This is a genomic window from Pontibacter liquoris, from assembly GCF_022758235.1.
GTDB classification, from domain to species: Bacteria; Bacteroidota; Bacteroidia; order Cytophagales; family Hymenobacteraceae; genus Pontibacter; species Pontibacter liquoris.
Genome location: NZ_JALEBG010000003.1, coordinates 288,358 through 403,700, shown reverse-complemented (window position 1 = coordinate 403,700; position 115,343 = coordinate 288,358). Strand labels below are relative to the sequence as shown.

The following is a 115,343-nucleotide window of genomic DNA, read 5'->3' as shown; positions in this document are numbered from 1 at the left end:
GAAAGCCTTGATTTAAACTGCATGCTGGTAATGGAAGCCAAATCCCTGGAAGCCATGGCCCGGAAGCTGGGGCTGGAAGAGGAGGCCAACCACTGGAAAGCGGACCATGAACGACGGGCTGCCCTGATCAATAAAACCTTCTGGGATGAGGAAAATGGCTTTTATTACAATGTGGATAAAGGCACTCACCGGTTCACGTTCAAGAAAGAGAACGACCTGAAGCGCGATGAGATCATCGGTTTCCTTCCGCTCTGGGCCGGCATTGCCTCAAAGCAGCAGGCACAGCGGCTGGTAAGCAAGCTAACAGACCCGGAGCAATTCTGGCGCCCGTACGGGGTACCTTCTCTGTCGGCCAAAGATCCCTATTATAATGCAAAAGGCTATTGGAACGGACCTGTCTGGGTAGAGTGGGATTATCTGATCATGCGGGGACTAATCGACTATGGCTATAAGCAGGAAGCAAAGGAACTGGTAGACCGGGTAGCTTCCGGCATGACGGAGGTGCTGAAAAAGGACCACAACCTTTGGGAGTTTTACAGCCCCGACGAGGCTTGGGGCGGCTACCACCGCACCTACATTTGGGCGGGCATTATCAACAGAATGATGCTGGATACTTACGAGAAAAAACCCCTGGCAAAATGAAAAAACAACTCATACCCGTTCATACTTTCTTTCTGGCCTTTATCTGCCTGCTCCTGAGCCAGTGTGCTTCTGTTAAAAAAGGCACGGGCGAAAGTGAGATCACGTTCAACACCCTGTTGCAGGAGATGGCGGACCGGGAGGCGCTGGCCCGTTACCCTTTCCCGGAGTATACCCTGGCGCAGTTCAGCAGCTACGACCGGGCCATGGTAAAGCCCGGCGACTCGACCTGGTTTGCCAACTGGGACCGTTCCATGTTCATCCGCCAGGAGCTTACAGACGGCCGCAAAGAGTATGTGATGTTCGACACGCTGGGGCCGGGTGCTGTGGTGCGTTTCTGGATGACATTTGACGGGGAAAACAGTGGCAGAGGCATCCTTCGCTTTTACCTGGATGGAAGTAAAGAACCGGTGATCGCAGCCCCGGCTGTTGATGTGCTCAGTGGCACCGTGCTGACAAACGGCCCATTGGCAACCTCTGTAAGCAATGCAACGGACTATAAAATGAGGGGGCACAATTTATACTTGCCCATCCCTTATGCCAAAAGCTGCAAGATCACCTATGAAAGCAACAACATTCAGGATGCAGGCGCGAAGACGGGCGGGGAATCTGTATACTACAACATCAACTACCGCACCTATAAAAATGCCCGGGTAAAAACCTTTACGATGGCAGAAACCGCAGCTGCCAACAAGACCCTCGAAACAGTTCAGCAAAAGCTAAGTGCCAGGGACCGGGGCATGGAAGAGTTAAAGACCGCCTCCTTTCCGATAAGTGCTGAAATAAATGCCGGCAAAACCGTTGAGGTGCCACTTGCAGCCGGCCCGAATGCCGTCCGGAAGATCCAGATAAAGTTGTCGGCAGACAACCTGGCGCAGGCCCTGCGGAGTACAATCCTGGAGATAAGCTTTGACGGCGATAGAACGGTCTGGTGTCCGGTGGGGGATTTCTTCGGAACAGGCTATCAGCTGCGCGCCTCTAACACCTGGTACACGCAAGTAGATACGGTAAGTGGGATGCTTTCAGCCTGGTGGGTGATGCCTTTTGAGAAAGAAGCAAAACTGACCCTGCGCAACCTGGCCGATTTTCCGGTAAAAGCCGAGGGAGATATTTTGACCAGCCCCTGGAAATGGGATGAGAGAAGTATGCATTTCGGCGCCAGCTGGCATCAGTTTACCAACCTGTTTACAGGCGAAATGAAGAACAACGAAGGGGGTGGCGATCCTTTTGACATTAACTATGTGCAGGTAAATGGTAAAGGAACCTATGTCGGAGACGCTATTTCGCTTTTTAACACGGTATATGCCTGGTGGGGAGAGGGGGATGAAAAAGTATACGTTGACGGGGAGAAGTTTCCCTCTCATGTGGGCACGGGCACCGAAGATTATTATGGCTATGCGTGGTGTCGTCCGGAGCGGTTCTCCAACCATCCCTTCATTGCGCAGCCCGACGGAAGCGGCAACTTTGTGCCAGGCTATACGGTGAACATGCGTTTGAGAAGCCTGGACGCCATCCCATTTACCAGTTCTCTCAGATTCGATATGGAGATGTGGCACTGGACACGTGCCCACATCAACTTTGCCCCTGTTTCTTTTTACTACATGCTGCCCGGCGGTAAGGCCAACATTGCCCCGGATGTGAAAGATGCCAGGGAGCCGGTGGTGCTGAAGCGTTCCGACCTGATCTCACCGGTTGTCGCTGCAGGTAAAATCGAGGGCGAGCACATGATCTATGAGCATGCTACCGGCGGAAACTTCCGCTACCAGAACACCAAGAAGTATAACTGGAGTGACAACATGCAGGTTTTCTGGCAGGACACGAAGGAAGGCGACAAGCTTACACTTGCCTTTGTGTCAGACAAGGCGGGGGAATATACGATCGCAGCGCAGCTAACAAAGGCACCGGATTACGGAAAATTCAGGGTCAGCGTGAATGGAAAGCAGAGCGCAAAGGTGATCGATGCTTACAGCGACAAGGTTAGGGTGGAATCGCAGGATCTAGGTCGCTTTCAGGTGCACAAGGGGAGGAACACAGTTGAAGTGGAGGTGCTCAAGGCCAGGCCGAATGAAAAGAAAACAGCCTTCTTCGGGCTTGATTATCTGCTGGTCAGATAAGCTATAGCAGTAAATAAATCATTACACTATCATATTACAACTTAATGAAAAGAATATTGGCTATAGGATTAATGGCCTGGATGGTTGTTGGCCAGGCAAAAGCACAAAACTATACTAATAACAAAGCTCCGCTTCAACCAAAAACATACATCGAGCTGCCCTTGGGCAGCATCAAGCCTAAAGGGTGGCTGCACGAGATGCTCCTGCGGCAGAAGAACGGCGCCAGCGGACAGTTAGACAAGTTATACCCACAGGTGATGGGACCCCGGAACGGCTGGCTTGGCGGCGACGGTGATCAGTGGGAGCGTGGCCCCTACTGGATTGACGGACTGCTGCCGCTGGCCTACATATTGGATGACCAGGAACTGAAGGCGAAAGTGCAGCCCTGGATCGAGTGGAGTATAAACAGCCAGCGGGAAGACGGTTATTTTGGCCCGGCCACAGATTACGGGCCTGAGAAAGGCCTTCAGCGCAATAACGCGCAGGACTGGTGGCCCAAAATGGTGATGCTCAAAGTGCTGCAGCAATACTATTCTGCCACCGGAGATCAGCGGGTGATCAAGCTGATGAGCAACTATTTTAAGTACCAGCTGAAAACGCTGCCAGAAAAACCATTGGGCAACTGGTCGTTCTGGGCGGAGTACCGCTCGGCAGATAACCTGCAGGCAGTTTACTGGCTCTATAACATTACCGGCGAAAAGCATCTGTTAGATCTGGCAAACCTGCTGCACAAGCAAGGATACGATTATGTGGACATGTTCCTGAACAGGGACGACCTGACGCGCATTAACACCATACATGGGGTTAATCTTGCCCAGGGTATAAAGGAGCCTGTGATTTATTACCAGCAGCAACCCGAAGAAAAGTACCTGCAAGCCGTTAAAAAAGCCTTTGCAGATATCCGCCAGTTTCATGGGCAGCCACAGGGGATGTATGGTGCGGACGAGGCGCTGCACGGAAACAACCCCACGCAGGGCTCTGAGCTATGCTCGGCGGTGGAGCTGATGTTCTCCCTGGAGAAGATGATGGAGATCACAGGTGACCTACAGTTTGCCGATCATCTGGAGCGGGTCGCCTTCAATACGTTGCCAACCCAGGTGTCAGATGATTTCATGGTCCGCCAGTATTTCCAGCAGGTAAATCAGGTGCACGTTTCCCGCCATCCCCGAAACTTCGACATCAATCATGGCGAAACAGACCTGGTGTATGGGTTACTCACAGGCTATCCTTGCTGCACCTCCAACATGCACCAGGGCTGGCCTAAATTTACGCAGAACCTCTGGTATGCCACCAAGGATAACGGACTTGCCGCCCTGGTTTTTTCGCCCAGCGAGGTGAGGGCCAAAGTAGGGGACGGCGTGAAGGTGAAGATGACGGAAGAAACGAATTACCCGTTTACCGAAGCCATCACCTTTAAGCTGGCTATAGAAGGCAAGCAGAAGAAAGTAGCCTTTCCCTTCCATGTACGAATCCCATCCTGGAGCAAAAACGCCAAAGTAGCCATCAACGGCAAGCCCTGGTCGGGCGAGGTAAAACCTAACAGCATTATCGTCATCAACCGGACCTGGAAGTCGGGCGATGTGGTAACGCTTGATCTGCCGATGCACATTGAAACCAGCACCTGGTATGAGAACGCCATGGCCGTGGAGCGTGGGCCCTTGGTCTACGCGCTGAAAGTGGAAGAAACCTGGAACAAGAAACCGATAACCGATGACCCGGGCCGGTTTGGCAAAGAGTACTTTGAGGTGAAGCCGGCCTCCAACTGGAACTATGGCATCCTGGACTTTCCGAAGGAGAAGACACAGGAAGTTTTTACAGTAATAAAGAAAGAGACCAAGAATGCCTACCCCTGGAACCTGGCTGGTGCCCCGATCGAGATAAAGGTGAAGGGCAAGCAACTGCCTTTCTGGAACCTGTACAACGAGATGGCCGGACCGCAGCCCTATAGCCGGATGATTTATGGCATATCAGCAATCCAGGAAATGCCCGAAGTAGAACTGACCCTCATACCTTATGGTTGCACCACGCTTCGGGTAACAGAGTTTCCGGTTATCAAGGAATATAAGTAAGCACTCCGGGGAGTGATAAAATAAACAGATGATATTATGATAAGATTAGGACTAAAAAAGGCTTTTGCCGCTCTGCTGGGAGCTGTCGTTATATTTTCGGCGCAAGCGCAGGACCTGCAGAACATCACGTTTGACAGCGGGCAAAAGGGGGTAGAGGCGTTTACGGTTGGAGGCAAAGAGCTGAAGGCTGCGGGAAAGCGTCCTTTGGTTTATTATGAAGTAGATAAAAAAGCGGCTACCAGCCTGCAGCCGGAGCGGAAGGTACAGGTCAGTTTTGAGCAGGACAAAAGCTTTAAGCCGGGCTACAAGGGCAAAATCACCTTTAAGAACAGCTCGCCCGATACTGTCTGGCTATCCAACGTGGTGCCGCTGGGCCGCGAGGGCACGGCCGTTTACATAACAGGCCAGGGCGATCATGCGCTTTCGCGCGCGCATCTGTTCCTTCCCGGCAAGAGCCCGGTGAATGTGATCGTGCCCGATAACGCCTGGGAGCTGGGGTATACCGGGCTGGCGCTGAATAACGGCCTGGCGGTATGCGCACTGGTGCGCCGGGACCTGGCAAGTATGAACAAGGCGACACGTCGCCGTTTTGAGACCGTAATTGCGCCGGGCGGCTCTGTGAAGTATGATTTCTATGCTGATGCTTACGCCGGAGAATGGCAGCAGGGACTCAAAAAACTGTTTCAGGAGCGGTATCTATATGATGTAGCTTCTTTCGACGATACCCTTTTTGAGCGACCGGACCTCAAGTGGATTCGCCATACGTATGTGATGCACCTGTTAATGGGCTGGGATAAGTTCTATTACGACAATGCAGATGATAAATTCCACCTGGCCGAGTTCCTGAAGCGGGGCAAGCGGTTGTATGGTGGCGATGATGCAGTAGGGATCTGGCCTACCTGGCCGACCCTGGGCCTGGACCAACGGAACCAGTTCGATATGTTCCGCGACCTTCCGGGAGGACTATCGCAGGTGCGGCGCACGGCGGACGAAACAAGAAGTATGGGCACTGCCTTTTTCGTTTGCTACAATCCCTGGGATGAAAGCTCCCGAGACGAGGGGCACATGAGCGGCCTGGCCGATATCATCAAAAATACCGGTGCTGATGGGGTGGTGCTCGATACCAAAGGCTCGTCCAGCAAAGAACTGCAGGAAGCAGCAGACGGCGTGAAGAAAGGGGTCGTGATGTATAGCGAGGGTATGGCCGTGCCAAAAGACATGCAGGGTATTGTTTCCGGTCGGGTGCACAATGCGTTATACTATGCGCCGATGCTGAACCTGAACAAGTTTATCAAACCTGAATTTGCCATTTACCGGGTAGCAGAGCTTTATAAGGAGCCCATTCAGCGCGAGTATGCCACTTCTTTCTTTAATGGTTACGGAACAGAGTTGAATATATTTGGTCCCGGCCAGCCTGCCTGGGCAGAGGAACAGTACAAATACCTGGGCCGTACTTCCAGAATTTTGCGGGAGAACACCTATAACTTCACCTCCAAAAACTACACGCCGCTGGTGCCGGTTACAGCCGATAAAGTATATGCCAACAAATGGGTGGATGGCGAGAAGGTAATCTACACCATTTACAGTATTGTGCCGGAGGGTTATAAAGACCTGCTCTTTGAGGTAAAGCCACAAGCTAAAAAGCATTTTGTGGACCTGTGGCACCACAAGGAGCTGCAGCCGGTGAAGAAGGAGGGCAAGTACTATGTAGAGGCCGAGACAGACGCTTTTAACAAATCGTATCTGGGGACCAATAATGAAGGCGAAGTAGACTGTATTGCCGAGTTTCCTGTACTGCTCAAATCCGCTTTAGAGAGTGATCTTCTCTCAGTTAGTACCGACAAGGGAGATGTGATAAAAATATGGGCCGGAGTACCAGACTACGAGAAAAAACCGCTGGAACTGAAGCCCGGAAGCCATCAAATAAGTTTGCTGGACAAATTTGGCCGTTTTGAGGGGAAGTTTGTCATACAGTTGTTTGAGAACGACATTCTGCAGGACGAGAACATCATCGAGGTGAGCCCGGGTACCCCTCGATTAGCCACACATGTAGAAAAAACGCCGGCAAGCGGCAGCAAGCGTGGTATGGTTAAAATTCCGGCCGGCAGGTTTACCTTTCATTCTACCCACGGGGATGATTTTATACCTTACCCAAAGTATAACGAAGGTAAAACGTACCAGATGGCTGCGTTCCTGATGGACAAGCACCCGGTAACCAATGCCCAGTTCCAGGAGTTCCTCAACAAGAGCAAGTATATCCCTGCCGATACGGTAAACTTTCTAAAGCACTGGGTAAACGGAAAGATACCTGCAGGCATGGCGGATTACCCGGTTGTATATGTAAGCTATGAAGATACGCAGGCGTATGCCAGGTGGGCTGGGAAGCGGCTTCCAACCGAGGTGGAATGGCAGTATGCGGCGCAGACGCCCGATGGCAGAGCCTGGCCCTGGAGTGCCAACACAAAGAATATCCGGCGTGAGGAAGAACCTGTAACAAGCTCCCTGACCGTGTTTAAGATTAAAGGAATCGATCCTGCCTACGCAAACCTGGGGAACGGAAAACAAGATCCGGTAGGCAAGTATCCGAAGGGAAAGAACCCTTACGGGCTGCAGGATCTGGTAGGTTCTGTATGGCAACTTACAAACGATATCTACAAAAGCGGCTCCTACGACTACGCCATCATGAAAGGCGGCTCTTACTACAACCCCACTTCCAGCTGGTGGTATGTGCAGGGCGGGCCGCGCGAACTGCACTACCGACAGTTCCTCCTCAGGGTATCAGAGGGTTTTGAAAGAAACTCCACCGTCGGTTTCCGATGCGTGAAAGATATCTAAGTTCCTACACATGCAGCCTCTGCGTTTTGTCAAGTATGGAAGGAAGAAATCCGGAAAGACGCTGCGCAGAGGCTGTAATGTTTTATCTGAGCCTGGGTGGCTCAGTTGTTTCAGAATCCAAAGGGTTATTTTTATGAAGATTGGAAAATTAATCGTTCCGTGTCTGATGCTTTTGATGGCCGCCGCCTGCAACAGCCAAACAGATAAAGCCTCCGCAGATGCAGTAGTAAAAACAGGTAACACGGAAAGTAAGCTCAAAGCCTCACTGGATCCAGGCAATTTCGCCAGGGAGCTTGACGGCAAGCAGGTGCAGCTTTACTTCCTGAAGAACAGGAACGGGCTGGAGATGGCCGTTACCAACTATGGCGCAAAGGTCGTGTCGTTGCTTGTGCCGGACAAGCAGGGGCAGTTTGCGGATATAGTGCTGGGGTTTGATGACCTGGATGGCTATCTGAAGGCCAACGAACCTTATTTTGGAGCAGCGATCGGGCGCTACGGAAACCGCATTGCGCACGGGAAATTTACACTGAACGGAAAGCCGTATACCTTAGCAACCAATAACGCATCAAACCACCTGCACGGGGGCACAAAAGGCTTTAATGCGCAGGTATGGGATGCCAAACAGGTGAACGACCAGACGATCGAGTTCACGCGCCTTTCGCCGGATGGCGAAGAAGGGTACCCGGGCAACCTGCAGGTTAAGATGGTTTATTCTCTGACAGATGACAATGAGTTTAAAATTACCTACGCAGCAGAAACCGATCAGCCAACGGTTATCAACCTGACGCATCACTCCTTTTTTAACCTGCACGGGGCCGGCAACGGAAGTATAAACGATCATGTGCTGATGATCAATGCCGACAAGTATACGCCTGTAGATAACACGTTGATCCCCACCGGGCAAATTGCAAATGTTGTAGGAACCCCGATGGACTTTAACAGGCCTACCGCGATAGGCAAAAGAGTAGCAGAAGACTTTGAGCAATTAAAATTCGGGAAAGGCTACGACCATAACTGGGTGCTGAAAGACAGCAGCAACCCTAATAAGCTGGCAGCAACGGTGTGGGAGCCCGGGAGCGGCCGGTACATGGAAGTATACACCACGGAGCCCGGGCTGCAGTTCTATGGTGGCAACTTTCTGGATGGCAAGGACAAAGGAAAAGGAGGCAAGCCTTATAACTTCAGATCCGCCTTTTGCCTCGAAACGCAACACTTCCCCGATTCACCCAACCAGCCCGCTTTCCCATCTACCCTCCTGCAGCCGGGAGAGAAGTATGAGCACACCGCTGTTTATAAGTTCTCTGTAAAGTAAAAAGCCTGTTGCTGCGCCCTAATCCAAACACCCTGGTCCCCATGAGAATACCCTTGCTTATCGTCTTGCTGATGTTCGTCAGCGCTCTTACGCACGCTCAGAAAAACACGCCTGCTCAACAGGTAAAAATAGGCTTGCTGGATAGCGGCCTGCCCGCCGATGAGCAGGCGGCAGTGGATGCTTTCTTACAGGAACAGCAGGATTTTGAAACTGTAAGGCTCCGTTTTGACCGCTTAAAAAAGGGCAAAGCTTTAAAGAAAGCTGGCATAACGCATGTCTGGATTCACAAGCTTTCCATGAAGCGCGGCACTAAGCAGGAGGTCGAAGCCGGGCATACGCTGAAGGAGTTTGTCAGGAATGGAGGCACGCTCCTCCTCTCGATGGAAGCCGTACAGCTGCTGAACGACTGGGGTATTGAAAAGCACACGTTTGAGGTAAAAACAGATACTGTCAAAGACGAAGGATTCGGTCGACCGCTTGGCTTTCACTCCTTTAAGTCCCATCCTGTTTTTGAGGGACTACAGGGAGGAGCTTATTCCTGGAAAGCAAAGGAAGATCATGTAATAAGAAAGATCGGCTTTTTTGAGGATAACCTGCCAGATACTACTATCGCAAAAGTGATTGGAACAGAGTGGACGTACATCACTTTCCATGAAAACAGCAAGCTTGTGCTGGAATACCAGCTTGGCAAAGGGAAAATAATAGCGGTAGGCGCCTATTCCTACTTTGCACCCGCAAACTTTAACACGCTGCAGCTTCACCGATTCTATCGAAATCTGTTCCGCTATACGGCTGGGCAAATCAACACCATTACACCGCGCTACTGGAGCTATGCTGCACAAAAAGTAGAACCTTTAAAACGAAAGTTTCCTCACACAGGTGTAGTACCGGCCTCGCCATGGCAGCTGCCGGCACTTACTCTTCAAATCGAAAGACAGAAAGCCACAGAGGATTTTGTCAGCCTTGCCGGCCGGCGCATGCTGGCTATGGGAAAACAAAAGGGCGGGATTGACGAGATATGGTCTCATCCTTTTATGTCGTTCAGGGATATAGCGGCAGCCGTGTTGTTGAAGGGCGCTGATTCGGTCATCTGGCTTAATCAACTTACGCCTTCGGTAATCATTTCGCCGGAGCTGCTGATCAGAGAGTATACCATCAACGGCATTAAACTAAGGGAAATTACAACCGTTTCGATGGACAAGCCCCTGGCAACGATCCATTACGAGTGGGAGGGTGCCGCTATCGACAAGATATTTCTTAAGTATACTTCTAACTTTCGCTATATGTGGCCTTACTCTTCCAAAGCCACTTCTTCCATCCACTTTGTCTGGTCTCCGGAGATGAACGCTGCAGTAGGCGCAGCCCAGGGGGGCGATCTGGCAAGTATTATGGGCTTCAGCAGCAAACCACAAACATACGCGTTAGGCCAGTTCAATGGCTTTACCTATCAGAACGGTCAGTTTACAGGTAACAAAACGGATCTTATACAGCTAAGCGGTCTCTTCAGCTTTGATGCCAGTGAGGCAAAGGGGAAGCTTAATGCTTACGTAGTGGCAGGTAGCGAGGGCCTGGACGAGGCCGTTGCGCTATACCATCAGCAGTCCGGCGAGTTTAACAGCCTGTTCCGGAAGTCTTCTGATTATTATGCGGCTTTGTTACACAACAGCCTGATGGTGACTACTCCTGATGAAACGTTTAACACCGGGTATAAATGGGCGCTGGCGCGCACAGATCAGTTCCTGCAGGAGACCCCCGGCCTGGGAACCTCGCTGATGGCCGGTTTCGGAACCACGGCACGCGGCTGGGGCGGCGGGCAAAAAATCAGTGGGCGTCCGGGCTATGCCTGGTATTTTGGAAGAGATGCCCAATGGAGTGGCATGGCCATCAATGCTTATGGAGGGCACAAAATGGTAAAGAAGGCGCTGGATGTGTTTGTGGAATACCAGGACCTGACGGGCAAAATATACCATGAGCTAACCTCCAGCGGGGCGGTACATTATGATGCATCGGACGCTACGCCCCTGTTTGTGGTATTGGCGGCACATTATCTGAAGTATTCGGGTGATCTGGACTACATCCGTTCGATTTGGCCTTCCTTAAAAAAGGCGATGGACTTTTGTTACAGCACGGATACCGATGGCGACGGCCTGATAGAGATCACCAACGTAGGGCATGGCTGGATTGAAGGCGGACCCCTTTTTGGGGCGCACACCGAAGTTTACCTCGCTGGTTGCTGGGTGGCAGCGCTCGATGCTGCTTCCTACATGTCGGGTGCTCTGGAAGACGATGGCCTGGCAAAATCCTACCAAAAAGACGCTGTTAACGTGCGTAAGATCATTGACAAAGAGTTCTGGGATGAAGCGGGCCAGTATTTTTATAACGGGAAAATGCGGGATGGTACCTTCATGAAGGATGAGACGATGCTTTCAAGTGTTCCGGTTTATTTTGATGCGGTGGCTGACACTGCCAAAGCGTCCAAAACAATGGCCTCCTTTTCCAGAAATGACTATTCCACGGACTGGGGCGTGAGGATTTTACCTGAAAGCAGTGAGAAGTTTAACCCTAAAGCATATCATGCGGGTATGGTATGGCCCTTGTTCAGTGGTTTTGTTTCGCTGGCTGAGTATAAAACCGGCAACTATGTGAGTGGCTTCACGCATATGATGAACAACCTGATGCTCTACAGGCACTATGGGCTGGGGAGTACGGAAGAAACGCTCAATGGATCAGTTTATCAGTCGGCTGGGGTTTGTAGCCAGCAAGGCTGGTCGGAGACGATGGTCTTGCAACCTGTTTCGGAAGGGATGCTTGGATTAAGGCCTGATGCCTTAGCCAATATGCTGGCTTTATCACCCAGGTTTCCGTGGCACTGGAATACAGTAAACGTGGATAACATTACTTTCGGCGACCACCGGTTAAATTTGAAAATGTCTCAGACTCCCACATCCACCACCTATACCTTTAAATATGTATCAGCCGGCAAGGGGTGTGATCTTGCGTTCACTCCCGCCATTCTTCCTGGTACCCGCATTCAGAAGGTATTGGTGAACGGCAAAGAAGTGACCTTTTCCACTCATCAAGCGTCTGAAAGCATCCAGCTACTCCTTGAGCCAATACATCTGACAAATGAAACTACCATCGAAATCATCCATCAGGGGGGCACAGGTGTTTTGCCTTTGGTAAATGACCCAGTACCCGGCCATTCAAATCAGGGTGCAAAGATTGTAGGAGAATCTTTAGAAGGTAACCGCCATACCGTTGCAATCGAGGGGCTGGCAGGCAACACGTATCAGTTTAAGATACTTTCTAATACAGAGGTAAAATCTGTGGAAAAGGGAAAAATCCTTAACAAAAAAGGCAACATCTATACCATTCAGGTGACTATACCTAAGGGGGCAACTAAATATAAGGAACAGCTTGTCACCATGCATCTAAAGTCCGGCTTAGATTTGCGATCCGGAATAATGCAGCAATCGCAGGGCATGCCTGATCCGGCAAATGATTTAAGATAGGGGAAAGCGATGGCACCTCTTGCCTGGCATTGCCATACGGTCCGTGTTGTTTATGCTCTTTAAAACTCCCTGTTAAGGCTTCAACGAAAACAGATAAAATTACCTGACTTATAGCTATGAAGTATATCTTTTTGATCCTGCTACTCTTCGTTCTGACTGATTTACGGGCACAGGAACCAAGTTCTAAATGGTATAAAGGAAATACCCACGCACACTCTTATTGGAGCGATGGCGATGATTTTCCGGAAATGATCATGGACTGGTACAAAACGCATGGCTATGATTTTATTTCTCTGTCTGACCACAATACCCTTGGCGATGAGGAAAAGTGGAAACCCATTCCCAAACATCCTTTCCGCCAAAGGCGGTTTGCGGAATACCTGACAAAGTATGGCAGCAGCTGGGTAACGTATAAAACAGACTCAACAGGCCAGATCAGCGTGAAGCTGAAGACGCTGGCGGAATATCGCCCATTGTTTGAGGAAAAGGGCCGGTTCCTGATTATACAGGCCGAGGAGGTCTCGGATGGCTATGGTGGAAAGCCAATTCACATGGGGGCGATCAATGTGAAAGAACTAGTGAAACCCCAAGGGGGCAACAGTGTGGCCGAAGTGATGCAAAATAACCTGGATGCGGTTTATGAGCAGCGGCAAAGAACCGGGCAACCCATGTTTGCACATATAAACCATCCTAATTTTGAATGGGCAATCAAACTAGAGGACATGGTGCAGCTGAAAGGAGACCGGTTTTTTGAAGTTTATAACGGCCACCCGCACGTGCATAATTACGGCGATACGGCAACCATGGGAATGGAAGAGTTATGGGACAAATTGCTCATTCATTATATTCATCAGGGTAAACCGTTGTTGTATGCTTTAGCCACGGATGATTCGCACAATTACCTGGAGCATAAAATCGGCTTATCTAACCCAGGTCGGGGCTGGATTATGGTGAAGGCACAGAGCTTAACTGCAGGCGCGCTTATAGATGCGATGGAAAGGGGAGATTTTTATGCCACGACGGGAGTAGAACTGGAGGATGTTAGCTTTAAAAAAAAGACGTTAGCCGTTAAAGTTAAGCCCGTTCCAGGCATTGACTACACCATCCAATTTTGGGGAGCAGAAAAGTCAGCAGATGGCGTCAGACAAGGGGGGAAGCTGTTGAAGGAAGTAAAAGGCATAAAAGCCACCTATAAATTGCGAAAGAAAGACCTTTATGTCCGGGCAAAAATTATTTCCTCCCAGCTAAAAGAAAACCCCTATATGGAAGGAGATTTGGTTACAGCCTGGACACAGCCGGTTGCTAAGCCCTGAACGTACGGTCCCTAATTCAAGTGGGGGAGATAGCCGCTCGCGCAATTTCAACTAAACTGTTCAGCAAATGGAAGGGCGAGAGCCTCTGTTGTGCTGCTTTCAGGCCTTTTTTAGTTCCTTGCGGGTGATGATAGGAAGCAGGTAAAAGTTAAGCTGGCCCAAATGCTCGGGCTTGCACTTGCCGGCCTTCAGCTCGCAGGCTACCAGGCACTACAGCCTTCGGTGGTAAAACAGCAGGTCCACGCAGAAATCACTGTTGCCCACCTGCAGCCGGTATTCCGCCCCCACGAAGAGAAAGTCCCTGCCCAGCTCCCGGATAAAGTGCTTCATCTGTGCCAGCAGCGCCTTTTGCAGCGCTCCCTCGCTGTGTGGCTCCGGCAGGTTGAGGAACTCGAACACACAGCTGTCCTGGAAGATGTTGACCACATCCTGGTCTAACACTTTGATCGCTGGCGGCGAGCTCTGGTTACTCAGCATCACCCTTTCGAACACGCCGTTTTCCCCGTGCTCCAGATCTTTTAGAAACCGAAAACCATCTCCTGTCTTTCAGCCAATCCAGGTTGTGTCAGGTTCGCCTGCTTGCATCTTTCCTTTACAAATTCAATTAACTACCTGTCTTATGCCTTCTAAGCAGTAGGTCTTTGGATTGAATCCAAGCAGGATTGCTTATTAATCAACAACTTATGAGGTAAAACTTGTAAGTGCTTTTTAAGTGCACACAATTTGCACACAGCCACTCCGAATGTTCTACTATTATAGATTAAGGTGAGGCACTTCTCAGTACTACAGTGTTTAGCCTCATTGCTTCTCTTTACAACATCGAATTAACCTCTTTGAAGCGCTTTAGAATGTTACTAAGTCTTCTTCAGTATCCGGAAAAACGGGCTTCATCCCTTAATAAATTTAAGTCAATTTATTTTTGCTTATAAATTATCTTTCTCCTCTTTTATTTATAAATATTATATTTATATTTAGATCATATAATATATAGATACCTACCTTGTCCGATAGCAACTTTTTAGTTGAGGAATAGTGCTATCTTTCTGAAAACAAACAAATTACCTTTCATGGGGCGAATGATTCCACCGCGATACAAAGCAAATGAGCGGTCTAAAAGTGGGGGAGAAAAGAGTGTATTTAATGCCATTTCTTCTTTAGCTGAGAATGAAGACTGGATTGTTCTCCATTCTCTTTTGCTTTCTGGTCATAAAAAACATCCTCATGGAGAAACAGACTTCGTTTTTGTTTCTCCGTCTTTCGGAATTCTGATACTGGAAGTTAAAGGAGGTATTCTATCCTGCCTTAATGGTGAATGGAGTGTTACTTCATTTGGCGGGAAGAGAAATGAAATGTCTTGCCCTTTTGCACAGGCAACAGGGAATATGTACAGTCTGCGTGAACACATCATAAATTACTTTGGAAAAGAAAGCAGAGAAGCTGCACTGCCATTCCATTGGGCAGTTGTTTTTCCTGAAACCGGCAGATTTCATATTGGGACTTCTGCTCAGCAATGGCAGGTGTGTTTCCGGGAAGAATTTCAGCGTGACTTCAAAGGGTTTCTGCATAAATGTATAAAAAATTCACTCATAACTCTGGAGAGCTATAACCTATACAGAAAGACTGATCTTCCTGAACTGAATACTGTTAATAATATTATAAACTTTCTGCGTCCCGATTTTGAGCAGTATCCCAGCCTTGCAAGGCACTTGGAGGAAACAGAGGGGGAGTTGCTTCAGTTGACACATGAGCAGTACCGGGCATTAGATGAACTGCAGGATAATGCCAGATGCCTTTTCAGAGGCGGTGCAGGGGTAGGAAAAACATTTATTGCCTTGGAGGCATTCCGTCGGGCTGTAAACGCCGGCAGATCTGTATTGCTACTTACCTATAGTTCCCTGGTTAGTACTTGGATAAGATATCTGCTCAGAAATGATATAATTCCAGATGATTCAGCAGTAAAATCAATTATGGAGCTCCTGCATTGTGAACAGGGTCTGGATCCGGTAAAAGACCGTGAGCTGATTGCTGAGTATCTGCTAGAAATGGCGAATCAGGGAATAGTCTCTCCATATGATGAATTAATCATTGATGAAGGACAGGACATTATTCAGGAAAGTTTTCTGTTTGGTATAGATGCATTGGTAAAAGGAGGGCTTCAAAAAGGCACCTGGAAAATTTTCGGAGATTTTGAAAAGCAAGCTGTTTACTGGGATCTTCCTGAAGATCAGATTAACGAACTGGCAAAGATTGCGCCCAATTTTCTGAAGTTTACCCTTCTGCAGAACTGCCGGAATACAGGTAATATATTTGATTACCTTATTCCTCTTAGTGGGTTTAGTCCTGAATCGTCACCAATGAGACGAAACCAATATATGGGGGATGAAGTTGATTACTTTTTTTATAAAAACAGGCAGGAATTAATCAGTTTTCTTCAAAAAGAGATTAAGGCTCTTAAGGAAAGAGGAGCAAGCCTGTATAATATCACTGTTCTTTCTCCTGTGCCTTTCAAGGAATCAGTAGCTTCTGATCTTCTGCCTTATAAAGTTTATGATGTTGCTGCAAATCCTGACTGGTTCATTAAAAAAGATGGACTTTCTTATGCAGATATTAGATCGTTCAAGGGCCTTGAAAACAATATCATTTTTCTGACGGAGATCGAGAATTTATCAGAAATGTCCAGAAAATTATTGTACACAGCTATATCAAGGGCCAAACAAAAGCTCTTTCTCTGTCTCCCCTGGCAAATGGCTCCGGATTTTATCGGAGTATATCTGCCTTCAATTCAGAACAAAAATCTTATATAACACATATGATGCGTGAAGAAATTCTTCAGTTTCTTGAAGAAGAGATAATCGGACCAGGTTCAAGTGCCCCTGATGAGAAGAGATATGAGACGCTCCGGGATTCTCCGGCAAGTACCTATATAGCGGGCATTCTGTTTCCCCAGAAGTCGGTTACAGAAAATGAAACAGTTATAGAAGATAACACAGATCTTCCATCTGAGGGTAAACATGAAGATTCAGGAAGTGCAGATGATGAATTCTCTTCACCTATGGCTTCCGTTAAGCCATCTGCAATAGGTTTCAGTTGCTTTCTGCCCTTTACAGATAGAAAGTACCAGGTACAAATTACTTTTGGAACTTACGAACCGGAAAATAAAGAAGAGAGGTCCTCTTCCCAGAAGTACAAACGTACGCCTCATTCGGAAGAAAATATTTATCTCTCCCCTTCTTCGTTCACTGCAGAAGGGAATGTGCAGACCTTCATCGTTTATGAGGGCGATCAGTCAAGGAGTCTCTCTCTTATGGTTATCCGCAGAAGGCTGCCAAAGGATATCACAGATGCACAGGGTATCCTGTTGACTTTAAGTTTGATTAATGGCAAAGTAGCAGAAGCTGAAAAGGCTCCATCTTACAGAGATTGTTTTTTTCAGGTATGTATGTGCCTGAATGCACCAGATAATGAAACAAGAGCCTTTCTTTCTTACCCCGAAGCTGAGAAGGGGCTTTCAGAAGATGATCATATAAACAAATTATTATACCGGAAGCAGGAAATCTTTGCTGTCGGACATGGGTGCTCTCCGGTATGGGAGGCTAATACTTCACCTGAATATATCAAGACATCCTTTCTTCCAACATACCTGCTTGAAGCAATCGTACCTGCTGCTTTTGATGATCTCAGACTTGAGATGCTTCCATTTTCATTTTATGGAAACAGGAAGGAGACAATTGAAACACTAAGGTTGCTGCAGCAGAAATACATCAGCTGGATTGAAGAATTGACCGGTAAGTTAACTTCACTCAGTGAGCAGTATCAGGAATCAGCAAAGCTTAATATCAGGCGTTGTAATGAATCTTTCTCGCGGCTCAGAAAAGGTATAGATATTCTGGAGAAAGATGATAACTGCTTTAAGAGTTTCTGCCTAATGAATGAAGCCATGCTCAGGCAGCAGCTGATGTACAATATGCCCCTTCAGGAATGGCGGTTTCAGAAAGATGTGAAGGAATATGTTCTTGACGCCATAGCTCTTCCAGATTATAAAACTGAAGAAACATGGCCGGAATATGATGCTGTGAAGAAAACCTCTAAATGGGGCAAATGGCGACCTTTCCAATTAGCCTTTATTCTTATTAATGTAGAAGGTATTTCAAGACCTGAAAGCCCAGACAGGGAGGTGGTAGACCTGATATGGTTTCCAACAGGAGGTGGAAAAACTGAAGCTTATCTGGGGCTGACAGCATTTACAATCTTCTTTAACAGAATTACAGGATTGCGTACTTCCGGAACAGAGGTTATTATGCGGTATACACTGAGACTGCTCACTACACAGCAGTTTCAGAGAGCCGCCGCATTGATAACTGCCTGTGATCTTATAAGGCAGGAGCAGCAGGCATTAAAAGATTCTGAACCGATTTCAATAGGGTTATGGGTAGGAAACAGGCTGACACCCAATAAGCTTGCGGTTGCGGAGAAAGCTTTTGATAAACTGAAAGATGGGGATAATGCTAAGTACCCTTTCATAATCCTGAAATGTCCCTGCTGTGGGGCTGCCATTGGGAAAACTGGTAAAAAGATAGTTAAAGGACTGAAAAAAGATAATTTACAGGGTATTGTCTTTTCCTGTGAAAACAGTATCTGCTACTATTTTGAGAAGATTATGCCTGTTTATGTAGTAGATGAACAGTTAATAGATCGTCCGCCTACTCTTCTTATAGGTACAGTAGATAAGTTTGCTATGCTCTCCTGGGATACCAGATACAGATCCTTTTTTGGTAAAGGAGATCACCTTAATGATAAATTACCACCATCCTTAATTATTCAGGATGAACTGCACCTGATTTCGGGTCCATTAGGTTCTATGGTTGGCCACTATGAGGCAATGGTTCAGTATCTCTGCAGACCTGAAAATAAATTAACAGGAGAGCATTGGGGGCCCAAAGTGATTGCTTCTACTGCTACCATAAGCCGGGCCAAGGAGCAGATACATGCTATTTATAACTGCGGACCTGATAATGTTGCTGTGTTCCCATCCCAGGGTATAGATGCTGGTGAGTCTTTCTTTGCTCAGGTTGATACTTCTGCGCCGGGAAGATTATATGCCGGAGTATTTGCAGCTTCTTCCCCTTCAATGATCACAACTGAGGTAAGGGTTTTCGCAGCACTGCTTCAGGCTGCCGAGACCTGTTCAGGGAACGAAATGGAAAAGGATGCATACTTTACCTTGGTAGCGTATTACAATAGCCTCCGGGAATTAGGTCATGCTGTAACGCTGATGGACAGTGACGTTCCTGAACGGTTAAAGGTTCTTCATGATCGTCTGAATCTGCCCAGAGAAAAAAGGCGTTACCATTCCTATCACCGCAGAGTTGAACTGACAAGCAGACTCGAAGATGAAGAGATTCCTGTAAATCTTCAGCAACTCGAAAAGAGATTTGATTCTCCGGATTCTGTTGAAGCCTGTCTGGCAACTAATATGATTTCAGTCGGACTTGATGTTCCCCGCCTTGGATTGATGTGTGTTGTAGGTCAGCCCAAGAATACTTCAGAATACATACAGGCAACCAGCCGGGTAGGACGGGATCAGAGAAAACCAGGACTTGTTGTTGCCTTACTCCATCCTACAAAAGCACGTGACAGATCTTACTTTGAACATTTTCAGGCATATCACAGCAGGTTATATGCACATGTTGAACCAACCAGTGTAACACCCTATTCTGTCAGGGTACGTGAGCGCGCCTTAGCTGGTGTGTTGGTTGGGATGTTGAGAAACCAGGCAGTAATACAGGGACGGGATACTCCCAGAGGAATGATGTTAGACCCTCACAATGAATCAGCTTTTAACGAGGTGATCTCCTATCTAAAGGAAAGGGTTGTATCAGTAGATCCTGAAGAAGCAGATGGAATGGCTGAAAATCTTGAGAAGCTGTTACTGCAGTGGGAAGAGCGTCTGCCTGTAAGGTTCGGAAGCTTTACTGAATCAGGCATTGACGTTCCTTTAATGATACCAATGGGTACAGATGTTAATGAGAATTGGTCGTTCACTCCCTGGGAAACACCATCATCAATGAGAAATGTAGATAAATCCTGTCAGGTTTTAAGATTAAACTCTTCTGACGAATCCATTTAACAAAATAAGTAATGTCACAGCCAACTGATATCAGAAGGGGTCAGGTAATTACGACCTTCGGACCTGGTGCTATAGTAGCAACTCCAAGTGGTGAATCCTATATGATAACATCCAATAGCCGCTGGGTATACGAACAACCAGGCAAATTTATAATAATGGAGGAAAGATTACGTAGGCGGTTAAATGTTAAAGAACTACGCTTTCCCCCACCGATTGACGAGAAGCGAACAAAGGATAATAAGAGTTTTCGAGGTAAGGATGCAATAAAGTCTGTTCGTTTCCCGGCATGGCATCATTGCAGGTATTGCAGCAGGATGCATTGGATTGGTTCTTTTGCAGAGATGGCGAAGTGTACCTGTGAACATGGGAGGGATGAAAAGAAACAGGGCCTGATTCCTGTAAGATTTGTAGCAGCATGCCTTAATGGACATATTGAAGATTTTCCATTTCAGGAATGGGTCCACAAGGGAGAGAACCCCCGTAATCATGAGCTATATTATCACACCGGCACTTCCGGCTCATTGGGCGGGATAGTAATAAGATGCAATACATGCGGGGTGTCCAGATCAATGGAAAGTGCGCTAAGCAAGGGAGTACTTACAAAAACAAAAGGATGCTCAGGTTTAAGACCATGGCTTGGCTTAAAGAACAGTAATCAGTCCTGCAGTGAAACCTTGGTAGGTGCTCAAAGGGGAGCCAGCAATATTTATTTTCCTCAGGTTATCTCATCTATATACATTCCTGAAAGAGATGCAGCAGTTAGTCCTAAGGTAAAGAGCTTTTTTCAGAAGCAAAAGGGATTTTTTGAAATGATAATGGGAAATAATCCAGATGATTTCAACCGGTTCGCCGAACTTATGATTGAACAAGCGAAACTGGATAGTGAAACTCAGGCTGTTTTAGAATATGTAAAAAGTGAGCTTACCCGTCAGGAAACAGTACAGGTTAGTGAAGAAGATTTCAGGTTTGCTGAATACGACGTTCTCCGGACTTTAGCAGGAGTTCCGGATGATGACTACTCTGCCAGACAGTTAAGTGCACAAGAATATTCATCACCTGTCAGAGACTATTTTAATAAGATAACTCTGGTTGAGAAACTTCGCGAAACCAGAGTGTTCGCAGGGTTCACAAGGCTAAAGCCGGAAGCAAATTCTTCCTTGACAGAAACAATCCGGTTTGCAAATAATTCTAACGAATGGTTGCCTGCAGATATAATTCGCGGAGAAGGGATCTTTCTGGATTTTTCAGCTGATAGAATTGCTGCATGGGAAAGCAATACAGATGTCCGTAACAGGGCAAATGTTATACTCAGAAATTACAGTGACAGTATTGGTGCAAAGAGTTACTTTACTGATAATTCTGATCCCGTACTTATTCTTCTTCATACATTAGCTCACTTGCTGATAAGTGAAATAAGTTTACAATGCGGTTATGGGAATTCATCCCTGCGGGAACGGATTTATTATAGCAGGCAGCATAAGATGACTGGTATTCTCATATATACAGCTTCAGGTGATGCCGAAGGTTCTCTTGGTGGATTGGTGCGGCAGGGTAAGCCTGGAAGGTTAGAACCTATCATAGCTTCAGCCCTTGAAAAAGCACGGTGGTGCTCATCTGATCCTGTTTGTTCTTCAGTAGGTGTGCAAGGACCCTTTGGAACAAATCTGGCTGCCTGTCATAACTGCAGTATACTGCCGGAAACTTCCTGCGAATTATTCAATAATCTTCTGGATCGTGGTCTTGTAGTAGGAACACCTGAGCGACCAGAGCTGGGATTCTTTCAAAATATATAATTATGTTTACTTTCTCATTTATATCACGTGCCAAGATACTAGAAGCGCCCAGTGGTAAAAGCATGATCAACATAATAGATCATGAATTAAAGCCATCAGAAACCATTATACTCACCGGTTGTCCCGGTAGTGGTAAAACAACTGTAGCAACTCACCGGGCAAAGATCCTTACAGAGACTAACAGCAATAGCAAGTTCAGATACTTTATTTACCCTGTATTACTCAAACAATACCTCACAAATGTTCTGAAAAAAGAAAAGATACCGGAAAGCAGAGTCACTTCTATAATGGCTTGGTACTATGGTAACTATAGAAAATTTCTTTTGAAGGATAATAGGGTAAATGAAAATGAAGTTGTAAGGCATTTTTCCGGTACAGGTATGACCTATGACAACATTATTGTAGACGAAGCACAGGATATCTGGCCTGAAGTACTTCGGAATTTTCCTCTGATAAGTAAACGGATTACCTTTATCTGTGACCATGCACAGGAAATAATGGGTAACTTCAGTTCCAAGAATGGAAATATCCGTGACCTACTCAAAACAGATATTGAAAGGGCTGGGTACTCAGTTCTTGTCAGGCATCTCGCTACAAATTTTCGCAATCCGGAATCTGTTTACCGGTTTGCAAAGGAGTTTGTTAGGGATATGCCCACTTCAGATATTGAAAGGTTTAATAAAGCTGGGGGAGAGCCACCTTTGATGATTGTAATGAAAGACCCCAACCGCTTTCAGCAGATTCTGATTAATCAGGTCAGAAATAACAGTGGGATAAATATAGGCATCTTGTGCACCTATGCTTCAGATGTCAGAAAGGTTTCATCAATTCTTAAACGAGATGGAATCGAACACACACCTTATTATAATGGGATACCTGATGAGGAAAAGAAAAGCAGTTTAGAGAATATAAAGAATGTTGTGGTTACCACATTCAAATCATCGAAAGGGCTTGAGTTTCAGCTTGTAATTATGCCATTTGTTGAAAATTATAAAGGGGATGCAGAGACTAGGCGGGAATACTATGTTGGCTGTACACGGGCTGAAGAAAGGCTTATACTGCTTGCAACCGGTAAGCCAGCGGAAATTATCAATACTATTCCAAGAGGCACTTACGTCCTGAAAGAAATTTAATTGTTCAACAAACTATGGCAAGGATCAAAAAAGCAGCGGAAATTATAACAGAAGGTGATCTGTTTAAGAATTCTGTAATTGGCTCTGTTCCAGAGGCTGCACCAAGCTCTAAAGACAAAATAGTTTCAAAAGTTGAATCTGAAACTGCTCCTAAAAGAAAGGCTCCTAAAAGTAGTAAAAAGAATTCAGCTAAAGGTATTCAAAGAGTAGGGTTTGTACCTATGAATCCTGATAATCTCCTCAGGTTTCTGGACGCAGGTATAATATACCCTCTCTGTTACGAAGAGAATTCAAATTATCTCGAGAACAGGCAGAAAGATTATTTTGATATGGTGCCACAGTATATTCCGGTTTTCGACTCCATCAGAGGAGAGAAAGATGAATGTGTGGTTGAGATTATTCTCGATAATGAATCAGCAGACTTAACTGAACCAGCAAATGAAAGGTGCTTATACATAAGTAAGCCACTTCCTGTCAGCAGGATCCGGGCACTACATTTTTCTGGTGCTCCTGCAAGGAAGAAATTTTCAGGTATGATTGCAGGGACCAGTTCAATTATTCCTACTACCTGGTGTAAAGCAAGCGGACGCAACTGGGGTGCGCCTGAAGAAATCAGCAAAAAACGATCTGAAGAAAATCTGAGTGACATCAAAATTAAACTTAAAGAGTTTGATCAGATACTGGGGATGCTTGCCTATGTGAGACATGGAAGACTACTGCACTACTTAACTGCAGATGTTAAAAACCATGATAATACTAACATTCCATTCATAAGTCCTGAAGCATTTGCTTTCATAGCCTTTCTTACCGGGAACGATTATTACATGAACCGTTCTATGGATGAATTTCTTAAGATAAGGAGCGCTATTACAGACAGAACATTCCGTGTGTTGGCTGGGACAATGGATAGTGGAACTGAAACCGGAAATCCAAATAAAACAGTTCTCTATAATAATTTACTGTCATTACTTAATGAGCTTGTTGAATCGGGCCATGATAGGTGGAACGCAGAAACAGTGTTACGTGATTGGTACAACAGGCTTTCGTCAGAATCTGAAGTTTCCGGAATGGAGGCATCAGAGATAAAGCACCTTCTTGAATTGGCAGACAAAGCTGGAGAAGTAGCTATGGGCCTTTTAAGCATGGACGAGATACTTACTCACCCTGTTTTAAGGAATAATAGCAATTTAGCTCCGGTGCGATTGATGTTTTTATTGTCAGGTTTTAAGCAGCGAAGTTCGTCTTATACAGCAAAAGAAGCTTTCAGGAATGCTTTATTTCGCTCTGATACTAATCTCTTCAATGTGAATGAAAAGCAGCTGGCCCTTTTGATTGCCGGCAAATACTATGGTTATAGAGTTCTCCCATTACTTGAACCTGTAAGACCTAAATTTCTCCAAGAATTTTTCCCGCAACTGAATCTTAAGCTAAGCTATGCAGATCCGGTGGAAATGCATCTGATAGATCAGGTATACTCCAGTGTCTTTGTGCCAGGCCAGCAATCCAGAATGATTGAAGATAATGCTCGTGTGGAAAACGTGCAGATAGAAAAAGAAATATTTTACAACAGCAGAAAGCTAATGCTTCAGTATTTGCCAACTTCTATAGGAAATCTCTTCAGATTAGTTCATCAGGAAGAAAGTAAAGGAGCCAAACCATCTGAAAATGATACGCTTGAAGGCTATCCAAGCGACATATCTGAAACCCTGTTGTGGTTTTACATTAAAGTTCATTTACCTCAAGTAGCATCCTCCGGACCAAAAGAGGTGAGAATGATGTTCAATTCAGTTATCAGGAGAATAAGACCGCAGCTTTCTTATGGACAGGAGATGTTATTGAAGAGGCTTATAGACTTCGAGAAAAAAATTTTTTGATTACCTAGTATGGATAAAGTGGAAACAGTAATGAATCAGTCGCCGGCAACAAAGCTGCTTGAGGATATCAGATCTCAAAGCTGGGCTCAGTTCGATGATTATTATGAAGATATTATATACAGTAGTTATATAGGTAATGAAGCACCTGATATTTCTCCTGAAGAAAATCTTGTATATCTGGCTGCGACTTATTTAGAGACTAGGATCAGGCATCGGGACCGGTTTCAGGAACTTGTATACATTTTAATGCCGCACATGCATGCTGAATGGTCTGTGACAAAGCGTTTGAATGCACTTATTCCTATTTATAATCAGACGCAGATATCAGGTTTTTCCCAATGTATCTCTGAAATGATTCCCAGACTTGCGGAATCTGTAAATACAGAGGATTATCTGTTTTCGCGGGAGCAAAAGCAGAAGATGGCTCTGAATGTTTTTGCCGAATCAGTAGTGTTTGCTTACGGAAAGTTGCGTGGAATAGGGCAACAGAAATTATTTTCTAATGAGATATTGCCTAAAGTGCTGATTAAGCTATCAAATCCTGAAATCAGTTATAACCTGGGTCTACTAGGAGAATACATGGAGCTTTGTTCCTCGGTAGACGCCCTTACAGATTATAGATATCCTTGGAAGCCTCTTTAAATCTGTAGAGTAAATATGGAAGAATAGGTTTGTCTATCAAAATGTTAGGAAGTAGTTGGCTAACTTGTCTTTTATAGAATTAAGCCATGCCACATCTGTACATGATGTTCTAAGAAACTGTTCCTTCACATTGATAATAATGTGCCCACATTTTCCTGAATCAGATTGCTTAAAATCAAATTACTGAAAGGCTTGGGTATAAATGCAATGGAAAGAAGTTACAGAGTAGGGCATACATATAAAGATATTCTGAGTGTTTCCCGCGAACAGGATGAATTCGTTTCATGGTTTGCTCTGAACGGGAGTGGTATAGGAAATTCAGGAGGCATCAGAAGTGCAAAATTTCTGAAAAGAAATTCTGAATTACCTTCTTATATAGTATTGATCACAAGGCAGATTTCTCATCGCCGGCATAACCCTTGGGAAGACATCATTGACTATTCTACGGGTACTATCTTTTACTGGGGAGATGCAAAACACCATGCCCATAAAAACTATTCAGACTTCAGAGGCAATAAGCAGATGCTCAGCATATTTGAACATGTACTGGATAACAGGTTATCTGAACTTCCTCCAATTCTGCACTTTTCAAAAGTTAAGAGTGGTCTGGTCCAGTTTAATGGTCTTTGTGTTCTGAAGAATCTTGAATTAACATGGTTTAAAGATACTGGTAGTCCTGTTAAGAATTACCGGGCAGAGCTCACAATACTGGATACAGAAAAAGTGAGTGTGTCCTGGTTACATAACCGGGTTCAATGTTCTGATTCACAGCAGCTAAATTCAGCGGCTCCGAAAGTATGGGAAGATTATATCAAGGGAAACACCAGAAAATTGGATATATGGTCTAAAAGGATATTGGACAAAGCAGAGCAGCTTCCCTTGGAGAAAAGTGCCGGAGATTTGCTGTTGAGAAGGTTAAGTGAACTTACTCCAACACAATTTGAAGCAGTCGTAGTAGAGCTGTTTCGGAGCCTTCCACATGTAAATCATAAAATTGTCAGGACTAGACCTACAGCGGATGGAGGACTGGATTTCTTTGGTAAATTTTCTATCCCTTATCCGGTAAAGTATGAAATTGAGTTTCTGGGTGAAGCCAAAAAGTTTTCCCGTGAAACAGCAGTTCAGCCAAAGCATGTATCCCGATTGGTTGCCCGCCTGAGCCGAGGGCAATTCGGAGTATTTGTGACTACATCTTATTACACCAGACAAACTCAAAGAGAAGTACTGGAAGACGGATATCCGGTCAGACTTTTTTCAGGAAACGATATAGTAAATATTCTTCAGGAACTTCAACTTGTGGAAAAAGGTGAAATAAAGAAAGAATGGTTAGAGACTATGACAAAAAACATGACTCTATGTTAGACCACCTCCTGCACATCCCATCAGAAGAAACACCGCCGAAGGCAGGGGCAATGATAAATACCTTCAGGGCCTTTGGTTATAACCTACAGACCGCAATTGCAGACATCATAGATAACAGTATTTCCGCCCGTGCTAGAAATATATGGATACAGTATGAGTGGCAGGGTGAGGATTCCTGGGTAACGATTACTGATGACGGAGAAGGGATGGACAAAAATGTACTGGTTGAAGCTATGACACCCGGAAGCAAAGATCCAAAGGATGTGCGTGAGGAGAATGATCTCGGACGGTTTGGCTTGGGACTCAAAACATCTTCCTTCTCCCAATGTAAGGCATTGACTGTAATAACAAAAAAAAAGAACTACGATATTCTGAAAAGATGCTGGGATCTGGATTTTGTGAATTACACGAAGAAGTGGAATCTGCTTGACTATTTATCTGATCATAAGTTTAAGGATAAGTTGGATAATTTATGTAGTGGAACAACGGTGTTGTGGGAAAAAATGGATCGTCTTGTTGGAAATGCCAACGTGCATAATGAGGCTGCGAGGAGCATATTTTTAGAGGAATTTGAAAAAGTTGAGGAACATTTAAGTCTTGTCTTCCACAGATACATTGAGAGAAAGAAAATATCCATCTGGATGAATGGTCATATACTGGAAGCATGGGACCCATTTATGAAAGAATCGAATGGAGGTCAGATGATAGCTAGAGAGAGTTTTAATAATGATCAGGTAACTGTAAAATGTTACGTGCTGCCACATATTTCCAAACTCAGCCCAGAAGCGAGAAAAATTGCGAAAACGGATCAGTGGTACCAGTTGCAGGGATTTTATATTTACAGAAACAGCCGCTTACTGCTTTATGGAGACTGGTTAGGGTTATTTGCTAAAAATGAACATTTTAAAAATGCCAGAATTCTCGTGGATATATCAAACAAGCTTGACCACGAATGGAAAATAGACATAAAGAAAGCTGCAGCATCTCCTTCAGTAGCTATAAGGAAAGATCTGGTCCGGTTAGGTAAAATGACCAGAAAAGCTGCTGGAGATGTACATCGTTTCAGAGGGAATCAGATTATGCTAGATGACTCTATTAAGAGTTTCTCATTCCAGCCTGTGTGGAAAGCGAGAAAGACAAGGGATGATGTAAGACATTATTATATTAATCCGGAGCATCCACTAATAAAGCAATTGCTGGAAAAAGACAACATTAGCCAGTCTGATCTGAAAGCAGCCTTAAAACTGATAGGAGATACAACTCCTGTTGAATCTATCATCCAGTTTCACAGTGAAGAACCTGAAAGCCATGAGCTACGGGAAAATAAGAATGAACCGGATCAGGGTACCATAGAATTGGCAAAAAGGATGTACAATTCACTTAAATCAACGGGAGTAGCTAATGAACTAGCTATCAAGCAGATTTTTCACATCGAACCCTTCAATCAATATCCACAATTAATAGAACACTTTGTATAATGGACCAATTTGAAAGTGCGACAAATGTGTGCCACATTTTCTTATCCCCAATAAAGGCAGGCAGAAGCATTACTTTGGATGATATAATTAATGTAGTACAGAACCCTCTTCTGAAACAGCAATATCCTCTTGTTGATGAAGAGGAATTAATCGCTCAGTTAGAGACTGATTATGAAGTCTACCAGAGTAATCCCACTGATCTAACAAACAAAGATGTGAAGCCTTGGCTGAATGACCATACTGCAGGGTTGCCATGGGAGTTATGGAAACGTTACCGTTCTTACATCAAGATGAAGGATGGTTCTTTCCCGATTGATAATCTGGATGATATCACTGATAGAATTCTGGATAAATGCGTGAATCCAAAAACAACAGGTGGATGGGACAGAAGGGGTATGGTCGTAGGCAATGTGCAGTCCGGTAAAACTGCGAATTATACAGGACTAATAAACAAAGCTACTGATGCCGGCTACAAGCTGATCATTGTCATTGCAGGTGTTCACAATTCCCTCCGGTCACAGACTCAGGTGAGAATTGATGAAGGCTATATAGGCCGAAATAGTGCGGATTTCATAATAAGGAGGCGAGTCAATAAAATCGGCGTTGGTGAGTTTAAAGCTGATACAGAAATTTACTCCTACACTTCTTCTGATGAAAAGGGTGACTTTAACAGGGGTATTGCCAATAAGATAAACGTTCCCATAGGGGGTAAAAGTCCGACTGTACTTGTAATCAAGAAGAATGTCAGTGTTCTTGAGAACCTGATACTATGGTTAAATCAGTATGCAGTGGAAGATTCTGCCGGAAATCGTAAAATTTTTGATGTTCCTGTACTAGTAATTGATGATGAAGCTGATAATGCTTCTGTGAATTCAGGGACTGAAATTGATGTAAGAGCAATAAACCGGTTGATCAGAACTCTTCTGAGTCTGTTTAATCAAAACACTTTTATAGGGTATACTGCTACCCCATATGCCAACCTGTTTATTCCATCTTCATGGAGTGAAGACCTTGAGACTATGGTGAAAGATGTTCGGCTGAAGGTTGGTGAAGATCTTTTCCCAAGAGATTTTATAGTTAATATTCCTCCGCCTTCCAATTACATTGGTGCTGCACAGGTATTCGGCTTCGAAAACAGAAAGACAGGTGAACAATTTGAGGGGCTTGATATAATCCGGCCGGCAGAGGATCAGGAGCCTTGGTTTCCCAGAACTATAAACAGAAATAACAGGGACCAGCTCCCTGATGATGTTCCGGCAACTCTGAAAGAAGCTATAAAAGCATTTATACTTACGTGTGCTATCAGAAGGTTGAGAGGGCATGGAAAGAAGCATAATTCAATGCTGGTACACGTAGCACTCAGGGTAGCATGGATTGACCGGGTGGCTTGGTTAGTGAATGAGATACTCAGGGACTTTAAACGCCAGATAAAGTCCGGCCAAGGTAACCTTATGCAGGAGTTGAAAGAACTGTTTGAGAACGATTTTTTACCGACAACAACAGAAGTTCTTGAAAACCTTGCATATTCAGATCCTAAGCTGAAACTCCATAATTGGGAAGATGTAAGCCGTCATCTGATAGAGGCAGTTTCAAAAATCGAAGTGCGGGCCGTACACGGAACGAAAAATACCCGGAATCTGGAGTATCACAATATCGAGGAGATAAACTACGGGAGATATGAGAATGGGCTATCAGTTATTGCCGTTGGTGGTAATAAACTGGCGCGTGGTATTACTCTTGAAGGTTTGTCTGTTAGCTATTACCTCCGAACCACACGGATGTACGATTCCCTGATGCAGATGGGGAGATGGTTTGGGTATCGTCCTGGCTATATAGATCTGTGCAGATTGTATACGACTGAACAGTTGGTAAACTGGTACCGTCATGTTACAATGGCAACAGAAGAAATGCGCGCAGATTTTGATGAAATGGCCGCAAAAAATCTGAGACCCCAGGATTATCAGCTTAAAGTACGAACACATCCGGGGATGCTGTCTATAACTTCAGTGACAAAGATGAGAGAGCATGAACGGATTGAAGTCGGATTTTCCGGTAAATTGATACAGACCTACATATTTGACAAATCCCGTCCAATAGTGGAAGGTAACAACAGTGCTTTTAACAATTTACTCAATTATTTATCAAACCCGGAACTTCTGGAATCTAATCGGGGAGTAAATGCTTTGCTCTGGAAATCAGCGGGCTCAGATTTGGTAATTGACTTTATATCAAAATATAAATCAGCGTATGTCCGCAATGATGTACTCAGGGCTTACATAGAACAGCAAAATTCAGAGAGCAGGCTAAAGGAATGGTCAGTTGCTGTTATTCTGAATTCAGGTAAAACGATAACCACAAAAGGTGCCCTGAGTGGTAAACCAGTTAAGAAGCATGACTTCTCATGGAAGGATGGAAATATCTCAGCAGGTCTTCCTGCCAGAAATCTGGAAGAAGGTTTAAAAGAGCTTAGAGTAAAAGGCAGTAAAAATGCAATTCTTGACAGGAGAGCAAGGATGATAGATTTAGATTTCGACTCAGAGCCCACCGAAGAGTTAATAAAACAGAAGAGAAATACTGAAGGCAGACCTTTGTTAGTGATCATGCCTCTCGATCCAAGGGTGTCATCTAAACTTGATGAGAATATTCCATTGATTGGGTTTGGTCTGATATTTCCGGATTTTGAAGGGGAAGAAGTTTATAGCTACGCTGCAAGACCGGCACAGGTAGATTTTGAAGAAGTCCTGCAGGAAGATGATGATGAGCAGGATGAAGGATGATATTAAAAGAATCTGGCAGAAACAGGAATCTGCCCCTGATAAACAGGTTTTAAGAGAGCAGATATCATGTGTTCCCGGTCTGCAATGTTTTATTGGTCTGATAGGGTATACCGGAGCCAGAACCTTTCAGATTGAATTGGATAGTTCGGTTTCCGTTCATAATAATTTTATCCGGAAGTTTAGAGGGCTTGAAATTCAGGTAATCCCGGTAAGCAGCTCACGGCAGGATTATACTATTATTCTGCTTGATAGAGAACTGAAAGATTTATTTGTTCTTTTTATTGAAGATCTGATAGAAAAGCTGATTCCTGTTACTGATACCATAGAGGCACTCACCATAATAAACCAACGGGTTAATTACTGGAAAAAGCTTTTCTTAAGGGTGTCCGGAGAGTTACTAAGTGCAGAAAAACAGAGAGGCTTATACGGAGAGCTTTTTTTCCTGCGAACACTTCTGGTCACTTGTTCAGATCGGGCAGAAATATTAAGTTCATGGAGAGGGCCTCTCAGCTCAAACCAGGATTTTGCACGGAACAGGAATGCAGTTGAAATTAAAACAACAAAAGCGAGCAATTCATCTGTCCACATAGCAAATGAACAGCAGCTTGATTTCACATGCTGGGACAATCTTTTTTTAGTGTTGCTTGTAGTTAGCGAATCTTCAGGAAATGTCGATTCCCTTTGTGCAATTATAAATGAGATAAGCGATTTACTAAGTTTTGATCCGGAGCTGATTCAGGAGTTTGATATCAAACTAGAATCTTCTGGAATTAGCAGGGATATGGTTGAGCACTATGATGAGACCAGCTACTCAGTAAATCAAAGAAGATTTTTCAGAATTCGGGAAGAATTTCCAGTTATAGTCAGGGCGAACCTTGGTAATGATGCCCTTTTCAATGTTAAATATCAACTTGATCTTTCAGCCTGCTATTCATTTGAGACTACGGAAGAGGAAGTATTAACGACAGTAATATGACACTGCAAAAAGACGTTGTTCACTCTGATTTTGAGCTGGAGCAGTACTTGCAGGAAGTTCACCATGAAATAAATTCACTGGTCTACTCAGATGAGAATGGTACTTCCAAAGAAAATAAATTCACTGAGTACGTCATGGAGTTACTTTCTGAGGCCGGCGAAACAGAAGGGATAAGGTTATGCTCCTATGTGAAGGAAAATAAGTGGGAGAACGTGCAGTTTAAAATAAACGGCTATGCAATTGAAGAAGGGCTGGAAACACTTGATATTTTTATAGCTCATTTTCAGGACACGAACCATATTTACCGGGTGGGGAAAACTGATTTTGAAAATCTGATCAAATGGTCTACTGGATTCATTAATGCAGCTTTCAAAGGTCATCTTGATGATATTGAGCCTTCTACTGAAGCTTATGGTCTCGCACGACTGGTCAGGGATAATCAGAAGGAGTTTATAAGAGTTAATGTGTTCATTCTCTCCAATGGTAACATCCCACATGATCCACCGAAAAGCTTTTCCCTGAAGAGTCTGGAGGATTTGTCCTTTACCTTTCAGGTGTGGGATGCTGAGCGCCTGCACCGGCTTTCACAATCAAAGTATAATCGTGAACCAATTGAAATTGACTTTGAAGCAACATTAGGGAAAGTTATACCCTGCCTGAAAATGCCTTCTGCAAATGATCTGTATGAATGTTACCTGGCTATTGTGCCAGGCTCTGTTCTGGCGACCCTTTACAGGAACTATGGTACCCGGCTTCTGGAGAGTAACGTAAGAGCTTTTCTTCAGCAAACCGGTAAAATCAATAAAGGTATTAAAGATACTATTATCAATAAACCTTTTATGTTTTTACCATATAACAACGGACTTGCAACAACAGCTCAGGAAGTCAAAACCATAAGACTTGATGATGGCCAGCTAGCTATAACAGGAGTTAAAGACTTTCAGATAGTAAATGGAGGACAAACAACTGCTTCCCTGTTCCACACAGAGAAAAGATTTAAGGCAGATCTCTCACAGGTATTTGTCCAGATGAAGCTTACTGTTATCAAAGATGAAGATAAAAAGAATGAAACAGTGCCCTTCATCTCCAGATACGCAAATAGTCAGAATGCAGTGTCGGAACTGGATCTGACATCAAATAACCCTTACCTGCAAAAGCTGGAAGAGCTTTCAAGAACAACTTTTGCGATTGACCCTGAGAATACCAACAAACAGACCATCTGGTTTCTGGAGAGGGTTAAAGGACAGTATAAGGAAGCTCTCAATAAAGAACCTACAAAAGGCAAGAAGGATGCCTTTGTTATAAAGTATCCCCGTAATCAGATTATTGTAAAGTCTGAAATCGCAAAATATTTAAACATCTGGAAGCAGCACCCTCACCATGTTTCTAAGGGAGCACAAAAAAACTACAACTACTTCCTGAGTGAGATTAAAGATGAATTTAAATCAAAAAAGCCAAACCGGATTTACTGGCAGGACATCGTGGCAAATGCCATACTGTTTCAGGTAACTGACCGTTTATTCGGAAGAAAAAATCAAAACCCTATAGGAGATACAAATGTTAAGTCCCAAACTGTTGCATATACTCTCTCATATTTTCATCGCATCACACGCAACAGGCTCAATCTTGGTTTTATCTGGGAAAAGCAATTTGTCCCTGAAGATTTACAGGATGAGTTAAAGAAAGGACTGAAGTTTGTTTACGACTTCTTTGATTCCCTTAATGTGGCACTTGTCAGTGAAACTGCTAAATCTGAGAAAACATGGAAGGCGTTAACTGAATGTAAGGGGCATCCAATGAATATGGAGGCTATAAATGCCTATCTGATCAGTGATAAAGAATTTAAAGAAAGATATGAATCAGTAGATGATAAAACGGAGGAAACAAAAAAGTATGCTGATTTACAAAAGATCACTTCACTGGGAGTAAAGTTCTGGGATGGTCTGTGGCTCTATAATCGTAACTCAAAAGTGCTGAGTACATATCAGCAATCTATTGCATCAATTATTTGTAAAAAGCTTAGAGAATCTGGTGGTTTGTCCGAGCGGGAGATAAGGAAGGGGGCTGAAATAATCGACATCCTGGCTGAAAGTAAAATAGACTTCGATAAAGTCGCTGTGCTTAGTCAATTGGATGATAAAGAGCTGGTCGATCCTTCTGCCTTATACAATCGTTTAAGTAAACTGAACAATGATGACTGGAAGAGAATAATTGATCTTGGAGAGCAAACCAAATTAATGAGTTATAATGAGATCAGTGTTCTGAAAACAGTTATACAGAGACTGAAACGCAAAGAGAATATTGATCTTAAGAGATTGCAGACAACACAGACTGCAATTGATAAGATTAAGAAGTTTGGTATTAAAGTTTGAATAAACCCTCATTCTCGTTAAAACCTTTTCCTGATAAAGCCAGTCAAACGTAAGATTGAATAAGATTTTACTCAAGCAGGTATGGCAGACGTGCATTCAAAAGAAACGAGAAGCTACAACATGAGTCGTATAAAGGGCAAGAATACGAAGCCTGAGCTTATTGTACGTAAATTTCTCTTTTCTGAAGGGTACCGGTACCGGCTGCACGTAAAGGAGCTTCCCGGTAAACCAGACATTGTGCTCCCTAAATATAAAACTGTAATCAACGTCCATGGCTGCTTCTGGCACGGGCATGAAGGCTGTAAAAGCTATGTCATCCCCAAAACCAATACAGAATGGTGGCTACGGAAAATAAACAGAAACAAAGTGCGCGATGATCAAAATCTAGTAAAATTAACCCAGGATGGATGGAAAGTTTTAACGATATTTGAATGTGAACTTAAGCCGAAGCTTAGAGCTCAGACATTAAGCAGTATCTTAGATTTTTTGAAGTTTGAAAATACCGGTAATTGACATATTTGCAGGGCCTGGTGGGCTTGGTGAGGGCTTCAGTGCCTTATTAAACACTGATGGGAGCAGAGTATTTGACATAGCATTGTCAATAGAAAAAGATGAGTCTGCACATCAGACTCTGACATTGAGAAGTTTCTTCAGGCAGTTTGAGCCTGGTGCTGTTCCGGATGATTATTACGATTTTATTAAAGGACGTCTTTCCATTAATGATCTGTATGAAAGATGGCCGGAGCAGGCACAAATAGCAAAAGAAGAAGCTTGGCTGGCTACATTAGGTGACGATGATGCTTCAGTTCCATTCAATCAGGTGGATCAAAGGATAAGTAATGCTTTAAAGGGTAATAAGAACTGGCTACTCATAGGGGGACCACCCTGTCAGGCATATTCGATTGTTGGAAGGTCAAGAAGAAAAGATAAAATACTTGATGAAAATAAAGATATACGGGTTGGGCTATATAAGCAGTACTTAAGGATACTTGCGGTACATAGTCCTGCGGTTTTTGTCATGGAGAATGTGAAAGGACTACTTTCTGCACAAACGAAGGAGAGTCCTGTATTTACTAAAATTCTCAGTGACTTGTCAGACCCTGCCAAGGCTTGTTTACATTCATCTGTTGACTCTGATTCAGAGTGTAAGGGCTATAGGATATACTCACTTTCTGAGAAGTCAATTGGAAAGGATATAATAAATGATAATCCTGTTTTTAATCAGAAGAGCTTTGTCATACAGGCAGAGAAATTCGGTATTCCCCAAACAAGGCACAGAGTAATTTTACTTGGTATCAGGAAGGATATTGACTTCTCTCCGGATGTATTAGATAAGGTTGCTGAAGTTCCTATTTCTAAAGTGCTTGAAGGTTTACCTAAACTGCGTAGTAGTCTGTCAAAACAGAAAGACAGTTGTGAGGAATGGGCTGAAGCCATCAGTAATATTGAGGCTGCCTTAATGAAGGAAAAAACCGAAGCAGCTCTTCTTGCAGAAATTAAGGAGCAGCTTAAAAGAATAAAGGGTACAGCAGCAGATGCGGGGTCTGAGTTTCATGCTGATGAACGTCTTTATATTAATTATGAAAAGAAGTGGTTTCTGGATAATAAGTTAGGCGGAGTATGTAATCACAAATCAAGAGGCCATATGGATAGTGACCTTCTGAGATATCTTTTTGTTGCGAGCTTTGCCAAAGTTTACCACAGGTCACCGAAACTAGAGGACTTCCCAGTTGCTCTTTTGCCTGATCATAAAAACGTCAGAGAAGGCATAGATAATAAAAAATTTGCAGATAGGTTCAGGGTGCAGTTATGGGATAGACCTTCAAAGACAATAACAAGTCATATTTCAAAGGATGGTCATTACTATATACACCCAGATCCTGCACAGTGCAGAAGCCTTACTGTTCGGGAAGCGGCACGTATTCAAACTTTCCCTGATAATTACTTCTTTTGTGGGTCAAGAACTTCTCAATTTATACAGGTAGGAAATGCTGTTCCTCCACTGCTTGCAAATCAGATTGCAAAATTGGTACTTCCCGTTTTCACTTCTTTGAAAGCAGAACGAGGAGAGTACGTCAGTTTACCCAACCAGCAGCCAGAGCCATCTGTTGCTTAATTCTATATTTCTTATTGCCATAGACGTTATACTAATCTATATTATTTAGTTGCAAAAGTAAGGGTGTAAGCTGCCATTTCTGGCATTGAACAAGAGTTAACCTGACATTCTTCTTCATGTTCTTCCTGGCTTTGCTCACCAGATGGAACCTCCTTCCAAGTAGCTCCTCGATAATGGCTGTTGATAGCCCTTGTTTCCATAGCACCTGCCTGCTTTTATCGGCGTCATTAGAAGGTGTGACAAGAAAAAGTATCAGCTGCATGTACTTGTTTGTCACTAGGAGCAGCTTTAGGCAGAAATTGCCGGTGGAGGACCTGCCCTCCAAGCGACCTGTCAAAGACACTGTGCTGGTGAATCCTTATCTTTTGGCAGATGGGCTGTTTTTAGAGCCGATATAGTAATCCGTGTATGCCGAGAGACTGCAACGGTACTGTGCCAAGAGAAAGGCATGGTAGCAGGCTTGCCTTTATTATATAAATATTTTTATAACAAGTTAATATGCCTAATTGGCAGAGAGGGCTGAGAAGTAGGAGTAAACTGGCTTCTAGACTGTTCAAGCATGTGCCTGTTGAGAGGCTATTGTTAGCAGTTTTAGCAGCATATTGATTCCTGTTGCTGTAAGAGTTGTGAGGTAAATGATTTACCATTATTTATGACATATTCAAAGGAGCTTCCTTTGAAAACACATGAGCAAAAGAGGGAGTACCTTTCGACGTTCCAAGCAGGTGCTGAAGCTTTGCCTATCCAATTGGAGCTGGTTACAAAAGGCGTTGGATTTTAGAACGATTAGGCTTTTGCAAGAGAAATCAAGCTTTAGCCTCCGGAATATTTCCAAATAATTAAAAAAGCCTCTCAGCATATAGCTAAGAAGCTTTTCGGTGATCGCGAAGCAGAATGGAAACTTCAATAAGTATTTCAATTTTCTAATTATCTTGTTTACCACATTCTTTATTCTTTTTGAGGAGGAATAAATAGCTTTTATATTTAAGCTTCTTCTTGAGTAACAGGGTTTGAATTTGTTATATACCAAATTTACAATTGTAATTAACATTGAATATCCCCTTGCTGAAAAGCTTGTTTTTTTGTATATTAATTTATGGAAACAGTAGAAAGAAAACGACCGATCCACTTGGGTGACCACGTGCGAAGAATGCGGACCGCTTTGGGAGTAAAGCAGTCTGCCTTAGCCAATGAACTAGGCACAACACAGCAGAATATCTCACGCATTGAGCAGGAAGAAGATCTGGATGATTCGACGCTAGAGAGGATAGGCAAAGCGCTTGGGGTATCTACTGAGGCAATAAAAAATTTTACAGATGACGGGAGTGTATTTATCCAAACCTTAAATGATAGCTCCTTTGGTAATTCAGGACCAGGTGGTACCTTTTCCCAGTGTACTTTCAATCCTTTAGATAAGCTTCTAGAAGTAATTGAAGAAAATAAAAGATTATACGAGCGACTACTGGCCAGTGAGCGAGAGAAGGTGGAAATACTCCGGCAGCAACAGCAGTCGTAACTGCTAGATAGATATTTAAATGCTCTAGGGACTTTCTTACAAGCCGCTTTTCTTGTGTTTGGTTACCTCTGTTTTCTTGAACAACTCCACGCTTCGTTCAACCTCATCCGGGTCTAGGTGGTAAGTAGAGTCCGCCCAGATAGCCGCCTCCGAGGAAGCTTGGCGGATCATCTCATATTTAGCGCTACTTTCTCTCAGCCTGACGTTCTCCCGAAATAGGCTAAAGCAAAGCCCAGTTAATATAGCCACCGTCAGCAAACAAACAACACCCCCGATCAGAAAACCCCTTGACCTGTCCTCAAAATGGTGGTGGTGCCGGACAGGCAGCACCTTCGGCAGCTGGGTGATCGTCTCACGGAAGGAGGCAATCTGGGCGTAGATCTGCAGGGCCTGCGTGCTCAGATCCTGCCGGCTGATGAGTTTTTTCAGTTCCTCAAACTGGTTGGAAATGTCAGGTGATAATTTAGTCAGTTCCGCGTTGTCTTGTTCAGGCCTGGCTGGAGCAGGGGCGTTTAGTTGCTCCACCTTTTCCAGGCGTTTTCCGTGCAGGGCCAGCACGCGCTCTGCGTCAGAGAGTCTTTCTTCTAGTTCCGCTGGGTTCATAGGTGTTTCCTTTTTCTTTTCTTGCGTTTCTTTTTGAAGTGATAGTCACTCAGGTGCGGGGAGCCTTCTGTTTGTGCTGCGCCAGGAGGCAGTAAGGTGTCAGCCAGCGCCTGCAGTTTGTTACTTTTCCCTAGTGTGAAGGCAGCAGTAGTACCTTGCAACGGTGTAAGGTGGCGTTGCTGCAGTTGGAGGATATGTCCAGTCTGTTGGCGTAGCAGCATGTTCTGTGTCAATTGCTTGCTGATCGCCCCATAGCTCAGGCTCCTGTCCACGCTGGAGCCCTTGAAGCTGAGCTCGCCAATACGGAAGCTCACGCCCTGCACCTGGTCTGTCCCTCTTCTGTACTTATATTCAACATAGACGCCTTTGGCCTGCAGCGTGGCCTCTAGCTCGGACCAGGTCTTTACCTTTTGCAGAACCTGTTTGATAGTGTCGTGCAGCGCGTATTTTGCCATATCGCCCCCTTTGAGGCGGTGGCGGTTTACCTGCCCTTTTCCTGGTGCTAGGTAGTAGCCATGCTGCTGGGTCATCTCCCGGCAAACTGCTGCGTTGCGTCGGTGCTGGTATCTGTCGGGAATCGTTTTCCCTTCATAGTCCACGCGGTTGTAGATGATGTGCAGGTGCGGGTGCTCCCTGTCCCGGTGCTCGACCACCAGGTACTGCGTGGCGCTGATCTGCATCTTTTTCAGGTACTCTTTTGCCCGCGCCGCCATGCTCTCAGGAGTGAGCTTTTCCCTGTCACGGATGCTCCAGCTCAGGGCAATGTGGCCAACCGCTTTGCCCAGCTCGGGGTTGAGGCTGCGCTGCAGGTTGAAGTCGGCAATCATGCCTGGGACAGTGTCCGTGCGGATACCCTCCGCTGCAAGTACCACAGCCTCCGGTTTCTGCATCACGTAGCGGACGCAGCCCGAAAAGCTCTTACCGATCATCACTTTTCCGATCATCTTTGCCGAAGGCGCGCAAGCAGACGGTCTATTTCCCCGAGGGCCAGGCGGCACTTGCCCTGCACCGACAGCAGCCCCTCGCGGTGGGCCAGGCGGGCCAGCTGGTTGAGGTTGTTGGCCAGCCCTGAGAGCGAGCGCAACAGGGCTGCCTCTTCCGGGGAGAGCCGGGCGATAACTACCGTCTTCCTGGCAGCTGTCCTAAACCAGGCCGAGGCACTCATGCCCGCCTCCCGGGCCTTGCCCATGACCAAGATCCGCTCAGTCTCTGTCACGCGCACGACCAGTGTATAGCTCCGCTTCGTCTTTTTGGTTGGTCGGCCGCCCTTCTTTCGCTGCGGCCCCTGCTGCTCGTCTGCACTCTTCTCCATATCCTTTCTGTGTTAAGATGTTGAATGGTTTCCCTGCTGCGACCACCGGGAGCAGAGGGCGCGGCCGGTGGCCGGGCAAGGGTTTTTGTATGACAAAAACACAAACTTGCTCCCTGCTCTTAAAAGCGCTTCCCGTTAGCCTTCCTAATAATAGCTGAGCCTTACCCGGAGTTGCTTGACCAGCCGATGTCGGGATGTTAAGTAATCTTTCACGTCCTGAAAGCCTCGGTAGAGCAGGGTTGCTGGACGATCACAGGAGGAGTGATGTGCTGCAAGTCAGGGGTAGTAGTAGCGGACTTGCGTGACTTATAGCTCAGACGTTTCGCTCACCCTGATTTTGGTGTATGCTGACTGGGCTTGTAAAGTATCAGGCTTTCCTTAGGAGAGTAGACGGTCAGGCTTTTCTGCTTGCGCGCAGCATGTGGTGTCCTGCTTCCTCCTGTAATTCAGAAACAGTCTTTTTGCGTCCCTTGCGTACCCACTCGTCCAGTTCGCTTTTATAGAAATAAAGCCGCTTGCCCTGCTTGTTGAAAGGAACTTCCCGGCGGCAGGCCTTCACATAGAGGGTGGAGACGGACAGATGGAGAAAGGCAGCAGCCTGTGTGACGTTGAAGATCGTCCCGGTGTCCTGCGGCGCGCGTTGCTCGGTGATAAGGAGTTCCAGGCGATCCATTTTCTCATGTAGCAGGCGCATGGCCTGGGGCATTTGCTCAAAGGTGTAAATTTCCATGGCAGTGATTGATTTGGTTTACACTGCAATGGTAAGCGCTTTGTTTTCAGGGTTACAAGAAGGCAGGACAGCATCCTGCCTGTTTCCTACTGACCGTTATAGTTTTTTTGCGTGCGCAGGACCGGGTAAACAGCGTACGTGCCTCCGGGTTGTTTTCGCACGTCGAGAATGGGCGACTGACAGGGCTTGGCATTGGAGGAGATAATGGCAGCCAGGTAGCCGGGAGGCAGGGTGCGCTGCTGCTTGCGAAATACATAGGCAAAGTGGCTTGCTATCCATTCCTCCAGGTCTGACTTGAGGCAGCCAATAATGAGGTTGGCCTCGTAGAGCTGCTTGAAGGCATCAGCCAGCTGATTGCCGTTTCCGTGGAAGAGCAGGGGAGAAGAGGGAGATCGGTTCTCCTGCAATAAGGACAGCAGCTGCTCCTGGTCCTCTGCAGTAAAGTAGCCTTTGAGGATTTCGAAGAGGCTCTCCGGCACCCCGTCCACAAAGCGGGGAAAGCCAGTGACAAGCCTGGCGGGAGCGGCCTCGTCTGAAATTAACGCCTGTTGCTCCGAGGTGGGAAGCAGCACCGCGATGTGTCGTCTGAAGCTGGCCAGTATCGTTTCGCGAAGCTTGACCGTCTCGCCCAGGTCATCCACCAGTTCCTCCCACACCGCTATGCCCGCATGGGCAGGCTGCAGGTTGTGCACTACAAACAAGCTGGGAAGGCCGAGCTGCTCCAGGTAACAGGTAGGGTAGGCCTGCCCATAACCCGGAGCGTGGTTGTGGAAGTGGACCCAGAAGGTCCTGAACCGCTCTTCTATCTCCGTCACTTGCTCCAGGACGAGTTGCAGTTGCTTGTGGTGGAGCGAGAGCAGGTCGAGGGCAGCCATCTGGGAGAGAAGCCGGAACTCGCTTTCAAAGAGGGCGGCCTCGTCGTAATGCGTCTCATGCCGAAGGTCGTAACCCGTCACTTCCTGCTGGCCATAAGGACCCACGGCCACCTTTCTTTGGATCAGGCGCAGCTCGAAGGTCTGCAGGCGGGAAAGAAACTTTTTCAGGTGCTTCATAGCGCGTCTGGCGTCTTAGATTGCCTTTCGGGTAAACTTCCTATGATTAAAGGCTGCTTGTAACGTTATTTATTTAAAGAGAGCTTTCACCAGCATCCTTTGGGAGCAATGCCCTGTTATACGAGAGTGAACAGATTAGTAAATACTAACCATCATGCATACCGGGCTGAGGAATCAGTAGTTTAGAAGAAGAATTGGCCTAGCTTCCCTGGCAGCAGGTTCCCATGACTAAAGCGCACGAAAAACAAGAATGCGGGAAAGTTTTATCCGTAAAGGACTTTCTTCCTGAAGGCAAGCGAATCTTTATCTACTTCGTCTAAAAGAGCATCCGGAAGGTTCATGAGTGGATCGTACCAATCCGCTTTTTGCCCAGCCCAGGCCAGCCATTCCTTCCGATTAGGGAAATGAGAAGGTGAGCCTTCAGCCTGTTGCTCCATGGCAGCGATATAGGCTCGCAGCAACTGCGCCTCCTGCCAGCGCTTTGCCTGTTGCAGCAGTACCTTGAATCTGTGGAGCTCCTGTTCCTTGCGTGCCTGCAGTTCCCGCTGGATCCGCTCTTTTTCAAGGCGTACTTCCTCAGCCTTCCGGTGTTCAAGATGCCGAGCCTCTGCTTTCTGCGTTTTCCACTCGAGGTAGGCGATGACGGCTGAGAGCCTGCTTTCCAAGGGAACCTTCCCGTCCTGCCACTCTCTGCAGCTCCAGGAAGGGCCGATCTTCAGGACCAGCGTGCCTGTTGGGATGTAATCGAAGGAGTAGTTTCCTTTCCTGATCTCATCCGATCTCTTCTGCTTCTCCCGGATGGCCACCTCATACTTTTCATTCCTGATATGAATGCAGATTTGGTAACTACTCTTAAGAACGTTATGCCCTCTTGCCTGAAGTGCCTTGATGAGCGTGTTCATCAGCCGAAACGTTCGGTCCAGGCACTGTTTGGAAACCTTTATGTCCAGGAAACCATAGGATGTGTTGAGCAGACCGGTGAAACGATATCTGGCGTTTCGCTCCTCGATATCAGCCTTGGCCGATGCTATCAGAATATCCGGATTGGTAAGCCGTGGCGGTACCTTCAGTACCTTCTCCAGGCTGTGTTCAATTTCCAGCTGCAAAAGCTCCAGCGGGCTACGGGAAGTTGCAGTTTTAGCCCCGGCAAGTATACTGAAATCTATTTCCTGCGCTACCGTTTCATTGGTGAGCAGTACTGGCACAGGAACCTTCTTTCCGGCTTTGATGCGCTGCCAGTGCCCAAGTTGTGGCAGCGGGATCTGCAGTTCTTTACAAAGCTTGCGAAGGTCATAGTCTGAGACATTATACCTAAGGGAAAGGGAAGAGATTGGTTCGGACCATACCTGTTTGTAGAGTTCCAGCCGGGTAACCAGGTTGCTTTTCATCGAATTGATATAGAGTACTTTACTTCTAAATATAGCAAAGTATAGCTAAGGATTAAAAATGAAGAACTAGCACAAAGGGAATTTATTCAAAAGGGGCTGGGCTGTCTTGCCAAGTGGGTTCCTGACAACACAGACTGGCACCAGCCCAGGAAAGTTGAGCCTTACCCCGGATTCCCGACCCGCGCTCCATGGCCAGTAACTCCCCCTCCTGTAATGCTGCCAGAGTTGCGCTAAACAGGCATGGTACAGGCAGATATTTCCTGCTTCAGCGCTTTTATGTGGCCATGAGCCGATTAAATTTACCATTCGGCTCACTATTATATTTTATTTGAGCCGAATAAAAGTTATATTCGGCTCATGAGCTATAATTGGCAGCAACCCGACTGGCCTGCATTCAGGTATGATGTAAGCGAAGTGGAAGAAATGCTTTTCGAGTTCGCAGAGCTGACGGGCCATGTCGGTGGGATATTGAAGGCCCTGCCCGAAGCGGTCCAGTTGGAAGCTGTGATTGATACAATGGTGGCCGAAGCGATCAAAACCTCAGAAATTGAAGGCGAGTACCTTAGCCGCCGGGACGTTCTTTCGTCTATTCGCAATAACCTGGGCCTTAATCAAACCCCTGAGGCTACCAAAGATAAAATGGCACAGGGGGCGGGGGAGCTGATGGCCGATGCCCGTAAAACCTATGCGGATGCCTTGACAGCGGAAAAGCTCTTCCAATGGCACACATTGCTTTTAAAAGAGCAGAAGCAAATCCGTGTCGGCGTGTGGCGCAACCATGAAGAACCAATGCAGGTTGTCTCAGGCGCCCTTGGCAAAGAAAAGGTGCATTTCGAGGCGCCTCCCTCTTCCCGCATCCCAGATGAAATGAGCAGGTTCATTCAGTGGTTCAACCAGACAGCACCCGGAGGTGACAAGGAGATCAGGAAAGCCCCTGTGAGGTCGGCCGTAGCACATTTGTATTTTGAAACCCTGCACCCGTTTGAAGATGGTAATGGCCGGATCGGGCGCGCCTTAGCAGAAAAAGCCTTGTCGCAAACGTTAGGCCGTCCGGTGTTGCTAAGCCTTTCCAGGACAATAGAGGCAGATAAGAAGGCGTATTATAATGCCTTGGAGCAGGCCCAGAAAAGCAACGACATCACCTCCTGGGTCACCTACTTTGTCAGCGTTATCCTCACCTCACAGCAACAGGCGATCAGCCTGGTGGATTTCATTCTGAAGAAGTCGAAGTTCTTTGACCGGTTCCAGGACGCTTTGAATGAACGGCAGATAAAAGCTGTAAGAAGGATGCTTGATGCAGGGCCGGAGGGATTTGAGGGAGGTATGAATGCAAGAAAATATATAGCGATCACCAAAGCCTCCAAGGCGACTGCAACAAGGGACTTGCAATATCTTCTGGAGCTGGGGGCGTTCATCCAGGAAGGCGGCGGTCGGAGTACCCGCTATAGTTTGAACATGTAATCTTCTAAATCCGGTTCAGGCACCTTTCTGGGCAAAGACCAACAGGCACCGCAGGTCTATACACCTGAGGATTTATAACAAGGAGCCGGCGACAGACCTTGAGAGGCTGAAGCGGGAGGAGTGTTTCCCGAAAGCGGGTTCCTATCTGCAGTAGGACCACCCAGCACCTAGTCCATTCGCGCTACAGGTTCAGCGCCGTTGCATTTGAGCATGTAGTGTTTTTTACATTCCAGCTTATACAGTTCAGCAGCCCACCATGTTTGCCCACTTCGTTTATACAGACAGGGGCAACTGTCCTGTCTGGGAAAATATTGGTTAAAATATTCATTACCTCTTGGTCTTTGTTCCCTTCCACTTCAAACACGGGCACCAGGATCAGGTCACTCACCTCCAGGTAGTTCACGTAGCACCCAACAGCGGATTCAGGAAAACCCTTTACCTTGTAATCCAGGAACGGCAAATCAATATAGTCAAGGCCGTAATTTATTAATACTTTCCTCATGCCATTCTTCCAGTAACCGTACTCCGCTTCCAGGCAGTTGCCAATCAGTGTGGTCCTGTCATAAAACCTTACCAGCCCGTCTGCGTGGCCTGTCATGTCGGACTTTATCTGGGGAATCACCATGATCTCAGCCTCCAGGAGCTTTTCCAGTTCATCGATCAGCTGAGATTTGTTCGTATATGCGGGATTCTCCGAAAAGACCCTGTCGGTGATGATGACCCTGTCCTGCCACCGCACCACGTTTCCGCCATCCAGGTTGATGTTCGAGCAAATAGCTTGTATTTGATTGAGCTCAAGCGTTACTGCCGGGTCTGTCTGCAAGGCTGCATCCTTGGCCAGATAGGAGGGGGCATACCTGAACTGAACGTATGCCGAATCGCCTTTCTGGATAGGCATGTAATCCCTGCACCAGATGTCTTTTGTTCCCTTCAGCAAGCCATGACGGACCTGGTGCCTGTTCAACGCCTGACTTACCTTAGCATAAGCAGCTGTATAGCGCGCATCTGAAGCCAGGAGCCCGGAAAAGAAAACGTAGTTGGTTTCTCTATCGGTTACCATCTGTTTTTAGCTGGGCATATTTGTCTTCCAGGTACTTCCTGATCTGTGGGGCGAAGTAAAGCCGGTGCTCTTCTTCTGTGATCACATCGCTTTTGTGGTTGTTGCAGAAGTAACATGCCAGCACACAGTTTTTGATGGAATATTCATTTGACTTGGAGTCCCTCCGTTCCAGCTCAAGGGACCTGCCGCGCCTCCTCTTTGTTGAAAGAGACCCTGTTGTGTTATCGAATAGTTTCTGAAGCTTATCTTCCGTTATCCCGCAATAAGCGCAATGCCTTGGCTGTTCCCTGAGCCATTCGAAGAAGGCCCGCTTCCCCGCTTCCTGAAACGCAGCAAACTCCTCCTTGCCTTTCCTGCTCTCAAACAGGATGTTGGATCTTTTGATTTGCGCCCTCAGCTCCTGGCCAGTTTCCCACCACTCCCTGAGTTGGGTTAATGTGATGCTGCCATGTTCGTCGCAGATCTGCTGGTATTTTTTTCCCTCTGTCAGGTGCTGCAGTAGAAATTCTTCCTGGTTCATGCTTGATCTAAATTTAACTGTTACGTTTCTTTTGATAAGTTACGCTCTGCCGGGCAATCCCAAGGTGCCACCTATCCGCAAAATGATTTCCTGTGCTTTTAAAGTATCAGTAGCTGCTGCATTTGCTTATTTCAGATATCACTGGATGTTTGTCTGTAGTGAAGATAATTGTTTTGTTGGTACACCCGCTCACTTGGAAGTAGAAGTGGATCAATTTAACATGTCTGGAAATTAGCTTAAGTTATCATCAACCCGGACAGATGCATCAACTTGTTACTGGAGTTGGCTTTGCTGAAGTCTCTACCTGCGTCTCCTGGTTAAAATACCAGATGTCCACCTCTTGCTGTCTGGCAAATTCAGTCAAGTAGTTTAATGTCGCTCCTTTCATTCTTTCATCTGGGTCCGGGGCAACGTCAATGATAAACATGCCAACTCCTATTCGCCTGTTATGAATTCTTTCGGTCTCTTCCCGCTGTGCCACTAATTTTCGAATGTCTGTCTCTATTTCCTTTTGCTGCAGTCGGCCTTTGTGCCGCTCAGATGCTTTTACCTCCAGGGAGTACAGGGTTTCCTTTAGGGTGCTTATGAAGTTTCGTCTTCTCCAGTCGTGGTCAATATCGCGGGTGAAGACTGTGATATCGGGAATGATTTCGATATCTGCATTCTGATAATCTGCGTGGCGCGACAGGGATTTCTGATGCAAAAAAGGATGCTGTACGCCTGGAATGGTGGTTTTAACATTCATCCCAAGCTGGTTGAAGGGTATGCCCCCCGTTTGTCTGAGATGATGGTAAAGCATTGCCTGGTAATGCAGTTCTGAGGCAAGTATAAGCCTGCATTCACTTATAACTAACTCAAAACATTGCGAGATGGCTTGTCTGACTTCTTCCGGTGACTGTATCATGCTTCGTTGGTTACTGCTCCGGCTTGCAAGGCGGCCTTCCACGCTCAGGCAGCCACAGTTTTTGTGGGTAATGCTATCACATGGAATGGGACGAAGTTGTTTCCCTGTGCGACTTCCGCTCCTGTACTTAAGGCGCTAACTATATGTTTATGAGCTAATATATTGCATTTATTCCATTTTGCAATTTTTGGGAATTAGCATTCGGCGTTAGGAAATTACTAGTATACAGTCAATACATGTACAACTGAAATTCTTACTCTACAACCAGATGAAAGAGGATCGTATGTCAACCAAGGAGATGCTGATGGACATCAGCTCTATAAGGAGCAAGGCCATGAGGCTTATAGAGAAAGGGAATGCCTATAATGTTCTGTTAAAGCACATACTGGCAAGGGACCTGTTTTATGATGATCAGGCGTCTATGCCCTCCCTGAAAGACTTGTCAGCTGCCACGGGGCTGCAGTACGGTAAAATCAGGAAGTACGTGGAAGAGATATACCATGATCTTGTGCTGTATCACGAGGCAAGGCCGGTATTCTCTTTTACGAAAGTCCGGTACGAGTTTCTGATCAGGGGCTGGAGGAAAAACAAGTTTATGAGTTTGCAGGCGGACGAACTGCCTATCATGCCCCGGGTGGGGGAGGAAGTCTCTATTCCCTTCTTTTCAGCTTATTTGCGGGCTGCTCACTTCTTTGTAGAGGAGATCAACCACTACTTTGAGGAAGAGACGCAGGTGGTCAAGCTCTGGTTACGACCTGGTTCCTATAACACGTATTGGCGCTTTAGGAAGGATAAAGCCAAGGAGGAGTATGAAGTTGCTCCAATGGATTTCATTGGCCTTGAGGAGCATGAGCTGAAAAGGAAACTTGGGGTTGGGAAAAAGATGGAGGACTATTTTGTCAGAACTTAAGGCATTTCTAAAAAGTAAGAACCTGTTCTAAATACTTAAGTGAGCAAAAAGGGGGCTATAAAAGCCCCTCGTCTGCCAGTGAGTAATAACTCTCGCTGGTGATGATGATGTGATCCAGCACTGTTATGTCGAGCAGTTCCCCGGCCTGTTTCATCTTCTTGGTGAGCTGCAGGTCCGCCGTACTAGGTTTGGTGTTGCCGGAAGGATGGTTGTGGCAAAGGATGATGGCGCTGGCACAGGCTTTCAAAGCTGCCACAAAGATGAGCTTGGGATCTGCTACAGTCCCAGCTACGCCCCCGGTGGAGAGTTCGTAGATGCCCAGTATCCGGTTGGCCCTGTTGAGGAGCATAACCTTGAATTGCTCTACAAACTGGATCTTGCCTGTGTTCCAGCTTTCCCTGAGCACGTTGTAGCTATCGGTGGAAGAGGTGATCTGTGGTCTTTCGGATGGTTTGATGCGGTTGCGGTAAGAGAGCTTAACTTCAGCAACCTGAAAGGAGGCGTTTTTGATGAGCTTTTCCATAATCTTGCTTTTTAAGTGAGGAAATTGATTATGGTGCCCCACCTGCCTTCGGGACGGACTAAGGGCAAGGTGGAGCATGGAAAAATGTGGAGGGCTCCCTTTGGGATCCCCCTTTTTCCAGGACGACCTTGTCCCGTGTCCGGACGGCAGGCTAACTTAGCGCCGGAATGAATGACCCTGGACTTTTGCTTTGGAGTGTCCTAAATAATTTGCCTGCGGGTATAATTGACTTTGTCTTATGGCTTAATAAAGTCTATTGCCGCTTATTGAAAAGCAGAGAATGAGAATATCTGTTGTGCTTAATGACAGCTGGTTTCACATACCTGTTAAACAGAACAGCCTAAATTAAACAGGTAAAGTATGGTAGGTATTAGGGGACCAGGGACGAATCACCTTAGAGGTAGCAAACCAAGTAAACAAGCTAGGTAATTTAAAATAACTTTTTTTGGCCTGATAAAAATAGTTAATAGGGAAGGGTTAAATTGACAAATCTGTGTGCAAAATGTGTGTACATAAAAAAAGCCACTTAACGATTTTACTCGTAAGTGGCTGATTTTCAAGTGGTCGCGAAGGGAGTCGAACCCCTAACCTTCTGATTCGTAGTCAGATGCTCTATCCAGTTGAGCTACGTGACCATTCCGTTATTGTGAGTGCAAAGTAAAGGCCTTTTTCCGTTATACGCAAGCCCTTTTAAAAATTTTCGCTGTTTTTTACGGTTGCATTCCGCAGGGCTTTCTTCAGGGCCCGGTCAAAAACAAAGTATAAACCGCCTATCGAAATGATTATCAGCGCGATCATGAGCAGCTTGCCGCTGCCGCCTGTTTCGGGGTTCTGCAATAAATTTAAAATATCGCTGGCCTGCGTGCCAATCCAGAAGAAGAAAACCGTACGCGGCAGCATGCCCACAATGCTGGCAACAAAAAATTTGCTCTTGTTTACCTGCAGCAGCGAAAGTACAAAGTTCATCAGGGCAAAGGGCAGCACCGGCGAAATGCGGGTCAGAAAGATCAGGCTCCAGCTTTCGGCGCGCAGCTCCTGCATCAGGTTACGGGCATTTTCGAAGCGGTTGAGAAAACTCATCATCTTGCCATGGTCAATAAGCCGAGCCAGGCTGTAGCCCACCAGGGCGGCCACCCCATACGACACTACAATGCCCGGAAAACCGCTCCAGCCCAGGTAAAAGCCACTGGCCAGCGCCACAAAGGTGGTAGGTGTCAGGGCCACGGCCATGGTTATAGATACTGCTACGAAGTATAGCCCCATTTGCCACCACGTTAATTGCTGCAGCAGCGTTTGGTGATCATAGAGCACGTAGGCCAGCGTAGAGCTCACCGCTACCGGCACCACCACCAACAACAGCATGGAAATGAACGTAGAGGCATTTTCGCGGAACAGCTTTCGTAGCAGGGGTAATTTCTTCATGCAGTAAGGTTTGGTACTAGATACTAGACGAAGAACAAAGGACGGAAGATACGAGCGGCTTTAAAAGGGCTCTTTGATTTAGTTCGGCAGATGCATGAGCGGCAACGGAGTTGTTGCCACTAAATTTAGTAACTTGCAGCATATCGTTTATACTATAAATTATATAAAGCCCATGAAATTCGGAACAAAAGCCATACACGCTGGTGTAGAACCAGATCCAACCACAGGCGCCATTATGACGCCTATTTACCAGACATCTACCTATGTGCAACGCTCGCCCGGCGACCACAAAGGGTATGAATATTCGCGCACGCACAACCCCACCCGCACGCAGCTGCAGAACGCGCTGGCAGCCCTGGAGAACGGCAAGCATGCCCTTTGCTTTGCCTCCGGCATGGCCGCCATCGACGCGGTTATAAAGCTGCTGGCTCCTGGCGATGAAGTGATCTCGACCAACGACCTGTATGGTGGCAGCTACCGCATTTTTACCAAGATCTTTCAGAACTACGGTATCAAGTTCCACTTTACCAACATGGCCGACCTGAGCAAGGTAGAGGCACTGGTAAACGAGAACACCAAAATGATCTGGGTAGAAACGCCTACCAACCCGCTGCTCAATATCATCGATATCAAAGGCTGCGCGGCTATTGCTAAAAAGCACAACCTGCTGCTGGTAGCGGATAACACCTTTGCCACGCCGTACCTGCAAACGCCGCTCGACCTGGGTGCGGACATTGTGATGCACTCGCTAACCAAGTATATGGGCGGCCACTCGGATGTGGTGATGGGCGCCTTGATCGTGCAGAACGATGACCTGCACGAGCGGCTGGCCTTTATCCAGAATGCCTGCGGCGGCACGCCCGGCCCACAGGATTGCTTTTTGATACTGCGCGGCTTAAAAACGCTGCACCTGCGCATGGAGCGCCATTGCCAGAATGGCCGTAAGATTGCCGAGTACCTGCGCAGCAACCCGAAAGTGGCCAAAGTATACTGGCCGGGTTTTGAAGACCACAACAACCACGCGGTGGCCAAAGAGCAGATGAATGACTTTGGGGGCATGATCTCGTTTGTGCTGGAAGGCGACAGGGTAGAAGATGCTACCCGTGTGCTGGAAAAACTGAAATACTTTGCTTTGGCAGAATCGCTGGGCGGTGTGGAATCGCTTTGCGGCCACCCGGCCACCATGACGCACGCCAGCATTCCGCAGGAAGCGCGCATTAAAGCCGGCCTCAGCGACTCGCTGATTCGCCTGAGCGTAGGCGTGGAAGATGCCGAAGACCTGATCGCGGATCTGGAGCAGGCAATCGGATAGCAGGTACTAAATTTTAGACGTTAGATGTTAGACTAAAACATAGAAATTTTGTGTTGCATCAGAAAACCGCCGGCTGTAGAGTCGGCGGTTTTTTATTTGTCTGAATCAGGATTTACAGCATTTTAGGATGGACAGGATGTAGACCTGACCCTGGCGCAAGCGTCCGCTTGTGCCTTATACTTCCCGTATTTAAACCATTCAGATAGTATAAAAAGCTTGGAGAAGACAACAAAGAAAGTATAAGCCCAGTGTGCAGGCAGTTGGCCCAAGCGGATGCTAGCGCCAGGAAGAGGTCCGTTGTTGTTGGAACTATACTCCTAAATTTCTTATCTTTCCTTACCTCACAAACTCCTAAATTCTCAAACTATGGAAGTGCTTTTCAGGGAGCGACAGCGATTCAGGCAGGTATGGCTTTGGGTGATTATACTTGGTGTCGCCATTCTTATCTGGACGGGCTTTGTGTACCAGGTACTGCTGGGTGGCGCATTCGGCAACAAACCTGCCTCGGATATGCAGCTGGCTATACTTGCCGCCCTGATTGGGGTGGGGCTGCCTTACTTTTTCTACAAAATGTCGCTTACCACCGAAGTATACCCCGGAGAGCTGCAGGTACGGTTCTGGCCCTTCCATTTAAAGCCGGTAACGGTGCCGCTGCATGAGCTGCGCGAGTATGAACAGGTCACCTACAACCCCATTGGCGAATATGGCGGTTGGGGCATCCGTTGGACGTTTAACGGCAAAGCCTACAATGTATATGGTAACCGGGGCGTAAAATTATACTTCTACAACCGCAAGCCCCTGCTTATCGGCTCCCAACGGGCTGACGAGCTGTTTAAAGCGATCACGTTAGCCCGGCAAAAGGTATAAGGGCTGCACAACAAAGGAGGTAGCAACTATACCGCAGCAAATGAGATCCTTAGCGAAAGCGCTGTGTCTTAGAATCCTGCTGTAAAGCAAGCCCGCTAAGCAGGTATACTTTCTGCTGTGGTACAGACAAAAAAGGCCGCCAACGATAACGCTGGCGGCCTTTCTATTATGATGTTAACGTTTCTAGCGTCTGCTAGCTAACGTCAGAAATTAGTTTTGAGCCTGGGCCTGCGCCTGGATACCCAATACTTTGTAAACCTCAGTCAGATCTGGCGTCAGGATGATCTCTGTACGACGGTTCTTCGCTTTAGCGGCTGCTGTACGGCCTGTGTCAGCTGGCTGGTAGTAAGCACGGCCTGAAGGAGTTACTCGGTCAGGAGTTAAGCCTTTCTGCGTTAACAAACGTGTGATCTCTGTAGCACGCAATACGCTCAGATCCCAGTTGTCAGCAATTTTCTTTGTACCTGGCAATACTTCCACGTCATCTGTGTGGCCTTCTACCATGATACCCACTTCCTGGTTTTTCTTCAGCACGTCTACCAGTTGGTTCAGGGCTTTCTGGCCGGTTGGGTTTACTTTGGTGCTACCAGTAGCAAACAACAACTTATCAGACAAAGAAACATAAACCTTACCATCTCTGATCTCTACATGCAGGTCGCCTTGGTTAAAGTCTTTCAGCGATGCATTGATTTCATTCTTCAGGTTACTTAACGCCTTGCTCTGCTCGTTCATCTGGCGCTCCATATCAGCAAGTTTTTGCTCGCGCTCTTTTAAGCTGGCAGAAAGTTCGTCTACTTTTTGCTTAGAGGCAGCTTGTTCCGCCTGAAGGGCATCTTTGCTGGCTTTCAGGTCTTCGTACTTTTTAGAAGATACGCAAGACGCCATCAGCGTAGTGCACAGCAACAAGGACAGGGATGCTTTGAAGAAGTTGAATTTCATGGGTGTTAATTGATTTGTTGTGGATATTGGATTAAGGTAAATATTACGATTTACAAATATGCTAAAAGATTGTGCTTCAAACTACAAAATGCGCTTAAAATGCAGCCCTAAATCAGAAGGTTTGCTCCTAAACGTAGCGGATGTTAGAATATTGTATAAATAATATATATTTCGTAATATTTTAATTCACAGGCTTTTGCCCCCGGTTGCGCTGCTTCGGTGCCATACTTCAGTTCAGCTTCCGGATAAACCCTTGTTATAAAGATAAGCATGAAACACCCTGCCTGCCTGAACCAGCGCAGAGACATGGGATTTGGAGGGAACCAAGTATAAAAGCGCGTGCCTCACAGAAAACAGTTTCTGTGGGGCACGCGCTTTAGGTAACTTATCAGGTAAGCGACGGCTGCAACTGTCAGGCGTTTAGCCAGTGCCAGGCCTGGGGCGTTCGGTTTGCTACTGTTTCATTTTGGCCAGTTCCTGGTGCAGCACTTCGGAGCAGTTTACAGTCCTGCCATCGGCAAAACGGATCTGGTACGGTTTGCCCGACATACCCGATTTAGAGGCAAGCGCATCTATAAAGTTAGTGGCTGTTTTCACTTCCTGCTGGTGCTTTTCCCATTTGGCCTGCAGATGGTCGGCGGCCTGCTGGCAAGTATAACTGCTGCCGTTGCGGATAAAGGTCGCCTCCTTCATGTTGCGCACGCAGTTGATGAGCTGTTGCACTTTCTGGCTTTCTGACAGGCTGGCGCTGTCTCCGGTACTTTCAGAAGTATGGTTTGCGCTTTGCTGCGCCTGTGTAGGGTTTAGTGTCGCCAGGGCAAGTAGCAGGGCTGCACCTGCCATCATACAACGTAACATAGTTTTAAGGGTTAGTTTAACAAAGCTTCAGACATTCTTACTCCCTTACCAACTTTCGGGTACTTAAGTTCAATCAAAATGCTATTGTAAGGGGCAAATGCCGGCAAAGTAGCCATAACTTTGCTGCCAGCGGGCGCGTTCTGGATAAGTATGGCGGACCTTTTTGATACGGCGCTGGGCTTAGATGAATCTACCTTAACGTGGTGGCAGATGTCGCTGCGGGCGGTGGTTGTGTTTATCGTAGCGCTGGTCATCATCCAGCTCGGAAACCAGCGCATATTCGGCAAGAATACGGCTTTTGATATTGTGCTGGGCATTATCTATGGCTCCATCCTGAGCCGCGCTATTACCGGCAATTCCCCTTGCTGGCCTACCCTGTGTGCCACTTTGGTACTGGTGCTGCTGCACAGGCTTATGGCTTACATCGCTTATAATACATCCGGGCCATTCGGCGATCTGATAAAGGGAACACCAGTGCTGCTGGTAAAAGAAGGGCAGGTGCTGGAAAAGAAGCTGAAGGAAAATAGCTTGACGGACAATGACCTGGAGGAAGCCATGCGCAAAAAGGGTGTTCTAAATGTAGAGGACATTCAGACCGCATACCTGGAACGTAGCGGCGATATCAGCATTATCAAAAAAAGTTAGGAGACCTGCATAATACAACGAGGCCTCTCCCTTACAGGAGAGGCCTCGTTGTATGTACAATTTCTAGTGTAACTTAGGCCATTTGGGCTTCGAGTTTCTGCGACAGCACGTTTTTAGGCACAGCGCCTACTTGCTTGTCTACTACCTGTCCGCCTTTGAACACCAACAGCGTTGGGATGCTGCGGATACCGAACTTGGCAGAAGTTTGCGGGTTAGCGTCTACGTCTACTTTACCGATCACAACTTTGCCTTCATACTCGCCGGCCAGCTCTTCCACGATCGGGCCTACCATACGGCACGGACCGCACCACTCGGCCCAAAAGTCTACCAATACGGGTTTATCTGAATTGATGATCTCATCAAAATTCGCGTCTGTGATTTCTATTGCTTTGTTAGCCATAACTTTAATGGTTTGTTGGTTGAATTCTGTGCTATAAAATTAATAACAAATGTAAGCTAGACAAATATCTGCCCATTTCCCGGCTACCTGACAAGCTGTCTGGCAGCCCGCTTAAACTGTTCGTTTATACTTACGATAGAAAACACCGGGAAGGTGTGTTTTATTTGTATAAACAAATGTTATGAATAAAAGTTTCAGATGCAAGGGTGAGGGTGAAAAAGTGATGTAGCACTCGGTACCAGCCTTTGCTGGCGCAAGCGTTTGCTAGTATCTTGGTTTGGGAAAACTCAGGATTTAACTTGTACTTGGCTAGAAGCTTTGTCTTGTTTCAAATTATGATTTTAGTAGTTTTCAGGCGAAGCATAGACTATAATTCGCTTTAAGCTCTGAGCGTTAAGCAGGCTTTTCGCCTCGCCGGCTGGGCCCTACTTTTCTCCTTGATGGGGGTAGGGGCCCTCGATAAGAGAAAAGTAGGCAAAAGAATCAAGACGATTTTGTCTAAAGGGGCCCCCTACCCCCACTCGCTGAACGCTCAAACAAAAAATCGTCAAAAGTGCATATGGCAACCTATTCTGCTTTGTAGCTATGTGCGTATGCAGTTGTGTGAGAAGTTGTTTCTGATTTCTTAATCCGCGTTAATGGGAATACTGGGACAAGGATGTCCGAAAGAGCGGAAGTATGAAAGAGCGGGTAATCAAAATTGCATTTAGTAGAAGTTGCAAAACATTCAATCCATAAACTCAATTTCTAGCAAGCCCTGAAAACCAGCATAATTTGCAGCGGAGCTATACCTGTAATACTCAGGCTCTTCTACTATTTCAGCACGCACCGGGTTTTCATGTATATAATTTAGCTTCTGGTCCATGAAAGCATTGCTGATAAGTTCCTTTGCTTCGTTGCCGTCCTGCCATACTTTGTAGTGCCGCACTTTTGGGTTGAGATGCGCGTTGAATTCGAAGCGGTGCAGTAGCCATTGCCTTCTGCTTTCCGGCTCTTCCTGTATGCAAGCCACGATTTTACGGCTAGTATAACCTTTGAAATCGCGCAGAATATCAGATAAGCTCTTATGTTCCTCTGCTGTGGAGGCGATTAGGTGCAGGTGGTTGCTCATGAGGCACCAGGCATACAACTTTAGTCCTTTATGCTCCTGGCAAAATCTCAGCGCCTCCACTATGATGTGCTTGTACACTGGGCGCGTAAACACATCCACCCAATCCACTACCGTCATGGTCAGAAAGTATAAACCGCCGGGTACAATTCTGTTTTTGAATCCAATAAAGCAGCTATACTTTATACTTTACTTTGCTGTTGCAATCTGCTGTTTAACTGTTCCGGATTTCTTAATCAAGCTGTTTCGGATTTCTTAATTTGGAACTAACCCTTAAGCGGATTTCCTAATCCGCGTTTGTTGGGATGCGGGGATTAAGAAATCCCCGGCAGATGGCTTTCGGACTGAGAAGTCCGAAAGAGCAATAGCAATAGAGAAGTATGAAAAAGCGTTTCAGAAGCCGGAAGCAAAAGAGGTATGCTGCCGCAGCAGCATACCTCTTTTATACTTGAAGGAGCTAAAGATTTCACTTCCAAACCCTCATATTGCCTCATCTCCACATCCTCACATCTTCAAATCAGCTTACATTCGCCCAGTCCCAGTTCCTTGATCGAACTCAGAAACAGTTTCGGATCGATCCTATACTTGCGCGAGTACATCGGCAGGGCCAGTTTCTCTTCGGGCACATGCAAGGTGATTTCCAGGCGTTTGTGGCCCGGGCAGGCAATAATGGCGCCTTCCAGTGCCTCGGCCAATCCCTGGTTAAAGTGCTGCAGGTTGATGTTGAGCTGTACGCCCTGTGCCATTTTATCAGTAATGTCGCCGAGCAGCTGGATGTTGGTGGGCTTCAGCTCCCACTGGTCCTCGGTTTTGTAGCGCAGCTGCACTTTGCCCCGGATAAACAGGTATAAACCCGTTTTCAGGTAGGGCGAAAACTTCACGTAATCTTCCCCGAACAGCGCCATCTGCATCGTCGAGTCATAATCCTCGATAGAGAACAGGGCAAACGGATTACCGTTCTTGGCGGTGCGCAATACTACTTCCGCCACCATGCCGGCTACATTCACATCGCGGTTCTTATACTCTTCGATGCGGTCCAGCGAGCAGGTGCAGTAAGAGTCGATCTCGAGTTTGAACTGGTCGAGCGGGTGGCCCGACATGTAGAAACCGACTACTTCTTTTTCGCGGCGCAGCATTTCGGCCTGCGTCCATACGGGTACTTCGGGTATTTTGGGCATGGGCGCCGATACGGCCGCACCGCCCCCAAACAACGACTGCTGCGCAGCCTGCTGCTCTGCCTGGTAGTTGTTGCCATAGCGCACGGCCTTCTCCAGCAGAGGCATACTTTCGCCCTCGGGCACTTCGATCAGCTGCGCGCGGTGGTAGAGCCCCCAGGAGTCAAAGGCGCCGGCCAAAGCCATACTTTCAAAGGTCTTCTTGTTCACGGCCCGCAAATTCACGCGCTTGGCAAAATCGAAAATATCCTGGTACATGCCGTTCTTTTCTCTTTCCGAGATGATGGCATCCACCGCCGATTCGCCGGTTCCTTTTATCGCCGCCAGGCCAAAACGAATGTGGCCCTGCTCGTTGACGTTAAATTTCAAAAGCGATTCGTTCACGTCCGGTCCCAGCACCTGTACGCCCTGCTTGCGCGCCTCCTCAATAAAGAACGTCACCTTCTTTATGTCGTTCATGTTGTTAGTGAGCACGGCAGCCATGTATTCGGCTGGGTAGTGGGCCTTGAGGTAGCCGGTCTGGTAAGCCACCACCGAATAGGCAGCCGAGTGGGAGCGGTTAAAGCCGTACTGGGCAAACTTCTCCATCACGTCGAACACCTCGGAGGCTTTCTTGGGCGGGATCTTATGGATCTCGGCAGCACCGGCAATGAACTTCTCACGCTCCTCGGCCATCTTTTTCATGTCCTTTTTACCCATGGCGCGGCGCAGCAAATCGGCGCCGCCCAGCGAGTAGCCGGCCAGGATCTGGGCCGTCTGCATGATCTGCTCCTGGTACACCATAATGCCGTAGGAGTACTCCAGAATGGGTTTGAGCAGTTCGTGCGGGTATTCTACCTCTTCGCGGCCGTGCTTGCGGTTGATGAAGTTCGGAATGAACTGCATTGGGCCCGGGCGGTACAAGGCGTTCATCGCGATCAGGTCTTCGATGTTGGTTGGCTGCAGGTCTTTTAAGTACATGCGCATGCCTTCGGACTCGAACTGGAACGTGCCGATGGTATCGCCGCGCTGGTAGAGCTGGAACGTTTTCTCGTCGTCTATCGGAATCTCGTCAATGTCGATCTTTACACCGTGGTTTTTCTCGATCAGCTCGATGGCATCTTTGATGATGGTGAGGGTTTTGAGGCCCAGGAAGTCCATCTTCAGCATGCCCGCGCTCTCGATCACCTTGCCGTCGAACTGCGTTACCAGCAGGTCCGAATCTTTGGAGGTAGAAACCGGGATGTAATTGGTGATATCATCCGGGGCAATGATCACGCCGGCGGCATGGATACCTGTGTTACGCACCGAGCCTTCCAGCTTTTCGGCCAGTTTCAGCACGGCAGCCCGGGCATCGGTGCCTTCACGGATGGCGGCCAGCTCCAGGTTCTCCATAAAAGCCTTAGCCAGCGTGGTGCCCGGGGTTTCCGGTACCATTTTGGCCAGTTCGTTGGCCTCGGCCAGCGGCAGGGAGGTAGAGCGCGCTACATCTTTGATCGACGATTTAGCTGCCATCGTACCGAAGGTGATGATCTGGGCTACCTGCGTTTTGCCATACTTGTCCACCACGTAATCGATCACGCGCTGGCGGTTCACGTCGTCAAAGTCAATATCAATATCGGGCATCGACACACGCTCCGGATTCAGGAAGCGCTCGAACAGCAGGCTATACTTGATTGGGTCGATGTTGGTGATGCCCACGCAGTACGCCACCGCTGAACCAGCTGCCGACCCACGGCCCGGCCCAACAGCCACGCCCATGTCGCGGCCCTTGTTGATGAAATCCTGCACGATGAGGAAGTACCCGGCAAAGCCCATCGTTTCGATAATGCGCAGCTCGTAATCCAGGCGCTCCTCTATCTCAGGTGTGATATCGATATAGCGTTTTTTGGCCCCTACATACGTCAGGTGGCGCAGGAAGGCATCGGCATTGGCATGCTCTGCCGGGATCGGGAAGTTGGGCAGCAGGATGTCACGTTTTAGTTTGGGCGGCGTGATCTTGTCTACGATCTCGTTGGTGTTATCTACCGCCTGCGGCACGTCCAGGAAGAGCTGGTTCATCTCGGCCTGCGTCTTGAAGTAGAACTGGTCGTTGGGGAAACCAAAACGTGTTTTCGGACCAGCCTCGTCGATGCGGTTAAGCATCTGGCGCACATTGGATTGATGGCCATACTTGCTGCGCACGTTGTCCACGGTGTCGTAGATCACTTTCTGGTCATCCGACAGGAAACGGTAATATTTAGTGGCAAAATCACCTACCGGGGTGCTCTGGTCTTCGCCGGTGTTCACGCACAGCAGAATATCGTGAGCGTTCCAGTCGTCCTGATCCACGTAGTGCGAGTCGTTGGTGCAGATCACCTTGATGTTATACTTGTGGGCGAACTTGAGCAGCACCTGGTTCACGTCTTCCTGGCTTTTGCCGGTGCCGTCGATGTTCTGCAGGCCGTGGCGCTGCAGCTCGATGTAGTAATCCTCGCCAAACAGATCGAGCCACCACTTCAGCAGCTCTTCGGCTTCGGCTTCGCCTTTCCAGAGGATGGCCTGCGGCAGCTCGGCCCCGATGCAGCAGCTGGTCGCGATCAGGCCTTTGCTATACTTCTGCAGCAGTTCCTTGTCGATGCGCGGCCACTTGCTGTAAATGCCCTCGATGTAAGATAGCGAGCACAGTTTGGCCAGGTTCTGGTAACCCTCCTGGTCTTTGGCCAGCAGCAGCTGGTGGTGGCGCACGTCCTTTTGCTCCTTGGTAAAGGTTTTCAGGTGGCGGTCTTTCACCAGGTAAAACTCGCAGCCCACGATCGGCTTCACGTTATACTTGTTGGCTTCGGCCACGAAGTTGAAAGCGGCAAACATGTTGCCGTGGTCTGTCATGGCTACTGCGGGCATGCCATCGGCCTGCGCCTTTTTCATGAGCGCGCCGATGCTGGCCTGGCCGTCGAGGAGCGAGTACTGCGTATGGGTATGTAAATGCGAAAAAACAGGCATTTGAGAGAATTACAAATTAAGAATTACGAATGGCTTTTGGATAAGAGAAATACTATACTTGGAGGCCATTTCCGGGATGTTAAAAGTACGCAAAATAGGGCGGCTACCCAAACCAAAAGCGACCCATTTACCAACAGACTTACTAACAAAAAAGCTGCGGAAATAATCTCCATTGCCCGCCCATACTTTTAAAGTATAACCTGCCGCTCAGCTGTAAGTCCGGGCTGCTGGTTCTTCATTTGCAGAGCGCATACAGCATAAGCTTTCAGATAAAAGCTTATCCTTCAGAAACTTCTTGGTGCCGTGCCGGGGGCCTGGGATGGGGCAGGCACGAACCCAGAAAGCTCTCACCGGTGGTAAAAAGCGTGCTTTGCTTTCCGGAAAGTATAACGCGCAGGCCACGGAAGTACGTAGACAGGAAGCAATGCTCCATTTTAATGAAGACTATGGCAGAAGCGGAAATTGAAGTAAAAAGTAAACTGGCCGGTATGTTCCGGGCCCTGCGGCACAAGAATTACCGGTTATTTTTTCTGGGGCAAGGGATTTCGCTGATCGGTACCTGGATGGAGCGCATTGCCATGAGCTGGCTGGTATACCGCCTCACCGACTCGGCCTTTCTGCTGGGCATGGTCAGTTTCTGTAGCCTGGTACCCTCTTTCCTGCTCGGACCCTTTGCAGGCGTTTACTCCGACCGGTTTGACAGGCACAAGATCCTCCTTATCACCCAGGCCTTATTTATGTTGCAGGCAAGTATTGTGGCGGCGCTGGTGCTTACCAACACGGTTCAGGTATGGCATATTATGGCGCTCAGCGTGTTTATGGGCCTTGTAAATGCCTTTGATACCGCTACCCGGCAGGCCTTTGTGATCGAACTGGTAGAGGAGCGGGAGGATCTCAGCAATGCCATTGCGCTCAATTCTTCCATGTTCAATGTCGCGCGCCTGGTGGGCCCTTCGGTGGCCGGCCTGGTGATTGCTGCAGTAGGGGAGGGTGCCTGCTTTCTGATCAATGCCCTGAGTTATATCGCCGTGATCGGCTCGTTGCTCTTTATCCACCTCAAACCCTACGAACGCAGGTTGCAGGAGCACAAAGTATGGCAGCAGATGAAGGAAGGCTTTCACTATACATTCAGCTTTGCACCCATTCGGGCCATTATTCTGGTGGTAGCCAGCATGAGTTTGCTAGGCATGCCGTTTACGGTGCTCATGCCGGTATACGCCCGCGACATACTGGGAGGCGATGCCAGTACGCTGGGCCTTTTGATGGGCGCAACGGGCATCGGGGCGCTGGGCGGGGCCCTGTTCCTGGCGCCGCGTAAATCTGCCATGGGCCTGGGCAAAGTCATTGTAGTGGCGGCTCTGCTGTTTGGTTTGGGACTAGTGGCTTTTTCCGTTTCCCGCGTGATGTGGCTCTCGCTGCTGTTTATGCTGGTTACAGGCTTTGGGATGATCGTGCAGATGGCCTCCTGCAATACCATTCTGCAAACCATTGTGGATGATGACAAGCGGGGGCGTGTAATGAGCTTTTATGCAATGGCCTTTATGGGAATGGCGCCTTTCGGGAGCTTGCTGGCCGGTGCCTTTGCCGACAGATACGGGGTGGTGCATACCTTGCTGGGCAGCGGCATACTGGTAATACTTTCCATTATCCCGTTTGCCCTGCAGCTAAGCCGTCTGCGGGAAATGGTATACCCTATTTACCGCCGCCTGGGCATCATGCCTGAGATTGCCACCGGGCTGCAGGTAGCCACCAACCTATCCGGGCCCGGCGAAGAAGCCTCTCCGTGACAGACACCCGCTATGTTCCGTTCTCAACAGTAAGGCACCTAAACGAATAAAGCCGGTTTCTCAACCGGCTTTATTCGTGTGTTATACTTTATACCTGCCATTTGGTGGCAAGCAGCACCTTACTTTTTCTTGATGAGCAGTTTCTCGCCGGCGCTTACTGCAAAGTCGCTCTTGTTGTTCCACTCCATAATATCCTTGATGGTAACGCCATACTGGCGGGAGATCTGGTACATACTTTCGCCAGGGGCTACGGTATGGTAGGTACTGTTTCCGCTGAAAGTGCTTTTGGCAGCAGGTGCCGGCTCGCTGGCTTTAGCAGGCACAGCGGGCGCTACAACCTGCAGTTGCTGGCCGGGTTTGATGGCGATGTCACTTAAGCTGTTCCACGCCCGCAGCTCCTCCAGCGTAACGTTATACATTTTAGAGATCTGGTAAAGCGTTTCGTGCGGGGCTACGGTATGCACACCATTGGTTGCTTTTGCCGGAGCAGCACTTGTTTCAGGTGCTTCGGTTTGGGCAGGCGTTGTCAGGGGCTCGGCAATCAGGAGTTCCTGGCCCATCTTCAGCGGTTCCTCGCCCAGGTTGTTCCAGCGCGTAATATCATTTACAGTTACGGCATACATCCTGGAAATGCTGTAGAGCGTTTCGCCCTGCTTTACTACGTGGCGGGTTGGTTTGGCCGCTGGCTGGCTTTTCACCGCAGTTTCCTCTGGTCTGGCAGTTGCCGCGGGCGCTTTGGCAGGTGCTGCTGCCTTGGGCGTTGAGCGTGGCTTGGCAGGTGTGGCAGCTTTAGGCGCCGGTTCTTTAAAGATCGTGTCTGTTGCCGTGCTTTCTGCTGCCGGTTCTACGGCATTTCCGGTCGTGGCAGGCGTTGTTTTAACAGGCCAGTTCACCGTATCCACGGCCCAGTCTTCTTCCTGCTGCATTAAAGTGTCAGCGGTTGCTTTGGATGACGCAGGGTATAACACCGAGGGGGTAGGTTCAGCGGCAGGAATGGCCTCTTGCTGCACGGCTACCGTATCGGCTTCCTCCTGCTCGTTCTCCTGCGTAATGGGGTTTGCCTGTTTTGCAGCCGTTGGAGCGGCTACTTTAACCGGAGCATGCGTAGGTGTGGCTGGTGTAGCCTCAGCCGTTTCAGCGTGTTTTCTGCCGCCCTTCAGGCTGTTAAAGAACCGGGTAAAGATACTCTCCTTTGGTTTATGCTCCGGTGTGACCGCCGCAGGCTGGTTTTGTGGCGTGCTGCTGCTGGCTACTGGCTTGCTGTAACTGGCCGGCGCTGCAGCGGAACCCTTAGCAGCCTTGTTTACATCCCGCACTTCCACGACGGTGGTAGCCGGACGGCGCTTTTGCAGCCATAATACACGGCCGGGCACGGGTACCTCGTTGCGGCTCATGCGGTTTTTGTAGCGCAGGTAGTTCAGCTTCAGGCCATAATGCTGGGAGATCTGTTGCATGTTCTCACCGGGCTGCACCACGTGGAACTCAGCCTCGGCCGAGGTGTTTTTAGGCTCAATATAATAGGCTGCTCCTTGTTGGATGTTATCGAAACTGTGCAGGTCGTTATACTTGAGAAAGCGGCGGGTAGAAATGCCGGCCTGCAGGGCCAGCTTGTCTTTTGTATCGCCGGGACGGGCGATCAGGGCATTCAGACCATTGCGCTTTACCATGGCAGCGGCCATCCCTGTTGTTGCCTGGCGTCGTGCTGTATTGCTTTCGTTGCTGGAGGCCAGCAGGCCGCTGTCGCTGCCGCCGTTGCGCACCGGCACCATCACGTAGTAATCTTTGCCGGACGGAATGCTGTTGCCCAGCAGCCATTTGTTATAGCGCTCCAGCTCGGCATAATCCGTTTTAGTAGCTAGGGCTATTTCCGAGAGGCTCTGGCCGGGAGTGGCCCGCATCTCGCGCAGCGAAACCACCGGCGTGTTTTTGCCTACAAAGTTGTCGTAAGCGATCTTGTGCGCCAGGAACGTGAGGATGTACGGGTGCGACCGTTCAGTAATCTCCATTTTCTTGGAGCCCACATCCCGGGAAGTAGTATAGCTTTTTACGCCGGTATAGCCCAGGTAATACGAGAGCAGGGCATTAAACCAGTTGTCGTAGTAGTTGTTGCTGCGCTTAAAATAGCGCGCCGCCCCGCGGCTGGCCTCTATGATGTGGCGGCGCTCGTCCACCACATTGTCCATGCGCAGGTTAAAGTCGGAGGCCGCCTCTTTTTTAAACTGCCAGTAGCCAACGGCGTTGGAAGTAGAGATGGCATCGCCCACCAGTCCGCTTTCCTGCAGGGCCAGGTATTTGAAATCATCCGGCACGCCTTCTTCCTTAAATACGCGCTCAATAATGGGAAAATAAGCATCGGCCAGCTCCACTTTCTTTTTAAAATAGGTCTGGTTGCGGTGCAGCGCGTCCACTTTCTTCTGGATCTCCTGCTGGGCACCATCCGAAAGCTTCAGATGGATATCAGCAAAGTATACATTGTTGGGCACTGTAATATTCTGGGCCATTGCCAACAGCGGCAATAAAAGCAGGAAGAGAAGCGTACACTGTTTTCTCATTATCAAAGCGGGACTTATACTTGGCTAATCGTTGAATTCGGGCTCTACTTACCATTGAGGCGGTTGCCGCTAAATAGCTATAAGCTAATATGTTCAGCACAGACGGTAAGCAGCACGAAATTAACGCAATTTGATAAGCATTCTAAAACCGTTGGCTAACTTATTTGTATTATTTTTTGCAGACGCAGCAGCAGCCTGCTCCTGCGGGCAAGTATAGAACGGGCCAAGCGCCAGATTATTAGCTTTTTGGGGAAATGGGGAGGTCTGTTGCCTGAGCCCGGCACTAAAAACAGGAGGGAGTTTGGCTGTTGGTTGTTTCGGAAGTATAGGCGTTGTGGTCCTGAGGCCAACCACCCCCAAACCCTCCGTGTTTAAGGCGGGGAGTCTGTAATTACTTTAGCTTAGGTATAAGAAGTATAGTTTTAGCTTCATTAGCTTGCTCACAAGATCCTTTCAGGATGACAGAATAGGAAAGAGGGCTGTTTTACTAGAGACAAGTATAAGTATTGTGGTTAGGTAATAACATCCCCCTACCCCCTTCAAAGGGGGACTTGGTTTAAGTTGCAAAGCAAAAGCTTTTGATTCTTTCCTTCCTATACTTAAGCTGAAGTATAAACAATAGCTATCGAATTGATCCCAGTCCTTGGGTTGAGCGCCTTGGTGTGTTGCGGTGCCGCGCATGCGGCAGCCCGCAGCGCCAGCGAGGAGCAGCTTCACGCCACAGCGCGAAACGCAAGGACGAGCCCTCGCGGGCTTGGAGCGCTCCAAAGTATAAGATGAAACGAGGCAAGTATTAGACTGAGGAAGAAGGGCAGCTACCAAGGATAGCCAAAATATAAAAAGGATGAAGTAAGATAGCTACATGGTATAGCCGAAAGTATAAAACGGTGGTATGAAATCAGCTACCAAGTATAGGCTGAAGTATAAAACCCAGCATCAAACGCAAGGTAACAAGTATAGCTATAATATTATACTTGGAAATTAGCCGCTATTAAGCATTGCCAAAAACATTGATCGGCTGAAAAAAAGTATCTGCGGTTCGGCAGCAGCTTCCTCCTGCCATCGAACTGACCTCGAACCGCACTACTTCTTCCGGGCGATCAGCAAGCCGTCGCGCACCGGTAACAGCACATTCTCCACCCGGGCATCATCCTGCACCATTTGGTTAAAGTCCAGCACCGCTTTGGTATCCTCGTCGAGCTTTTTGCGGTATTTAGCCAACACTTTGCCGCTCCACAGCACGTTGTCGGCAATGATGTAGCCGCCGGGGCGCACGCGGTCCAGCACCAGGTCGTAGTAGCGGGCATAGTTGATCTTGTCGGCATCGATAAAGACCAGGTCGAAGGTGGCCTCGATGGTGGGGATGATTTCCAGTGCATTGCCCAGGTAGTACTTTATACATGCAGTTAGCCCGGCCTCTTCAAAATAACTCCGCACGCGGTCTTCCAGCTCTTCGTTGATGTCGATGGTGTGGAGCGTGCCGCCGGCTTGCAGCCCTTCTGCCAGGCAAAGAGCCGAATAACCGGTATAGGTCCCGATCTCCAGGATCTGGCGGGGCTGCAGCATCTGGGAGAACATGGCCAGGATGCGCCCCTGCATGTGCCCGGAAAGCATGCGCGGCTTGAGCACGCTCAGGTGCGTCTGCCGGTTTACCTTGTGCAGCAGCGCACTCTCCGGCGAGGTATGTGCTTCGGCGTATTGCTGTAGTTCTTCGTCCAGGAATTCCATGAGGATAATTGTTAAATTGTTGCTTGTTAAATTGCTGTGTGTTTAGAACAATTTAACCATTTAGCAATCAGCAATTAATTAGGTACATAATTCAGGAAGCTGAGTTGTTCGTCGCGCAGCACGTCGTTGGCAATGGCAAGCAGGTCGGAGGCGGTTATACTTCTGATCTGTTCGAAGATCTCGTTGAGTTGCTCCACTTTGTCCTGGTCCAGGATGCTTTTGCCGATCATCATCATCAGGCCCATGTTGCTTTCTTCGGCCATGGCCAGCTGGCCCATCAGCTGCTCTTTGGCCGTGTGCAGTTGCAGCGAGCCCAGTTGTTTTTCGCGCAGCTTTTTCAACTCTTTTAATACCAGCGAGGTGGTGCGGCGGAGCTGCTTTTTTTCGGTGCCAAAGTAGATCGACAGCAAGCCCGTATCAATGTAAGTAGCGTAGTTGGCATCGATGGTATACACCAGGCCATGCTTTTCGCGCACGGCCAGGTTCAGGCGCGAGTTCATGCCCGGGCCGCCCAGTATGTTGGTCAGCATAAAGAACGGAATGCGGCGCTCGTCGTTGAGCGCATACGCCGGGCAGCCCAGCACGCAATGCGCCTGAGAAATAGGTTTCTCGAACGTAATGGCTTTGGGAACATACTGCCGGAAGGGCGCGCGCTCCCGCACCTTGTGGATCACCGGGATATCGCGCAGAAATTTTTCGGCCAGTTTCAGCACTTTGGCAAAAGGCAGGTTGCTCACCGAGCAGAAAACAAGTTTGTCGGTGCTCAGGTTGTCGGCAATAAAGCGCAGAAAATCCTTTTTCACAAAGCCCGACACGCTCTCTTTGCTGCCCAGGATGTTGTTGCCCAGCGGGTGACCGTCGTACACCACGGCATCAAACTCATCAACAATGGCCTCTTCCGGGGTATCTAGGTACATGGCCATTTCCTCCAGAATCACGCCACGTTCCTTTTCGATCTCCCGCTCCGGAAAAACGGAATGAAACGTAATGTCGGTGAGCAGCTCGAACGACTTTTCAAAATGATTGTCGAGCACCGAGCTGTAAAAGCACAGCTTTTCTTTGGTCGTATAAGCATTCAGCTCGCCGCCAACAGACTCCAGCCGGTTCAGGATATGAAACGATTTACGCTTCTGGGTTCCTTTAAAGGCCATGTGCTCCCAGAAGTGAGCCAGCCCCAGCTGGTCGGGCAACTCATCGCGGCTCCCAATGTCCAGGATAAAGCCGCTATGGGCAATTTTGGTGTTCAGCACTTGCTTGTGTACCACCCGGATGCCGTTTGGTAAAGTATGGATTTGATAATCAGGCATTCAATCTAAAATTAGCCAGCAAAGGTACGGCAAAGAGAGTAGAGACGCAAAAAGCAGGCCTACGGCAGCAGCGTAGTGCCACGGTATGCCTGCTTTAAAACCGAAGGTATAAAATAGGGTCAGGCAGGTATAAACTACCTGGCGCAGAGGCATTAATTTCCTCTGCCCAGGTTGCCCACGTTCACCACAAAACCCAGCGAGAACACCGAGTAGCCGGCCGTCAGGGTTTTGCGGTTCTTCAGGCCGAAGTTGGCGCCGCTGGTATACTGCAGTTGCACCGACCGGTTCAGGGCCAGGCGGGTATAAAAGATCGGTTCGAAGAAGATGTTATCCTCCTCCTCGCCGGGGATGCCGTTTACCAGGTATTTGTTCATGTTGATGTAACTGGCGCGCAGTGCCGTGCCGTAGTTCAGCGGGAAATCGCGGCTGAGCAGGTGCAGCGATTTTTTTCGTTTGGAGCTGAAGTTTACCTGCACAAAATACTTGCTGAAGTCGGCCTCGTAGCGCGTATACTTCATAATGCCTTCTTTGTTCTCGTCTTTTTCGGTCCGGTCGCTGCTGCCGCCTCCTACGCCGGCGTATACTTCCAGCACCCGGTCCTGCTGCGGGCCAAAGGTGGTAAAGTAGCCGCCGCCCGCTTCCAGTAGGTTATGGCGGAAATCTCTTTTCCGGCGCTCGCTGTTAAGCATCGAGCCGTTTACCATCACCGCAAAATGATCGGAAACAGCATACGCCGTATTAAAGGTAATATTTCCTTTGGGCGTGATGTGGCCGGCGGCGCTGAGCTCACCTTTCTCGGTGAACATGGGCACGTTGGGCGCGTTGGGCATATAGGTAGAAACGCACCCGGACATGGAAACTAAAAGAAGCAGGAAAAAACTGAAGGGTAATATATATTTACTCATATATAATAGGATTAGCTGATGCGTGGGCTTTGTGGCTTGTGTTTCTGTTATTTAGCTGTAAAGTGGATCGGAGGCTTATACCTGGCACGCGGCCATAGTTCAATATTAAAACAGAAAACGCTGTTTTTCACAGTTTATTCAAAATACTTAGTAAACGAATGGCCGGGCACGCCAGGGAAAGCGCTGCTATACTTTGGGTGATCTTGGGTTTGGGTGGAAGGCAACAGAGTGGAATGTTTTTAACTCCCGGCTCTTTGGCGTAGCTTTGCTCCAACAGGGCAGATGAAAAAGATACTGATCATACAAACGGCTTTTCTGGGGGATGTGGTGCTGGCCACCGCGCTGGTAGAAAAACTGCACGCCTGCTACCCCGGCGCCCAGCTGGATTTTTTGCTGCGCAAGGGCAATGAGTCGTTGCTGAAGGGGCACCCTTTGCTTAGTCAGGTACTTATCTGGGACAAGCAGCAAGGCAAGTATAAAAGTTTGCTCCAACTGCTGGGCCAGATCCGCAGCCAGAAGTATGACCTGGTGGTGAATGTGCAGCGTTTCGGGGCCACCGGCCTGCTCACGGCCCTGTCGGGCGCTACTACCACCGTGGGCTTCGACAAGAACCCGTTCTCCCGGTTTTTCACGCGCCGCTACCCACACGATATTGCTTCTGGTACGCACGAGGTGGAGCGCAACCACCTGCTTATTCAGGCAGTAACCGATGCCGTTGCGGCCGCGCCGAAGCTCTATCCTTCAGAAGCTGATTTTGCGAAAGTGCAGCCCCTGAAGGCCGAACCTTTTATCTGCATGGCGCCTACCTCGGTGTGGTTTACCAAACAGTACCCGCTGGAGCAATGGGTACAGCTGCTGGATAGCCTCGATAACAAGTATAAAGTATACCTACTGGGCTCGCCAGCTGATAAGGAACATTGCAACACGATCATCGCCCAAAGTATAAATACCCGCGTAGCGAATTTGTGTGGCCAGCTCAACCTGCTGCAGTCGGCGGCGCTGATGCGCGATGCGGTGCTGAACTATGTGAACGACTCGGGCCCCATGCACCTGGCCTCGGCCCTGAATGCGCCAACCTGCGCCATTTACTGCTCCACAGTACCCGGTTTCGGGTTTGGCCCCTTGGCTGACTTTGCCCGGATAGTAGAGCGCCCCGAGCCGCTGTATTGCCGCCCCTGCGGCTTGCACGGGTACAAAGCCTGCCCCGAAGGCCATTTCAAGTGCGCCCGCGAGATCCGCAACGAGCAGCTGCTGGAGGTACTAGCCCTTGCCGGGCAGCGCCCGCAAAGCGGTTGAGCTAAAAATAAATACTAGCAGCGTGCCCGCGGCGTTTTCTGGCTATCCTATTAAAGGCCTGCCCGTAGGTTGCCTGCACCGCAAGCCTGATTATGTGGTTCGTTCACCTGCACTCCTGTTATTCTAACAAAACGTTTTGCTACCTGTCGTTTGCACCCCGTGCCGCGACGCATCTATAAAGTTATAAAAATGAGATACGCACCTATCAGTCCGGACCTGTTCGTTCATAACCGGCACAACTTCAGCAGGCATCTCAAGCCTTCGGCCATCGCTATCTTTCACTCCAACGATGTGATGCCGACCAATGCCGACGGCACGATGGCTTTCCGGCAGAACAACGACCTGTTCTACCTCTCGGGCGTGGACCAGGAAGAAAGTATCCTGTTGCTGTTCCCTGATGCAAAAGACCCGCGCATGCAGGAGGTGTTGTTTGTGCGTGAAACCAGCGATCAGGTCCTGACCTGGGAAGGCTATAAGCTCACCAAACAGCAGGCCCGGGAAGTGTCCGGCATTAAGACCGTGTACTGGACGCATGAATTTAACGATGTACTGCACGGGCTGCTGTTTGAGGCAGAACACGTGTATCTGAACAGCAACGAGCACCTGCGCGCCGTGGTGGAGGTAGAAACCCGCGATGCCCGCTTTATTAAATGGTGCCAGCAACATTATCCGCTGCACAAGTATGAGCGCAGCGCGCCCATTATGCACCAGCTGCGCGCCATTAAATCGGAAGCAGAGCTGGCGCTGATCCGGAAAGCCTGTCAGATCACCGAACGGGGCTTCCGCAGGGTGCTACCCTTTATCAAACCGGGCGTGATGGAGTATGAAATTGAGGCCGAGCTCTACCATGAGTTTCTCCGCAACCGCTCCCGCGGCCCGGCTTATAGTTCCATTATCGCTTCCGGGGCCAATGCCTGCATCCTGCATTATGTGGATAACGACCAGGCATGCCGCGACGGCGACCTGGTGCTGATGGACTTTGGGGCCGAGTACGCCAACTATGCCTCCGACCTGACCCGCACGGTGCCGGTGAACGGCAAATTTACCCAGCGCCAGCGCGATGTGTATGAGTCGGTGCTGCGCGTAATGAAAACCGCCACCCAGATGCTGGTGCCCGGGAATACGCTGGGCCAGTACCACAAGTTTGTGGGCACCGTAATGGAGAACGAGCTGCTGCGGCTGGGCCTGCTGAACCAGGGCGATGTACGCAACCAGGACCCGGCCAACCCGCTGTATAGGAAATATTTTATGCACGGCACATCGCATTTGCTGGGGCTGGATGTGCATGATGTGGGCAGCAAGTACCGCCCGTTTGAAGAAGGGATGGTGTTTACCTGCGAGCCGGGTATTTACATCCGCGAAGAGGGTATCGGCATCCGGTTAGAGAACGATATCCTGGTCACAAAAAACGGCCCTGTGGACCTGATGAAGGATATACCGCTAGAGGCCGATGAGATCGAGCGCCTCATGCAGGCGCGCTAAGTGCAACAAAAAAGGCTGCTGGCATTTCCGGCAGCCTTTTTTATTGCACTTACCCTATATTTATGGGCTTTGCATTATTTTTTTATAACGCTTACAACTTTGTTTTCTAAAAACAGTTTGAGTTAAATAGTAATCCGCTATTGAAAGCCGCAGGCAGAGGTCCTGTGTAGTTGCTGTGCAATTCGGGTTGGCTATCAAAAGGTTGCGCAGCGTGTTTGACATATAATTTAAAACCGGCTTATTTATGATGCAACTCTACTTCTCATCCTGGATTTACCATTCCGCTACCTTTTCTGACCCCGCAGTTTTGTTAAATTTTTAACAACATAAAACTCGATTAGAAACATGCACGTATTGTCATATCAAAATATACTTTAAAAAATCATGCGAACAAAACTTACAAAACTATGTACAACAGCCCTCGCGGTAGCAGCCCTGCTGGTAACTACGAACGAGGTGCAGGCACAAAGTTCCGACCAGCCCACAAATCTCCAGATATATGGCAGTGCTCTACAATATAAGGGCGATCTAGAAAACCAGTACTGGGATCATAATAAGCTGGAATGGGGCGGAGGTATCAACCTGAACCGTTATATCAGCCCCTCTTTTGATGCGGGCTTGCATTTAACTTACAACCACACCAACGCCGAAGGCGCTATGGTAGGAGCAGTGTTGCCTAAGTTTGATGCCCACTTCGGAACAGCTATGCTGGGTCTTCGCCTGAAGATGTATGGCACTATTCTGAAAGAGGATGCTTTTATCGGACCATACCTGCAACTGGCCGGTGGTGGCGTTTGGACCAAAACAGATGCAACGCTGGCTGATGGTTCTTCTTTGCAGGACGACAAGTTCATTACAGCTGCTGCCATGGGTGGTGCCGGTATCCGCTTCCGCTTCTCTGACGCGGTTAGCCTCTTTATCGAATCCAACTACATGCTGACAGGCAATGATAAGTTCGACGGTGTTTCTGAAGGCGACAACGATCGCTTCCTGATGCACAATGTTGGCCTGGGCTTCGGTTTAGGAAAAGCAAAAGATACGGACGCGGATGGTGTGCCGGACAGAAGAGACAAATGCCCTGATACCCCAACCGGTGTGCAGGTGGATAAGCAAGGTTGCCCGATCGATACAGACGGTGACAGCGTGCCGGATTACCAGGATCAGTGCCCGACAGAGGCTGGCGTAGCCAACCTGCAGGGTTGCCCTGACCGTGACGGTGACGGTGTAGCTGATAAAGACGACCAGTGCCCTGATCAGGCTGGTGTAGCGAACCTGCAAGGCTGCCCTGACGCAGATGGCGACGGTGTAGCTGACGCTAACGATAAGTGCCCTGATTCTCCTGCCGGTGTGCAGGTTGGTCCGGACGGTTGCCCGGTAGATACTGACGGCGACGGTGTAGCAGATAACGAAGATATTTGCCCTAACACAGCCGGACCAGCTGAAAAAGGTGGTTGCCCTGAACTGGATGCCGCTACGCTGAAACTGCTGGATGAGAAAGTACGCTTCGAGTTTGACCAGGCCCGCGTAGACGACAGCTACAAGCAACTGCTGGATAGCATCGTAATGGTACTGGGTAAATACCAGGATCACGTACTGCTGATCAAAGGCCACGCAGACTTTATCGGTTCTGCAGAGTATAACCAGGCGCTGTCTGAGCGCAGAGCACAGGCGGTAAAAGATTACCTGGTATCGCAAGGTGTGCAGAACCCGGATCGTCTGGTAACCAGAGGCTACGGTGAAACACAGCCACTTGTAAAAGTGAATGAGCGCTTGTCTAGACGCAGAACAGAAGCTGCCCGGGCTAAAAACCGACGGGTTGGTTTCGAGATGAACACGCCGGACATGAAGCTGAATATGGAATAAGGCTTGCCTGAACAAGAGCTGAAACAAAAAGCGCCGCAGAGAGATCTGCGGCGCTTTTTTGCTTTTATATAGTTCAGATAAAACGGTATCTACTGCTATCAAGTATAAAGCCCTGATTTACTCTGGCGCAAGCGTCCGCTTGTGCCTTTCTCAGCCTTATGCCTTCATCCTTAACAAGTAATTTCCGTCATTTCCCGAATTTGGCACCGGTGGGTGGTTGCCATACTTAGGGAGCTACCATACCTATTAGTTGGCACAAGCGGATGCTTGCGCCAGGTAGGCGCCGGAGAAGCCGGGATTACGGAAAGTTTACTGTTTGGCAGCCAGCAAGTATAAAACGGCCATCCGGATGGCAACGCCGTTCTCGACCTGGTTTAATATAATGGCCTGTTTTGAGTCGGCGGCATCGGAGCTCAGCTCTACGCCACGGTTAATAGGGCCCGGGTGCATAATGGTTATTTCCTTGTCCAGGCTGTCGAGCATTTTTTTGTCGATGCCATAGTATAACGTATACTCGCGCAACGACGGGAAATACTTCATCTGCTGGCGCTCCAGCTGTATGCGCAGCACGTTGGCCACATCGCACCAGGCCAGCGCTTTGCGCACGTCTGTTTCCACTTTCACGCCCAGCTCTTTGATATACTTGGGCAGCAGCGTCACCGGCCCGCAGACCATCACCTCGGCCCCCAGTTTCTGGAGTGCAAAGATGTTGGAAAGAGCCACCCTGGAATGGAGAATATCGCCAATGATCACCACTTTTTTACCGGCCACTTCGCCATACTTCTCCCGGATCGAGAAGGCATCGAGCAGGGCCTGGGTAGGATGTTCGTGGGTGCCGTCGCCGGCATTTACGATATTGGCTTTGATGTGGCGGCTCAGAAAGTGCGGCGCTCCCGGGCTGGCATGGCGCATCACGATCATGTCCACTTTCATGGCCAAGATGTTGTTGACCGTATCCAGGAGGGTTTCACCTTTCTTTACCGAGCTGCTACTGCTGCTGAAGTTGATCACATCGGCAGAAAGCCTTTTCTCGGCTAGCTCAAAAGAGAGGCGCGTGCGGGTGGAGTTCTCAAAGAAAACGTTGGCAATGGTAATGTCGCGCAGCGAAGGTACTTTTTTGATCGGCCTGTTGAGCACATCTTTAAAATTATCCGCTGTCTCAAAAATGAGCTGTATGTCTTGCGGCGTAATGTCTTTGATGCCTAACAGGTTGCGGACGCTGAGCTCTTGCATAAGGAGGATTTATTCTTCTGTTTTGGTAATCAACCAGATATTGTCTTCATCGGCTTGCTGGTCTTTCCACTCGACCAGTACCCGTTGGCTTTGCAGGGAGTTTACCTGCCGGCCCACATAGGTGGCCTCAATGGGCAGGTGGCGGGTGTAGAGGCGGTCTATGAGCACGAGCAGTTCCACGCTGGCCGGCCGGCCATAGGCAATCATGGCATCCAGGGCGGCACGAACCGAGCGACCCGTGTAAAGCACGTCGTCGACCAGCACCACATTTTTGCCTTCTACCAGGAAATCGATCTTGGTGGCATTAGCCGTGAGCGGTGTTTCACGGCGTCGGAAATCATCGCGGTGGAAGGTGGTGTCCAGAAAGCCGGTCGGTACTTGCTTGCCCAGGATGGTCGCCAGGGTGCTTTGGATGCGTTGGGCTACAAACCGGCCCCGCGGCTGCAGGCCCAGGATCACAGAATCAGAAAAATCGCCATGGTTCTCGATGAGCTGGTGGCAAAGGCGCAGCACCATAATGTCGAGCAGCTGATGGTTTACGATGAGTCTTTTCTGCATAAGCCGGAAGTATAGCTGCAAATATAAAGAGTTACGCCAAATTGTTAAACTGCTGCCCGGTTTAATTGTTGATTGTTATTTGTTGATTGCTGTTAATGATCACAATGAAAGGTGTCAAAGGTATTTGACGTTGTTAAGTGCTACATCATCCTTTAAAAAATCTCAGCTACAAGGTATGAGTTAACCTATCCAACAATTAACAATTATCTATTCAACCATTAACAATTATCTATTCAACCATTCAGCCATTTAACAATCAACAATTAACACCCATCAATTAAAAGCTGATCTTGTTGACGTAAAAAACGTTTCGCACCTTGCCGGCTCCATTGATGCGCTGAAAACCGAATGCCGCAAAGTTGCTGCCATACCAATACTTAATGCCTTCTTCCGAGGTGTCTTCCACCTTGTCGGTTTTGTTGTAAGGAAGGATCTTGAGCGTTGTTTCCTCATCGGTATAGGTGTCGTCCTGCATCACGCGGTATACTATCTTTTCATTGTCGGGGTACGCCACGATCACGCGGCCGTCGGCGGGGTTTGCCCCGATTTCTACGGTATGGGTCAGTGTGGGCGTGATGATATCCCCGATCGGGAAGCTGTTGTCCCAGAGCAATACGCCCTCTTTATCGAATCCCATGGCTACCACATGCGTGTGCTTGTAGCCTTCTGGGCCTTTGGCAAACGAAATGGTGCGGTTAAAAGCATCCGAGGCGTTGTCGCGGAACTGCGGGTAATAGACTTCGGCAGCTAGCACATACCCGTTGGGCGTGGGGATCAGGTCGTGGAGCAGCATGCGATAACGGTAGCCCGGCTCTTTGCCGGCTTTCAGGCGTTCGGCCTCCCGGCGGCGCGTGCGCTCCTCACGGCGCGGTTTCATAAATTTCAGGAAGTTGCGCAGTTGCAGCACGCTGTAAAAGTTGGGAGCACGTTCCTCGGCCATGGCCGGCATGGTAAAAAAACCCTGGGTAAAGCGCACATCGCGGGCGCCATAGGTTCCTATCAGCAATTTTGTAATGCTGTCGCCGGGGCTCACTTCGGCATTCAGCAGGCTGCGGTCCTGCCGGGGTAGTATAAACTGGTTCACGATCAGCTCTCCGGCAGGGTTAAAGCTCTTGACCTGCAAGCGTGCCACGCGCCCATTCGATTCCGAAATGATAATATCCACCCGCTGGTGAGCCGCATCTACGAGTAAATCTGAAAAAGTGGATTCGTCGCCGTAAATGGCCGGCAAAGGTTTTAACTCGCCGTTATCGGGGTTGAGGTAAATCAGTAGCGGGCGGGTATCGTTTTTACTTTTCCCGATCAGGAAATAGCGGTTCTGCAGCACGCCGAATTCATAGATAGCTTCCAGCATTGCCAGCGTATAATCTTTTACCGAGGCTTTGCCGGTCGCCAGGTTTACCCGCACAATGGTATACTCCTGTGGGTTAATACCTCCAAAGAGCAGGTAAGTATAAGGCGCTTCCGTAAATGAGCGGATAAAGTTCTGGTCTGGTTTGAGCGGGGCATCGCTCGTCCATATTTCTTCCAGTTGTTGGTCGTAGCGGGTAAACCCGAAAGTGGCATCGGTCCCCCAACTGTCGCCGGTTTTATGGTATACCAGCAGGCTGCTGTCGGGCAGCGGAATCACCTCCACGTAGGTATCTTCCACGTTAAAGGGAAGTTCGAGGCGCACGGGCTGGCGGGGCGCCTGTGCCCAGAGTGGCCCGGCAACCAGCAGGAGGAGCATCCAGAGCAGATAGCAAACGTTAGCCATAAGAGGGTGTTGGTGCTACGAAGTACCGGAGTAATAGAAGGTATCGGTTAAAACCTTGTACTCTGTTTGGCTGCCAATCGTTGTTCTACTTCCCTGCTTTTTTCGGCTTGTTAGTTGCCCAGGGCCAGCAGCACGTCAAATTCCTCGCCGGTAAGCGGCATAACCGACAGGCGCGACTGGCGCAGCAGGCCAATATGCTCCAGGCGCTTGTCCTGCTTGATCTGCTCGAGCGTAACCGGGTCTTTAAAATCGCGGAAAGGCACCAGGTCCACGGCTACCCACTTGGGGTCGTCGGCCGTAGGATCGGGGTAAGCGGCTTTGTCTACCTGGGCAATGCCCACGATGGCTTTTTCAGAAACGCTGTGGTAAAACAGTACCAGGTCGCCGGGCAGCATCTGCTGAAGGTTGTTGCGGGCCTGGAAATTTCGAACGCCATCCCAGCAGGCGCGTCCCTGTTTTACCAGATCAGCCCAGGCATATGTTTCAGGTTCCGATTTTACAAGCCAGTGTTGCATGATGTATGATTGTAAGGATGAAGACAAATTAGAGTTATACTTAAATTGCACTTGCCGGCAGGCCACCAAAATGCGAGGGTTTATACTTGCAGGGAAGCTATGCCGGGAAGTATAAAAACGAAACAGGTTTTACATTCTTTCAGGAGGACAGCATTGGGGAGGAGGAAAACTTCCCCGGTCCTTCCTGCTCCTTAAATTCTTGTGCCAAATATCCTTGTACCTGTGTCTTGTCTACTTTTCTTCCGGCCCGGGATTTCGGCGCACTTTCAGCACGTTTTTTTCCAGCGACACGATCTCCAGGGTATAATCCTGCGGCAGCACGTCGCTTTCGTTCATGTGCACCTCCACCAGGTGTTTCCCTTTGAGCTGCCAGGTGCCTTCGTGCTCTTCCAGGCCGTCGGTAGGCGCGATCTCGTAGCGTTTTACAAGGCCGCCCGGCTCCAGCGAAAAGCCTGTGCGGCCCCGTGATGGCGGAAAATCATAGGTGTTGGGGCGGTAAACGGAGGTGTCGCCCTGGTCTTCCTCAAAAGAGTGCAGCCAGATCCTGTCCATCAGCCCTGCCTGCAGCGTATCGCCTTTTTTGCAGGTGTTGGCCAGCAGCAGCAGGCACAGAATACAAAGCAGCGATGCGTGTTTCATACGTAAGGAGTTAGGCCGGGCGGTAATTTGTAAAGCGAAGGTACAAATTTCTGCGTTTATATAGAAGTGAGTGAATATAAATGCCACGAGCGGCATGGTTTGCCCGGATTTTTTACCTTTGTAACATACGTGATAAAACCTTGGAAAATAAGAAAATCATCAGGCTGTTTAAGCTAACCGCCGAGCTCATGGAGCTGCACGACGAGAACCCGTTCAAGGTGCGCTCTTATACCAATGCCGTAGCGGCGCTGGAGCTGGTAGAAGAACCCCTGGAAGGCAAAAGCCAGGCAGCCCTGGAAAGTATAGCCGGCGTGGGCAAGGGCATTGCGTCCAAGATTATCGACATCAACCAGACCGGCTCTTTTGCCGAGCTCGACCAGCTGTTTGCCGCCACCCCGCCGGGTGTGGTAGAGATGCTGGGCATTAAGGGGATCGGCCCTAAAAAAGTGCGCGTGATCTGGAAGGAGCTGGGCACCGAAACAGTGGAGGAGCTGCTGGACGCCTGCGAGCAGGACAAGCTGAGCAAGGTAAAAGGCTTTGGCGCTAAAACCCAGGAAAACATAAAACAGGCCCTGCTCTTTACGCAGCAAAGCCGTGGCAAGCTGTTGTATGCCGAGGCCGAGTCTGCCGCCACCGAGCTGCTGCAGCGTCTGCAGGAAGCCTTGCCCGACGCGCAGGTAACGGTGGCCGGCCACGTGCGCCGCTGCCTCGAAATTGTGGAGACTTTGCAGTTTGTGGTAGCCACTGATGCCTTTGCAGCAGCAGAAGAAAAGCTAAACCAGCTCGAAATATTGGCGCAGGACGAAAAAGCCTCCGGCCCCCTGGTATGGCGCGGCCTGCATACGGTCAGCGACCTGCCAACCGAAATATACCTGACTACTCCTGCGGGCTTTGCCAACGAAACATTCCTGCGGTCGTCCTCGGAGGCGCACCTGACGCATATTTTTGCTGCCGGCAAAAGCCTGCTGACTGTGGTGAAGGAAGAAGCCCATGCCTCGGAAGAAGCTATTTATGCCGCAGCAGGCATGGCCTACGTGGTGCCCGAGCTGCGCGAGGGCGCGGGCGAGCTGCAACTGGCTATGGATAACAAGCTGCCGCAGCTCCTGGAGCTCTCCGATCTGAAAGGCATTTTGCACAACCACAGCACTTATTCCGATGGCGCGCATACCCTGGAGCAGATGGCCATGGCCTGCCGCGAGATGGGATATACGTACCTGGGCATATCGGACCATAGCAAAACGGCTGCCTATGCCGGCGGCCTACGCGAAGGCGACGTGCTGCGCCAGCAAAAAGAGATTGATGACCTGAACCAGAAAATGTCTCCGTTCAAGATCTTCAAAGGCATCGAATCCGATATTCTGGGCGATGGTTCGCTGGACTATGCGGACGATATCCTGGCTACCTTTGATTTTATCGTGGCCTCCATCCACAGTAACCTCAACATGGACGAGCAGAAAGCCACCGAGCGCCTGCTGCGGGCTATCGAAAATCCGTACACCACCATGCTGGGCCACCCAACCGGCCGTTTGCTGCTGCGCCGCGAAGGGTATCCGATCAACCACAAACTGGTGATCGATGCCTGCGCCGCCCATAACGTGATCATCGAAATAAATTCAAACCCTTGGCGCCTGGACCTGGACTGGCGCTGGGTGCAGTATGCGCTGGAAAAAGGCGTGATGCTAAGTATAAACCCCGATGCCCACCACACCAGCGGCTACCACGACATGAAGTATGGCGTACTGGTAGGCCGCAAAGGCGGACTGACCAAAGAAATGACCTTTAATACCAGGTCGGTGGAAGAGGTGGAGACGTATTTCAGGGAGCGGAAGGAGAAGATAAAGTAGATCTGGCGCAGGCATCCTCTTGCGCCAGATCTACTTTATACTTTAGCAATGGTAGTAGCACAAGCGGACGCTTGCGCTAGTATAAGCCAGCAAAAATAGCGTCAGCGATTAAAGTATAAAATGCCAAAGATCCTCATCCTCCGTTTTTCCTCTATCGGCGACATTGTGCTGACCACGCCCGTTATCCGCTGCATTAAACAGCAGGTGCCGGGGGCGGAGGTGCATTACTGTACCAAAAAAGCTTTCCAGGCCATTGTAAGCAACAACCCGTACGTGGACAAAGTGCATGTGCTGGGTGATAATCTGAGCGAGCTGGTGCAGACGCTGAAAGCCGAGAACTTTGATTACGTGGTGGACCTGCATAACAACCTGCGCACCCGCATCATCAAAACACGCTTGGGCAAGCCGAACAAAAGCTTTAACAAGCTTAACTATGAGAAGTGGCTCATGGTAAATTTTAAAATAAACCGCCTGCCCGAAGTGCATATTGTGCAACGCTACCTGGCTGCCGCTTCCGCTTTAGGCATACAGGACGACGGCAAAGGATTGGACTATTTTATACCTGCCCCGGATGAAGTAGCTATTCATACCTTGCCGGAGGGTTTTCAGAAGGGCTATGTGGCTTTTGCTATCGGGGCGCAGCATTATACCAAGCGCCTGCCCACCGAGCGCATCATCGAACTGTGCGAACGCCTGAACCAACCTGTTATACTTTTAGGAGGCAAAGAAGATGCCGCCACAGGCGAGGAGATAGTTGCTTATTTCGAATCCCGAACAACGAACGACGCACAACGCACAACCATTTACAACGCCTGCGGCAAGTATAACCTGAACGGTTCCGCCTCGCTGGTGCGGCAGGCCACGCAGGTCGTGAGCCACGACACCGGCCTGATGCATATTGCAGCGGCCTTTCAGAAAGAGATCATCAGCGTCTGGGGCAATACCATCCCGGAGTTTGGCATGTACCCCTTCCGGACAAAGTATAAAACTCTGGAAGTGACAAATCTCAGCTGCCGCCCCTGCTCCAAGATCGGCTACAGCAAGTGCCCCAAAGGCCATTTTAAATGTATGCGCGATATTTCGTTTGATGATCTGATGATTTGAAGATGTGGAAATTTGGAAAGGAGAAAATGTAAGTATGCCCAAGTATAACTTAACCTGGCACGAAACGGATGCCCGGCTGCTGGAGGCGTTGCTACTGGCAACTGCCGACGAAAGCGGTGCAACGTTGCAGGATGTGCTGCTGATGGCTGATGCGGTGGATGGAACGGTGTTTACGCTGCCCGAAGTAGAGGAGGCTCTGGAGAAACTGGTAGCCGGTAGCGTTGTGCATATCCGGAAAAATAAGCTTCTCCTGGCGCCGGAATTTCTGCAGGCTTATGCTCCAATAGCCGGCGCAGCGAACGAGCCGGAACAACTGCTTCAGCTACTACAAACGCATCCCCTAACCGAGCAAAGTATAACAACAGCCAGAGACATCCTGAAGAAGTATAAACTCAAGAATCACTACCAGCAGTACATGGAGCAGTTTGGGTAGAGGATCTGGAGATTTGAAGATGCAGAAGATGCTTAAATTATACTATACCGATTTGTAACAAGCAGAACGTAAATTATCCCGTCTCCTGAGTGGCCATCTCATCATAAAAACAAAACAGCCGCTGAGTTATACTTCAGCGGCTGTTTTGTTATCCAATCCTAAAATCTTCAGATCCCCTAATCCTCAAATTAACCAATCTTCTCAAACCCGAGGTATGGATGCAGTACTTTTGGCATGGTAATGCCATCGGGCGTCTGGTTATTTTCCAGGATGGCGGCGACAATGCGTGGTAGCGCCAGCGCACTGCCATTCAAGGTATGCAGCAGCTGTGTTTTGCCCGACTCGGTTTTATAGCGCAGTTTCAGGCGGTTGGCCTGGTAGGTCTCAAAGTTAGAGGCAGAGCTTACTTCCAGCCAGCGGCCCTGCGCGGTAGAGTATACTTCCATGTCGTAAGTAAGGGCCGAGGTAAAGCTCATGTCGCCGCCGCACAGGCGCAGCACGCGGTAGGGCAACTCCAGCTTTTGCAGCAAGCCCTGGATGTAGCTGCTCATCTGCTCCAGCGTTTCATACGATTTCTCGGGCAGCGTAATCTGTACAATTTCTACCTTATCAAACTGGTGCAAACGGTTCAATCCGCGTACATCAGCACCCCACGAGCCTGCTTCCCGTCGGAAGCAAGGCGTATGGCCGGCATTGCGGATAGGCAGCTGCTCCACAGGCACGATCACATCGCGGTAAATGTTGGTAATGGGCACCTCGGCCGTTGGGATCAGGTATAGATTGTCTTCGGTAGCGTGGTACATCTGCCCGTCTTTGTCGGGCAGCTGGCCCGTGCCGTAGCCCGACGCCTCGTTCACCAGGATCGGGGGTTGCACTTCCATGTAACCCGCTTTGATGGCCTCATCCAGGAAAAAGTTGATGAGGGCACGCTGCAAACGGGCACCTTGTTTTTTGTACACCGGAAACCCGGCGCCGGTAATTTTATTGCCTAGCTCAAAGTCAATGATATCATACTTCTGGATCAGTTCCCAGTGCGGCAGGGCCCCGGCGTGCAGCTGCGGAATTTCACCGTGTTGCAGAACTATTTCATTGTCTTCGGCTGTTCTGCCTACGGGCACACTTTCGTGCGGCAGGTTGGGCAGTTTGTATAGCGCCTTCTGTATTTCCTCCTCAATGCCGGAAAGTTGGTCCGCCAGGGCTTTGGTTTGCTGCTTCAGTTCCGATGTCTGCGACTTGTAAGCCTCGGCTTTTTCTCTCTCCCCGTTCTTCATCAGTACGCCAATTTCTTTCGAGATCGTATTGGCTTTGTTCTGAAGGTCATCGTGCTCGTTTTGTACCTGTCGGCGCTGCTGGTCGAGCTGCAGCAGAGCAGCCACTTCGGCGGCTGCATTTTTGTAGTTTTTTTTGGTCAATCCGGCCACTACCTGGTCGGTTTGCTCTCTTAAAACGGATAGCTGTAGCATACACTGGTGTTAGATAGAGGTACAAAAATAGAGTTTTTTGTGTAGTATGCGGCAGTTATGGAAAGTTTTACATAAAAACTGAAACTTTTCTTCCTAAATACTCGGTATTATTTGTTAATTAAAGGGCATTGCAATAACATTGCATTACAATTGGAGAAGGCGCTTTTCCTAGGCCTCACACGTTACTCTGTCGCAACCTATTCTTTTTCCTGATTAAAAAACGAACCCTCGCTACGCCCGCACACTGCGCGCCTGGCAAGTTAACTACCATAACATCATTTATGTATAATATTGAAGAGTTGAAAGATAGACTTCTTTCAGAACTTAAGGAAATAGCTGAAGACCTGGGTGTTAAGAACTTCAAAAAGCTGAGCAAACAAGACTTGGTTTACAAAATCCTGGACCAGCAAGCCATTACCCCTCCCGACAAAATAGATAAAAAATTCAAATCAGAACCTGTTGCAGCCGCGCCTGTGGCTGTAGCAGCTCAAGAAAATACAACTCCTGTTATTGCTGAAGTAAGTGTGCAGGAAGCCCCCGCCCCGGCTCCGGCCAGAAGGCCCCGCGAGCAGTCGGTGCGCAGCGAAATTGTAGCTGAAACGCTGGTAAGAACGCCTCCGATGAAAGATCATGGCCCCCAGACGCAGGAAAACAGGGAGCGTGCCCCCCGCCGCGATAATCGCAACGATGGCCGGGAGCAAAACAATGACAACCGGAACGAGCGCCCTGCTGAGCGGGTTGACAACAGAGAAAACCGCAACGAACGCCAGGATACCCGCGAAAACCGCTTTGAACGTACCACCGAACGTGAGCCGCGTGAGTTTAACAATAACCGCAACGAGAACAATCGCAACGAAAATAACCGCGGCAACGACAACCGTGGGAATGATAATCGGGGCAACGACAACCGGGGCGAAAACAACCGAAACGAGAATCGCGGCGAAAACGCACCTCGCCGTAACAACCCGCAACAGGCAAACGCCAGCAGTACCAACTTTAAAGAATTTGACGGAATAATCCTAAATGAAGGTGTACTGGAGCTCATGCAGGACGGCTACGGTTTCCTGCGTTCCACGCACTATAACTATTTAGCTTCGCCGGATGATATTTATGTGTCGCCTTCGCAGATAAAGCTTTTTGGTCTGAAAACCGGTGATACCGTGAAAGGCCAGATCCGTCCGCCAAAAGAAGGCGAGAAGTATTTTGCCCTGCTGAAAGTAGACCTGGTGAACGGCCGTACGACCGAAGAGATCCGTGACCGTATTCCGTTCCAGCACCTGACGCCGCTTTTCCCGGAAGAGCGCCTCAAACTGACAACACGCCCAAGCATGCTGTCCACGCGTATCCTCGATCTGTTTGCTCCGATCGGTAAAGGCCAGCGCGGCATGATCGTGGCGCAGCCGAAAACAGGTAAGACTGTGCTCTTGAAAGAAATTGCCAACGCCATTTCTGAAAACCACCCGGAAGTATACCTGATGATCCTGCTGATCGACGAACGCCCGGAAGAAGTAACGGATATGGCCCGCAGCGTAAAAGCAGAGGTGATCGCCTCTACCTTCGACGAAACAGCCGAACGTCACGTGAAAGTATCAAGCATTGTGCTCGATAAAGCCAAGCGCATGGTAGAGTGCGGCCATGATGTGGTGATCCTGCTCGACTCGATCACGCGTTTGGCCCGTGCCTATAACACCGTGGTTCCGTCGTCGGGCAAGATCCTGTCGGGTGGTGTGGATGCCAACGCGCTGCACAAGCCCAAGCGTTTCTTCGGTGCTGCCCGCAACGTGGAAAACGGTGGTTCCCTGACCATCATCGCCACTGCCCTGATCGACACAGGTTCTAAAATGGACGAGGTAATCTTCGAAGAATTTAAAGGTACCGGTAACATGGAACTGCAGCTGGACCGCAAACTGGCCAACCGCCGTACGTACCCGGCCATCGACGTGCCTGCTTCCGGTACCCGCCGCGAAGACCTGCTGATGGACCGCGACGAGCTGAACCGTATCTGGATCCTGCGCAAGTTTATGTCCGACATGAATTCGATCGAAGCCATGGAGTTCCTGAAAGACAAGATGACAGGCACCAAGAGCAACGAAGAGTTCCTGATCTCGATGAACGGGTAACTTTCGCAACATCACATATCAAAACAGCCTGCAGGACGTCATGTCCGGCAGGCTGTTTTGATTTAAAGAAATGCAAGCTTGCATACCATGTTATTTACTTATTAGCTGTCATTCTTTCTCAGTTTTATACTTCCGGCTATATTTGGTAGCTTAGGGTTGATGCTCATTTTTATCCTCGGGCTATACTTCCAAGCAGGTTTTCTTTCTCAGTTTATACATGCTGCTATACTTGGTAGCTTTCTGAATTCCTCAGTTTTATACTTGCCTTGTTTCATCTTATACTTTGGAGCGCTCCAAGCCCGCGAGGGGCTCCCCGAAATGCTTCGGGGTAAACTCTCTCGGGTATCGCGCTGTGGCGTGAAGCTGCTCCTCGCTGGCGCTGCGGGCTGCCCTTACGGGCACCGCAACACACCAATAGAGGGCCCCTACCCCCAGGCGCTCAACCCAAGGACTGGGATCAATCCGATAGCTACTGATATTACAACTGGAACTCTCTGTAGGGACAGGTCGCGACCTGTCCGCGCGATAGCAGCTGCTATAAAAGTATAGCTTAGTATAGCCATAGCAGAAAGTCCCCCTTTGAAGGGGGTAGGGGGATGTTCCTCTTTATCCAAAACGATGCTGTTCATACTTCAACTCCAGTATAAGTATGAACCGTCTCTCCTTGCCTCAGTCTTTTTTGTCATCCTGAAAGGATCTTGGGAGCAAGTTAATTAAACCAAACCTACAGTTCTTATACTTCCCAAGCAGTAATACCAGACTCCCCTCCTTAGAAAAGGAGGGGCAGGGATGGTTAAACCGGTTCCCTTGCACAAAAACCAAAAACAAAAGCTATTACTGTTCAGAAGTAGCGTCGCGGGAAGGTAAAGCAGCGGCTACTTTGCTGCTGTGCTATGCTAATCCCGCCTAAATGCAACCGCCGCTTACTGCCAGAAAGTATACTCAGGCAACACGATGTTGTAATAAGTATAAAAGGTGACGCAGGCGAAAACAATATGTGCAACAAGGAGAGTCAACAGGTAGGTTTTAAGCCTGATAAGTGGCGGGTTGGGGTGTACCATAAAGAAAAAGTACCAGGCAAACATGCCCGCTATGCCGTTGGCCAGCCCGAAAAGCAGCGACCACGAGAAGGAGATCAGCCCCACACCGGAATCCCAGAGCGCCAGGTATACTATAGCGAAGAAAGCGCCGATACTGTAATGTGCCAGCGTGCCCACCACTTTCGTGCCCGGCGCATCCGATAAACTGCCATCCGGCTGCGTCCTGAACAGGAGCATGGTGCCCAGTATTTTAATTACTTTCATTACACGATGCGTGGCGTAGGAGAGCAGGTATAAAAAAGCGGTCATGGCAGCAGTGCCGGCAAGGCTGGCAAGTATGGCATCCAGGAATTTCATAGGCTGGCGATATGATTTTACCTGTATACGCAAACCACCTGCAACGTTTCGGGCTACCCGTACAGTTGCGAAAACATGATCATAATAAAGGCCAAACTGATGCAAAGCGAGGAGAGCCGGTTCATGCGCATGGTATTCTCATAGTTCACTTCCTGCAGGTTGCGCCGGGCCCGTAGCATCCAGCCGGAAAAGAAGTATACCACCGGTGCAGTGCAAACCAGAAAGATAAAGATGCTGTGTACCTGACCTGTGGCAACGTAGAGCCAGAGCAGCAAAGTACTGCCGGTAGCCAGGCTGCCGGCTGCAAAAAGATAGGTGCCCTTAATGCCCAGCAGCAAGCTGAGGGTGCGGTCGCCGCGGCGGCTGTCTTCGGCGTGCTGGTAGATCTGCGTGAGTGGGTAGGACCCGCATAAGAACAGGGTGCTCACCAGGGCAAACCATACATTGGGCGTTTGCAGTACCTGCGCAACAGGCAGTCCGATGCCTACCTGCACCATGCCGTACGTATAAGCGCCCTGGAAAAACGTAACGACAAACGTGCTCAGCACCGGATACTTTTTCAGGCGGATCCCTTCGTAACTATAGGCTTTGGAGATGAGCAGGTAGAGCGCCACAAGCGTGGCAAACAGCGGGGAGAGCAGCAGGGTCAGCACCACAGCCAGCGCATCGAAGAGCAACACCAGGTGCATCAGCTGCCGCGTAACCTGTGGCGGCTTTTTAAGGCCTCCTATGCTGCCTTCGTCGCGGTCGTAATAGGAGTTGTAGCCATTGCTGGCGGGGTAAACCAGCAGGTGCAGGATGCCGAACACCGCCACGGCCCGCCAGGCATCAAATCCGGCCGTTGTGCTGAGCGCAAACCAGAACACCGGCATCAGGTAGATGGAAAACGGGATGCGCATGAGCGTCAGGGCGCTGCTATACTTGAGGGCAGCCGGTGTGTCGCGTAGCTTCAAAGGGTGTGGGTGGTTTTATTGTTAATAGATGATTGTTAGTTAATGATTGTTAAATACCTATGCACGCGCATCCAATCACTCACTCATTCAAAAGTCAGTTATTCAAAATTGATAATTCACTCATTCGCTCATTCAAATTTCCTCCTCCGGATAGCCGATAAGGTAGATGGCATACTTGCCCGGGCGCGAACCTGCTTTACCAGCCTGCCAGGTATAATTCTCGGTGCGCACCTGGGCGGCCATTTGTTGCAGCATTTCTGGGGTATAGATGCGCAGCAGCGACACGGTGCCATCCCAGAGTATACCGAACGGGATCAGTGGCAGCAGGTAAGTGAACAGCACCCGGCTCCACCGGAACGGGCGGATAAAGGGCGTGACCAGCAGGATGATCAGCGGGAACACGAACCATAGCAGCAGCAGCTCCAGCCAGCTTTTGTCGGCTCCCTCAAATACCCCGATGGCCGCGCGTTTGCTGGCGGCATCCTGCAGAATGGCTTTGGCCAGGTGCGGCGGGAAATGATGAAAAGAGGAAAAGATGGTGCGCACCCCGGTTACCGTATCCGGCACGGCGGTGGCATCTACCGGCTGAGGTATAAAATCCAGCGCACCGCCTGATTGTTGTTGCAGATACGAATACGCCGCCAGGTTAGGGTAGAGGTCGGAGAGGGTTACGTGAATGGAAGTGCCTATGCGCTGGCTCAAAGCCTGTTGTACGCCCGCTATGCCGCCCCCCGCCCCCGAACACAGGTCGGTGATGTGCTGCTGGCCGGTTTTTAGGAGGAGTTTCTCCAGTAGCGGCAGAGCTGCTTCATAGACATTCAGCTTCGTGATCATGAAGCGCAGGAAGTCGAGCATGCCCTGCCGGATCACGTGCGGAAACCAGGGCAGGTCTTCAAACTCGAAAAGTTGCAGGCGTAGGTTCAAGGGCAGCAGCAAAGTATACATGCCCATACTGCCCTGCCGCAGCAAAGGTTGTTATACTTGCTCCTGCCCTGGCTTATACTTGTGTTTCGGCGCCGGCGCCAAAGGCAAAGTCATCGGTGTTGCTGAACAGTTTCCAATACTCCGCATCTGGTTTGGCAGGATCTGGTGCTACGTGCAGGGTGCTGCCATCGGCAAAAGAAAGTATAAAGCCTTGGTTTTCCTGTGGCTCCACGCGCGCCACCACCAGGGGTGCACTGGTTTTGATGAGCTCGGTCAGGCGTTGATCCAGAAAGCTGCTTCCGGGTTCTTTCCAGTCCCAGACGGGGGTAGGCAGGCCGGCTTCGCGTTTGCGGATGTATACATCGCTGTGTTTAATGCTGGTGCCGTCGGGTAGCTGCAGCTGCCAGGGGCAGTTAACAGCCAGCGTCAGCTTGCCCACGTCTAATATCAGGCCCTGCGGGGTAGTATAGTGCGTATGGCCGAAATGGAAATACTGTACCAGTTCCTTGCGGGTGGTTTTGGTGAGGGGCAGGCCCGCCAGCTTTGTAAATGCTTGTTGTCTTGTCGGTTGCATAAGGAGCGCAGGTATAACGTGCCTGCAGGGGCAAATATAGGCAGCGCCGGGCAAAAGAAGGATACCCGGGAGCTGTCGCTCACGAAGTTTTATGCAGGATAACAATCAGAAGTGATGGACAAAAGGTATATTTGCAATCGTTTTGAATCAAGTGTGAACGGGAATTTTTAAGAGGGCTCCCTCTGTTTGAACAACATGCCGCAAGAGCAAGAAAAAGTAACTATACCCAAGAAATCCCTATACGGAAGTGTAATTCGGTTTATCTGGAAGACCATTCTGGTGGGCATTGGCTTTGTGATCATTTACCTGTTGAGCGTAGAGTATAACCTGCTCTTCCTTTTTGGCACTTCGCCCAGCCTCGATAAACTCGAAAACCCCCGGACCGACCAGGCCTCGGAACTGTACACGGCCGACGGGCAGCTGATCGGGAAGTATTTTGAGGAGAACCGCAGCCCGGTGCCTTTCAAAAAAATGTCGCCCAAGCTCATCAATGCCCTGATCGCCACTGAAGATGTTCGTTTTTACGAGCACTCCGGCATCGACCCGGCCGCCCTTTTGTCGGCGGCATACGGCAGCTTGCATGGCGATGCGCGCGGGGCAAGTACCATTACGCAGCAGCTGGCCAAAAACCTTTACAAAACCCGCACCGAAGACACCAAAGGCGTGCTGGGCCACATTCCGGTAGTCAATATCATCATTGCAAAAACCAAGGAGTGGCTCACGGCCATCAAGCTGGAACAGCGGTATACCAAAGACGAGATCCTGGCCATGTACCTTAACACTGTGGATTTCGGATCTAACTCGTTCGGCATCAAGGTAGCAGCCAAAACCTTTTTTCATGTGTCGCCCGACAGCCTGAAGACCGAGCAGGCGGCTGTGCTGGTAGGCCTGCTCAAAGCGCCGACCTACTACAGCCCAAGGTATAACCCTGAGAACTCGACCCGCCGCCGCAACACCGTGCTGGCCCAGATGGCCAAGTATAAGTACATCACGCAGGCCGAAGCTGACTCGCTGAGCAAGCTACCGCTGGCGCTGAACTATAAAGTAGAAACGCATTACGAGGGGCCGGCAACCTATTTTAGAGGCGCCGTGGCCGAGTACCTGAACGAATGGTGCAAGCAGAACGGCTACGACCTATACCGCGACGGCCTGAAGATCTACACCACCATTGACTCGCGGATGCAGAAGTATGCCGAGGAGGCTATGGAAAAACACATGCGCAACTTGCAGCGCCGCTTTAACAACCACTGGCGCGGAAAGAACCCGTGGGTGGATGAAAATAACAAAGAAATACCGGGCTTTATCGAGGAAACCATCAAGCGCACCAGCTATTATCAGCGCCTCAAAAAGCAGTATGGCAACGACACGGCTGCCATCAACCGTGCCCTGCACACCCCTCGCGAAATGAAGGTGTTTACCTGGGACAATGACTCGCTGGAGAAAACGGTGACCATGTCGCCGCTGGACTCGCTGGCCTATTACAAGCACTTTTTGCATGGCGGCATGATGACGATGGACCCTTTCACGGGCAACATTAAAGCGTGGGTAGGCGGTATCAATTTTAAGTACTTTAAGTATGACCACGTGAAACAGGCCCGCCGCCAGCCGGGCTCTACCTTTAAGCCCTTTGTGTATGTGGCCGCTATCGACAACGGTTACTCGCCCTGCGATAAGCTCGTGGACAAGCGCATTACCATTAATTACGTGGAGAAAGGGGAGAAGAAAAGCTGGTCGCCGACCAATGCCGACTGGCAGTATACGGGCGCTCCCATGACGCTGCGCCGCGGCATGGGCAAATCGGTGAACTCGATAACGGCGCAGTTGACGGAAAAGATCGGTTGGGAAACGGTGGTAAAGTATGCGCATCGCCTGGGCATCACCAGCCGCCTGGAGTCTGTGCCTTCTATCGGCCTGGGCCCAAGCGATGTTTCTATCTATGAAATGGTGGCGGCCTACAGCACGTTCCCGAACCGCGGGTTTTATACCAAGCCCATGTTCATTACCCGTATCGAAGACCGGAACGGCAACCTGCTGCACCAGTTCGTGCCCAAACAAAAGAAAGTGCTGAACACTGAAACCGCCTTCCTGATGATGCACATGCTCAAAGGCGGTATGGAAGAGCCGGGCGGCACCTCGCAGGCGCTGTGGGAATACGACCTCTGGAAGCAGGGCAACCAGATCGGGGGCAAAACCGGTACCACCTCCAACCACTCCGACGGCTGGTATATGGGTGTAACCAAAGACCTGGTAACGGGCGTGTGGATAGGTGGCGAAGACCGAAGCATTCACTTCCGTACCTCCGAGATGGGCGAAGGATCGAAAACAGCGCTGCCGGTATTTGGCCTCTACATGGAAAAGATCTACAAGGACAAAGACCTGGGCTATACTTTAGGGCCGTTCCCGAAGCCCACCGTGAAGATCAACAAGAACTATAACTGCACCACGGTGCTGCCGAAAAAAGTGGTAGTCGATTCCACCGCCATTGATTCGGTCATCAACCTGCTGAACACGGGCAATATCCTGTAGTTGTAACGATAATTCCTATAAAAACAGAAGGCCAGCTAAAGTATAGCTGGCCTTCTGTTTTATGAGTAGTGTTCCCTTACCAAAATTAGTTGAAGTTCTTCTCGTAAAAAGACTCCAGCGCTTCTTCTAGGTAATTGTATTCGAAGGTAAAGCCGGTTTGCATGATTTTATTGGCACTGACGCGCTGGCCCGTTAGTACCACCTCGCTCATTTCGCCCAGTACCAGGTTAAGCGCAAAGGCAGGTACTTTGGGTAATACTAAGGGGCGTTTCAGGGCCTCTGCCAGCTCTGTGGTAAACTCCTTGTTGGTAACCGGGTGTGGTGCCACGGCATTGTAAACGCCCTCCATCTGCGGGTCCTCAATAGCCCGGATAAAAATGCGGCAGGCATCGTCGATGTGTATCCAGGACATGTACTGTTTGCCCGAGCCCAGCGGCGCGCCGGCACCCAGCTTTATCGGCCGCGCGATCTGGGGCAAGGCACCTCCTTTGTTACTGAGCACAAGGCCCAGTCGAAGTATAACCGTGCGGATGTTCAGCTCCTTCATCTGCCAGGCAGCGGCTTCCCAGGCTTTACATACTTCGGCCAGAAAGTCGCTGGCATAGGTGCTTTCCTCCGACATGAGCTGCTCGCCGGAGTTGCCGTAAATGCCAATAGCCGAGGGCGTGATATAGCCTTTTACATGATGCTCGTTTTCCTGCAGGCTGCGGTAGATCAGGTTGGCCGAGTCCACGCGGCTGCTGAGGATCTTTTTCTTTCGTTCGTCCGTCCACTTATCACTGCCTACATTGGCCCCCGCCAGGTTCACAATATAGTCGGCATAGGAAATGGCGTTCGCATCGATATACCCGTTCTGAGGATCCCATTTAAAGGTTTTGTAAGAAGGGAGCTTCTCGGGGTCTCTGCTGAGATGCGCCACTTCGTACCCCAGGTCGATCAACATTTCAGACAGGCGCACGCCTATCAGGCCTGTTCCGCCTGCAATTAGTATCTTACCTGGCATAATTTAAACTTTAGCATTAAACAATAGAATTGTTTCTATACGAGGATAAGGTAGTATTCCGTTGCCTGTAGTTTCCCAACCTGCTCTATGTACGCTTAAAATGGGCTGCAGTGGTTATTTGCTCCGGTTCAGATGGCCCAAAAACTCGCTGCGGTACTGCTCTTCCTGAAACAAGCCCCCATACTCAGCGGTGATGGTGCTGCTGCTTACATCGTTCACGCCCCGGCTCATCACGCACAGGTGATCGGCCTCGATCAGCACGGCTACATTCTCTGTCTGCAGGGCTTCTTTCAACTCGTTGGCGATCTGCATGGTCATGCGCTCCTGCACCTGTGGGCGCCGGGCATAATAATGCACAATCCGGTTCAGCTTAGACAGGCCGATTACATGCCCGTTTGGAATATACGCCACGTGCGCTTTGCCGATAATGGGCACAAAGTGATGCTCGCAGGAGGAGTATACGGTTATGTCGCGCTCTACCAGCATCCTGTTATACTGGTACTTGTTCTCGAATCGGCGCACCACCGGTTTATTCTTCGGGTCCAGGCCCTTAAAGATTTCCGTCACATACATTTTGGCTACCCGCTGCGGCGTTCCCTTCAGGCTGTCGTCGGTCAGGTCCAGGCCCAGCGTATGCATAATTTCGTGGAAATGCGCGGCAATGGTGGCAATCTTCTCGCTGTCAGGCATCACAAAGGCGTCCGGGCGTAAAGGCGTCTCCAGGGAGCGCATTACATGGTCTTCCATTGCATCCTCTTCATTCTCTGTGTGGGGGTTATCCATTATATTCCACAAAGTTTCGTTCTGTTTCATAAAGTGTTACGGCTAAATCATACGCTTCGCTGATAACGTTGCGTAGCTTCTGCCAAATGACTGCCGCAATATTTTCGGCAGTCGGATTCAGTTGTCTGAACTCTTCGGTATCCAGGTTCAGGTTCTTATGGTCGAAGCGGTCCAGCACCTGCTCCTTTATCAGGTCGCTCAGTTTTTTCAGGTCATATACGTAGCCCGTTTCGGGGTCTACCGGGCCTGTAAGCTTTACAATCAGCTCGTAATTGTGGCCATGGTAATTAGGGTTGTTGCACAAGCCGAATACGGCCGCATTCTGCGCATCGCTCCAGGCGGCATTGTGCAGGCGGTGGGCGGCATTAAAGTGCTCTTTCCGGCAAACGGTTATCCTCATATTGCTTGTCCAACAAGTAGTAGGTGACGAATGTTTCGGTTGCTGCAAAGCGTTCTCCCACTGCAACGGCCATAAGTTTACAAAGTTAGTGTAGCTGAACGGTAACTCAAATCAATTTCTGGCAAAATAATCCGCCTTGCTGTGCGGTTTCTCAAACCGATTCTCTATTTTCGTACACCATAATCAATCTGAAAACAGTACGGGAATTTTACATGAATGCAAAAGGTTTTTTGCTTGGTTTGCTTTTGAGTATAAGCGCTTTATGCCAGGCACAGTCAGTACAGATAAGTGAAAAGGAGCAGTCGGTAAACGGCGTGCTGCGCCGTGGCCAGCAGTTGTCCGTGCAGCTGGACCCCAAAGTGGTGGAAAAGTCGTGGAAAGACTACCTGAGCCAGAAAGCAGGCAAGACAAAGTATGCCAAAGGCGTTTATATGGTCGAGAATGCGATGATCGACACGATCACCACTACGCCGCTGCGGGTGCTGTCTACGGTAGGCAGCGATGCGCAGGGCAGCTACGTGTGGTGGTCGCTGGACATGGGCGTGGCCTATGTGGATAAAAGCGCAACGCCAAAGGAGTATGCTGCTGCCGAGAACTTTTTACGGGGCTTTGGCCGCAAGCTGTACCGCGACGATGTGCTGCGCCAGATAAACGCCGCCGAAGAGGTGCTGCGTGCCACCAAAGCCGAACAGGACCATGTGGTAAAAGAGGCAAACGACATCCAGCTAAGTATAGAAAAGAACAAAAAGCGCCGGCAGGAACTGGAGGCCGAGCTGGTACGCAATGCCGGGGAGCTAAAGCAACTGGAGCAAAATGTGCTTACAAACCAGAAAAAGCAGGAGGTAAGCCGCCAGCAGGTGATGGAGATGGAAAAGTCTGTTGAAGCGGTGCGCGCCAAGTTGCAGCAGGCCAAGTAGCTGGTTGCAAGTATAAAATCAAACGCAGCAGGCCCGGTTATACATTGGTATAGCCGGGCCTGCTGCGTTATACAGCTTACCTAATAGCTGTAGTGGTTGTGATGTGCTCCTGTCACACCAAGTATAACTGCCTATTACTGGCGCGGGTATTAACCCGTGCCAACGAATAAAGGCGAGTCTCCAAACTCGCGTATACCGGAAGATGAAGTATAAACTGTAGCAGGAAGTATAGCCAGGGCTTTTGCTGCATAGCGCATTGCGCCTTGCAGGCGCGTGCAGTCAGAGACTGAACATTTATAAAATGGCACAGGTTAACCCGCGCCAGGGTTAGGCAAGGCCGTAGATCTTAAACCGAAACTACTTACAGTTTCATCCAGCGTTGTATTTCCTGGTCGGCAAATTTATCATCGCGCCAACCTACAAAGCGGGTACGCGCGGTGGGGTTATGGTGGGCAAACCACGTTTGCAGGATGACCTTTGCGGCCGGGTAGTGTGTGCTGAAGCTGGCGTAATCGGTGGCGGTAATAAGCTGCTCGCTGGGGCGTGCCGGCGTGGCTACAATAATGTGCTCCAGCTCGCCTGCCGTCTCGAGCTGCAACACGCCCAGGGGCACCACGTCCATGACGGTGCCGGGCGGGCGGCTTTCGGCTATCACCAGGATCTCGAGGCCCTTGCCGGTGCTGTTCGTTTCGGTGGAAGGTATAAATCCCAGGTTGGCCGGATAGGGCAGAAACGCTGTAATGCGGTCTTTTCCGGCGGCTTTGTCCGGTATAAATTCGTTTGTTTCGGGTGCGTATACCAGGCGGTGGCTGCTGCCGGCAGGTACTTCGATCACGGCCTGCAGCTGGCGTGTAGCTGAGTAGGTGGGCAGATTGGCGTAATCGGTTTTGCAGGCCGCCAGCAGGGCAAGCAGGGGTAGCAGCAGTAGCGTCAGGTGCTTCATGGTTCGTTCTCCTTGTGCAAATATAACCAGCAGAATCGCCCCGTGAAAGTATAAGCCCACTGTAAGGCAGGGGCATAAAAAAAGAGGAGCTGCCGAAGCAGTTCCTCTTTTACGCTAATATGAAAACAGGTATTCTTATCTTCTTTCCTTGATACGAGCAGCTTTGCCCTGCAGGCCTCTCAGGTAGTAGAGTCTTGCTCTTCTTACTTTACCTTTTCTTACCAGCTCAATCTTCTCGATAGAGGGAGAAAGAAGCGGGAAGATACGCTCAAGTCCGATTTGATTGGATACTTTTCTTACAGTGAACGTCTCACCGTTGGTGTTTACGTTTTTACGCTGTATAACAACGCCCTGGAACTGCTGTACACGCTCTTTGTTTCCTTCGCGGATTTTAACGTGAACGTTGATCGTATCACCGGCCTGGAACGTAGGGAAAGAGGCACGCTTGTCTGTAGATTCCTGCTCTATAAATTTAATTAGTTCGCTCATGATGGCTATGTTCTTAAAAATACCTTCTTCAAAATTCGGACTGCAAAGATATGTAATTATTTATTACATAAGAACATTTGCAGAAAAAAAATATACATTTTGCCCGGGCCTGTTCCCGCGTAGGGCAGCGGCAGGGCTTATACTATAAAACTGTTTACTCCTCCAGCAAATCAGGGCGCCGTTGGCGGGTACGGGCCACAGCCTGCTCAAAGCGCCAGGCGTCTATTTTGGGCCCGTCGCCCGAAAGCAGAATCTCTGGCACCTGAAGACCTTTGTAATCGGCAGGGCGGGTGTATACCGGCGGTGCCAGCAATCCGTCCTGGAACGAATCGGTCAGGGCCGAAGACTCGTCATTCAGCACGCCCGGAATAAGCCGGATAATGGCATCGGCCAGCACGGCTGCGCCAAGCTCACCACCAGACAATACATAATCGCCAATGCTGATCTCGTGGGTCACAAACTGCTGCCGTACGCGCTCATCCACGCCCTTGTAATGGCCGCAAAGGATGATCACATTCTCCAGCAGCGAAAGCTGGTTTGCCATGGGTTGCGTGAGCGTGCGGCCATCGGGTGTCATGTAGATCACGGCATCGTAGTCGCGCACTGCTTTCAGCTCGGAGATACACTTATCGATGGGCTCGATCATCATCACCATGCCCGCACCGCCGCCAAACGCATAGTCATCGATCTGGCCATACTTGTTGATCGCATACTTGCGCAAGTCATGTACGTGCACTTCCACCAGGTTCTTCTGTTGTGCCCGCTTCAGGATCGAATGATTGAAAGGGCTCTCCAGCAGCTCCGGTTGGCAGCTGATAATATCAAAGCGCATTATTGGTCCTCCTCCGTGGCGTCGTCTTCGTCGTCCGGACTGGCTGGTTCGGTGTAAACTTCCAGTAAGCCTTCGGGCAGTTTTACATGCAGCTCTTTGGCCTCGTGGTCGGCACGCAGCAGAATTTCACCCATCACCGGTATCAGCATTTCCTGACCCAGGTAATTCATGGCCATGAGCTGCTGCTGGGGCAGGTCGTAAAATTCTTTCACCGTGCCCAGGCGGCCATGGTGCTCGTCTACTACGGTGTAGCCGATCACCTCATGGAAGTAAAACTGGTCCTCGTCCAGTTCCGGCAGCTCGTCGAGCGGCAGGTATAGGGCGGTGCCGCGCAGTTTTTCGGCCTGTTCCATCGTGGTGATATCCTCAAAGCGGATGATGTAACGGCCTTTGGGCTGCGGCTCCATAGTTTCAATAAAAAAAGGAATCAGCCTTCCCTGTTGTTCCAGGAAGACTGATTCCAGATCATCATAATCCTCGGGGTAGTCCACGTCAAAAAACGCCACTACCTGCCCTTTTGTGCCATGGGTCTTCACAATATGTCCTAGCAAAAAGCAGGCATCCTGGTTCATGGCACCAAAAATTAGGCTTGTTCCTCAGTAGTTTCGCCTTCGGCAGCAGGAGCTTCCGGGGCTTCTTCAGTAGCAGCAGGTGCATTGGCAGCAGCCTTCTCAGCTTCACGCTGACGGATGGCCTCGGCACGGGCTTCTTTCTTCTTGGTTTCAGCTTCAAGGGCAGCTTTACGGGCAGCATCTTTCGCAGTACCCAGATCCTGGCGCTTGCCTTCGATCTTAGCTGTTTTTGCGTCTTTCCACTCGGTGAAACGAGCGTCAGCAGTCTCCTGAGAGATAGCACCTTTTGCCACACCGATCTGCAGGTGTTTCTTGTAGAGTACGCCTGTGTACGAAAGCATCGCTTTCACAGTGTCTGTTGGCTGTGCGCCGTTCATTACCCACTGAAACGCCTTGTTCTCATCAAAGTTGATAGAAGCAGGGTTGGTGTTAGGGTTGTAAGTGCCCAGTTTCTCGATGAACTTACCATCACGTGGTGATCGAGCGTCAGCTACTACGATGTCATAGATCGCTGCTTTCTTACGGCCTCTGCGGGCCAGTCTGATTTTTACTGCCATTTTTTATAAATTATTAAGTCGGCGGATCCCGTCCGCCATTTTTTGAACCGCAAAGGTAATGATTTTATTTGGGTTGATACAAAGTTTCTGGATTCTTTTAACGTCCTACCAGGCAGGCGCTCAGCTGGCTAAGGATAATGCAGCTGTTATTTCAGTTTTTGCTGAGTATACCAGCCATAACCAAATTGTATAGGGATCAGAAAACGCAAGGCAGTTCGCCCTCCTTTTGTAGCAGGATAGGTAAGTGCTGCTTTTTTGTCATCCTGAAAGGATCTTGGTTGCAAGTAGGGTAGGCTTCATCTCTTCTCATCTGCCAAGATTCTTAACAGCACCACAGTACTTTTGAACTGATCTATTTCAACCTTAAAATTCCTCCCCTTTAAAAGGGACGAAAGAAAATCTGCCTCATATCAGGTATAAACAAAAAGCCCTCCGTTGCGGGAGGGCTTTTATACTTATACTTGCCTAAACTCAGGCTGCCATCTTCATTTTATTTTTGGCGGCAGGCTTTGGTTCTTTCAGCTTTATGATGCTCAGTTTGTCCAATGTCCAGATCACCGGCCAGGTCGGGTCTACTTCCCACCATTTCACCCCGAAGTTCACACGGTTAGGCAGTTTGTGGTGGTTGTTCTGGAACAGCTCGCCACCGGTCAGAAAGTCAAAGAAGAGCGAGTTGCGGGATTTATCGTTGTTGTCAAAGTTCTGGTAGCCATACTTGTGGCCGCTCCAGTTCACGATCGCGCCGTGTACCGGGCCCATCAGGAAGTGCAATGGCAGCAACAGGAACATCCACCACTGGGTAGCAAAGGCAATGTAAAACAGCACGTAGGCCACGCCCCAGCCAATGCGGGACAAGTATGAATCGCCTACTTTCTCAAGGGCTGGCCACAGCGGGTAGTTACCCTCAAAACGACGCTCCGGCTCCACGCGGTGGTTAAGCACGTTGTTGTAGATCTCCTTCGTTTTCCACATCATCGTGAAGGCATTGTTCGAGAAATGCGGCGAGTGCGGGTCGCGCTCCGTGTCGGAGAAAGCATGGTGCATGCGGTGCAAAATAGCATACGCCCGCGGCGACAGGAACGAAGAACCCTGCGCGATGTAGGTGAGCAGGTAAAATGCCTTTTCCCAGAAAGCGTTCATTGTGAACATTTTGTGGGCAGCATAGCGGTGCAGGAAAAATGTCTGAACAAACAGCGACAGATACCAGTGCGCCACAAAGAAGATAAGAATTGCCATTAATATTGCTTAAAAGATGATGTTTGGGTTTGCCGGCAGCGGGTTAAACGCTATAACCGTGCTGCTTACACTACAAATTTACAACACGGATTTTATTTAAATAGATGACGCCTTATAAAAGTTCAGAAAAGTGAGGAAAATCATTTTCCGCCAGCCTTTACTGCAGCTGCCGGAAGGGAGCCCAGGCGGCAATAGTTGGCAGCGGGGCGCTTACCGTAACAGTTGTTTTAAGGGTGGGGTGCTCAAACTGCAGGCGGCGGGCATGCAGGGCAATGCTTTTGTCGGGCAGGGGCGCAGGGGCGCCATACTTCAGGTCGCCTAGTATGGGGCAGCGCAACGAGGCCAGTTGCACCCGGATCTGGTGCGGCCGCCCGGTGATTGGGTTTACTTCCAGCAGGTATTTATCCTGTTGCGTGCTGATAAGTTGGTAATGCAATTCGGAGCGCTGGCCCTGCGGGTTTTCTTTGGCGTAGGCCTTGGTTACGTTTCGGGCGGCATCTTTTACCAGCCAGTGCACCAGCGTGCCCTGTTCCGGCTGCGGCCTTTGCTGCACAATGGCCCAGTATGTTTTCTGCGTCTTCTTATTCCGGAATAACTCATTGAGGCGGGCAAGGGCTTTGGACGTTTTGGCCAGCAGTACCACCCCGCTCACTGGCCTGTCGAGGCGGTGCACCACGCCGACAAACACATTGCCGGGCTTGTTATACTTGTGGCGGATATACTCCCGTGCCAGGTCCGCCAGTGTGGTGTCGCCGGTCTCGTCGCCGTGCACCAGCAGGCCAGCCGGCTTATTGACCACCAGCACATGGTTATCCTCAAAAAGAACGTTTAACATGGCATTATGAGTTACGAGTTCCGAGTCCCGGGTTCCGAGTTAAAGTGTGCTATACGAGGATGAGTTTTATTCCCGCATATACTTCATTCGGAACTCATGACCCGGAACTCAGAACTCCTTTAGTAGGCTTCTTTCTCGTTGGGGAAATCGCGGTTCTTGACGTCCTTTACATAGTTATGTACCGCGTCTGTCATGATGGTGTGCAGGTCGGCGTAGCGGCGCAGGAAGCGGGGCTTAAACTCTTTGTTGATGCCCAGCATGTCGTGCACCACCAGTACCTGGCCATCCACGTGCGGACCAGCGCCAATACCAATGATCGGGATCTCCAGCGACTCGGCCACGCGTTTGGCCAGCGAAGCCGGGATCTTCTCCAGTACAATGGCAAAGCAGCCCAGTTCCTGCAGCAAACGGGCATCTTCCAGCAGCTTCTGTGCTTCGGCTTCTTCCTTGGCACGTACCGTGTAGGTGCCGAATTTATAAATGGACTGCGGAGTAAGCCCCAGGTGCCCCATTACAGGCACGCCGGCGCTTAAGATGCGCGTTACGGATTCTTTGATCTCGGCGCCACCTTCCAGCTTTACCCCATGGGCACCCGACTCTTTCATGATGCGGATGGCCGAGCGGAGCGCTTCGGAGGAGTTGCCCTGGTAAGAACCAAACGGCATATCCACCACCACAAAAGCGCGCTTCACAGCACGAACAACCGAGGAGGCATGATAGATCATCTGGTCCAGGGTGATGGGCAGCGTGGTTTCGTGGCCGGCCATTACGTTGGAGGCAGAGTCTCCTACCAGCAGCACGTCCACATCGGCGGCATCCAAGATGGCAGCCATCGAGAAATCGTAGGCGGTGAGCATCGAGATCTTCTCGCCGCGTTCCTTCATGTTCTGCAGCTGGTGCGTGGTAATGATTTTTACGTCAGACTTATGAACAGACATAGCTTTCCTGTTTTAAGTTGTAAAGCTATGAAATCTAAAAACAAAAACAGCCACAATTTGTGGCTGCTCTTGTTTACCGGTTCCAACCGGATCTGTTTTTGGTCAGGCGCAGGTCGCGGAGTAAGGCCGACCGGGCGTTGATGGTGAAGTTATAACCCCGCTGGAAGCCAAACGGTGTCCAGCCGATGCTCATCTCCCAGCAGTGCAGGTCGCGGTTGATGTTGACGTTGGTAAACGAGATCATCTGGTTGGTAAAGTCATACCCGGTGGTATAGCTGATCTTCCACTTCTCCGACAAACTCAGGGAGCCGTTCAGGCCCAGGGTTTGCGTAACATTATTCGGGTTGGCCTGGCCGCGTGCATTGGCCCCTAATCCTTTGCTGTAGTTAATAGTATAGTCCACGCTGAGCGTCCACGGAATTTTAAAGTCTATGTACTCCGGCACCAGCGGGTCAATGTCGGGCTGCAGCACCGGCAGGTTGGTAGGCGCTGTGCGGGTTCTGCTGCTGCGGTCGTTGGGGTTCAGGTTCGCGCTCACGCCAAACTGGGCATTGGTCAGCGTGGCCAGCTTAAGTTTGGAGAGATCGAAGGCGTACTCGTCTATGCGGCGGTTCAGGCTGTCGCGCTTGTAAGGGTCAAAAGTAGCGCTGGCCCGCACGTTAAAGGTTTTGAACAGCGTGGTGTTCATGTTGGCGTTGATATTGCTGAGCCGGAAGGCATCGGCTGCCATGTTGTAACTCCCGCTGATGCCCAGGTTATCGATCAGGCTGACCTTTTCAAACTTGCCGGCAGCGGAGTCGCCCCGGGCCTTCACCTTCATTTCCAGGTTCTGCTGGATCGAGAAGTTCAGGTTGCTTTGCAGCCCCCGGCCCGGCAAAGCCGTGGAGTAGCGGCCCAGGGTATTATAGATAGGCAGGTTGGTAGTGGTATCCACGCCGGTCTGGAAGTTCTGGTAAAAGCCAAAGCTCTGCGCACCAAAATCCGGGCGGTACGAGTAGCCTATACTTGGCGTGATCTTGTGGCGGATGGCCTGAATCCGCTTTCCATTTAAAACATAGGTGCCATATACCTGGGTGGTAAGCGAAGCGCCGGCGCTGTAGTTATACACCCTGCCGAAGCGGGCCGTATCGATGCGCACTTTCTGCGAGTCGGGGTCAAAGCTGTAGGTATACTTCTGGTCGAGCCAGGTTTCCTGGTAACTCATACTTGGCGTAAAGTTCAGGAAGCGTAGTACTTTATAGTTGCCCAAACTGAACGAGAAGTTGTGCACGGCACTGCGGCGCCCGTTCTTCCAGAGTTGGCCCAGGTTGTTGAGGTTAACGGCAATGGTATCGGTATTGGTCGTTTCGCCAATGGCGTCAATGCCCGATATCTGGCGGGCGCCAATAATGTTGTCGATCGAATTCTGGAACCGCACGCCATAGCCGAGCTGAAATTTTTCGTACCACTTGCCTACCGGCGGCTTGTTGGTGAGCAGCTCTGAGATACTTGTCTGCGTCATGCTCAGGTTAATGTCTGGCAACACAAAATTCATCGTGCCCGAGGTATTCTGCCCCTGGCTTAGGGTGATGCCGTAGCTGAAAGGCGAGTTCTGGATATTTTTCTGATACGAGATGGTGGAGTTGAGCGTGGCGGCCAGGTAGTTGGCGGCACTGTTGTAGCGCGCGCTTTTTTCCATGCTGCTGCGGGCGTTTACACTGGCCGAAAACCGGCCCTGCCCGGGCTTAGGCACCGGCGAGTGCGACCATTGGATGCCAAAGGAACGGTCATGTTCGGGCACATACCGGGAAAGATCGTCTGTAGAGCGCGACTGAGCGACATCGGCCTCGTCAGTTTTAAAGTATGAATACTGGAAATTGACATTGCCGCGATACTTGTAGCGGTTGTTGTACGTGGTAGCCATACTTACATCGTAGCTGCCCAGCGAGTAAATGCTGCCCGTCAGGCTGGTGCCCACGTAGTCGTTCCAGGCAAAGTAATAGCCGCCATCCTGCAAATAAAAACCCCGCAGACCCGACTCGCCGAAGCTGGGCACAATAACACCCGAAGAGCGCCCCGCCCGGGGAGTGGGGAACAGGCCGAACAAAAAGCCCAGCGGCGTCGGAATGCCGCTGATCACCAGGTTAAACGGCCCCGACATCACCTTATCGTTGGGGATTGCTTTAATGCGCGTGGCATTGATGTAAAAGTGGGGGTGCTCCAGGTTACAGGTCGTATAGCGGGCATGCAGGCCGTAGATCTGGTCGAGCTCGTTTTTCTTGACAACCTCAGCGTGTATATAGCCTTCGCCCTGCTGCGTAACCACATCGGAGATGCGCCCTTTCTTTGATTTGTAGTTATAGGCAATGCGCTTGGCGGCATACGTTTCGCTACCGTTTACAAACACCGGCACACCGACCTGCTTTCCGGTAGAGTCGGCCCCGGTGGTAGCGGTCAGGGTATTGGTGTCGTAGTTGATCTCGATGTAGGCAGCTTCCAGAGACATGGTGCCGTAGTTGATCTTGGCATCGCCAAAGAGGTGCACCACCTTGCGCCCTACTTCAAACTGGATAGAATCCCTGGCAGAGTATTTGATGGTGGTCTCAATGTCGCCTTTTGGCTTTGAAAGTGTGAGTGAATCTTGCCCTGTCGTTAGGGTATCCTGCTGCGGAACCGGCGTACGTGGCACGGTCTGCGCTTTTACAGTAAGCGCAGAAAGCAGGCTGAACTGCAGGAGCAGTAAAAAAATCAAAATGTGGCGCAACTTCTTCAGACTTCCCTAAAGTTTTATTTAATTTGTACAAAGTTATTGTTTAACTTTTAACTAACGAGCGTTGTGAGAAATATTGTTGCTGTTTCGTTCCTGGCTGTAGTCTTTTTGCTGTGTACCTCAAGTAAATTAACTTTCCGAAAAGAATATACGCTGCGCACGGTAGTGATCGATGCCGGCCATGGCGGCAAAGATGTGGGCTGCAATGGCAAATTCTCGCACGAGGCCGATGTGGCCCTCAAACTGGCCTTGCAGGTAGGCAGCCTGATCGAGCGCAACCTGCCCGACGTGAAAGTGATCTATACCCGCGACGATGATACGTTTGTGGAACTGGTGGACCGGGCCGGCATCGCCAACAAAAACAACGCAGACCTTTTTATCTCCATTCACCTCAATTCGGGCCCTTCTACTGCTTTTGGCACTGAAACCTATACCATGGGTCTGCAGAAATCGGAGGGCAACCTGCTGGTAGCCAAGCGCGAAAACGCCGTAATTCTGCAGGAAGACAACTACAAAGACAAGTATAACGGCTTTGATCCTCACTCGCCGCAGAGCCACATCCTGTTTGCCCTGCAGCAAAGCGCTTACATAGACAACAGCCTGCGTTTTGCCGAAAAAGTGGAGCAGGAGTTTAAACACAAGGTAGGCCGCAGCAGCCGTGGCGTGAAGCAGGCACCATTTCTGGTGCTCTGGAAATCTTACATGCCTAGCGTGCTGATTGAGTGCGGGTTCCTGACCAACGCCGCAGAAGAAAAATATCTTAACGATAAGTCCGGGCAATCGTATATGGCATCAGGTATATATCGTGCTTTCAAAGCTTATAAACAGGAGCTGGAGGCCATGAACTAATCCACCAAGCCAAACCCTTACGTGAAGATATCCAAAGAAATTAAAGTTGCCCTGCTCGGTATTGTATCCCTCGTACTCCTGTACTTTGGTTTCATGTTTCTGAAAGGGTCCGATCTGTTCTCTAATCAAAGGCGCTACTACGTTGTGTATGATAACGTTGATGGCCTCACCGTTTCCAATCCTGTTATCCTGAATGGCATCCAGGTTGGGTCTGTGCAGAATATGACGCTGCTAACGGATGCCGGCAACAAGATCAGGGTAGATATCGAGATATTGAAAGACCTGCAGGTGGGTGACTCCACCATTGCCGCGCTGTCGAGTTCCGACCTGCTGGGAGGCAAAGCCGTTACGTTACACCTTGGCAACAGCACCAAAAAATATAACGGCGGGGAAGAGCTGATCGCTTTTAAGCAAAGTAGCATCACCGATATGATCACCACCAAAACGGTGCCCATCATCGACAAGGTAGACACCACGCTGGCGCGCGTAAACCGGCTGCTCGAAAGCGAAGCCAAGGGGAATGTGCAGGCCATTCTGGCCAATACCAAAGAAACCACCGATGCCGTAAACGCCATTCTGCGGGCTAACCAGCAAAATATCAGCGCCATTGCCTCCAACCTCAACGATTTAACTTCTTCGCTGAAACAAACCCAGCGTTACATCGACCGGATTGCCCTGAACATGGCCGAGATCACCGATACGCTGAAGCAGGCTGAAGTAACCAAGCTGGTGAAGAATGCCAACCTGGCTGTGGCGGAGATGCAGACCACCGTGGCCAAGCTTAACTCCGACCAGGGTTCTATTGGCAAGCTGATGAACGACCGCGAGCTTTATAACAACATGAACAAGTCCACAGAAGCCTTAAACCTGCTGCTGCGCGACATTCAGGCATACCCCAAACGCTATGTGCACTTCTCGCTACTGGGCCGCAAAGACAAGTATAAAATAGATCCGACGGGTCGTGTGATTACCCTGGACGAGGTGAAGGAGCTGCAGGAAGAACATCCCACCGAGTTTAACAGCCCTGCACCCGACACCGTATATGTGCCGGTCGGCACTGCTGTGAAGCCGTTGCAGGCTGCGCCCGCTACTACCCGAACTGATTCGGTAAAGTCACAAAAATAAGCCGGAATGTAAACATATGCCGTTGTGAGATCCGCTGCTTTACAGGGCGGATTTTTCATTGTACCGCAGTACCCTACTTCGAAGGAAGCGGATAAAGATATGACCCGTTTTATCCTGTTCATGATGAAGTATAAATCAATATAAAAAATCTGGTATCTACTATCCTGATACTTGTGTCCCTTTTATTTACTATACCCGCATGGATATCGAATTCAATAAAAACGAAGACGCCCTGAAGCAGCTGACCTTTCAGCTGAAGAACAAACTGAACAAAGTATACCTAGGTGGCGGCGAGAAGCGCATCCGAAAAGAACACGACAAAGGCAAGCTGACCGCCCGCGAGCGCATTGCCTACCTGCTCGACGAAGGAGCCGAATTTCTGGAGATTGCCGCCTTTGCGGGCGAAGGCATGTACCAGGATGTGGGCGGCTGCCCTGGCGGCGGTGTGGTAACAGGCATTGGCTACATAAAAGGGCGCCAGTGCGTGGTAGTAGCCAACGATGCCACGGTAAAAGCCGGTGCTTGGTTCCCGATCACGGCCAAGAAGAACCTGCGTGCCCAGGAGATCGCGATAGAAAACAAACTGCCCATTGTATACCTGGTCGACAGTGCGGGCGTGTTTCTGCCGATGCAGAACGAAATTTTCCCCGACAAAGAGCACTTTGGCCGGATGTTCCGCAACAACGCTGTAATGAGCGCCATGGGCATTGTGCAGATTGCCGCCATCATGGGCAGCTGTGTGGCCGGCGGCGCTTACCTGCCCATTATGAGCGACGAGGCGCTGATTGTGGAAGGCACCGGCTCGGTGTTCCTGGCGGGTTCGTACCTGGTGAAATCCGCCATCGGCGAAAGTATAGACAACGAGACCTTAGGCGGTGCCACCACGCACTCCGAGATTTCGGGCGTAACCGACTATAAGTGCAAAAACGACCAGGAGGCACTGGACCATATCCGCAACATCTTTGATAAGATGGGCGACAACCCCAAAGCCGGTTTTAACCGCGCGCAGCCCGTGGCACCTGCCAAAGACGAACGGGAAATTTACGGCCTGCTGCCTGCCGACCGCGTAAAACCATACGACATGATGGACATTATCCTGCGCTTGGTGGACAACTCGGAGTTTGAACTTTACAAAGAGCTTTACGGGCAGACGCTGATCTGCGGCCTGGCCCGTATCGATGGCTGGTCGGTGGGCATTGTGGCCAACCAGCGCAAGATCGTGAAGAGCAAGAAAGGCGAGATGCAGATGGGCGGCGTGATCTATTCCGACTCGGCCGACAAAGCGGCGCGCTTTATCATGAATTGCAACCAGAAAAAGATTCCACTTGTGTTTCTGCAGGATGTGTCCGGTTTTATGGTAGGCAGCAAGTCCGAGCATGGCGGCATTATTAAAGATGGAGCCAAAATGGTCAGTGCCATGGCCAACTCGGTGGTACCAAAATTTACCATCCTGATCGGCAACAGCTATGGCGCCGGCAACTATGCCATGTGTGGCAAAGCCTACGACCCGCGGCTGATCTATGCCTGGCCTACCGCGCAGCTGGCCGTGATGAGCGGCGCTGCGGCGGCCAACACCCTGCTGCAGATCCAGGTTTCGGCGCTCAAGGCCAAAGGCGAGGAAATTACACCCGAAGCCGAACAGGAGCTCCTCAGCCGCATTACGGACAAGTATAACGAGGAGCTCTCGCCCTACTATGCGGCGGCCCGCCTTTGGGTAGACGGTATTATTGACCCGCTGGAAACCCGCAAGGTGATCTCGATGGGCATTGAGGCCGCCAACCATGCGCCCATCGAAAAACCATACAATGTGGGCGTGATCCAGACGTGAGAAGGTTAAATTAAAAATTATGAATTAGAAATTAGAAATGCGGGTATAATTAAGAACAGACTTGTAAGAAACCCTGCTTTCTAATTTCTAATTTTGAATTTCTAATTAAATAAAGCGTGAACAAGACAGAAATAAAGGCGCTCATCTCTTTGCTGGATGATGGGGATTACGAGGTAGCGTCGCATGTGGAGCAGAAGATAGTATCGCTCGGAGAAGGCATTATTCCTTTTCTGGAAGAGGAGTGGGAGGAAACCCTGAATCCAGACCTTCAGAAAAAGATCGAGGACCTGATTCATAACCTGCAGTTCGACGGGCTGACGCGCCGCCTGCAGGAGTGGCAGCAGGAAGGCGGCCAGGATTTGCTCAAAGGCATGTGGCTGGTAAACTCCTACCTGTACCCTGACGTGGAGTATAGCGCCATAACGCAGGCCGTAGACCAGTTATACTTTGATGCCTGGACACACATGAAATCCGAAATGCATCCCTACGACCAGGTAAAGTCGCTGAACAACGTGCTGTTCCGGGAAAAGCGTTTCTCGGCCAACACCAAGAATTTCCACTCGCCGGCCAACTCCATGCTGCACCTGGTGCTGGAAACCAAGCGCGGCAACCCGCTCACGCTTTGCGTGATCTACATGATCATTGCCAAGCGCCTGGACATGCCCGTATACGGCGTAAACCTGCCCAACCTGTTTATACTTACCTATAAGCTGGATGGCATCCAGTTTTACATCAACGTGTACAACAAAGGCCTCATCCTCTCCAAAGCCGACATCGACAACTATATTCTGCAGCTCAACCTCAACCCGATCGATATTTTTTACGAGCCCTGCTCTAACCTGGATATCATCAAGCGGGCCTTGCGCAACCTGGCTTTTGCCTTCGAGAAAATGGATGACCTGGACAAAGCCACCGAGGTAACCAAACTGCTGGCCGCCATCACCGACGAACCGGGAGTATAGGAAGTATAATACAAGCTTTGGCACTTCCTGGCGCAAGCGTCCGCTTGTGCTGATAAGTTAGTCCTGGCACTTATACTTAGAAAGGGATAAGGTGCTGTGCGAAACTGTCCCCTTGAGGGGACTACAGGGGTGTTTACACCTGCGAAAACTCATTTGTTGCCGCGGTTTTGTAACCCGTGTCCTAAGTATATTGTCAGATTCATAATTCGACGAGGGCAGAGGTTTAAACGATAGCCAGTCACAAGCGGACGCTTGCGCCAGGAGAGCGTTCAAAAAGAAAAAGCAATTGCAGCCAAAACAAGTATAAACAGCAAAGCCGCCCCGGTTGCCGGGGCGGCTTTGCTGTTTATACTTGTTATACTTAGTATTTCTTGATCAGGCAGCCTGTCGGGCGTTTACCCAGTGTGGTGACGGTTTTGTTAGCCAGCACCTCGTCAAGTACCCGTTTGAGGTAAAATTCCTTCACGCCGCTTTCCAGCTGTGGATTATCGTCTATGGCACCTTTATACTTTAGTACAAAGCCACCATCACTGTTTTGCAGCACAAAGGCTTCCGGGGTTTTGGTGGCGCCAAACTGCCCGCTAACTTTCTGTCCTTCATCGGCTAAGTACGGGAAGCTGTAGTTCTTAGCAGCCATGTCGGCCAGCGTTTCGCTGCCGTCGCCGCTGCCCACGCTCGGGTTGATAAACACAAACTGCACGCCTTTGCTGCCATATGCGTTGGCCAGGCTTACCAGGCGTTTCTCATAAAGCTTGGCGTAAGGGCAGTTGTTGTTGGTAAAGACAAGCACCACAGTTTGGTTAGAGCCAAAATCGCTGAGCGAAGTTGCTTTGCTGCTGCCGTCTTTCAGCGAAAAGTCAGCCACTTTCTCACCTAACTGGTACCCGCCTGCCTGTGCAAAAGCACTGACCGTAATAAGCAGGGTGGCGGCAAAAGCGGCGAAACGTTTCATATAAGTATGGTTTGTTGTGGAATGTTAGGTGTGTTGTCGATGCAATAGGTCAGTACGTGGTTTTGGAGTGTTTCGTAGGAAACCTGGTATAATTTAGAAAAATTTTCGGTTTGTACCCAACCATGCAACATATTCTTCTGTGCAGCAGGGCCAATCAGCAGATTGTCTTTCAAAATAAGCTTTTTACGGCTGTATAATTTGTACAAAGTTTCTTTGGCACTCCAGTACAGGCAGGTCTGTTGCTCATCGCCCAGGGTATATTGCCTCTCTGCTTCAGACAAAAATTTATCAGCTACCCGCAATGCTTTCGGGCTGATAAGTTCAATATCTGTGCCAACCTCATACTTATCGGAAAGTATAACGGCAGCCAGGTGCGGCGAGTGGGTAATTGATACATGCAGGCCCTTTTGCGCAAAGTAGGGCTTGCCCAACTCGTTGCGTTGCAGGGTAAGGGGCTCGGAGGTGAAATGCTGCAAAAGTTGGTAGGCCAGCGCACGGCTCGCCAGCCATTCCCGTTGCCGCCGTGGGTGCGCCTGCCCGCTTAACTGGCTGGCATCGGCATGAGGTGGCAGCAATTGCCGTAATTCTTCCAAAGGCTCCGTCAGTTGCCAGATGCCCAGCAGCGTGTGCGGATTCAATTGTCGGGTAAGCAGCAGGGACATAGGCAATAAAGCAGGAGCGCAGCGGTTTAGGTAAGTATAGGACCAGGATTAGCCGTAATTATCGTAAATTTAGCTAAAATTTAGAACAAGCCTCATGCCGCCATGGCCAGCAACCTACAAGTACAGAAACTAGCTACCCTTACCGGCCACCGCGACTGCGTGTATACGCTGGCGCAGGCCGGGGCAGAAAATATATTTTACTCGGCCGGCGGCGACGGCATGGTGGCCGCCTGGGACTTGAACAACCCGGAGCATGGCGAACTAGTGGCGCGGGTCAGCGCTTCGGTTTACGCGCTCTGCTATGTGCCGGAGCGCAACCTGTTGCTCATAGGCCAAAACCAGGAAGGACTGCAGGTCGTGGACCTGACAAGCAAACAGGTTCTCAAATCGGTGGCGCTGCCCAAGGTGGCTATTTTTGATATCGTTTATACTTCGGAGCAGGATAAAGTGTATGTGGCCCTGGGCAATGGCGGTATCTGTGTGCTCGACGGGCAGACGTTTGAGTTGCAGACCATTGTGCGCAAAACAGACCAGAGTGCCCGCAGTCTGGCCTATAACCCGGTAACCGGTGAGCTGGCCGCCGGCTTCAGCGATAACACGGTGCGCGTGTTTGATGCGGCAAGTATGGACGTGAAGCATACCCTGGAAGCACATACCAATTCGGTGTTCACGGTAGCCTACTCGCCCGATAGTACGCTGTTGCTCACGGCTGGCCGCGATGCCCACCTGTGGGTATGGAACGTGGCGGAAAAGTATAGCGCGCGCGGCTACCAGATCGCGCACATGTATACCATCAACCACATCAGTTACAGCCCCGATGGCCGCTATTTTGCTACCTGCAGCATGGACAAATCCATCAAGGTATGGGATGCGGCTACCTTTAAGTTGCTGAAAGTGATCGACAAAGTACGCCATGCCGGACATGGCACTTCTGTGAATAAATTATTTTGGTCGGCTCACCAGAATCAGTTAGTTTCGTGTAGCGACGACCGCACCATTTCGGTTTGGGACATTATAAAGGTTAGTTTATGAAGATTACACCATTAGAGATCAGGCAAAAAACGTTTGAGAAAGCATTCAGGGGATTAGACAAAGAGGAGGTAAATGCGTTTTTGCTCACCCTCTCGCAACAGTGGGAAAAGCTGCTGGACGAGAACAAGGATCTGCGCATGAAACTGGATGCCTCGCATCGCGAAACGCAGAAATTGCGCGAGGTGGAGTCGTCGCTTTATAAAACCCTGAAAACCGCCGAAGACACCGGGAACAGCATTATGGAGCAGGCCACCAAATCGGCCGAGCTGCAGGCCCGCGAAGCGGAATTAAAGGCAAACGAACTGCTGAACCAGGCCCGCAACCAGGCCCGGCAGGTGCTGGAGGATGCCCGCAAAGAGTCGGAAAAAATGGTGAGCGAGATGCAGCAGGAAGTACGCGCCCTGGAGCAGGATCACCAGCGCCTGGAGGGCTACCTCGATACCCTGGTGCGCGACCTGAAGAACCTGGCAAACGAGGCCCTGGAGAAGGCCGAAAGAACGAAGGCAAAACCAAAAACAGGTGTAGCCAGTATTGTTTCAAGAGCGGCGGGTGTAACCGTAGAGAACCCCGAGCTGTTAAAAACCTTGAAAGATATGAGCGCACCACAAGAAAGCAAACCATACGAGTTACCCGTTTCCACGGCTGCCAATGCGCCGGTGGTGCTGCGGGATACGAGCGCCTTTACCCCCGGCGACCCGGGCATAGGCCAGCCGCACCCCGAAGTACCCAGCCCGGCAGAGCCTTCGGTGCCGAACATTCCAGCTCCTGAAATTGAGCAGCCGCAACCTGATTACCCCGGCCGCGTGCCGGCGCCTGATATCGAGAAGCCCATTCCGGACATCCAGCCTGTAACTCCGGACAAGCCGGAAATTGAACGGCCTTTAACCGAGCCTTCGCGCAACTACGCCAATGGGGCTACTGTTAAGCAGGGTTCCGGTTCTTTCTTCGACGAGATCGGCTAAGGTACGATGGGGCAGATCGCACTGGAAGGCATGGAGTTCTTTGCTTTCCATGGGTACTACGACGAAGAGCAGAAGATCGGCAACAAGTATGGCATCGACCTGCACATTGACACGGACCTGCGCCATGCCGCCGCCTCCGACGACCTGCACCAGACCGTAAACTACGAAGTGTTGTATGCGTTGGTGCTGGAAGAAATGAAGCTGCCCGCCCGCCTGCTCGAGCACCTGGGCCACCGAATTATCGATAAAGTATATGAGCGGTTTCCGTTTGTGCAGTCGGTAAAGGTGAGCGTGTATAAGTATAACCCGCCGCTCGGAGGCATCTGCAAGTGGGCCAAGGTTACGCTGGAAGAAGCAAGGTAAAAGATTTCTTATTGATTATTGAGCAGCTGGTTCTGAAAAGGATCAGCTGTTTTTGTTTTATACTCTACGCTATACTTCAAATGGCTATCCTTGCTAATTGCCGTTCGGTCCTGTTGTATACTTGCTATACTCCTTAGCCTCTGATTGATTCTCAGTTTTATACTTGCCTTGTTTCATCTTATACTTTGGAGCGCTCCAAGCCCGCGGGGGCTCGTCCTTTGGCATCGCGCTGCTTTCGTTTCCTGCCTAACGGCTGCCGCTCCCGCGGCACCGGAAACTCTCGAGGCGCTCAACCCAAGGACTGGGATCTATTCGATAGCTTCTGTCCTTTACTATGCAACTTGAACCAAGTCCCCCTTTGAAGGGGGTAGGGGGATGTTCTCACCTAAACTATGATGCTTATACTTGTCCCTGGTAAAACAGCCCTCTTTCCTATTCTGTCATCCTGAAAGGATCTTGTCAGCAAGCTGATGAAGCCAGAACAACAGTGCTTATACTTTACCCGCAGCAACAACAGGCTCCCCTCTTTAAATAAGGAGGAACAGGGCAGATGAACCCGGTACTCCGAAAGCACCTGCACAATAGAAAACCCTAAAACTTATCCCAACTTCAGCAATTCCGTTGCAGCGGCGAAAGCCGATTTTTCCCCATCTTTTACAGCCTGGGCCATGGCCGGCAGCTGTGCCTGGACCTGCGGGCGGGCGTAAAAATTATCTTCCAGGCTCTGCCGGATCGCTTCATACAGCCATTGCAGGTTCTGGTGGCGGCGCTTCTGCTCAAAGTAGCCGTTTGCCCGGGTAAGTTGCAGGTACTCCGTTATGTTTTGCCAAATCGTGTCCAGGCCTGTTAGCTGCAGGGCTGAGCAGGTGCTTACTTTAGGTATCCAGCCCGAGGCGGTGGGCGGATACAGGTGCAGCGCATTCTGGTACTCTACCCGGGCAGCTTTTGCTTTCAACACATTGTGCTCGTCCGCTTTGGTGATGGCGATGGCATCGGCCATTTCCATGATGCCGCGTTTAATGCCCTGCAGTTCGTCGCCGGCGCCGGCCAGCATCAGCAGCAGGAAAAAATCGACCATGGCATGCACGGCCGTTTCGGATTGGCCCACCCCAACTGTTTCCACTATAATGGCATCAAAGCCGGCCGCTTCGCAAAGGATAATGGTTTCGCGGGTGCTGCGGGTAACGCCGCCCAGCGATTTGCCGGCCGGAGAGGGGCGAATAAAGGCCTGCGGGTTAACTGAGAGCGATTCCATGCGGGTCTTATCACCGAGTATACTGCCGCCGGTGCGCTGGCTGGTCGGGTCAATGGCCAGCACCGCCAGCTTTTTGCCCTGCTCCCGGATCAGGTAACTGCCAAATGCTTCAATAAAGGTGCTTTTTCCTACGCCTGGCACGCCCGTAATGCCAATGCGCACCGCGTTGCCGGCATGCGGCAGCACCTGGTTTATGACCTGTTGCGCCAGTTCCTGGTCGGCAGGCAGCCTGCTTTCTACCAGCGTTATGGCCCGGCTGAGCGTAACACGGTCTCCGGCCAGGATGCCTTGCACATAAACTTCAGGAGATAATCGTTTGGCCAAAATCGGGGCTTTTAGTGGAACAGGTACGCCTGCAAAGGTAAAGTTTCTACGCTATCCCACCTATAAAGGCGAAGGCAGGACTTTTAAGTATATTATTTTTACTATAAAAGTATACTCTAATATAGCTGGTCTCATCAAAAAAACAGAAATTGCACTAAAATATACGCGGAGCAATTGCCTGATGGTTAGAGCGATGTGCCTGATAGCCGCTGGCAACCCGCACACAAGCCAGGTAACAACCTTTTACGACAATTTTAGCTTTATGAAAAAGACGTTTCTGTTAGCGGCCGCCTTGCTGGTTGCGCAGGCAAGCGCATGGGCACAAACCGAATTCAGCAGCTTCTCGGCTGTGGGTCGCGGTGGCGTTATGAACACCTTTGTGCACGATTACCAGGCCTTGGGCGTAAACCCGGCAAACCTGGGCCGCAGCACCTCGCTAGTGGCCTTCACCGTACTGGAGGGTGGCATCGGGGCAAGTACACAGGCTCTTACCAAAGATACGTTCCGCAAGTTTACGGCGCTTTCAGGGTATGAGGACCTGACCTTAGAAGACCGCCGCAACATGGCTCGTGCGTTTACCAGCGACAACGTGCTGAATGCCGGTGCCGACCTGAATACGTTCGCCATTTCGGTAAACCTGCCCAAGATCGGGGGATTTGCCTTTAGCAACCGGCAGCGGATGCTCACGCATGTGGCATTTAATAAAAATTTTGCCGAGCTGGTTTTCTTAGGAAACGACGCCGAAGTATACGACCAGTTCCAGCCGGACGAGACCGTGTTTGTATCGCAGCTTTTTGAAGGCACGGAAGTAAAGGCCTCGTGGGTGAACGAATGGAATGTGGCCTATGGAAGAAAGATCATCGACCTGCCGCTCTTAAATATTTACGGGGGCGCCGGGTATAAATACCTGCAGGGGCTGGCGCTCTATGAGTTTAGTGCGCACAGCGGCAAGGTAAATGCGTACCGGGCCTCTTCGCCCATCCTGGACTGGGATTATGAGGGTTACCTGGACAATCCCGACTTCAACTACAAAGACCCCGATGGCTTGCTGAGCCCCGTGGGCAAAGGCCATGGCTTTGATGCCGGTTTATCGGCTGAGATCGTGAAGATCGTGAAGGTAGGCGTATCGGTAACGGATATGGGCAAAATGAGCTGGACCCAAAACCTGTTGCAGGGCGAAGACAAAGGATTTAAGCTGCCCAACAACCCGGAACGGGCGCAGGAGTATAGCTTTGAGGATGCTGCTGATGTGATGAAAACCATTGTGGACAGTGCCATTGTGTTTACACCGGTAAACGAGCTCACAACCAGCCTGCCTACTAAACTACGTGCCGGCGTGGGCGTAAAGCTGGGTAAGATAGTAGAAGTAGGCGTAGATTATGTGCACCCATTGAATAATGCGCCGGGCAACATCACCCAGGATTTTGTAGGGCTGGGAGTGGACGTGATGCCGATCCCGTTCATCCGTCTGAGTACCGGCGTTTCTTCCGGCGCCGGTGATAAAGTAAACCTGCCCATTGGCTTTGCTATTGTAACACCAGTGTACGAGTTTGGCATCAGCACCCGCGATATCACGGCACCTTTCACCAGATCCAACCCGGGCATTACCACCGCGATGGGCTTTCTGCGCTTTAAGATAGGCAAGCCGCACATTCTGTAGCAGCCCTGTTTACGAAGATATGATTAAAAGCAGCGCGCCAGCCTTG

The 115,343-nt window shown here is 49.5% G+C and carries 90 protein-coding genes and 1 tRNA gene (1 of these 91 running past the window's edge); 44 read left to right on the top strand and 47 right to left on the bottom strand.

Annotated features, from left to right (window positions below; translation table 11 throughout):
- From LWL52_RS18680 to LWL52_RS18650, 7 genes are all read left to right on the top strand, one after another.
- Positions 1-642, top strand: partial view of an amylo-alpha-1,6-glucosidase gene (locus LWL52_RS18680; protein WP_242923155.1) — the final stretch only. 2,061 nt of this gene lie to the left of the window's left edge; only the last 642 of its 2,703 coding nucleotides appear in the window; the start codon falls outside the window, past its left edge; its stop codon occupies positions 640-642.
- Complete coding sequence (locus LWL52_RS18675) at positions 639-2,753, top strand: DUF2961 domain-containing protein (protein ID WP_242923153.1); 2,115 nt, start codon at positions 639-641, stop codon at positions 2,751-2,753. Before LWL52_RS18680 ends, LWL52_RS18675 begins: the two co-directional genes overlap by 4 nt.
- A 44-nt stretch (positions 2,754-2,797) precedes the next feature.
- Positions 2,798-4,822, top strand: a complete 2,025-nt coding sequence (locus LWL52_RS18670) for a beta-L-arabinofuranosidase domain-containing protein (RefSeq protein ID WP_242923151.1) — start codon at positions 2,798-2,800, stop codon at positions 4,820-4,822.
- Positions 4,823-4,858: 36 nt separating this feature from the next.
- Positions 4,859-7,657, top strand: a complete 2,799-nt coding sequence (locus tag LWL52_RS18665; RefSeq protein WP_242923149.1) for a formylglycine-generating enzyme family protein — start codon at positions 4,859-4,861, stop codon at positions 7,655-7,657.
- Between the two features lie 133 nt (positions 7,658-7,790).
- Positions 7,791-8,969 (top strand): aldose epimerase family protein, encoded by a 1,179-nt coding sequence (locus LWL52_RS18660; RefSeq protein WP_242923146.1) that lies wholly within the window; start codon positions 7,791-7,793, stop codon positions 8,967-8,969.
- A gap of 41 nt (positions 8,970-9,010) precedes the next feature.
- Complete coding sequence (locus LWL52_RS18655) at positions 9,011-12,481, top strand: amylo-alpha-1,6-glucosidase (protein ID WP_242923144.1); 3,471 nt, start codon at positions 9,011-9,013, stop codon at positions 12,479-12,481.
- A gap of 116 nt (positions 12,482-12,597) precedes the next feature.
- Positions 12,598-13,794 (top strand): CehA/McbA family metallohydrolase domain-containing protein, encoded by a 1,197-nt coding sequence (locus LWL52_RS18650; protein ID WP_242923135.1) that lies wholly within the window; start codon positions 12,598-12,600, stop codon positions 13,792-13,794.
- A gap of 210 nt (positions 13,795-14,004) precedes the next feature.
- Here LWL52_RS18650 and LWL52_RS18645 read toward each other — a convergent pair whose 3' ends face one another.
- Positions 14,005-14,271 (bottom strand): PDDEXK nuclease domain-containing protein, encoded by a 267-nt coding sequence (locus LWL52_RS18645; protein ID WP_242923819.1) that lies wholly within the window; start codon positions 14,269-14,271, stop codon positions 14,005-14,007.
- A 590-nt stretch (positions 14,272-14,861) separates the two neighbouring features.
- Between LWL52_RS18645 and LWL52_RS18640 the strand changes: the two genes are divergently transcribed.
- The 14 genes from LWL52_RS18640 to LWL52_RS18575 all read left to right on the top strand — a co-directional run bounded on the left by LWL52_RS18640 (position 14,862) and on the right by LWL52_RS18575 (position 37,960).
- The gene (locus tag LWL52_RS18640) at positions 14,862-16,598 is read left to right on the top strand and encodes a nuclease-related domain-containing DEAD/DEAH box helicase (RefSeq protein WP_242923133.1); all 1,737 of its coding nucleotides are present in this window, start codon (positions 14,862-14,864) and stop codon (positions 16,596-16,598) included.
- A 5-nt stretch (positions 16,599-16,603) separates the two neighbouring features.
- Positions 16,604-19,921: a helicase-related protein gene (locus tag LWL52_RS18635; RefSeq protein WP_242923131.1), complete on the top strand. Its 3,318-nt coding sequence runs from the start codon at positions 16,604-16,606 to the stop codon at positions 19,919-19,921.
- 11 nt (positions 19,922-19,932) lie between these two features.
- Positions 19,933-21,714, top strand: coding sequence for a DUF1998 domain-containing protein (gene drmB, locus LWL52_RS18630; RefSeq protein ID WP_242923129.1), 1,782 nt, complete (start codon positions 19,933-19,935; stop codon positions 21,712-21,714).
- 62 nt (positions 21,715-21,776) lie between these two features.
- A complete protein-coding gene (locus LWL52_RS18625; protein ID WP_242923126.1) occupies positions 21,777-22,847 on the top strand; it encodes a 3'-5' exonuclease in 1,071 nt (356 codons plus the stop codon).
- Between the two features lie 14 nt (positions 22,848-22,861).
- Complete coding sequence (locus LWL52_RS18620) at positions 22,862-24,721, top strand: hypothetical protein (protein WP_242923124.1); 1,860 nt, start codon at positions 22,862-22,864, stop codon at positions 24,719-24,721.
- Between the two features lie 9 nt (positions 24,722-24,730).
- Positions 24,731-25,363, top strand: coding sequence for a hypothetical protein (locus LWL52_RS18615; RefSeq protein WP_242923122.1), 633 nt, complete (start codon positions 24,731-24,733; stop codon positions 25,361-25,363).
- A gap of 165 nt (positions 25,364-25,528) precedes the next feature.
- Positions 25,529-26,725, top strand: a complete 1,197-nt coding sequence (locus LWL52_RS18610) for a restriction endonuclease (protein ID WP_242923120.1) — start codon at positions 25,529-25,531, stop codon at positions 26,723-26,725.
- On the top strand, positions 26,719-28,203 hold the full coding sequence (locus LWL52_RS18605) for an ATP-binding protein (RefSeq protein ID WP_242923106.1): 1,485 nt from the start codon (positions 26,719-26,721) through the stop codon (positions 28,201-28,203). The genes LWL52_RS18610 and LWL52_RS18605 overlap by 7 nt, the downstream gene beginning before the upstream one ends.
- Positions 28,203-30,980 carry a Z1 domain-containing protein gene (locus LWL52_RS18600; RefSeq protein WP_242923104.1) on the top strand — a complete coding sequence of 926 codons (2,778 nt, stop codon included), beginning with the start codon at positions 28,203-28,205 and terminating at the stop codon, positions 30,978-30,980. Before LWL52_RS18605 ends, LWL52_RS18600 begins: the two co-directional genes overlap by 1 nt.
- A complete protein-coding gene (locus LWL52_RS18595) occupies positions 30,955-31,956 on the top strand; it encodes a PD-(D/E)XK motif protein (protein WP_242923102.1) in 1,002 nt (333 codons plus the stop codon). The genes LWL52_RS18600 and LWL52_RS18595 overlap by 26 nt, the downstream gene beginning before the upstream one ends.
- Positions 31,953-34,328 (top strand): AIPR family protein, encoded by a 2,376-nt coding sequence (locus tag LWL52_RS18590; protein ID WP_242923100.1) that lies wholly within the window; start codon positions 31,953-31,955, stop codon positions 34,326-34,328. Before LWL52_RS18595 ends, LWL52_RS18590 begins: the two co-directional genes overlap by 4 nt.
- A gap of 81 nt (positions 34,329-34,409) precedes the next feature.
- Positions 34,410-34,841 (top strand): very short patch repair endonuclease, encoded by a 432-nt coding sequence (locus LWL52_RS18585; RefSeq protein ID WP_242923098.1) that lies wholly within the window; start codon positions 34,410-34,412, stop codon positions 34,839-34,841.
- Complete coding sequence (locus LWL52_RS18580; RefSeq protein WP_242923096.1) at positions 34,822-36,444, top strand: DNA cytosine methyltransferase; 1,623 nt, start codon at positions 34,822-34,824, stop codon at positions 36,442-36,444. The genes LWL52_RS18585 and LWL52_RS18580 overlap by 20 nt, the downstream gene beginning before the upstream one ends.
- Before the next feature lie 1,096 nt (positions 36,445-37,540).
- Complete coding sequence (locus LWL52_RS18575) at positions 37,541-37,960, top strand: helix-turn-helix domain-containing protein (protein ID WP_242923094.1); 420 nt, start codon at positions 37,541-37,543, stop codon at positions 37,958-37,960.
- Between the two features lie 36 nt (positions 37,961-37,996).
- Here LWL52_RS18575 and LWL52_RS18570 read toward each other — a convergent pair whose 3' ends face one another.
- From LWL52_RS18570 to LWL52_RS18545, 6 genes are all read right to left on the bottom strand, one after another.
- The gene (locus tag LWL52_RS18570; RefSeq protein ID WP_242923092.1) at positions 37,997-38,563 is read right to left on the bottom strand and encodes a beta/alpha barrel domain-containing protein; all 567 of its coding nucleotides are present in this window, start codon (positions 38,561-38,563) and stop codon (positions 37,997-37,999) included.
- Positions 38,560-39,507: a relaxase/mobilization nuclease domain-containing protein gene (locus LWL52_RS18565; RefSeq protein WP_242923090.1), complete on the bottom strand. Its 948-nt coding sequence runs from the start codon at positions 39,505-39,507 to the stop codon at positions 38,560-38,562. Before LWL52_RS18565 ends, LWL52_RS18570 begins: the two co-directional genes overlap by 4 nt.
- On the bottom strand, positions 39,504-39,875 hold the full coding sequence (locus LWL52_RS18560) for a plasmid mobilization protein (RefSeq protein WP_437179368.1): 372 nt from the start codon (positions 39,873-39,875) through the stop codon (positions 39,504-39,506). The genes LWL52_RS18565 and LWL52_RS18560 overlap by 4 nt, the downstream gene beginning before the upstream one ends.
- 394 nt (positions 39,876-40,269) lie before the next feature.
- Positions 40,270-40,605, bottom strand: a complete 336-nt coding sequence (locus LWL52_RS18555) for a helix-turn-helix domain-containing protein (RefSeq protein WP_242923086.1) — start codon at positions 40,603-40,605, stop codon at positions 40,270-40,272.
- An 86-nt stretch (positions 40,606-40,691) separates the two neighbouring features.
- Positions 40,692-41,657: a hypothetical protein gene (locus LWL52_RS18550; protein WP_242923084.1), complete on the bottom strand. Its 966-nt coding sequence runs from the start codon at positions 41,655-41,657 to the stop codon at positions 40,692-40,694.
- 263 nt (positions 41,658-41,920) lie between these two features.
- Complete coding sequence (locus LWL52_RS18545) at positions 41,921-43,045, bottom strand: hypothetical protein (protein WP_242923082.1); 1,125 nt, start codon at positions 43,043-43,045, stop codon at positions 41,921-41,923.
- Between the two features lie 357 nt (positions 43,046-43,402).
- On the opposite strand from LWL52_RS18545, the gene LWL52_RS18540 reads away from it, so the two are divergent.
- The gene (locus tag LWL52_RS18540) at positions 43,403-44,506 is read left to right on the top strand and encodes a Fic family protein (protein WP_242923080.1); all 1,104 of its coding nucleotides are present in this window, start codon (positions 43,403-43,405) and stop codon (positions 44,504-44,506) included.
- A gap of 181 nt (positions 44,507-44,687) precedes the next feature.
- On the opposite strand, the gene LWL52_RS18535 is transcribed toward LWL52_RS18540, so the two are convergent.
- The 3 genes from LWL52_RS18535 to LWL52_RS18525 form a co-directional block, all read right to left on the bottom strand.
- Positions 44,688-45,566, bottom strand: coding sequence for an agmatine deiminase family protein (locus LWL52_RS18535; RefSeq protein ID WP_242923078.1), 879 nt, complete (start codon positions 45,564-45,566; stop codon positions 44,688-44,690).
- A complete protein-coding gene (locus LWL52_RS18530) occupies positions 45,553-46,086 on the bottom strand; it encodes a hypothetical protein (protein WP_242923076.1) in 534 nt (177 codons plus the stop codon). The genes LWL52_RS18535 and LWL52_RS18530 overlap by 14 nt, the downstream gene beginning before the upstream one ends.
- 265 nt (positions 46,087-46,351) lie before the next feature.
- Complete coding sequence (locus LWL52_RS18525; protein ID WP_242923068.1) at positions 46,352-46,990, bottom strand: hypothetical protein; 639 nt, start codon at positions 46,988-46,990, stop codon at positions 46,352-46,354.
- Positions 46,991-47,258: 268 nt separating this feature from the next.
- Here LWL52_RS18525 and LWL52_RS18520 point away from each other — a divergent pair, with 268 nt between their 5' ends.
- Complete coding sequence (locus LWL52_RS18520) at positions 47,259-47,900, top strand: hypothetical protein (protein ID WP_242923066.1); 642 nt, start codon at positions 47,259-47,261, stop codon at positions 47,898-47,900.
- A 55-nt stretch (positions 47,901-47,955) separates the two neighbouring features.
- Here LWL52_RS18520 and LWL52_RS18515 read toward each other — a convergent pair whose 3' ends face one another.
- The 3 genes from LWL52_RS18515 to LWL52_RS18505 form a co-directional block, all read right to left on the bottom strand.
- Positions 47,956-48,423, bottom strand: coding sequence for a JAB domain-containing protein (locus LWL52_RS18515; protein WP_242923064.1), 468 nt, complete (start codon positions 48,421-48,423; stop codon positions 47,956-47,958).
- A 561-nt stretch (positions 48,424-48,984) separates the two neighbouring features.
- Positions 48,985-49,058, bottom strand: a tRNA-Arg gene (locus LWL52_RS18510).
- 55 nt (positions 49,059-49,113) lie between these two features.
- Positions 49,114-49,845, bottom strand: a complete 732-nt coding sequence (locus tag LWL52_RS18505; protein WP_242923062.1) for a TVP38/TMEM64 family protein — start codon at positions 49,843-49,845, stop codon at positions 49,114-49,116.
- A 172-nt stretch (positions 49,846-50,017) separates the two neighbouring features.
- On the opposite strand from LWL52_RS18505, the gene LWL52_RS18500 reads away from it, so the two are divergent.
- Together LWL52_RS18500 and LWL52_RS18495 are read left to right on the top strand one after the other, a co-directional pair.
- A complete protein-coding gene (locus LWL52_RS18500; protein WP_242923061.1) occupies positions 50,018-51,157 on the top strand; it encodes a cystathionine gamma-synthase in 1,140 nt (379 codons plus the stop codon).
- Positions 51,158-51,523: 366 nt separating this feature from the next.
- Positions 51,524-52,024, top strand: coding sequence for a DUF6141 family protein (locus LWL52_RS18495; RefSeq protein ID WP_242923059.1), 501 nt, complete (start codon positions 51,524-51,526; stop codon positions 52,022-52,024).
- A 210-nt stretch (positions 52,025-52,234) separates the two neighbouring features.
- On the opposite strand, the gene LWL52_RS18490 is transcribed toward LWL52_RS18495, so the two are convergent.
- Positions 52,235-52,963, bottom strand: a complete 729-nt coding sequence (locus tag LWL52_RS18490; RefSeq protein WP_242923057.1) for an OmpA/MotB family protein — start codon at positions 52,961-52,963, stop codon at positions 52,235-52,237.
- Positions 52,964-53,416: 453 nt separating this feature from the next.
- Positions 53,417-53,821, bottom strand: coding sequence for a DUF5329 family protein (locus LWL52_RS18485; RefSeq protein WP_242923055.1), 405 nt, complete (start codon positions 53,819-53,821; stop codon positions 53,417-53,419).
- 150 nt (positions 53,822-53,971) lie between these two features.
- On the opposite strand from LWL52_RS18485, the gene LWL52_RS18480 reads away from it, so the two are divergent.
- Positions 53,972-54,466 (top strand): DUF421 domain-containing protein, encoded by a 495-nt coding sequence (locus tag LWL52_RS18480; protein WP_242923054.1) that lies wholly within the window; start codon positions 53,972-53,974, stop codon positions 54,464-54,466.
- A 73-nt stretch (positions 54,467-54,539) separates the two neighbouring features.
- Here the strand turns inward: LWL52_RS18480 and trxA are convergent, their stop codons facing one another.
- The 3 genes from trxA to dnaE all read right to left on the bottom strand — a co-directional run bounded on the left by trxA (position 54,540) and on the right by dnaE (position 60,110).
- Positions 54,540-54,866 (bottom strand): thioredoxin, encoded by a 327-nt coding sequence (gene trxA / locus LWL52_RS18475; RefSeq protein WP_242923051.1) that lies wholly within the window; start codon positions 54,864-54,866, stop codon positions 54,540-54,542.
- A 727-nt stretch (positions 54,867-55,593) separates the two neighbouring features.
- Complete coding sequence (locus tag LWL52_RS18470; RefSeq protein ID WP_437179370.1) at positions 55,594-56,124, bottom strand: REP-associated tyrosine transposase; 531 nt, start codon at positions 56,122-56,124, stop codon at positions 55,594-55,596.
- 362 nt (positions 56,125-56,486) lie between these two features.
- Entirely contained in the window at positions 56,487-60,110 is a 3,624-nt protein-coding gene (dnaE, locus tag LWL52_RS18465; protein ID WP_242923047.1) for a DNA polymerase III subunit alpha, read from the bottom strand.
- Between the two features lie 446 nt (positions 60,111-60,556).
- Between dnaE and LWL52_RS18460 the strand changes: the two genes are divergently transcribed.
- Positions 60,557-61,897, top strand: coding sequence for an MFS transporter (locus LWL52_RS18460; RefSeq protein WP_242923045.1), 1,341 nt, complete (start codon positions 60,557-60,559; stop codon positions 61,895-61,897).
- A 119-nt stretch (positions 61,898-62,016) separates the two neighbouring features.
- Here LWL52_RS18460 and LWL52_RS18455 read toward each other — a convergent pair whose 3' ends face one another.
- The 4 genes from LWL52_RS18455 to LWL52_RS18440 form a co-directional block, all read right to left on the bottom strand.
- On the bottom strand, positions 62,017-64,449 hold the full coding sequence (locus LWL52_RS18455) for a LysM peptidoglycan-binding domain-containing protein (protein ID WP_242923043.1): 2,433 nt from the start codon (positions 64,447-64,449) through the stop codon (positions 62,017-62,019).
- 1,083 nt (positions 64,450-65,532) lie between these two features.
- Positions 65,533-66,177 (bottom strand): O-methyltransferase, encoded by a 645-nt coding sequence (locus LWL52_RS18450; RefSeq protein WP_242923034.1) that lies wholly within the window; start codon positions 66,175-66,177, stop codon positions 65,533-65,535.
- 74 nt (positions 66,178-66,251) lie between these two features.
- Positions 66,252-67,484: a M16 family metallopeptidase gene (locus LWL52_RS18445; protein WP_242923032.1), complete on the bottom strand. Its 1,233-nt coding sequence runs from the start codon at positions 67,482-67,484 to the stop codon at positions 66,252-66,254.
- Positions 67,485-67,636: 152 nt separating this feature from the next.
- On the bottom strand, positions 67,637-68,389 hold the full coding sequence (locus LWL52_RS18440; RefSeq protein WP_242923030.1) for a hypothetical protein: 753 nt from the start codon (positions 68,387-68,389) through the stop codon (positions 67,637-67,639).
- A gap of 282 nt (positions 68,390-68,671) precedes the next feature.
- Between LWL52_RS18440 and LWL52_RS18435 the strand changes: the two genes are divergently transcribed.
- The 3 genes from LWL52_RS18435 (at position 68,672) to LWL52_RS18425 (ending at position 73,030) form a co-directional block, all read left to right on the top strand.
- Positions 68,672-69,685, top strand: a complete 1,014-nt coding sequence (locus LWL52_RS18435) for a glycosyltransferase family 9 protein (protein WP_242923028.1) — start codon at positions 68,672-68,674, stop codon at positions 69,683-69,685.
- A 189-nt stretch (positions 69,686-69,874) separates the two neighbouring features.
- On the top strand, positions 69,875-71,167 hold the full coding sequence (locus tag LWL52_RS18430; RefSeq protein WP_242923026.1) for an aminopeptidase P N-terminal domain-containing protein: 1,293 nt from the start codon (positions 69,875-69,877) through the stop codon (positions 71,165-71,167).
- 384 nt (positions 71,168-71,551) lie between these two features.
- Positions 71,552-73,030: an OmpA family protein gene (locus tag LWL52_RS18425; protein WP_242923024.1), complete on the top strand. Its 1,479-nt coding sequence runs from the start codon at positions 71,552-71,554 to the stop codon at positions 73,028-73,030.
- Between the two features lie 309 nt (positions 73,031-73,339).
- Here LWL52_RS18425 and LWL52_RS18420 read toward each other — a convergent pair whose 3' ends face one another.
- The 5 genes from LWL52_RS18420 to LWL52_RS18400 form a co-directional block, all read right to left on the bottom strand.
- Complete coding sequence (locus LWL52_RS18420; protein ID WP_242923022.1) at positions 73,340-74,263, bottom strand: aspartate carbamoyltransferase catalytic subunit; 924 nt, start codon at positions 74,261-74,263, stop codon at positions 73,340-73,342.
- A gap of 9 nt (positions 74,264-74,272) precedes the next feature.
- Positions 74,273-74,821, bottom strand: coding sequence for a bifunctional pyr operon transcriptional regulator/uracil phosphoribosyltransferase PyrR (gene pyrR, locus LWL52_RS18415; protein ID WP_242923020.1), 549 nt, complete (start codon positions 74,819-74,821; stop codon positions 74,273-74,275).
- Between the two features lie 277 nt (positions 74,822-75,098).
- Positions 75,099-76,577 (bottom strand): hypothetical protein, encoded by a 1,479-nt coding sequence (locus LWL52_RS18410; protein ID WP_242923018.1) that lies wholly within the window; start codon positions 76,575-76,577, stop codon positions 75,099-75,101.
- A 110-nt stretch (positions 76,578-76,687) separates the two neighbouring features.
- Positions 76,688-77,092 carry an EVE domain-containing protein gene (locus tag LWL52_RS18405; protein WP_242923015.1) on the bottom strand — a complete coding sequence of 135 codons (405 nt, stop codon included), beginning with the start codon at positions 77,090-77,092 and terminating at the stop codon, positions 76,688-76,690.
- A 231-nt stretch (positions 77,093-77,323) separates the two neighbouring features.
- Complete coding sequence (locus LWL52_RS18400) at positions 77,324-77,731, bottom strand: hypothetical protein (RefSeq protein WP_242923013.1); 408 nt, start codon at positions 77,729-77,731, stop codon at positions 77,324-77,326.
- 140 nt (positions 77,732-77,871) lie between these two features.
- On the opposite strand from LWL52_RS18400, the gene polX reads away from it, so the two are divergent.
- The 3 genes from polX to LWL52_RS18385 all read left to right on the top strand — a co-directional run bounded on the left by polX (position 77,872) and on the right by LWL52_RS18385 (position 81,112).
- The gene (gene polX, locus LWL52_RS18395; RefSeq protein WP_242923011.1) at positions 77,872-79,575 is read left to right on the top strand and encodes a DNA polymerase/3'-5' exonuclease PolX; all 1,704 of its coding nucleotides are present in this window, start codon (positions 77,872-77,874) and stop codon (positions 79,573-79,575) included.
- Positions 79,576-79,695: 120 nt separating this feature from the next.
- Positions 79,696-80,679, top strand: coding sequence for a glycosyltransferase family 9 protein (locus LWL52_RS18390; RefSeq protein ID WP_242923009.1), 984 nt, complete (start codon positions 79,696-79,698; stop codon positions 80,677-80,679).
- A gap of 4 nt (positions 80,680-80,683) precedes the next feature.
- Entirely contained in the window at positions 80,684-81,112 is a 429-nt protein-coding gene (locus tag LWL52_RS18385; RefSeq protein ID WP_242923002.1) for a hypothetical protein, read from the top strand.
- Positions 81,113-81,300: 188 nt separating this feature from the next.
- Here the strand turns inward: LWL52_RS18385 and serS are convergent, their stop codons facing one another.
- Positions 81,301-82,575: a serine--tRNA ligase gene (gene serS, locus LWL52_RS18380; protein ID WP_242923000.1), complete on the bottom strand. Its 1,275-nt coding sequence runs from the start codon at positions 82,573-82,575 to the stop codon at positions 81,301-81,303.
- Between the two features lie 281 nt (positions 82,576-82,856).
- Between serS and rho the strand changes: the two genes are divergently transcribed.
- Entirely contained in the window at positions 82,857-84,695 is a 1,839-nt protein-coding gene (gene rho / locus LWL52_RS18375) for a transcription termination factor Rho (protein ID WP_242922998.1), read from the top strand.
- A 923-nt stretch (positions 84,696-85,618) separates the two neighbouring features.
- Here the strand turns inward: rho and LWL52_RS18370 are convergent.
- From LWL52_RS18370 to LWL52_RS18355, 4 genes are all read right to left on the bottom strand, one after another.
- Positions 85,619-86,092, bottom strand: coding sequence for a hypothetical protein (locus tag LWL52_RS18370; RefSeq protein WP_242922996.1), 474 nt, complete (start codon positions 86,090-86,092; stop codon positions 85,619-85,621).
- 53 nt (positions 86,093-86,145) lie between these two features.
- Positions 86,146-87,045, bottom strand: a complete 900-nt coding sequence (locus tag LWL52_RS18365; protein WP_242922994.1) for a UbiA family prenyltransferase — start codon at positions 87,043-87,045, stop codon at positions 86,146-86,148.
- Positions 87,046-87,177: 132 nt separating this feature from the next.
- The gene (locus LWL52_RS18360; protein ID WP_242922992.1) at positions 87,178-87,996 is read right to left on the bottom strand and encodes a class I SAM-dependent methyltransferase; all 819 of its coding nucleotides are present in this window, start codon (positions 87,994-87,996) and stop codon (positions 87,178-87,180) included.
- 46 nt (positions 87,997-88,042) lie between these two features.
- Positions 88,043-88,543: a hypothetical protein gene (locus LWL52_RS18355; RefSeq protein ID WP_242922978.1), complete on the bottom strand. Its 501-nt coding sequence runs from the start codon at positions 88,541-88,543 to the stop codon at positions 88,043-88,045.
- 195 nt (positions 88,544-88,738) lie between these two features.
- Here LWL52_RS18355 and LWL52_RS18350 point away from each other — a divergent pair, with 195 nt between their 5' ends.
- Entirely contained in the window at positions 88,739-91,069 is a 2,331-nt protein-coding gene (locus tag LWL52_RS18350) for a penicillin-binding protein 1A (RefSeq protein ID WP_242922976.1), read from the top strand.
- An 85-nt stretch (positions 91,070-91,154) separates the two neighbouring features.
- Here the strand turns inward: LWL52_RS18350 and LWL52_RS18345 are convergent, their stop codons facing one another.
- From LWL52_RS18345 to LWL52_RS18335, 3 genes are all read right to left on the bottom strand, one after another.
- Entirely contained in the window at positions 91,155-92,072 is a 918-nt protein-coding gene (locus tag LWL52_RS18345; protein ID WP_242922968.1) for a TIGR01777 family oxidoreductase, read from the bottom strand.
- Between the two features lie 114 nt (positions 92,073-92,186).
- Positions 92,187-92,885: a GTP cyclohydrolase I FolE gene (folE, locus tag LWL52_RS18340; protein ID WP_242922966.1), complete on the bottom strand. Its 699-nt coding sequence runs from the start codon at positions 92,883-92,885 to the stop codon at positions 92,187-92,189.
- Complete coding sequence (locus LWL52_RS18335; protein WP_242922964.1) at positions 92,848-93,255, bottom strand: 6-pyruvoyl trahydropterin synthase family protein; 408 nt, start codon at positions 93,253-93,255, stop codon at positions 92,848-92,850. Before LWL52_RS18335 ends, folE begins: the two co-directional genes overlap by 38 nt.
- A 212-nt stretch (positions 93,256-93,467) precedes the next feature.
- Between LWL52_RS18335 and LWL52_RS18330 the strand changes: the two genes are divergently transcribed.
- A complete protein-coding gene (locus LWL52_RS18330) occupies positions 93,468-94,172 on the top strand; it encodes a coiled-coil domain-containing protein (RefSeq protein ID WP_242922962.1) in 705 nt (234 codons plus the stop codon).
- Between the two features lie 361 nt (positions 94,173-94,533).
- Here LWL52_RS18330 and LWL52_RS18325 read toward each other — a convergent pair whose 3' ends face one another.
- The 9 genes from LWL52_RS18325 to LWL52_RS18285 all read right to left on the bottom strand — a co-directional run bounded on the left by LWL52_RS18325 (position 94,534) and on the right by LWL52_RS18285 (position 103,305).
- Positions 94,534-95,115, bottom strand: coding sequence for an inorganic diphosphatase (locus tag LWL52_RS18325; protein WP_242922961.1), 582 nt, complete (start codon positions 95,113-95,115; stop codon positions 94,534-94,536).
- A 135-nt stretch (positions 95,116-95,250) separates the two neighbouring features.
- The gene (gene rplS, locus LWL52_RS18320) at positions 95,251-95,604 is read right to left on the bottom strand and encodes a 50S ribosomal protein L19 (RefSeq protein WP_242922959.1); all 354 of its coding nucleotides are present in this window, start codon (positions 95,602-95,604) and stop codon (positions 95,251-95,253) included.
- Between the two features lie 154 nt (positions 95,605-95,758).
- Positions 95,759-96,436: a tRNA (guanosine(37)-N1)-methyltransferase TrmD gene (gene trmD / locus LWL52_RS18315; RefSeq protein ID WP_242922957.1), complete on the bottom strand. Its 678-nt coding sequence runs from the start codon at positions 96,434-96,436 to the stop codon at positions 95,759-95,761.
- Entirely contained in the window at positions 96,436-97,008 is a 573-nt protein-coding gene (gene rimM / locus LWL52_RS18310) for a ribosome maturation factor RimM (protein ID WP_242922955.1), read from the bottom strand. The genes trmD and rimM overlap by 1 nt, the downstream gene beginning before the upstream one ends.
- An 11-nt stretch (positions 97,009-97,019) precedes the next feature.
- Positions 97,020-97,565 carry a 30S ribosomal protein S16 gene (locus LWL52_RS18305; protein WP_242922953.1) on the bottom strand — a complete coding sequence of 182 codons (546 nt, stop codon included), beginning with the start codon at positions 97,563-97,565 and terminating at the stop codon, positions 97,020-97,022.
- A gap of 471 nt (positions 97,566-98,036) precedes the next feature.
- Complete coding sequence (locus tag LWL52_RS18300; RefSeq protein WP_242922951.1) at positions 98,037-98,801, bottom strand: acyl-CoA desaturase; 765 nt, start codon at positions 98,799-98,801, stop codon at positions 98,037-98,039.
- A 157-nt stretch (positions 98,802-98,958) separates the two neighbouring features.
- Positions 98,959-99,636 carry an RluA family pseudouridine synthase gene (locus LWL52_RS18295; protein WP_242922949.1) on the bottom strand — a complete coding sequence of 226 codons (678 nt, stop codon included), beginning with the start codon at positions 99,634-99,636 and terminating at the stop codon, positions 98,959-98,961.
- Positions 99,637-99,755: 119 nt separating this feature from the next.
- Positions 99,756-100,574: a 3-methyl-2-oxobutanoate hydroxymethyltransferase gene (gene panB, locus LWL52_RS18290; protein ID WP_242922947.1), complete on the bottom strand. Its 819-nt coding sequence runs from the start codon at positions 100,572-100,574 to the stop codon at positions 99,756-99,758.
- A gap of 73 nt (positions 100,575-100,647) precedes the next feature.
- Positions 100,648-103,305 carry a putative LPS assembly protein LptD gene (locus tag LWL52_RS18285; RefSeq protein WP_242922939.1) on the bottom strand — a complete coding sequence of 886 codons (2,658 nt, stop codon included), beginning with the start codon at positions 103,303-103,305 and terminating at the stop codon, positions 100,648-100,650.
- A gap of 84 nt (positions 103,306-103,389) precedes the next feature.
- Here LWL52_RS18285 and LWL52_RS18280 point away from each other — a divergent pair, with 84 nt between their 5' ends.
- The 4 genes from LWL52_RS18280 (at position 103,390) to LWL52_RS18265 (ending at position 108,087) form a co-directional block, all read left to right on the top strand.
- Positions 103,390-104,172, top strand: coding sequence for an N-acetylmuramoyl-L-alanine amidase family protein (locus tag LWL52_RS18280; protein ID WP_242922937.1), 783 nt, complete (start codon positions 103,390-103,392; stop codon positions 104,170-104,172).
- A 21-nt stretch (positions 104,173-104,193) separates the two neighbouring features.
- Positions 104,194-105,297: an MlaD family protein gene (locus LWL52_RS18275; protein WP_242922935.1), complete on the top strand. Its 1,104-nt coding sequence runs from the start codon at positions 104,194-104,196 to the stop codon at positions 105,295-105,297.
- A gap of 199 nt (positions 105,298-105,496) precedes the next feature.
- A complete protein-coding gene (locus LWL52_RS18270; protein ID WP_242922926.1) occupies positions 105,497-107,125 on the top strand; it encodes an acyl-CoA carboxylase subunit beta in 1,629 nt (542 codons plus the stop codon).
- 116 nt (positions 107,126-107,241) lie between these two features.
- A complete protein-coding gene (locus tag LWL52_RS18265) occupies positions 107,242-108,087 on the top strand; it encodes a transglutaminase-like domain-containing protein (protein WP_242922924.1) in 846 nt (281 codons plus the stop codon).
- A gap of 361 nt (positions 108,088-108,448) precedes the next feature.
- Here the strand turns inward: LWL52_RS18265 and LWL52_RS18260 are convergent, their stop codons facing one another.
- Positions 108,449-109,039 carry a thioredoxin family protein gene (locus LWL52_RS18260; RefSeq protein WP_242922922.1) on the bottom strand — a complete coding sequence of 197 codons (591 nt, stop codon included), beginning with the start codon at positions 109,037-109,039 and terminating at the stop codon, positions 108,449-108,451.
- Positions 109,036-109,701, bottom strand: coding sequence for a 4'-phosphopantetheinyl transferase family protein (locus tag LWL52_RS18255; RefSeq protein ID WP_242922920.1), 666 nt, complete (start codon positions 109,699-109,701; stop codon positions 109,036-109,038). Before LWL52_RS18255 ends, LWL52_RS18260 begins: the two co-directional genes overlap by 4 nt.
- A gap of 102 nt (positions 109,702-109,803) precedes the next feature.
- On the opposite strand from LWL52_RS18255, the gene LWL52_RS18250 reads away from it, so the two are divergent.
- The 3 genes from LWL52_RS18250 to folB are packed head-to-tail and all read left to right on the top strand — an operon-like array spanning position 109,804 to position 112,058.
- Entirely contained in the window at positions 109,804-110,733 is a 930-nt protein-coding gene (locus LWL52_RS18250; RefSeq protein WP_242922918.1) for a WD40 repeat domain-containing protein, read from the top strand.
- Positions 110,730-111,695 carry a DivIVA domain-containing protein gene (locus tag LWL52_RS18245; protein ID WP_242922916.1) on the top strand — a complete coding sequence of 322 codons (966 nt, stop codon included), beginning with the start codon at positions 110,730-110,732 and terminating at the stop codon, positions 111,693-111,695. The genes LWL52_RS18250 and LWL52_RS18245 overlap by 4 nt, the downstream gene beginning before the upstream one ends.
- Before the next feature lie 6 nt (positions 111,696-111,701).
- The gene (gene folB / locus LWL52_RS18240; protein WP_242922914.1) at positions 111,702-112,058 is read left to right on the top strand and encodes a dihydroneopterin aldolase; all 357 of its coding nucleotides are present in this window, start codon (positions 111,702-111,704) and stop codon (positions 112,056-112,058) included.
- Positions 112,059-112,656: 598 nt separating this feature from the next.
- On the opposite strand, the gene meaB is transcribed toward folB, so the two are convergent.
- Positions 112,657-113,637, bottom strand: coding sequence for a methylmalonyl Co-A mutase-associated GTPase MeaB (gene meaB, locus LWL52_RS18235; RefSeq protein ID WP_242922905.1), 981 nt, complete (start codon positions 113,635-113,637; stop codon positions 112,657-112,659).
- Between the two features lie 262 nt (positions 113,638-113,899).
- On the opposite strand from meaB, the gene LWL52_RS18230 reads away from it, so the two are divergent.
- Positions 113,900-115,297, top strand: coding sequence for a DUF5723 family protein (locus tag LWL52_RS18230; RefSeq protein WP_242922903.1), 1,398 nt, complete (start codon positions 113,900-113,902; stop codon positions 115,295-115,297).
- Positions 115,298-115,343 lie beyond the last annotated feature (46 nt).

Coding starts and splice junctions, on each gene's coding strand:
- LWL52_RS18305 (WP_242922953.1), bottom strand. CDS start 97,565: ATGGCAGTAAAAATCAGACTGGCCCGCAGAGGCCGTAAGAAAGCAGCG.
- LWL52_RS18645 (WP_242923819.1), bottom strand. CDS start 14,271: ATGCTGAGTAACCAGAGCTCGCCGCCAGCGATCAAAGTGTTAGACCAG.
- LWL52_RS18405 (WP_242923015.1), bottom strand. CDS start 77,092: ATGCAACACTGGCTTGTAAAATCGGAACCTGAAACATATGCCTGGGCT.
- LWL52_RS18360 (WP_242922992.1), bottom strand. CDS start 87,996: ATGGGCATGTATACTTTGCTGCTGCCCTTGAACCTACGCCTGCAACTT.
- LWL52_RS18450 (WP_242923034.1), bottom strand. CDS start 66,177: ATGGAATTCCTGGACGAAGAACTACAGCAATACGCCGAAGCACATACC.
- LWL52_RS18625 (WP_242923126.1), top strand. CDS start 21,777: ATGATCAACATAATAGATCATGAATTAAAGCCATCAGAAACCATTATA.
- trmD (WP_242922957.1), bottom strand. CDS start 96,436: ATGCGCTTTGATATTATCAGCTGCCAACCGGAGCTGCTGGAGAGCCCT.
- LWL52_RS18495 (WP_242923059.1), top strand. CDS start 51,524: ATGGAAGTGCTTTTCAGGGAGCGACAGCGATTCAGGCAGGTATGGCTT.
- LWL52_RS18230 (WP_242922903.1), top strand. CDS start 113,900: ATGAAAAAGACGTTTCTGTTAGCGGCCGCCTTGCTGGTTGCGCAGGCA.
- LWL52_RS18255 (WP_242922920.1), bottom strand. CDS start 109,701: ATGTCCCTGCTGCTTACCCGACAATTGAATCCGCACACGCTGCTGGGC.
- dnaE (WP_242923047.1), bottom strand. CDS start 60,110: ATGCCTGTTTTTTCGCATTTACATACCCATACGCAGTACTCGCTCCTC.
- pyrR (WP_242923020.1), bottom strand. CDS start 74,821: ATGCAGAAAAGACTCATCGTAAACCATCAGCTGCTCGACATTATGGTG.
- LWL52_RS18245 (WP_242922916.1), top strand. CDS start 110,730: ATGAAGATTACACCATTAGAGATCAGGCAAAAAACGTTTGAGAAAGCA.
- LWL52_RS18540 (WP_242923080.1), top strand. CDS start 43,403: ATGAGCTATAATTGGCAGCAACCCGACTGGCCTGCATTCAGGTATGAT.
- LWL52_RS18600 (WP_242923104.1), top strand. CDS start 28,203: ATGGACCAATTTGAAAGTGCGACAAATGTGTGCCACATTTTCTTATCC.
- LWL52_RS18525 (WP_242923068.1), bottom strand. CDS start 46,990: ATGATACAGTCACCGGAAGAAGTCAGACAAGCCATCTCGCAATGTTTT.
- LWL52_RS18650 (WP_242923135.1), top strand. CDS start 12,598: ATGAAGTATATCTTTTTGATCCTGCTACTCTTCGTTCTGACTGATTTA.
- LWL52_RS18620 (WP_242923124.1), top strand. CDS start 22,862: ATGGCAAGGATCAAAAAAGCAGCGGAAATTATAACAGAAGGTGATCTG.
- LWL52_RS18435 (WP_242923028.1), top strand. CDS start 68,672: ATGAAAAAGATACTGATCATACAAACGGCTTTTCTGGGGGATGTGGTG.
- rimM (WP_242922955.1), bottom strand. CDS start 97,008: ATGAACCAGGATGCCTGCTTTTTGCTAGGACATATTGTGAAGACCCAT.
- drmB (WP_242923129.1), top strand. CDS start 19,933: ATGTCACAGCCAACTGATATCAGAAGGGGTCAGGTAATTACGACCTTC.
- LWL52_RS18335 (WP_242922964.1), bottom strand. CDS start 93,255: ATGAGGATAACCGTTTGCCGGAAAGAGCACTTTAATGCCGCCCACCGC.
- LWL52_RS18585 (WP_242923098.1), top strand. CDS start 34,410: ATGGCAGACGTGCATTCAAAAGAAACGAGAAGCTACAACATGAGTCGT.
- LWL52_RS18420 (WP_242923022.1), bottom strand. CDS start 74,263: ATGCAAGAGCTCAGCGTCCGCAACCTGTTAGGCATCAAAGACATTACG.
- LWL52_RS18530 (WP_242923076.1), bottom strand. CDS start 46,086: ATGAACCAGGAAGAATTTCTACTGCAGCACCTGACAGAGGGAAAAAAA.
- LWL52_RS18595 (WP_242923102.1), top strand. CDS start 30,955: ATGATGATGAGCAGGATGAAGGATGATATTAAAAGAATCTGGCAGAAA.
- LWL52_RS18520 (WP_242923066.1), top strand. CDS start 47,259: ATGAAAGAGGATCGTATGTCAACCAAGGAGATGCTGATGGACATCAGC.
- LWL52_RS18515 (WP_242923064.1), bottom strand. CDS start 48,423: ATGGAAAAGCTCATCAAAAACGCCTCCTTTCAGGTTGCTGAAGTTAAG.
- LWL52_RS18665 (WP_242923149.1), top strand. CDS start 4,859: ATGATAAGATTAGGACTAAAAAAGGCTTTTGCCGCTCTGCTGGGAGCT.
- LWL52_RS18500 (WP_242923061.1), top strand. CDS start 50,018: ATGAAATTCGGAACAAAAGCCATACACGCTGGTGTAGAACCAGATCCA.
- LWL52_RS18565 (WP_242923090.1), bottom strand. CDS start 39,507: ATGATCGGAAAAGTGATGATCGGTAAGAGCTTTTCGGGCTGCGTCCGC.
- LWL52_RS18490 (WP_242923057.1), bottom strand. CDS start 52,963: ATGAAATTCAACTTCTTCAAAGCATCCCTGTCCTTGTTGCTGTGCACT.
- LWL52_RS18655 (WP_242923144.1), top strand. CDS start 9,011: ATGAGAATACCCTTGCTTATCGTCTTGCTGATGTTCGTCAGCGCTCTT.
- LWL52_RS18455 (WP_242923043.1), bottom strand. CDS start 64,449: ATGAGAAAACAGTGTACGCTTCTCTTCCTGCTTTTATTGCCGCTGTTG.
- LWL52_RS18640 (WP_242923133.1), top strand. CDS start 14,862: ATGGGGCGAATGATTCCACCGCGATACAAAGCAAATGAGCGGTCTAAA.
- rho (WP_242922998.1), top strand. CDS start 82,857: ATGTATAATATTGAAGAGTTGAAAGATAGACTTCTTTCAGAACTTAAG.
- LWL52_RS18555 (WP_242923086.1), bottom strand. CDS start 40,605: ATGGAAATTTACACCTTTGAGCAAATGCCCCAGGCCATGCGCCTGCTA.
- LWL52_RS18425 (WP_242923024.1), top strand. CDS start 71,552: ATGCGAACAAAACTTACAAAACTATGTACAACAGCCCTCGCGGTAGCA.
- LWL52_RS18370 (WP_242922996.1), bottom strand. CDS start 86,092: ATGAAATTCCTGGATGCCATACTTGCCAGCCTTGCCGGCACTGCTGCC.
- LWL52_RS18270 (WP_242922926.1), top strand. CDS start 105,497: ATGGATATCGAATTCAATAAAAACGAAGACGCCCTGAAGCAGCTGACC.
- trxA (WP_242923051.1), bottom strand. CDS start 54,866: ATGGCTAACAAAGCAATAGAAATCACAGACGCGAATTTTGATGAGATC.
- rplS (WP_242922959.1), bottom strand. CDS start 95,604: ATGAGCGAACTAATTAAATTTATAGAGCAGGAATCTACAGACAAGCGT.
- folB (WP_242922914.1), top strand. CDS start 111,702: ATGGGGCAGATCGCACTGGAAGGCATGGAGTTCTTTGCTTTCCATGGG.
- LWL52_RS18445 (WP_242923032.1), bottom strand. CDS start 67,484: ATGCCTGATTATCAAATCCATACTTTACCAAACGGCATCCGGGTGGTA.
- LWL52_RS18660 (WP_242923146.1), top strand. CDS start 7,791: ATGAAGATTGGAAAATTAATCGTTCCGTGTCTGATGCTTTTGATGGCC.
- LWL52_RS18410 (WP_242923018.1), bottom strand. CDS start 76,577: ATGGCTAACGTTTGCTATCTGCTCTGGATGCTCCTCCTGCTGGTTGCC.
- serS (WP_242923000.1), bottom strand. CDS start 82,575: ATGCTACAGCTATCCGTTTTAAGAGAGCAAACCGACCAGGTAGTGGCC.
- LWL52_RS18325 (WP_242922961.1), bottom strand. CDS start 95,115: ATGAAGCACCTGACGCTACTGCTGCTACCCCTGCTTGCCCTGCTGGCG.
- LWL52_RS18355 (WP_242922978.1), bottom strand. CDS start 88,543: ATGCAACCGACAAGACAACAAGCATTTACAAAGCTGGCGGGCCTGCCC.
- LWL52_RS18295 (WP_242922949.1), bottom strand. CDS start 99,636: ATGTTAAACGTTCTTTTTGAGGATAACCATGTGCTGGTGGTCAATAAG.
- LWL52_RS18590 (WP_242923100.1), top strand. CDS start 31,953: ATGACACTGCAAAAAGACGTTGTTCACTCTGATTTTGAGCTGGAGCAG.
- LWL52_RS18675 (WP_242923153.1), top strand. CDS start 639: ATGAAAAAACAACTCATACCCGTTCATACTTTCTTTCTGGCCTTTATC.
- LWL52_RS18430 (WP_242923026.1), top strand. CDS start 69,875: ATGAGATACGCACCTATCAGTCCGGACCTGTTCGTTCATAACCGGCAC.
- LWL52_RS18550 (WP_242923084.1), bottom strand. CDS start 41,657: ATGAAGCACCTGAAAAAGTTTCTTTCCCGCCTGCAGACCTTCGAGCTG.
- LWL52_RS18400 (WP_242923013.1), bottom strand. CDS start 77,731: ATGAAACACGCATCGCTGCTTTGTATTCTGTGCCTGCTGCTGCTGGCC.
- LWL52_RS18605 (WP_242923106.1), top strand. CDS start 26,719: ATGTTAGACCACCTCCTGCACATCCCATCAGAAGAAACACCGCCGAAG.
- LWL52_RS18570 (WP_242923092.1), bottom strand. CDS start 38,563: ATGAACCCAGCGGAACTAGAAGAAAGACTCTCTGACGCAGAGCGCGTG.
- panB (WP_242922947.1), bottom strand. CDS start 100,574: ATGTCTGTTCATAAGTCTGACGTAAAAATCATTACCACGCACCAGCTG.
- LWL52_RS18535 (WP_242923078.1), bottom strand. CDS start 45,566: ATGGTAACCGATAGAGAAACCAACTACGTTTTCTTTTCCGGGCTCCTG.
- LWL52_RS18345 (WP_242922968.1), bottom strand. CDS start 92,072: ATGCCAGGTAAGATACTAATTGCAGGCGGAACAGGCCTGATAGGCGTG.
- LWL52_RS18250 (WP_242922918.1), top strand. CDS start 109,804: ATGGCCAGCAACCTACAAGTACAGAAACTAGCTACCCTTACCGGCCAC.
- LWL52_RS18350 (WP_242922976.1), top strand. CDS start 88,739: ATGCCGCAAGAGCAAGAAAAAGTAACTATACCCAAGAAATCCCTATAC.
- LWL52_RS18260 (WP_242922922.1), bottom strand. CDS start 109,039: ATGAAACGTTTCGCCGCTTTTGCCGCCACCCTGCTTATTACGGTCAGT.
- LWL52_RS18460 (WP_242923045.1), top strand. CDS start 60,557: ATGGCAGAAGCGGAAATTGAAGTAAAAAGTAAACTGGCCGGTATGTTC.
- LWL52_RS18670 (WP_242923151.1), top strand. CDS start 2,798: ATGAAAAGAATATTGGCTATAGGATTAATGGCCTGGATGGTTGTTGGC.
- LWL52_RS18575 (WP_242923094.1), top strand. CDS start 37,541: ATGGAAACAGTAGAAAGAAAACGACCGATCCACTTGGGTGACCACGTG.
- LWL52_RS18440 (WP_242923030.1), bottom strand. CDS start 68,389: ATGAGTAAATATATATTACCCTTCAGTTTTTTCCTGCTTCTTTTAGTT.
- folE (WP_242922966.1), bottom strand. CDS start 92,885: ATGAAACAGAACGAAACTTTGTGGAATATAATGGATAACCCCCACACA.
- LWL52_RS18330 (WP_242922962.1), top strand. CDS start 93,468: ATGAATGCAAAAGGTTTTTTGCTTGGTTTGCTTTTGAGTATAAGCGCT.
- LWL52_RS18390 (WP_242923009.1), top strand. CDS start 79,696: ATGCCAAAGATCCTCATCCTCCGTTTTTCCTCTATCGGCGACATTGTG.
- LWL52_RS18545 (WP_242923082.1), bottom strand. CDS start 43,045: ATGAAAAGCAACCTGGTTACCCGGCTGGAACTCTACAAACAGGTATGG.
- LWL52_RS18480 (WP_242923054.1), top strand. CDS start 53,972: ATGGCGGACCTTTTTGATACGGCGCTGGGCTTAGATGAATCTACCTTA.
- LWL52_RS18300 (WP_242922951.1), bottom strand. CDS start 98,801: ATGGCAATTCTTATCTTCTTTGTGGCGCACTGGTATCTGTCGCTGTTT.
- LWL52_RS18635 (WP_242923131.1), top strand. CDS start 16,604: ATGATGCGTGAAGAAATTCTTCAGTTTCTTGAAGAAGAGATAATCGGA.
- LWL52_RS18615 (WP_242923122.1), top strand. CDS start 24,731: ATGGATAAAGTGGAAACAGTAATGAATCAGTCGCCGGCAACAAAGCTG.
- LWL52_RS18485 (WP_242923055.1), bottom strand. CDS start 53,821: ATGTTACGTTGTATGATGGCAGGTGCAGCCCTGCTACTTGCCCTGGCG.
- LWL52_RS18560 (WP_437179368.1), bottom strand. CDS start 39,875: ATGGAGAAGAGTGCAGACGAGCAGCAGGGGCCGCAGCGAAAGAAGGGC.
- LWL52_RS18505 (WP_242923062.1), bottom strand. CDS start 49,845: ATGAAGAAATTACCCCTGCTACGAAAGCTGTTCCGCGAAAATGCCTCT.